The sequence below is a fragment of the Flavobacterium arundinis genome, from assembly GCF_038289855.1.
Taxonomy (GTDB): domain Bacteria; phylum Bacteroidota; class Bacteroidia; order Flavobacteriales; family Flavobacteriaceae; genus Flavobacterium; species Flavobacterium arundinis.
The window spans coordinates 115344-230686 of sequence record NZ_JBBYHR010000002.1 but is presented as its reverse complement, the minus strand read 5'-3'; the positions used below and the strand labels follow the sequence as shown (position 1 = coordinate 230686).

General features: G+C 42.9%; 104 protein-coding genes and 1 pseudogene (1 of these 105 only partly in view). 76 read left to right on the top strand and 29 right to left on the bottom strand.

Going from position 1 to position 115343, the window contains the following annotated elements; genetic code table 11:
• The first annotated feature begins 103 nt into the window (after positions 1-103).
• Positions 104-469 carry a CoA-binding protein gene (locus AAEO56_RS04095; protein ID WP_341695754.1) on the top strand — a complete coding sequence of 122 codons (366 nt, stop codon included), beginning with the start codon at positions 104-106 and terminating at the stop codon, positions 467-469.
• Here AAEO56_RS04095 and AAEO56_RS04090 read toward each other — a convergent pair.
• Positions 444-1952, bottom strand: coding sequence for a sodium:solute symporter (locus tag AAEO56_RS04090; RefSeq protein WP_341695753.1), 1509 nt, complete (start codon positions 1950-1952; stop codon positions 444-446). The genes AAEO56_RS04095 and AAEO56_RS04090 overlap by 26 nt on opposite strands.
• Positions 1953-2064: 112 nt before the next feature.
• Between AAEO56_RS04090 and recR the strand changes: the two genes are divergently transcribed.
• The 32 genes from recR (at position 2065) to AAEO56_RS03930 (ending at position 35837) form a co-directional block, all read left to right on the top strand.
• Entirely contained in the window at positions 2065-2685 is a 621-nt protein-coding gene (gene recR, locus AAEO56_RS04085) for a recombination mediator RecR (RefSeq protein ID WP_341695752.1), read from the top strand.
• A 298-nt stretch (positions 2686-2983) separates the two neighbouring features.
• Positions 2984-3970, top strand: a complete 987-nt coding sequence (locus tag AAEO56_RS04080; protein WP_341695751.1) for an SDR family oxidoreductase — start codon at positions 2984-2986, stop codon at positions 3968-3970.
• Positions 3971-3992: 22 nt separating this feature from the next.
• A complete protein-coding gene (locus tag AAEO56_RS04075; RefSeq protein ID WP_341695750.1) occupies positions 3993-5264 on the top strand; it encodes a nucleotide sugar dehydrogenase in 1272 nt (423 codons plus the stop codon).
• Between the two features lie 54 nt (positions 5265-5318).
• A complete protein-coding gene (locus AAEO56_RS04070) occupies positions 5319-6716 on the top strand; it encodes a UDP-glucose 6-dehydrogenase (protein ID WP_341695749.1) in 1398 nt (465 codons plus the stop codon).
• A 117-nt stretch (positions 6717-6833) separates the two neighbouring features.
• The gene (locus tag AAEO56_RS04065) at positions 6834-7319 is read left to right on the top strand and encodes a UpxY family transcription antiterminator (protein WP_341695748.1); all 486 of its coding nucleotides are present in this window, start codon (positions 6834-6836) and stop codon (positions 7317-7319) included.
• A gap of 83 nt (positions 7320-7402) precedes the next feature.
• Positions 7403-8410, top strand: a complete 1008-nt coding sequence (locus AAEO56_RS04060) for an NAD-dependent epimerase (RefSeq protein ID WP_341695747.1) — start codon at positions 7403-7405, stop codon at positions 8408-8410.
• 59 nt (positions 8411-8469) lie between these two features.
• Positions 8470-9267 (top strand): 3'(2'),5'-bisphosphate nucleotidase CysQ, encoded by a 798-nt coding sequence (gene cysQ, locus AAEO56_RS04055; RefSeq protein WP_341695746.1) that lies wholly within the window; start codon positions 8470-8472, stop codon positions 9265-9267.
• Positions 9260-9709, top strand: a complete 450-nt coding sequence (locus tag AAEO56_RS04050; protein WP_341695745.1) for a DUF2061 domain-containing protein — start codon at positions 9260-9262, stop codon at positions 9707-9709. Before cysQ ends, AAEO56_RS04050 begins: the two co-directional genes overlap by 8 nt.
• On the top strand, positions 9702-10292 hold the full coding sequence (gene cysC / locus AAEO56_RS04045) for an adenylyl-sulfate kinase (protein ID WP_341695744.1): 591 nt from the start codon (positions 9702-9704) through the stop codon (positions 10290-10292). The genes AAEO56_RS04050 and cysC overlap by 8 nt, the downstream gene beginning before the upstream one ends.
• Before the next feature lie 4 nt (positions 10293-10296).
• Entirely contained in the window at positions 10297-11202 is a 906-nt protein-coding gene (gene cysD, locus AAEO56_RS04040; RefSeq protein ID WP_341695743.1) for a sulfate adenylyltransferase subunit CysD, read from the top strand.
• Positions 11203-11298: 96 nt separating this feature from the next.
• Positions 11299-12558: a sulfate adenylyltransferase subunit 1 gene (locus AAEO56_RS04035; protein ID WP_341695742.1), complete on the top strand. Its 1260-nt coding sequence runs from the start codon at positions 11299-11301 to the stop codon at positions 12556-12558.
• Positions 12559-12603: 45 nt separating this feature from the next.
• A complete protein-coding gene (locus AAEO56_RS04030; RefSeq protein ID WP_341695741.1) occupies positions 12604-14049 on the top strand; it encodes a lipopolysaccharide biosynthesis protein in 1446 nt (481 codons plus the stop codon).
• 11 nt (positions 14050-14060) lie between these two features.
• Positions 14061-15311, top strand: a complete 1251-nt coding sequence (locus tag AAEO56_RS04025) for a UDP-N-acetylglucosamine 1-carboxyvinyltransferase (protein ID WP_341695740.1) — start codon at positions 14061-14063, stop codon at positions 15309-15311.
• A 23-nt stretch (positions 15312-15334) separates the two neighbouring features.
• A complete protein-coding gene (locus AAEO56_RS04020) occupies positions 15335-15847 on the top strand; it encodes a serine O-acetyltransferase (protein WP_341695739.1) in 513 nt (170 codons plus the stop codon).
• Between the two features lie 5 nt (positions 15848-15852).
• Positions 15853-16716, top strand: coding sequence for a sulfotransferase family protein (locus AAEO56_RS04015; protein ID WP_341695738.1), 864 nt, complete (start codon positions 15853-15855; stop codon positions 16714-16716).
• A gap of 15 nt (positions 16717-16731) precedes the next feature.
• Positions 16732-17592 carry a UDP-N-acetylmuramate dehydrogenase gene (murB, locus tag AAEO56_RS04010; RefSeq protein WP_341695737.1) on the top strand — a complete coding sequence of 287 codons (861 nt, stop codon included), beginning with the start codon at positions 16732-16734 and terminating at the stop codon, positions 17590-17592.
• A 1-nt stretch (position 17593) separates the two neighbouring features.
• The gene (locus tag AAEO56_RS04005) at positions 17594-18754 is read left to right on the top strand and encodes a glycosyltransferase family protein (RefSeq protein ID WP_341695736.1); all 1161 of its coding nucleotides are present in this window, start codon (positions 17594-17596) and stop codon (positions 18752-18754) included.
• Positions 18755-18768: 14 nt separating this feature from the next.
• On the top strand, positions 18769-20064 hold the full coding sequence (locus AAEO56_RS04000; protein ID WP_341695735.1) for a hypothetical protein: 1296 nt from the start codon (positions 18769-18771) through the stop codon (positions 20062-20064).
• Positions 20065-20076: 12 nt separating this feature from the next.
• Positions 20077-21198, top strand: a complete 1122-nt coding sequence (locus AAEO56_RS03995) for a polysaccharide (de)acetylase (RefSeq protein ID WP_341695734.1) — start codon at positions 20077-20079, stop codon at positions 21196-21198.
• Entirely contained in the window at positions 21198-22334 is a 1137-nt protein-coding gene (locus AAEO56_RS03990) for a polysaccharide (de)acetylase (protein WP_341695733.1), read from the top strand. Before AAEO56_RS03995 ends, AAEO56_RS03990 begins: the two co-directional genes overlap by 1 nt.
• A complete protein-coding gene (locus tag AAEO56_RS03985; RefSeq protein WP_341695732.1) occupies positions 22324-23424 on the top strand; it encodes a glycosyltransferase in 1101 nt (366 codons plus the stop codon). Before AAEO56_RS03990 ends, AAEO56_RS03985 begins: the two co-directional genes overlap by 11 nt.
• Before the next feature lie 9 nt (positions 23425-23433).
• Complete coding sequence (locus tag AAEO56_RS03980) at positions 23434-24597, top strand: glycosyltransferase (RefSeq protein WP_341695731.1); 1164 nt, start codon at positions 23434-23436, stop codon at positions 24595-24597.
• The gene (locus AAEO56_RS03975) at positions 24584-25741 is read left to right on the top strand and encodes a glycosyltransferase family 4 protein (RefSeq protein ID WP_341695730.1); all 1158 of its coding nucleotides are present in this window, start codon (positions 24584-24586) and stop codon (positions 25739-25741) included. The genes AAEO56_RS03980 and AAEO56_RS03975 overlap by 14 nt, the downstream gene beginning before the upstream one ends.
• Before the next feature lie 50 nt (positions 25742-25791).
• Positions 25792-26406, top strand: a complete 615-nt coding sequence (locus AAEO56_RS03970) for a sugar transferase (protein ID WP_341695729.1) — start codon at positions 25792-25794, stop codon at positions 26404-26406.
• A 12-nt stretch (positions 26407-26418) separates the two neighbouring features.
• The gene (locus tag AAEO56_RS03965) at positions 26419-26643 is read left to right on the top strand and encodes an acyl carrier protein (RefSeq protein WP_341695728.1); all 225 of its coding nucleotides are present in this window, start codon (positions 26419-26421) and stop codon (positions 26641-26643) included.
• Positions 26644-26645: 2 nt separating this feature from the next.
• The gene (locus AAEO56_RS03960; RefSeq protein WP_341695727.1) at positions 26646-27704 is read left to right on the top strand and encodes a 3-oxoacyl-ACP synthase III family protein; all 1059 of its coding nucleotides are present in this window, start codon (positions 26646-26648) and stop codon (positions 27702-27704) included.
• Positions 27701-28477, top strand: coding sequence for an SDR family NAD(P)-dependent oxidoreductase (locus AAEO56_RS03955; protein WP_341695726.1), 777 nt, complete (start codon positions 27701-27703; stop codon positions 28475-28477). The genes AAEO56_RS03960 and AAEO56_RS03955 overlap by 4 nt, the downstream gene beginning before the upstream one ends.
• Positions 28478-28514: 37 nt before the next feature.
• Entirely contained in the window at positions 28515-29168 is a 654-nt protein-coding gene (locus tag AAEO56_RS03950) for an acetyltransferase (protein WP_341695725.1), read from the top strand.
• A 198-nt stretch (positions 29169-29366) separates the two neighbouring features.
• Positions 29367-30497, top strand: a complete 1131-nt coding sequence (locus AAEO56_RS03945; RefSeq protein ID WP_341695724.1) for a DegT/DnrJ/EryC1/StrS family aminotransferase — start codon at positions 29367-29369, stop codon at positions 30495-30497.
• 211 nt (positions 30498-30708) lie between these two features.
• Positions 30709-32559, top strand: coding sequence for a polysaccharide biosynthesis protein (locus tag AAEO56_RS03940; protein WP_407934947.1), 1851 nt, complete (start codon positions 30709-30711; stop codon positions 32557-32559).
• A 112-nt stretch (positions 32560-32671) separates the two neighbouring features.
• Positions 32672-33439: a polysaccharide biosynthesis/export family protein gene (locus tag AAEO56_RS03935; protein ID WP_341695723.1), complete on the top strand. Its 768-nt coding sequence runs from the start codon at positions 32672-32674 to the stop codon at positions 33437-33439.
• 1 nt (position 33440) lies between these two features.
• Complete coding sequence (locus AAEO56_RS03930) at positions 33441-35837, top strand: GumC family protein (RefSeq protein WP_341695722.1); 2397 nt, start codon at positions 33441-33443, stop codon at positions 35835-35837.
• Between the two features lie 36 nt (positions 35838-35873).
• On the opposite strand, the gene AAEO56_RS03925 is transcribed toward AAEO56_RS03930, so the two are convergent.
• The 3 genes from AAEO56_RS03925 to AAEO56_RS03915 all read right to left on the bottom strand — a co-directional run bounded on the left by AAEO56_RS03925 (position 35874) and on the right by AAEO56_RS03915 (position 38912).
• Complete coding sequence (locus AAEO56_RS03925) at positions 35874-36611, bottom strand: tyrosine-protein phosphatase (RefSeq protein WP_341695721.1); 738 nt, start codon at positions 36609-36611, stop codon at positions 35874-35876.
• 87 nt (positions 36612-36698) lie between these two features.
• A complete protein-coding gene (locus tag AAEO56_RS03920) occupies positions 36699-37826 on the bottom strand; it encodes a lipoprotein N-acyltransferase Lnb domain-containing protein (protein ID WP_341695720.1) in 1128 nt (375 codons plus the stop codon).
• A 12-nt stretch (positions 37827-37838) separates the two neighbouring features.
• Entirely contained in the window at positions 37839-38912 is a 1074-nt protein-coding gene (locus AAEO56_RS03915) for a putative type IX sorting system protein PorV2 (protein WP_456237539.1), read from the bottom strand.
• Between the two features lie 101 nt (positions 38913-39013).
• Here AAEO56_RS03915 and AAEO56_RS03910 point away from each other — a divergent pair, with 101 nt between their 5' ends.
• The 3 genes from AAEO56_RS03910 (at position 39014) to AAEO56_RS03900 (ending at position 41122) form a co-directional block, all read left to right on the top strand.
• The gene (locus AAEO56_RS03910) at positions 39014-39763 is read left to right on the top strand and encodes a CDP-alcohol phosphatidyltransferase family protein (protein WP_341695718.1); all 750 of its coding nucleotides are present in this window, start codon (positions 39014-39016) and stop codon (positions 39761-39763) included.
• Positions 39764-39766: 3 nt separating this feature from the next.
• Entirely contained in the window at positions 39767-40627 is an 861-nt protein-coding gene (locus tag AAEO56_RS03905) for a glycoside hydrolase family 25 protein (protein WP_341695717.1), read from the top strand.
• Positions 40628-40804: 177 nt separating this feature from the next.
• Positions 40805-41122 (top strand): 2-dehydro-3-deoxyphosphooctonate aldolase, encoded by a 318-nt coding sequence (locus AAEO56_RS03900; RefSeq protein ID WP_341695716.1) that lies wholly within the window; start codon positions 40805-40807, stop codon positions 41120-41122.
• 25 nt (positions 41123-41147) lie between these two features.
• On the opposite strand, the gene AAEO56_RS03895 is transcribed toward AAEO56_RS03900, so the two are convergent.
• Complete coding sequence (locus tag AAEO56_RS03895; RefSeq protein ID WP_341695715.1) at positions 41148-42716, bottom strand: NAD(P)/FAD-dependent oxidoreductase; 1569 nt, start codon at positions 42714-42716, stop codon at positions 41148-41150.
• A gap of 118 nt (positions 42717-42834) precedes the next feature.
• Positions 42835-43884 (bottom strand): DUF2891 domain-containing protein, encoded by a 1050-nt coding sequence (locus AAEO56_RS03890; protein ID WP_341695714.1) that lies wholly within the window; start codon positions 43882-43884, stop codon positions 42835-42837.
• Positions 43885-44195: 311 nt separating this feature from the next.
• On the opposite strand from AAEO56_RS03890, the gene AAEO56_RS03885 reads away from it, so the two are divergent.
• Complete coding sequence (locus tag AAEO56_RS03885) at positions 44196-44429, top strand: hypothetical protein (RefSeq protein ID WP_341695713.1); 234 nt, start codon at positions 44196-44198, stop codon at positions 44427-44429.
• 110 nt (positions 44430-44539) lie between these two features.
• Here the strand turns inward: AAEO56_RS03885 and recQ are convergent, their stop codons facing one another.
• On the bottom strand, positions 44540-46735 hold the full coding sequence (gene recQ, locus AAEO56_RS03880; protein WP_341695712.1) for a DNA helicase RecQ: 2196 nt from the start codon (positions 46733-46735) through the stop codon (positions 44540-44542).
• Positions 46736-46823: 88 nt separating this feature from the next.
• Between recQ and AAEO56_RS03875 the strand changes: the two genes are divergently transcribed.
• From AAEO56_RS03875 to lptB, 5 genes are read left to right on the top strand one after another with little or no spacing between them, the layout of a single operon-like run.
• Positions 46824-47789 (top strand): KpsF/GutQ family sugar-phosphate isomerase, encoded by a 966-nt coding sequence (locus AAEO56_RS03875; RefSeq protein ID WP_341695711.1) that lies wholly within the window; start codon positions 46824-46826, stop codon positions 47787-47789.
• A gap of 10 nt (positions 47790-47799) precedes the next feature.
• On the top strand, positions 47800-49416 hold the full coding sequence (locus tag AAEO56_RS03870) for a hypothetical protein (protein WP_341695710.1): 1617 nt from the start codon (positions 47800-47802) through the stop codon (positions 49414-49416).
• On the top strand, positions 49403-50233 hold the full coding sequence (gene tatC / locus AAEO56_RS03865) for a twin-arginine translocase subunit TatC (protein ID WP_341695709.1): 831 nt from the start codon (positions 49403-49405) through the stop codon (positions 50231-50233). The genes AAEO56_RS03870 and tatC overlap by 14 nt, the downstream gene beginning before the upstream one ends.
• Positions 50226-50585: a carboxymuconolactone decarboxylase family protein gene (locus AAEO56_RS03860; protein ID WP_341695708.1), complete on the top strand. Its 360-nt coding sequence runs from the start codon at positions 50226-50228 to the stop codon at positions 50583-50585. Before tatC ends, AAEO56_RS03860 begins: the two co-directional genes overlap by 8 nt.
• A gap of 18 nt (positions 50586-50603) precedes the next feature.
• Positions 50604-51386 (top strand): LPS export ABC transporter ATP-binding protein, encoded by a 783-nt coding sequence (lptB, locus tag AAEO56_RS03855; protein ID WP_341695707.1) that lies wholly within the window; start codon positions 50604-50606, stop codon positions 51384-51386.
• Between the two features lie 327 nt (positions 51387-51713).
• On the opposite strand, the gene bglX is transcribed toward lptB, so the two are convergent.
• The 3 genes from bglX to AAEO56_RS03840 are packed head-to-tail and all read right to left on the bottom strand — an operon-like array spanning position 51714 to position 56455.
• On the bottom strand, positions 51714-53993 hold the full coding sequence (gene bglX / locus AAEO56_RS03850) for a beta-glucosidase BglX (protein ID WP_341695706.1): 2280 nt from the start codon (positions 53991-53993) through the stop codon (positions 51714-51716).
• Between the two features lie 6 nt (positions 53994-53999).
• A complete protein-coding gene (locus AAEO56_RS03845) occupies positions 54000-55379 on the bottom strand; it encodes a sialate O-acetylesterase (RefSeq protein WP_341695705.1) in 1380 nt (459 codons plus the stop codon).
• Positions 55376-56455: an SGNH/GDSL hydrolase family protein gene (locus tag AAEO56_RS03840; protein ID WP_341695704.1), complete on the bottom strand. Its 1080-nt coding sequence runs from the start codon at positions 56453-56455 to the stop codon at positions 55376-55378. Before AAEO56_RS03840 ends, AAEO56_RS03845 begins: the two co-directional genes overlap by 4 nt.
• Positions 56456-56683: 228 nt before the next feature.
• On the opposite strand from AAEO56_RS03840, the gene AAEO56_RS03835 reads away from it, so the two are divergent.
• The 3 genes from AAEO56_RS03835 to AAEO56_RS03825 all read left to right on the top strand — a co-directional run bounded on the left by AAEO56_RS03835 (position 56684) and on the right by AAEO56_RS03825 (position 58244).
• On the top strand, positions 56684-57058 hold the full coding sequence (locus AAEO56_RS03835; RefSeq protein ID WP_341695703.1) for a hypothetical protein: 375 nt from the start codon (positions 56684-56686) through the stop codon (positions 57056-57058).
• Between the two features lie 11 nt (positions 57059-57069).
• Positions 57070-57405: a hypothetical protein gene (locus tag AAEO56_RS03830; RefSeq protein ID WP_341695702.1), complete on the top strand. Its 336-nt coding sequence runs from the start codon at positions 57070-57072 to the stop codon at positions 57403-57405.
• Between the two features lie 119 nt (positions 57406-57524).
• Positions 57525-58244, top strand: a complete 720-nt coding sequence (locus AAEO56_RS03825) for an SRPBCC family protein (protein ID WP_341695701.1) — start codon at positions 57525-57527, stop codon at positions 58242-58244.
• A 152-nt stretch (positions 58245-58396) separates the two neighbouring features.
• Here the strand turns inward: AAEO56_RS03825 and AAEO56_RS03820 are convergent, their stop codons facing one another.
• The 3 genes from AAEO56_RS03820 to AAEO56_RS03810 form a co-directional block, all read right to left on the bottom strand.
• Entirely contained in the window at positions 58397-58882 is a 486-nt protein-coding gene (locus tag AAEO56_RS03820) for a hypothetical protein (protein WP_341695700.1), read from the bottom strand.
• 95 nt (positions 58883-58977) lie between these two features.
• Entirely contained in the window at positions 58978-59262 is a 285-nt protein-coding gene (locus AAEO56_RS03815; RefSeq protein ID WP_341695699.1) for a SemiSWEET family sugar transporter, read from the bottom strand.
• A gap of 13 nt (positions 59263-59275) precedes the next feature.
• The gene (locus AAEO56_RS03810) at positions 59276-59500 is read right to left on the bottom strand and encodes a hypothetical protein (RefSeq protein WP_341695698.1); all 225 of its coding nucleotides are present in this window, start codon (positions 59498-59500) and stop codon (positions 59276-59278) included.
• 134 nt (positions 59501-59634) lie between these two features.
• Here AAEO56_RS03810 and AAEO56_RS03805 point away from each other — a divergent pair, with 134 nt between their 5' ends.
• The 5 genes from AAEO56_RS03805 to AAEO56_RS03785 all read left to right on the top strand — a co-directional run bounded on the left by AAEO56_RS03805 (position 59635) and on the right by AAEO56_RS03785 (position 62829).
• A complete protein-coding gene (locus AAEO56_RS03805; protein ID WP_341695697.1) occupies positions 59635-60750 on the top strand; it encodes an NAD(P)/FAD-dependent oxidoreductase in 1116 nt (371 codons plus the stop codon).
• A complete protein-coding gene (locus tag AAEO56_RS03800) occupies positions 60723-61160 on the top strand; it encodes a Rieske 2Fe-2S domain-containing protein (RefSeq protein ID WP_341695696.1) in 438 nt (145 codons plus the stop codon). The genes AAEO56_RS03805 and AAEO56_RS03800 overlap by 28 nt, the downstream gene beginning before the upstream one ends.
• Before the next feature lie 22 nt (positions 61161-61182).
• Positions 61183-62073, top strand: a complete 891-nt coding sequence (locus AAEO56_RS03795; protein ID WP_341695695.1) for an SDR family NAD(P)-dependent oxidoreductase — start codon at positions 61183-61185, stop codon at positions 62071-62073.
• Positions 62074-62096: 23 nt separating this feature from the next.
• Positions 62097-62399: a hypothetical protein gene (locus tag AAEO56_RS03790; RefSeq protein ID WP_341695694.1), complete on the top strand. Its 303-nt coding sequence runs from the start codon at positions 62097-62099 to the stop codon at positions 62397-62399.
• A 154-nt stretch (positions 62400-62553) separates the two neighbouring features.
• Entirely contained in the window at positions 62554-62829 is a 276-nt protein-coding gene (locus tag AAEO56_RS03785; RefSeq protein WP_341695693.1) for a hypothetical protein, read from the top strand.
• A gap of 98 nt (positions 62830-62927) precedes the next feature.
• Here AAEO56_RS03785 and AAEO56_RS03780 read toward each other — a convergent pair whose 3' ends face one another.
• The 5 genes from AAEO56_RS03780 to AAEO56_RS03760 form a co-directional block, all read right to left on the bottom strand.
• Positions 62928-63203: a hypothetical protein gene (locus tag AAEO56_RS03780; protein ID WP_341695692.1), complete on the bottom strand. Its 276-nt coding sequence runs from the start codon at positions 63201-63203 to the stop codon at positions 62928-62930.
• Positions 63204-63323: 120 nt separating this feature from the next.
• Entirely contained in the window at positions 63324-63596 is a 273-nt protein-coding gene (locus AAEO56_RS03775; protein ID WP_341695691.1) for a hypothetical protein, read from the bottom strand.
• A gap of 28 nt (positions 63597-63624) precedes the next feature.
• A complete protein-coding gene (locus AAEO56_RS03770; protein WP_341695690.1) occupies positions 63625-64479 on the bottom strand; it encodes an SDR family oxidoreductase in 855 nt (284 codons plus the stop codon).
• Positions 64480-64497: 18 nt separating this feature from the next.
• Positions 64498-65025, bottom strand: coding sequence for a YciE/YciF ferroxidase family protein (locus tag AAEO56_RS03765; protein WP_341695689.1), 528 nt, complete (start codon positions 65023-65025; stop codon positions 64498-64500).
• Between the two features lie 2 nt (positions 65026-65027).
• A complete protein-coding gene (locus AAEO56_RS03760; protein ID WP_341695688.1) occupies positions 65028-65309 on the bottom strand; it encodes a hypothetical protein in 282 nt (93 codons plus the stop codon).
• 222 nt (positions 65310-65531) lie between these two features.
• Here AAEO56_RS03760 and AAEO56_RS03755 point away from each other — a divergent pair, with 222 nt between their 5' ends.
• The 3 genes from AAEO56_RS03755 (at position 65532) to AAEO56_RS03745 (ending at position 67704) form a co-directional block, all read left to right on the top strand.
• Positions 65532-66032: a hypothetical protein gene (locus tag AAEO56_RS03755; RefSeq protein ID WP_341695687.1), complete on the top strand. Its 501-nt coding sequence runs from the start codon at positions 65532-65534 to the stop codon at positions 66030-66032.
• Between the two features lie 172 nt (positions 66033-66204).
• Entirely contained in the window at positions 66205-66714 is a 510-nt protein-coding gene (locus tag AAEO56_RS03750; protein WP_341695686.1) for a hypothetical protein, read from the top strand.
• A 135-nt stretch (positions 66715-66849) separates the two neighbouring features.
• Positions 66850-67704 (top strand): glycosyltransferase family protein, encoded by an 855-nt coding sequence (locus tag AAEO56_RS03745; protein ID WP_341695685.1) that lies wholly within the window; start codon positions 66850-66852, stop codon positions 67702-67704.
• Between the two features lie 212 nt (positions 67705-67916).
• Here the strand turns inward: AAEO56_RS03745 and AAEO56_RS03740 are convergent, their stop codons facing one another.
• The gene (locus AAEO56_RS03740) at positions 67917-71639 is read right to left on the bottom strand and encodes a metallophosphoesterase (protein WP_341695684.1); all 3723 of its coding nucleotides are present in this window, start codon (positions 71637-71639) and stop codon (positions 67917-67919) included.
• A 26-nt stretch (positions 71640-71665) separates the two neighbouring features.
• On the opposite strand from AAEO56_RS03740, the gene AAEO56_RS03735 reads away from it, so the two are divergent.
• Positions 71666-72853 (top strand): Pycsar system effector family protein, encoded by a 1188-nt coding sequence (locus tag AAEO56_RS03735; protein ID WP_341695683.1) that lies wholly within the window; start codon positions 71666-71668, stop codon positions 72851-72853.
• A gap of 372 nt (positions 72854-73225) precedes the next feature.
• Here the strand turns inward: AAEO56_RS03735 and AAEO56_RS03730 are convergent, their stop codons facing one another.
• A complete protein-coding gene (locus AAEO56_RS03730; RefSeq protein WP_341695682.1) occupies positions 73226-75598 on the bottom strand; it encodes a GAF domain-containing protein in 2373 nt (790 codons plus the stop codon).
• A 123-nt stretch (positions 75599-75721) separates the two neighbouring features.
• Between AAEO56_RS03730 and AAEO56_RS03725 the strand changes: the two genes are divergently transcribed.
• The 3 genes from AAEO56_RS03725 to hemL are packed head-to-tail and all read left to right on the top strand — an operon-like array spanning position 75722 to position 78817.
• Positions 75722-76612 (top strand): 1-aminocyclopropane-1-carboxylate deaminase/D-cysteine desulfhydrase, encoded by an 891-nt coding sequence (locus tag AAEO56_RS03725; RefSeq protein ID WP_341695681.1) that lies wholly within the window; start codon positions 75722-75724, stop codon positions 76610-76612.
• 4 nt (positions 76613-76616) lie between these two features.
• A complete protein-coding gene (locus AAEO56_RS03720) occupies positions 76617-77525 on the top strand; it encodes a glucosaminidase domain-containing protein (protein ID WP_341695680.1) in 909 nt (302 codons plus the stop codon).
• A gap of 5 nt (positions 77526-77530) precedes the next feature.
• Positions 77531-78817, top strand: a complete 1287-nt coding sequence (gene hemL / locus AAEO56_RS03715) for a glutamate-1-semialdehyde 2,1-aminomutase (RefSeq protein WP_341695679.1) — start codon at positions 77531-77533, stop codon at positions 78815-78817.
• A 50-nt stretch (positions 78818-78867) separates the two neighbouring features.
• Here the strand turns inward: hemL and AAEO56_RS03710 are convergent, their stop codons facing one another.
• Both AAEO56_RS03710 and AAEO56_RS03705 read right to left on the bottom strand, forming a co-directional pair.
• On the bottom strand, positions 78868-79236 hold the full coding sequence (locus AAEO56_RS03710) for a hypothetical protein (RefSeq protein WP_341695678.1): 369 nt from the start codon (positions 79234-79236) through the stop codon (positions 78868-78870).
• Positions 79237-79316: 80 nt separating this feature from the next.
• Complete coding sequence (locus AAEO56_RS03705; RefSeq protein WP_341695677.1) at positions 79317-79766, bottom strand: hypothetical protein; 450 nt, start codon at positions 79764-79766, stop codon at positions 79317-79319.
• A gap of 107 nt (positions 79767-79873) precedes the next feature.
• Between AAEO56_RS03705 and AAEO56_RS03700 the strand changes: the two genes are divergently transcribed.
• From AAEO56_RS03700 to AAEO56_RS03685, 4 genes are all read left to right on the top strand, one after another.
• A complete protein-coding gene (locus AAEO56_RS03700; protein WP_341695676.1) occupies positions 79874-80245 on the top strand; it encodes a hypothetical protein in 372 nt (123 codons plus the stop codon).
• Between the two features lie 107 nt (positions 80246-80352).
• Positions 80353-81156, top strand: coding sequence for an MbnP family protein (locus AAEO56_RS03695; protein WP_341695675.1), 804 nt, complete (start codon positions 80353-80355; stop codon positions 81154-81156).
• Positions 81157-81209: 53 nt separating this feature from the next.
• Entirely contained in the window at positions 81210-82250 is a 1041-nt protein-coding gene (locus AAEO56_RS03690) for a cytochrome-c peroxidase (RefSeq protein ID WP_341695674.1), read from the top strand.
• Between the two features lie 4 nt (positions 82251-82254).
• A complete protein-coding gene (locus AAEO56_RS03685) occupies positions 82255-83199 on the top strand; it encodes a transporter (protein WP_341695673.1) in 945 nt (314 codons plus the stop codon).
• A gap of 53 nt (positions 83200-83252) precedes the next feature.
• Here the strand turns inward: AAEO56_RS03685 and AAEO56_RS03680 are convergent, their stop codons facing one another.
• On the bottom strand, positions 83253-85016 hold the full coding sequence (locus tag AAEO56_RS03680) for a T9SS type A sorting domain-containing protein (protein ID WP_341695672.1): 1764 nt from the start codon (positions 85014-85016) through the stop codon (positions 83253-83255).
• Positions 85017-85133: 117 nt separating this feature from the next.
• Positions 85134-86828: a lysine--tRNA ligase gene (gene lysS, locus AAEO56_RS03675; RefSeq protein ID WP_341695671.1), complete on the bottom strand. Its 1695-nt coding sequence runs from the start codon at positions 86826-86828 to the stop codon at positions 85134-85136.
• A 130-nt stretch (positions 86829-86958) separates the two neighbouring features.
• Between lysS and AAEO56_RS03670 the strand changes: the two genes are divergently transcribed.
• Positions 86959-87696: a hypothetical protein gene (locus AAEO56_RS03670; protein ID WP_341695670.1), complete on the top strand. Its 738-nt coding sequence runs from the start codon at positions 86959-86961 to the stop codon at positions 87694-87696.
• Positions 87697-87805: 109 nt separating this feature from the next.
• Positions 87806-88531 (top strand): lipoyl(octanoyl) transferase LipB, encoded by a 726-nt coding sequence (gene lipB, locus AAEO56_RS03665; protein ID WP_341695669.1) that lies wholly within the window; start codon positions 87806-87808, stop codon positions 88529-88531.
• Here lipB and AAEO56_RS03660 read toward each other — a convergent pair.
• A complete protein-coding gene (locus AAEO56_RS03660; protein WP_341695668.1) occupies positions 88496-89134 on the bottom strand; it encodes a ribonuclease HII in 639 nt (212 codons plus the stop codon). The two genes, lipB and AAEO56_RS03660, sit on opposite strands and share 36 nt — an antisense overlap.
• A 191-nt stretch (positions 89135-89325) precedes the next feature.
• On the opposite strand from AAEO56_RS03660, the gene AAEO56_RS03655 reads away from it, so the two are divergent.
• The 6 genes from AAEO56_RS03655 to AAEO56_RS03630 all read left to right on the top strand — a co-directional run bounded on the left by AAEO56_RS03655 (position 89326) and on the right by AAEO56_RS03630 (position 100524).
• Positions 89326-91221, top strand: coding sequence for a S8 family serine peptidase (locus AAEO56_RS03655; protein WP_341695667.1), 1896 nt, complete (start codon positions 89326-89328; stop codon positions 91219-91221).
• A gap of 265 nt (positions 91222-91486) precedes the next feature.
• A complete protein-coding gene (locus tag AAEO56_RS03650) occupies positions 91487-94546 on the top strand; it encodes a SusC/RagA family TonB-linked outer membrane protein (RefSeq protein WP_341695666.1) in 3060 nt (1019 codons plus the stop codon).
• A gap of 17 nt (positions 94547-94563) precedes the next feature.
• Complete coding sequence (locus AAEO56_RS03645; RefSeq protein ID WP_341695665.1) at positions 94564-96117, top strand: RagB/SusD family nutrient uptake outer membrane protein; 1554 nt, start codon at positions 94564-94566, stop codon at positions 96115-96117.
• A 15-nt stretch (positions 96118-96132) separates the two neighbouring features.
• On the top strand, positions 96133-96960 hold the full coding sequence (locus AAEO56_RS03640) for a hypothetical protein (protein ID WP_341695664.1): 828 nt from the start codon (positions 96133-96135) through the stop codon (positions 96958-96960).
• Between the two features lie 109 nt (positions 96961-97069).
• The gene (locus AAEO56_RS03635; RefSeq protein ID WP_341695663.1) at positions 97070-99049 is read left to right on the top strand and encodes a putative porin; all 1980 of its coding nucleotides are present in this window, start codon (positions 97070-97072) and stop codon (positions 99047-99049) included.
• A 113-nt stretch (positions 99050-99162) separates the two neighbouring features.
• Positions 99163-100524, top strand: a complete 1362-nt coding sequence (locus AAEO56_RS03630; RefSeq protein ID WP_341695662.1) for a pyridoxal-phosphate dependent enzyme — start codon at positions 99163-99165, stop codon at positions 100522-100524.
• 28 nt (positions 100525-100552) lie between these two features.
• On the opposite strand, the pseudogene chrA reads toward AAEO56_RS03630, so the two are convergent.
• Positions 100553-101653, bottom strand: a pseudogene (gene chrA / locus AAEO56_RS03625) (chromate efflux transporter).
• Positions 101637-102086 (bottom strand): DoxX family protein, encoded by a 450-nt coding sequence (locus AAEO56_RS03620; RefSeq protein ID WP_341695661.1) that lies wholly within the window; start codon positions 102084-102086, stop codon positions 101637-101639. The pseudogene chrA and the gene AAEO56_RS03620 overlap by 17 nt, the downstream one beginning before the upstream one ends.
• Before the next feature lie 115 nt (positions 102087-102201).
• Here AAEO56_RS03620 and AAEO56_RS03615 point away from each other — a divergent pair, with 115 nt between their 5' ends.
• Positions 102202-102714, top strand: a complete 513-nt coding sequence (locus AAEO56_RS03615; RefSeq protein WP_341695660.1) for a 3'-5' exonuclease — start codon at positions 102202-102204, stop codon at positions 102712-102714.
• A gap of 352 nt (positions 102715-103066) precedes the next feature.
• Here AAEO56_RS03615 and AAEO56_RS03610 read toward each other — a convergent pair whose 3' ends face one another.
• Both AAEO56_RS03610 and AAEO56_RS03605 read right to left on the bottom strand, forming a co-directional pair.
• Positions 103067-104794 carry an SWIM zinc finger family protein gene (locus AAEO56_RS03610; RefSeq protein ID WP_341695659.1) on the bottom strand — a complete coding sequence of 576 codons (1728 nt, stop codon included), beginning with the start codon at positions 104792-104794 and terminating at the stop codon, positions 103067-103069.
• A gap of 255 nt (positions 104795-105049) precedes the next feature.
• Positions 105050-106726 (bottom strand): GLPGLI family protein, encoded by a 1677-nt coding sequence (locus AAEO56_RS03605; protein WP_341695658.1) that lies wholly within the window; start codon positions 106724-106726, stop codon positions 105050-105052.
• 125 nt (positions 106727-106851) lie between these two features.
• Here AAEO56_RS03605 and AAEO56_RS03600 point away from each other — a divergent pair, with 125 nt between their 5' ends.
• From AAEO56_RS03600 to AAEO56_RS03575, 6 genes are all read left to right on the top strand, one after another.
• Positions 106852-109434 (top strand): DUF7619 domain-containing protein, encoded by a 2583-nt coding sequence (locus AAEO56_RS03600; protein ID WP_341695657.1) that lies wholly within the window; start codon positions 106852-106854, stop codon positions 109432-109434.
• Between the two features lie 58 nt (positions 109435-109492).
• A complete protein-coding gene (locus AAEO56_RS03595) occupies positions 109493-112162 on the top strand; it encodes a DUF7619 domain-containing protein (RefSeq protein ID WP_341695656.1) in 2670 nt (889 codons plus the stop codon).
• 146 nt (positions 112163-112308) lie between these two features.
• Entirely contained in the window at positions 112309-113580 is a 1272-nt protein-coding gene (locus tag AAEO56_RS03590; protein ID WP_341695655.1) for a DUF2851 family protein, read from the top strand.
• A 61-nt stretch (positions 113581-113641) separates the two neighbouring features.
• Positions 113642-113869, top strand: coding sequence for a PspC domain-containing protein (locus AAEO56_RS03585; RefSeq protein ID WP_181369538.1), 228 nt, complete (start codon positions 113642-113644; stop codon positions 113867-113869).
• Positions 113870-113886: 17 nt separating this feature from the next.
• A complete protein-coding gene (locus AAEO56_RS03580; RefSeq protein ID WP_341695654.1) occupies positions 113887-114798 on the top strand; it encodes a ComEA family DNA-binding protein in 912 nt (303 codons plus the stop codon).
• Between the two features lie 10 nt (positions 114799-114808).
• On the top strand, positions 114809-115343 hold the 5' portion of the coding sequence (locus AAEO56_RS03575) for an acyl-CoA dehydrogenase family protein (RefSeq protein ID WP_341695653.1). 608 nt of this gene lie beyond the right edge of the window; 535 of the gene's 1143 nt are visible here — the first part of the coding sequence; the start codon lies at positions 114809-114811; its stop codon lies beyond the right edge, outside the window.

Sequence of the window (115343 nt, the reverse complement as noted above, 5' to 3'; positions counted from 1 at the left end):
TGCGTCTTCTTTGTGCATCTTTGCGAAACAAATGGTGTTATAGTTACCCTAAAAGTAAAGGAGAAGCAATGAATTTTATCTAAATTTGAGTAAAACAACAATCATGGAAGCAAAGAAAACACTGGTAATGGGCGCCTCTACAGATCCCGGCAGGTACTCTTATAAAGCGATAAAAATGTTGCAGCGCTACGGCCATCCGGTAGTGGCGGTGGGCAAAAAAGAGGACAACCTCGACGGATTGAAGATAGAAAAAACGCAGGTGCAATTTGAGGATATTGATACTGTTACGCTGTACCTTAACCCGATGAACCAAAAGCAGTACTACGACTATATTGTTGGCCTCAAGCCGGAGCGTGTCATTTTCAATCCCGGTACCGAGAACCCTGAGCTTTATGCACTGCTAAAGCAAAATGGCATTGATATCGAAGTGGCCTGTACGCTGGTTATGCTCTCGATACACCAATATTAGCCTCCTTTTTGATGATGGCTAAAAGCAGCAGGAAGGTAATCAGCCCGTTCACAATGATGAGTTCATTGTCGAATACATAGCCGAAAAACAGCTCTTTCGAATACGTGTGTAGTACAAACGTGAGCAATGGCGAGGCAACGCACACAAAGGGCACAAGCCTGTCTTTCACACTGTAATTTTTCAGGAATAATCCAAAAGAGTAGAGTCCTAATAAAGGCCCGTAGGTATACCCGGCAATCCGGAAGATCATGCTCACTACAGAGTCGTCATTCAGTATATTGAAGACGATGATCACCAAAAACATCAGCAACGAAAAGGAGATATGCACAAAGTGCCGTTTCCTTACATTATTTTTGGCCGCAAGGTTTTCGGCTTTATCCATCCCTAAAAAGTCAACGCAGAATGAGGTTGTTAGCGCCGTTAGTGCCGAATCGGTTGTGGCAAATGTCGCTGCCGTTAGCCCGAGTAAAAATATTACCGATGGTATAATCGCCAGGTGGTTAAAAGCGATTTCGGGGAAAAGCAGGTCGGTACTAGGCAGCCCGTTCTTAAGCGGGATAGCGATACCGTTATTTGTTGCATATATATAAAGGAGTGCACCAACGCCGAGAAAAAACAGGTTGATAACCACAAATATACCCGTAAAGGTGAACATGTTCTTTTGTGCTTCGCCAATGTTTTTGCAGCTCAGGTTCTTTTGCATCAGGTCCTGGTCGAGCCCTACCATGGCAATGGTCACGAAGATACCGCCGAGTATCTGCTTTACGAAATGAAACCGGCTCCCTATAAAATCTTCAAAGAAAAATATTTTTGAGTAATTGCTGTTCTTTACGGTTTCGAATGCTTCCGGAAGGCTCATGTCGAGGCTGTCGCAAATAAAATAGATGGTAAAGAATACCGACGATACAAGGAAGACCGTTTGTAGTGTATCGGTTATAATAATGGTCTTAAGCCCGCCTTTGTACGTATACGCAAAAATTAGCAGCAGCGAAATAAGTACTGTCGCCCAGAACGGTACGCCAAATGCTTCGAACACATAACGTTGCAGCACCAGTACAACGAGGTATAACCGGAACGCTGACCCAATAGTCCGGCTGATTAGGAATATCATAGCCGATGTCTTGTAGCTGTAGTAGCCCAACCTGCCTTCTATATAACTGTATATGGAGGTAAGGTTAAGCCGATAGTACAAAGGCAATAACACTTTGGCAATAATAATAAAACCTATGGCATTGCCCAGTATGAACTGGAAGTATTTGAACTGTGCACCGCTTGGCGCGCCCACCTCTCCCGGCACCGATATGAAGGTCACCCCGGATAGCGCCGTACCTATCATTCCGAACGCTACAAGGTACCATTTTGAGTTTTTGTTGGCCTTGAAGAATGTATCATTGCTGCTGTCTTTTTTGCTGACAATCCTCGATATGAGGATGAGGATACCAAAATAAACAATAATGATGGAAAGTATGGTTAACGGCTGCATAGCATTTGGTTTGATATACAAAACAACTAAAAATTATCGCAAAAAGCTACATCTTTGTTAATTTGTGCCTCGTTACTATAAATAAGTAAGCGTTTGTTACCTTTGCGGCACTATGGAAATGTCTTCAAAATTATTGGAAAGAGCGGTTGCCGAAATTTCACAGTTGCCCGGAATTGGCAAAAGGACGGCGCTGCGACTGGCCCTTCATCTGCTGAAACAGCCGGAGGAGCAAACGCAGGAACTGGCTACAGCATTGCGGAAAATGAGAGAAGAAATACAGTTTTGCAGGCAGTGCCATAATATATCCGACATTGAGGTTTGCGGAATATGTTCTAATAATTTGCGGGATAAATCAATCATTTGTGTGGTGGAAGATGTGCGTGATGTAATGGCTATTGAAAATACCGGGCTGTTTAGAGGGATCTATCATGTATTGGGAGGCAAAATATCACCGATAGATGGGGTAGGCCCAAGCCAGCTGAACATAACCACCCTGGTCGAAAAGGTGCGGTCAGGCGGTGTGAAAGAACTTATTTTTGCCCTCAGCTCGACCATGGAAGGCGACACGACAAATTTCTATATTTACAGGCAGATAAAGGATTATAATGTAATTACTTCTGCTATTGCAAGGGGCATTAGTGTAGGCGATGAGCTTGAATTTGCCGATGAGGTAACCCTTGGAAGGAGTATATTGCACAGGGTGCCTTTTGAAAATTCCCTGAAAGGATTGTAGCGTAACGTATGTAGTTGAAAATTAAATAACCTGGATTTAACATTACAACGCGGTAAAATTGACATTCACAAATCTGGCTGCTGTTTTAATCCTGTAATTGTCTTTAAATAAAAGGTTTAATTTATGTAGAATGTTCTGTATCAGCACAAGAATAATTTGAACTATGTAAATGTAGCGTTATATTATTGAATTATTAAAAAAAGGAAAGAAGTAAATATAAAATAATACTATGTTAAAATATAGTGTATATATTTGCAATCCAAACCAACAGCAAGTATTCAGCTAAAACCAACCATTAATGCAGGCAGAATTACCAAAAAAAGTTCTTATCACGGGTGGCGCAGGATTTATCGGTTCAAACTTATGCGATTATTTTATCAATAAAGGCTATAAAGTTGTTTGTCTTGATAATTTCGCTACCGGCCACAAGAAAAATATTGCACACCATTTTGATAATCCTGATTTCACGCTTATTGAAGGCGATATAAGGAATTTTGAGGACTGCCAAAAAGCAGTAGAATCAGCAGATTATGTTCTTCATCAGGCGGCACTGGGATCAGTACCCCGCTCAATAAAAGACCCTTATACAAGCAATGATGTTAATGTAAGTGGCTTTTTAAATATGTTAATTGCATCAAGAGATGCAGGCGTTAAACGTTTTGTTTATGCCGCGAGCTCTTCTACATACGGCGATTCTGAATCCCTTCCAAAGGTTGAGGATAAGATTGGCAAGCCGCTTTCGCCTTATGCAATTACAAAATATGTAAACGAGCTTTATGCCGAAATTTTCAGCAAGACCTATGGTATCCAAACTATAGGCCTGCGTTATTTCAATGTATTCGGAAGAAGGCAGGACCCAAATGGGGCTTATGCTGCTGTAATACCTAAATTTGTGCTGCAATTCATGGCGCACGAAAGTCCGGTAGTAAACGGTGATGGCAATTTCTCAAGGGATTTTACCTACATTGATAATGTGGTGCTTATGAATGAGCTTGCCATGACTACAGAAAATCCTGAGGCTGTAAACACCGTATACAATACCGCTTATGGTGACAGGAATACACTAAACGACCTTATCGGTTACCTCAAAGAATACCTTTCGGAATTTGATCCTGAAATAGCGAATGTAGACGTTATTTATGGCCCGAACAGGGCGGGCGACATCCCACATTCGCTTGCAAGTATCGACAAAGCAAAAAATACACTAGGATACGATCCCAAATTTTCACTACAGCAAGGACTTAAAGAAGCTGTAAGATGGTATTGGGAAAACCTGAAAAACTAATTATAAAGTTAATTTTTATCGCATGAAAATTGCAGTTATAGGATTAGGATACGTAGGATTGCCTTTGGCAAGACTATTTGCCACAAAATATTCGGTTGTTGGTTTTGATATTAACCAATCACGCGTAAACGAGCTAAATTCGGGAACCGACAGTACACTTGAAGTAGAGGACGATATCCTTCGTGCTGTGCTTGTAAGCAGCCCTTCGTCAGCAGCCGGGTTGTATTGCTCTACAAACCTCGATGATATTAAAGACTGCAATTATTTTGTCGTTACGGTTCCTACACCGGTAGATAAAAATAACAGGCCGGATCTTACACCTTTGTACAAATCCAGCGAAACAGTTGGAAAAGTACTGAAAAAAGGTGATATCGTGATTTATGAGTCGACGGTTTATCCGGGTGTTACAGAGGAAGAATGTGTCCCTGTACTTGAGAAGATCAGCGGCCTTAAATTCAACGAAGATTTCTTTGCAGGCTATTCGCCGGAAAGGATCAACCCGGGGGATAAAGAACATACCGTAGAAAAAATACTTAAAGTGACCGCGGGCTCTACGCCTGAGATCGGGCAGAAAGTAAATGAGCTGTATAAATCGGTAATTACTGCCGGCACGCATTTGGCGCCAACCATTAGGGTGGCCGAAGCTGCAAAAGTAATAGAGAATTCGCAAAGGGATATTAATATTGCTTTTGTGAATGAGCTGGCTAAAATATTCAATTGTATGGATATTGATACCAACGCTGTACTGGAAGCTGCAGGCACGAAATGGAATTTCCTTCCGTTCAGGCCGGGATTAGTTGGGGGCCACTGTATTGGTGTAGACCCTTACTATCTTGCACAGAAAGCACAGGAAATGGGATACCACCCGGAAATCATTCTGGCCGGAAGAAGGCTTAATGACAGTATGGGGGAATATGTTGCATCGCAGGTTGTAAAGCTGATGATCAAAAGGAACATCACTATCAACAACTCAAACCTCCTGATGCTGGGTATAACATTCAAGGAAAACTGCCCTGATGTGCGCAATACCAAAATAGTAGACGTTATAAAAGCACTTAAGGATTACGGAATCAACATCACGATTTTTGATCCGTGGGCTAATCCGGCTGAGGTTAAGCATGAGTATGGCCTTGAAACCGTTAGGGAAATGCCTCACGATAAGTTTGACGCTGTAGTGCTTGGTGTTGCCCATAACGAATTCAAAGACCTTGATTTTACACAGGTAAAAACTGCCAACAGCATTGTTTATGATGTAAAAGGCATACTTGGCGCAAAAGCTGACGGAAAGCTGTAAGCATTGCCACATTAATTTATACTTTTATTTTTAACAACTCTATAGATATATAAGATGAAAATAACTAATATTTGCTGCATCGGGGCTGGATATGTTGGAGGCCCTACAATGGCTGTTATCGCACACAAATGTCCGGACATTAAAGTTACTATTGTTGACCTTAATGCCGAAAGGATTGCTGCATGGAACGATGAGAATACCGACAATCTTCCTGTTTACGAACCAGGGCTTGACGAAATTGTATTGTCTGCAAGGGGCAGGAACCTGTTCTTCTCAACAGATGTTGAAAAAGCGATAGACGAAGCGCAAATGATATTTATCTCGGTTAACACCCCGACCAAAACCTATGGACTTGGCAAAGGTAAAGCGGCCGACCTTAAATATATCGAACTTTGTGCAAGGCAGATCGCGGCTGTAGCAAAAGATGATAAAATAGTTGTTGAAAAATCAACGCTTCCTGTGCGTACTGCAGAGGCAGTAAGGAGTATTTTGGACAGTACCGGAAACGGTGTGAAATTCCAGATACTTTCTAACCCGGAATTCCTTGCAGAAGGAACTGCGGTAGAAGATTTACTACAACCGGACAGGGTACTTATAGGCGGTGATACAGATGCTGAAGGGCAGGCTGCAATAAACGCACTCGTTGACGTATATGCCAACTGGATACCTAAAGATCGTATCCTTACAACCAATGTATGGTCGTCAGAGCTTTCAAAACTTACTGCAAATGCATTCCTGGCACAGCGTGTTTCTTCGATAAATGCCATGTCTGAATTGTGTGAAAAAACAGGCGCTGATGTAAATGAGGTAGCGCGTGCCATTGGTATGGACAGCCGTATCGGTTCTAAATTCCTTAAATCATCAGTAGGATTTGGTGGCTCTTGTTTCCAGAAAGATATCCTTAACCTTGTTTATATCGCAAAATCATACGGACTGGATGAGGTAGCAGACTACTGGGAGCAGGTAATTATAATGAACGACCACCAAAAAAGGCGTTTTGCTGCCAATATCGTAAAAACATTATACAATACAGTATCAGGCAAAAAGATCACCTTCCTGGGCTGGGCTTTCAAAAAAGATACTAATGATACCCGTGAATCAGCAGCTATTTATGTTGCCGATGACCTGTTGCATGAGCAGGCAAATATTGCCGTTTTCGATCCTAAAGTAGAAGAGACTACCATTTTCAGGGACCTTGATTACCTTGCAACCAGAAAACCGGAAGAGAACAAAGCGGGTGTTACCGTGTTCCAGGACCCTTACGAGGCGTGCCGCGATACTCATGCTATTGCTATATTAACAGAATGGGATGAATTCAAAGGATACGACTGGCAAAAGATCTATGATAACATGAAGAAGCCGGCTTTCGTATTTGACGGAAGAAACGTTCTTAACGGTAAAGAATTGAAGGAAATAGGATTTATTTTTACAGGTGTAGGTAAAGCCTACTAACTCTAAGTCCGGTGATACAATAATAACGAATACCAATGTTAGGCAATTGTTAATTGTGACTGACGGGGCGAAGCCATGATGAAGCGGGATAATAAATGCTGAAAATAAAAAGATAGGATGCCCTGGCACGTTGTATATACAAAACCAAAAGCTGAAAAAAAAGTTTCCGAGGAACTTGCCGCAATGGGCATCGAAGTATATTGCCCTCTCGTTTCAAAGATCAGGCAATGGTCTGACAGGAAAAAAAAAGTTGAAATGCCCCTGTTTACCTCCTATGTGTTTGTAAACATAGAGGAAAAGAGGAAAAACGATGTCTTTCATGCAAAAGGTGTTGTAAGGTATCTTTTTTGGCTGGGTAAGCCGGCCCTGGTGAGAGATACGGAAATTGAAGAAATAAAAAAGTGGCTTCATACAGACGTTACAGATGTTGAAGTAGAGAATATCCAAAAGGGCGACCTCTTTGAAATAAAAGAGGGCCCTTTTAAAAATCATTCCGGCCTGGTAGAGGAAGTGAACAAAAACACGATCAGGCTGAAAGTGGAGTCAATAGGTGTAATGCTGACTATAAAATACAATACACCGGCAGATACGGGTAAAGCATAATCCCGGTTACTTGTTTTAAACGGAATTTGATAACATCGTTCTATAGTTGTTGAATTTTTACATAATATAAATTATTCATAATCATGAAAATATTAGTTACAGGAGCGGCAGGTTTTATAGGATACCATCTTAGCCAGAGACTATTAGCAATGGGACACGATGTAGTGGGCCTTGATAATATCAATGATTACTATGATATCAACTTAAAGCTCGGAAGGCTGAAAGAACTGGGCATTTCCGGAACTCCTGCTGACAATACGCTCCTGACAAGCGAAATATTTAATGACAGGTTCCGGTTCATTAAGATGGGCCTTGAAGAAAGGGATAATCTATACAACCTCTTTGAAACACAGGCCTTCGACATCATTTGCAACCTTGCCGCACAGGCGGGAGTAAGGTTCAGCCTCGAAAAGCCTTTTACGTATATTGACAGCAACATCCTTGGGTTCATGAACATCCTTGAGGCATGCAGGACTTATAATGTAAAAAAACTGGTTTATGCCAGTAGCTCCAGCGTATACGGACTGAATGACAAAGTTCCGTTCTCAACCGATGATAATGTAGACCATCCTATAAGCCTTTATGCTGCTACAAAAAAGAGCAACGAGCTTATGGCGCATACCTATAGCCATCTTTTCGGGATCAAAACTACTGGGCTTCGCTTTTTTACAGTATATGGGCCATGGGGCAGGCCGGATATGGCCATGTTCCTGTTTACAGATGCCATATTGAATGATAAGCCTATTAAAGTATTTAACGACGGTAAGCTGTCAAGGGACTTTACCTACATCGACGATATTGTTGAAGGTATTGTTGCTACACTTTTTGATAAAGAACAGGAGCCATTATATAAAGTATACAATATAGGGAACAGCAAGCCTGTGAAACTATTGGATTTTATATCTGAAATTGAAAAAAGTACGGGCAAAACAGCCCAAAAAGAATATTTGCCGATGCAGCCAGGCGATGTTGAAAAAACATGGGCCGATGTTGAAGCTTTAAAGAACGACTTTGATTACAGCCCTGATACTGATATTTCCGAAGGCGTTAAGGAATTTGTTACATGGTATAAGGAATATTATAACCAGTAACCATCATTGCCCTACCCGTTGAATAATCCCGGCAATTTTATCCCCCATAAAATATATACATGAATCAAAATTACAAAACAGCAATACAGGCCAGTATAGAGGCAGGAAAAGCGATCATGCAGATCTATGAAAAAGATTTCACAGTTGATTACAAAGAAGATGCGTCCCCTTTAACCGAAGCCGACCAGGCAGCAAATGCGGTTATCATGGAGCACCTGCTAACTACCGGGATCCCTGTTATAAGCGAAGAGAACAAGCAGCTTCCTTACAGTGAACGCAAAGACTGGTCTTCGTGCTGGATTGTTGATCCTCTGGATGGTACTAAAGAATTTATCAAGAAGAACGGTGAATTCACGGTAAATATTGCATTGGTTACCAATGGCGTGCCACAGTTTGGCGTTATTTATGTACCGGCTGTAAAAACGGTATATTACGGCGATATCGCTTCGCAAAATTCTTACAGGGTGGTGCTGGACTCGCACGATGTAACTATTGAAGATGTTTTGGCAAATGCCGAGGCCATCAGGCCTGCAGCCAGCGAAACCGCAATGCGTGTTGTAGGCAGCCGCTCTCACATGAGCGCTGATACACAGGAATTTGTAGACTCGCTTAAAGAAACAACCGATAAAGAAATTGAGATAGTTTCTAAAGGAAGCTCATTGAAATTTTGCCTTGTTGCTGAAGGTAATGCTGACGTATATCCGCGTTTTGCCCCAACAATGGAATGGGACACCGCAGCAGGACAGGCTATCTGCAACGCAGTCGGTGTATCTGTTATAGACAACGGCACTAAAAAAGATATGGTATATAATAAAGAGAATTTATTAAATCCTTATTTCCTGGTATCCCATGCGTGATAATTCCCACAAGAGGCATATAGCAAAGGCTGTATCCTGGCGTCTTGTTGGGTCGATTGATACAATGCTGGTAAGCTGGTTGATTTCAGGCGACCCTCTGATAGGACTGAAAGTGGGATTTGCCGAAGTGGCTACCAAAATGTTCCTGTACTATCTTCACGAAAGGGTGTGGTATAAAATTAACCTTTCAAAAGAAAAGGTGCTTAGGGAAAGCCGTAAGCGCCATTTGGCCAAGACAGTTACATGGAGGATGGTAGGTACTATTGACACCATGATCTTGGCCTGGATAATTTCCGGCGACCCTATGACGGGGCTTAAGATCGGGTTCTCTGAAGTAGCGACCAAAATGATATTGTACTACATTCATGAACGGGTGTGGTATAAAGTAAAATTCGGGCTGCCAAAGAAGAAAGAAGAAGAAGACGTAACTATTTATGAATAATATAGTAAAACACGATTACATTGTTTCCAGGGAAAACCGGAACCAAAAAAACGGGCATAAATCGTATGTGCTATGGTTTACCGGGCTTTCGGGCTCCGGAAAATCGACTATAGCGAACAGGGTAGAGGAAACGCTTTTTGAAGAAGGTATAAGCACTTACACCCTTGACGGCGATAACATACGTTGCGGCATAAACAAAGGATTGGGCTTTAGCGAAGAAGACAGGTATGAAAACCTGAGGAGGATTGCCGAAGTAGCCAAACTGTTTGTAGATGCCGGGATAGTTACTGTAGGGGCATTCGTATCGCCGCTGCATAAAGACAGGGAATTGGTAAAAGGGATCATAGGTGAAACCGACTTTATTGAGATTTTTGTAGACACCAGTTTAGAGGAATGCGAGCGCAGGGATGTAAAAGGTTTGTACAAAAAAGCGAGGGCCGGCGAAATAAAAAATTTCACGGGTATTGATGCTCCTTATGAAAAACCTTCCAATCCTGATGTTTTGATTGAAACTGAAAAGGAAAGTATTGAAGAAGCAGTAAAAAAAGTAGTTACATTTGTAAAGTATAAATTAGGACTTTAAAGCAATGAGCAAATATTATTTAAATTATTTAGATGAATTAGAATCCGAAGCTATCTATATACTTCGCGAAGTGTGGGCACAATTCCAAAATCCTGTTATTCTGTTCTCGGGAGGAAAAGATTCTATATTAGTAACCCACTTGGTTAAAAAAGCTTTTTATCCTGCAAAAATACCTTTTGCGCTTTTGCATATCGATACAGGGCACAATTTCCCGGAGACAATGCAGTTCCGCGATGACCTTGTAAAGGAGCTTGGCGTAAACCTGCTTGTTGGTTCTGTTCAGGAAGCAATAGACAAGGGAAGGGTTGCAGAAGAGCGTGGAAAAAACGCAACCCGTAACGCATTGCAGATTACTACTTTGCTTGATGCGATTGAATCTAATAAAATAGATTGCGCTATAGGCGGTGGCAGGCGTGATGAGGAAAAAGCTCGTGCAAAAGAGCGCTTTTTCTCGCACAGGGATGAGTTTGGGCAATGGGATCCTAAAAACCAGCGTCCGGAACTTTGGAACCTGCTTAACGGCAAACATTTCCAGGGCGAGCATTTCAGGGCATTCCCTATCAGTAACTGGACCGAAATGGATGTATGGAATTACATAAAAAGGGAAAACATAGCGATCCCGTCTTTATATTTAGCGCACCAGCGCGAAGTGGTTTGGCGTAACGATTCATGGATTCCAAACTCCGAGTTCCTGGTATTGGAGCCAAAAGAAGAGATTATCTCAAAACAGATCCGTTTCAGGACACTGGGCGATATTACGATCACAGGAGGTATCGAGTCTGATGCGGATACTTTGGATAAAATCGTGGAAGAAGTATCTACGATGCGCCATACCGAAAGGGGCAACCGTTCTGACGATAAGCGTTCGGAATCCTCAATGGAAGACAGGAAGAGGGAAGGATATTTTTAACATCCGCTTTCAGAAACATAAACAGATACAAAAATCTTTTTATTCTTTTAACTTATATAGCCGCATAAGGCAAAGACAATTAAACGAATTAATAAAATGCAGATAGATAACAACCAGCTATTACGATTTACCACAGCAGGAAGCGTAGACGACGGAAAGAGCACGCTTATAGGCCGTTTACTATATGATTCCAAATCTATTTTTGAAGACCAGCTTGAAGCGATTGAAGCGACCAGCAAAAGGAAGGGCCATGAAGGGGTAGATCTTGCATTGTTTACAGACGGGCTTAGGGACGAGCGCGAGCAGGGCATCACTATTGATGTGGCGTACCGCTATTTTACCACGCCAAAAAGGAAATTTATCATAGCAGATACTCCCGGGCATATCCAGTATACAAGGAATATGGTGACGGGTGCATCTACCGCCAACGCGGCAATTATCCTTATCGATGCGCGCCATGGTGTTATCGAGCAGACCAAGAGGCATGCTTTCATTGCTTCGCTGCTGCAGATTCCGCATATTATTGTTTGTATCAATAAAATGGACCTTGTTGAGTATTCGGAAAAAGTATATAATGATATTGTTGCACAGTTTGAGGAATTCTCTTCGAAACTGTATGTAAAAGACGTTCGTTTTATCCCTATCAGTGCACTGGACGGCGATAATGTGGTGAACCGTTCTACATCAATGGATTGGTATGAGGGTTCTGCGTTGCTGAATGTATTGGAAACACTTCATATCAGCAGTGATATCAATAAAATAGACGCGCGTTTTGCAGTACAGACCGTATTGCGCCCGCAGCGTGAAGGATTTATAGACTATAGGGGTTATGCCGGCAGGATTTCAAGCGGTATTTACCGTGTAGGGGATGAAATTGTTGTGCTGCCTTCAGGGTTTACATCAAAAATAAAATCCATCAACGCAGGGGAAACAGAGGTAGAAGAAGCTTATGCGCCTATGTCTGTAGCCCTTACACTGGAAGATGATATCGATGTTGGCAGGGGAAATATGATCGTGAAGAAAAACAACCAGCCCGAAATGAAGCAGGAATTTGATGTGATGCTGTGCTGGCTGAACAACCAGCCTGCAAGACCGGGAGCAAAATATACGCTGATGCACACGTCTAACGAGCAGCGCGCTATTATTAAGAATGTTGTTTATAAAGTTGATATCAACACGTATGAGCGTAATAATGAGGATAAAGACCTTACTATGAACGATATTGCGCGTGTAACTGTTCGTGCGGCACAAAATGTAATGATCGATCCTTATCGCGATAACCGCAATACAGGAAGCGTTATCCTTATAGATGAAGGCACTAACGAAACGGTTGCAGCAGGGATGATCGTTGCATAAGCATCCCAAATGAATACGATTGAGTAATATTGAACACGCAAAAAGTTGAGTAAAAAAATAGTAAACCAAACCAAGAAGAGCCTGATATGGGATCTTACAGGGTCTGTGTTAAGGCAGTTTGCAGGTATATTTATATCGATTATCCTTGCCAGGCTCCTTTCTCCCGCAGAGTTTGGTATCATCGGTATGGCAATGGTTTTCATTAGTATTACCGAGGTTTTTATCGACGTTGGCTTTACGAGCGGGCTCATACAGCAACAGGACACTAAAGACATTGCGTACTCCTCTATTTTTTATGTAAATCTCGGTATCAGTTCGTTATTATCCTTAATTATAGTACTGGTAGCCCCTTACGTCAGCGATTTTTATGGCGAGCCGGAAATACGGTACATCTTATACTATCTCGCCCTTATACCGATAATTGCGGCACTGGGGCGTGTACAGGCTACCATTCTGAGTAAAAGGATGGACTTCCGCAGCCTTACCATAAGGAGCATTACCGCTACTGTAATAGGCGGAATAGCAGGTGTTACCGTTGCCTATTGCGATTTTGGGGTGTACAGCCTCGTTGTACAGCAAATTACAACGATTACAACCTCTACCATATTGCTTTGGTTTTCTACAGGATGGACACCAAAGCTGGAATTTTCAAAAGAAGAAGTAAAGAAGCTGCTGAGCTATTCGAGCTATATTTTCTTAGACTCGGTACTGAGGCAGATATTTAACCGGATCGATACCATATTTGTGGGTAAGTTCTTTTCACCATCTACACTGGGATTTTATTCCCGTGCAGATTCGTTAAGGGCACAGATCGATACCTATACCACAAACAGCCTGCGTAAAGTAATGTTTCCGGCATTGAGCGCGCTGCAGGATGACTTTCAGGCATTTAAACAGATATACCATAAAATATTCAATGTAGTCACCGGGCTTACAGTAATGCTGGTAGGGCCTATTTACTTTTTATCCCACCAGATCATTATCGGGATGCTGGGGCAGAAATGGGCGCCAAGTATTGTGTTTTTCCAGATATTGTTATTCTCGACGCTTACAACACCGCAAACGGGAATGATGGCACAGGCAGTCCTTGCTAAAGGATTTTCTAAATTAAGGTTTAAGCTTGGCCTCATACAACGCCTGCTAAAGCTTGCACCAATGATATTCGGCTACTTTTTCGGGATAGTCAATTTTGCTTATGCCGTAGTAATAGTGGCAACCCTGGTATTCTTTATTTATGCGTTTGTAATGGAATCCAAATTCCAGATAAGCTTTGCAAAGCAGGTAAAGGAATTATTGCTGCCCAATTTAATCTTCGGTATATTCCTGTTGTTTTTCCACCTTTTCAGGGAGGATATAAACAACTGGGCTTATGCAGCAGGATTCGTGGTTTGTAATGGCTTGTTTTTGTACCTTATTAAGCATGAAAGCCTTACAGTGTTATCTAATAACCTGAAAGTAATAAAAGAAAAAATTTCCAAATTTAAACGATAATATATTCTATTATGGCACTATCTATATCTAAAACCAGATTAAACGGCCTTGTTAAGGTTAGTGGGGCAAAAAACAGTTCCCTGCGTTTGTTAGCAGCGTCGCTTCTGACAGAAGACACATTATTTTTGACCAACTTCCCAAATGGGCTGCTTGATGTGCAGGTGCATTTGAAGATGCTCGAAGCGCTTGGTAAAACAGTGGTGAGCATTGATGATACAGTAGCTATAGGTAAAGGTGCCGAAGCGATCAAAACCCAGCTTATATGGGATGAAAGGTCGATAAGGAATACCCTTTTGATTTTGGGTGCATTAACGTCAAGATATGGCGAAGGTAAAGTTCCGTTACCGGGTGGCTGTAAGCTGGGCGAAAGAAAATATGACCTGCACGTAATGCTTCTTGAAAAACTTGGAGCTGAAGTATGGGAAGAAGGAGACTACCTGTGTGCAAAAGCTAAGACAGGCAGGCTGAACGGTGCAGAGATTCATTTGCCAATGCGCTCTACCGGTGCTACAGAAAATACAATTATTGCCGCTTCATTAGCATCAGGAAAAACGACATTATTCAACCCGCATATCAGGCCAGAAATTATGGACCTTATTGATATGCTTAATAAAATGGGCGCCAAAATTAAAGTATTCGGACAAAGGTCTATCGAAATTGAAGGCGTTGATTACCTTTCGGGTACCAAGCATGCGGTAATACCGGATAATATGGAAGCGCTTACATGGGCTATCGGCTCTGTAATTACAAACGGAGAAGTAGAAATTGAGAATTTCCCGTATGAGCACCTTGAAGTGCCATTGGTGTACCTTAGGGAAAGCGGAATGAAGTTTTACAAAGGCGATACAAGCCTTATCGTAAAAGGCGGGAATGCTTACCCTATTGAGATAAGCACAGGCCCTTACCCGGGCATCAACTCTGATATGCAGCCGCTTTTTGCTGTGTATGGTGCTATGTCTAAAGGAGAATCTAAAATTGTTGACCTTCGTTTCCCGGGCAGGTATGCGTATGCTGAGGAGCTTGCAAAACTTGGTGTTGACTCGTATGTATCAGGAGATATGCTTGTCATCAACGGTGGCAACCCGATAAAAGGCGGAACCGTTAGGGCATTAGACCTTAGGGCAGGTATCGCACTGCTATTGGCAGGGATGACTTCTGACGAAGTGGTTACTATTGAAGAAGACTGGCAGATCTACAGGGGTTATGAAAACCTGTCTGAAAAGATACAGGCTCTTGGCGGCAAAAAATTGGAACTGGTATAACTGGAAATCGTAATTGATCAGCTGTGAGTATATTCAAACTTATTTCCCAGGACTTAAATAATTATAGTGAAAAAGGGCCGCACCGGAAGCTGTTGAGCTTTTGGTTCAACATGTCCTTCAGGCTGATACTCAATTACAGGATTGGGCATTACCTGTCGAAGAGGAGGAATATACTCTTCAATATCATTATCATGTATTTGAAGAAAAAACAGCTGACGAGATATTCCTGCGATATATCCTACCAGGCCAAAATAGGTAAGAATATAAAATTCCCGCACCCGTTGGGCATTGTTATCGGTGTTGGGTCGGTTATAGAGGATAATGTGATGATATGGCAAAATGTTACGCTCGGTAGTAAAGGGGCGGATACGAAAGCCTATCCCCATATTAAGTCTAACGTAAAAATTTTCAGTGCGGCACAAATAATTGGGGGCATCACTGTTGGCGAAAATTCAAGGGTTGGTGCGTTTTCGGTAGTACTTAAAGATGTACCCGATAATTCGACAGCAATAGGTATTCCAGCAATAATAAAATAGATACTATGGTTCCAGATTTTATACTTGGTGGCGCTATGAAAAGCGGCACGACATTTTTGAACAACCTGCTTTTAAACCATCCGGATATAATAATTATAGACCGGAACATGGATCATGCTTATTTTGATGACGACAGGATTTTTAAGCGTGGCAAAGAATGGTATTTAAGCTTGTTTGAAAAAGCGCTTAAGGATAAAAAAGAAGGGACTGTTATCGGCCAGACTTCGGCCGACGTTAATTTTAACCCCGGCAGCGTAAAAAAGATCCTGGAGCACAACCCGGATATGAAGCTTATCTTTGTGCTAAGGCACCCGATCGAGCGTACCTATTCGCTATACTGGCACCAGTACGGGATGGGAAGGGAGTACCTGAACTTTGAGAAAGCCCTGAAAAAGGAGCCTGAAAAAATAAATAAATCCTACCACAACTTCAAACACTACTCGTTTTTGGAACGTAGCAGGTATGCGAAACAGTTTAAGGATATCGTTGGCGTAGTGCCCGATAAAAACCTCCTGATACTCGATTTTGAATCCCTGACATCACACACCAAAGAGTCGGTTAATGTGGTGCTGGATTTCTTAGGCGTAGCCAGGATCAATGATGTAGAGGAACTGAACTTTTCTAAGCTGCCAAGGAACCCTGCAAAAATTCCAACGAGCCACGCAATAGTGCTGGTATCGGCATTTCTGCAAAAGCTGGGTATGGAAGGTATCGGCAGAAGGCTTTTGTATAAGTTCAGGAAAGAGGTTCGTCCTCCTAAAATGAACCCGGATACCCGAATCTTTTTAGAAGAAACCGAACTGAAAGATGATATTCAGTTCTTTGAAAAGGTTAAATCTGATTTTGAAGCGAAAATCGGGAAAAAATAATTTAAACAGAATAAAGTGAAGATAGAGAACAATTTCGACCTGACCAATTATAACAGCTATCGGATAAAAGCAATATGCAAAAGGGCGTTTTTCCCTGAGAATGAAGCTGATTTTGTAGAAATATTTAAAGACTCCGGCCTTGATAACAAAGTGATCATCGGCGGTGGCTACAATATAATATTCTCTAAAGATCGTTATGAAGAAGATTTTATAATCGTTGGCGAGAGCTATTCGTCTATAACCCTTGAAGAAGGCAATATAGTGGTATGCGAGGCAGGGGTAAGCACAATAGAGCTTACAGAGTTTGCTCATGCAAATTCACTCTCGGGCGTAGAGATTTTCTATGATATTCCAAGCTCGCTTGGCGGCGCTGTTGTTATGAACGCAGGTGCCAGCGGCGAAGAGATAAAAGATATACTCGTAAAAGTAAGGTACCTTGACCTTGCCGATATGCAGGTAAAAGAAATTTATAAGGCTGATATTGGCTATGAATACAGGAACAGCCTTTTCCAGCGTGAGACCAACCAGGTTGTATTAAAGGTTTGGCTACAGCTCCAGCCAGGAGATGCAGATGAGATCAAAAATAAGATGGAAACGGTTAAGGAAGCACGATGGGCAAAACAGCCTAAAGAATACCCGAATGCCGGAAGTGTTTTCAAAAGGCCCCCGGGGTATTATGTAGGCCCGATGATCGACGAACTACAGCTTAAAGGATACCGTATAGGTGGCGCTGAAGTATCTAAAAAGCATGGAGGGTTTATTATAAATGTAGACCATGCAACCGGAGAGGATATTATTGGTGTTATCAAACACGTACAGTCAAAAGTAAGGGAGCGTTTTAACGTTGATTTAGAAATAGAACAAAGGATCATATAACATGAATATATTATTTTTAATTTCGAATGATGGCGGAAACGGAGTAGGCGGGCACTACAACTCGCTGAACCAGGTAAGCATTGAAATGGCGAAAGACCACAACGTTAAGATACTTACCCTTGGTTCTGCTTCGAGCCCGGTTATCATGACCAATCCCTATTTTGAAAAACATATCAAAGTAGGCAAGGGCTTAAAAAGCGTATTTAAATTAAATTCGGAATTAAAAAGCTTTGTAAAAAACTTCCGCCCGGATGTGGTGCATTGCTTCGATACGCATTCCCTCAACAGGATACTGCCGACATCAGCATTGTCAAAATTCCCTGTTGTTTTAAATAAATGCGGCGGTAAAAATCCTTCGGGAGGCAACTACCAGCACGCTGATGCCATTGTTGTTTTCAGTAAAGAGAATCAGGACTGGTTCACAAAAAACAAGAATTACAAAAACCAAGATATTTTCATTATCCCGAACAGGGTGAGAAAACTTGACCTCCTTGAAGAAAACAAGAGGGTGGAGCAAAAAGACCCAAACAAGATCACTTTCGTAAGGATAAGCAGGCTTGGCGGGGCGTATGAAAAAACACTTCTGGATACTTTTAACCTGATTGAAGAACTATCCAAAAAATATCCGGTTGAGCTGATCGTTATCGGCCGCATACAGGATAAGGCACGTTTTGAGAACCTTATGAAACAGGCCTCTGACAGAAACCTGCCTGTAAAATATATAACCGATGAGAGGGCTGCAAAAGGCTCCGACTTTTTATACCTTGCCGATTTCGTTGTAGGCACGGGCAGGAGCTTTATGGAAGCAACGTCGCTTGGCATACCTTCCCTGACACCTGTTGAGAACGCGAATTACCCAATGCTGGTAAATACCGAAAATTTTGATGAGCTTTTCAGTACGAATTTTTCTGAAAGGAATAAGGCTCAAACGAAGCATGTAGATAAGAATTTATCCAATATCGAAGCGCTGATACAGGATAAAACGAAATATGAGGCGGCAAGAAAAGAGACGCTCGACCTGTTTACCGAGTTTTTCGGGACAGGTGGCATAGTTACTAAATACAATGCCGTTTATGATTATGCTGTTAAAAAAGGCCCGAACCGGTTTGCATTAATTAAAAAGAATTTAATTTACATAGTGAAATTCCTGTTAGGCAAATAGGCTTATAGTATTTAATGAGATCAAATCAGACAAAAGGCTTATCAATAGCACTGCTTTTTCTTTCTCCTGTCATTGGGCTGTTCAGTGCTGTAAAGCATTTGGAATGGAAAAATAAGAAGCTGGTTATCATTCTCTTCATTGTAATGTACGGTTCGCTGCTACAATATGGTGAGGGTGCCGATGCTGCTGCTTACATGAGGCTTTTGAATAATTACGACCACATGTCGTTCTCAGAATTCTTCCTGAGGTTAGAGCATATCATTACTTTTTCCCCGCTTGAAGGTTCGCCGAACGACGTGTATGCCCACGTTCTGGCATTCTTTTCTGCCAGTATACTGGGAATGCATGGTTTGTTTTTCCCAATTGTCGCATTTATTTATGGGTATTTCTATGTCAAGGCAATGTCTAAGATATTGGTCTGGGAGCGAGGGCGTAAACTGGCATTGCCGATACTCCTCATTGTCATATTATTTATTATCCACCGGAGTGTTACAAGTTTCCAGACGGTTCGTACATGGACGGGGATGTGGGTTCTATTTAATGGGGTTTATGGTTATCACCAGACAGGTAAGAGAAAATACCTGTTCCTCATGTGTTGTGCGCCCCTGATACACTTTGCCTACTTTGTAATCGGGATACCTGCATTTTTTGCGCTCTTTGTAAAGAAGATCCCGGCTAAAGCAATTATAGGACTATATCTTATTTCTTTCTTTACCAATTTTGACCCTGGAAATATCGTAGATGCATCTCAGGATAACTCCCTTGCTGAAACCAAGGTAAGCGCCTACTACCGCCAGGATGAATCGGGTGAAGGTATTGACCCGATTGCGGTACGTATGGAGGCAGGTAACTCTGTATGGTATGCCAAGTATGGTAAAACCGATGCGGTATATTATGGCGGTCACGCCTTTGCTTTACTATTGATATTGAGCGGTTATTTTAAAAAGAAAATGACCCAGTTGGAAGTCGGCCTGTTTGCGACGGGGCTTTTAACGGCAACACTCGCAAATTTCGGGGCGTTCTCCTACGCCTTCTACAGCCGCACCATGGCCAATGCGGTAATTTATATTCTCGCGGTCGTCACGATAATGGCCCTGCGGGGAGCATTTTCATTTAGTGATACTCGCAACCCCAGGCTGATGCGTTTTTTGAACTGGGTTTGCATCCTGATATTTGTACCTAAGATGGTCTTTTTCGTTTCAGAGCTTCTGGTAATGTCAAGTATCTTCATCCTGGGCCTGCCTTTTATAGGCTGGTTTGATAGTACCATGAATGTTTCCATACGGGAAATGATAGGTGAATTTTTATAAAAACAATATACTATGCTGTCTAAATTAATCAAAAACTTTTCTAATCTTCCGGGCTGGAGGTCGAACCGTAAAATTGTTGTCATTGAATCGGATGACTGGGGAAGCATAAGGATGTCTTCGAATGAAGCCTACCAAAATTTAGTAAAAGCAGGCCTGTCTGTAGATAAAGGCCACGGAGGAAGGTATAACCGGTATGATACTCTTGCCTCAAAAGAAGACCTGACGGCTTTATTTGAAACGCTTTCAAGTGTTAAGGACAGCAATAATAAATCGGCGAAAATGACTGCGGTTAGCCTTGTAGCCAACCCGGATTTTGACAAGATAAAAGCTGGTAATTTCCAGCAATACCATTATGAGCCGTTTACCAAAACCCTCGAGCGCTACAATAAGGCAGACGCATTCCCTTTATGGAAAGAAGGAAGGGAAGCAAACGTCTTTGTACCGGAATTCCATGGAAGGGAGCACTTAAATATCCAGGCCTGGCTGAGGGCGCTGAAGTCCGGCGATTCAGAAGCACTGGTTGCTTTTGATAATAATATATGGGGCTATAACAGGAAAGACGGCAAGATCGGTTTCCAGGCAGCCTTTGACCTTGAGCTGGCTTCAGATCTTGCGATGCAGAAAGAAGTAGTGAAAGACGGGCTTGCCCTTTTTGAAAAGCTGCACGGCGTTAAAGCGCAGTTCTTTGTTCCGCCGAACGGGCCATTAAACAACGAATTGGAAAAAGTTGCAGCCGACAGCGGCATTATCTATATGTCTTCGCCTAAAGTACAGGTAGAGCCATTGGGGGAAGGAAAGACAAAGAAAAACTTCAGGCACATCGGCAAGAAAAACAGCCACGGCCAGACCTATATTACCAGGAATGCTTTCTTTGAGCCTTCTGGTTCATCCAAAGACGAAGTGAACAACTGCCTTTACGAGATCGAAACCGCTTTCAAATGGAAAAAGCCTGCGGTTATCAGCTCGCACAGGATCAATTTTATAGGAAGCCTGGATGTTACCAACAGGGACAAAGGCTTAGAGCAACTGCACAAGCTTTTGACCGCCATAGTTAAAAAATGGCCTGACGTTGAATTCATGACATCTTCAGAACTTGGGGATATTATTACTAAACGTAACGATCACAGGTCATAATGCTGAATAAGTTTAAAAGCGCTTTAAACAGGAGCCTTACCAACAGTAAGGGTTGGAAGACCAGCCGTAAGATCGTTGTTATCGACAGTGACGACTGGGGCAGTATCCGCATGCCTAATAAAGAGGTACGGGATGCTTTCCAGGAGTCCGGCTACAATATCCTGTCCAATCCGTATTGCAAATATGACACACTGGCCAATACGGAAGATTTAGACCGTTTGTTCAGCGTGTTGCTCAAATTTAAAGATAAGAACGGTAACCATCCTGTTTTTACAGCCAACACCGTCGTTGCCAATCCTGACTTTGGTGCGATAAAACAATCAGGGTTTACCCAATATTCGTATAAGCCGTTTACAACGACGCTTAAAGAATACTACCCCGATGAAGATGTGTTCGGGAAATGGCACGAGGGGATGAATGCTAATATCTTCAGGCCGCAATACCACGGGAGGGAACATTTGAACGTTCCCGTATGGCTTGAAGCCTTGAAGGGTAATAATAAGATATTCATCGATGCATTTGAAGCCGGTTTTTGGGGTGTGCCGAAAAATCTCCACAGCAAAGACATTTATAATGTACAGGCTGCTTACAGCTCTGATAAAGCTGATAATATTGCGTATTATAAAAAATCCATCCAGGAAGGGCTCAACCTGTTTGAGGAGATATTTAATTTCAGGTCAAAGACATTTATTGCCAATAACTATACCTGGTCGCCGGAACTGAATGCAACCCTCCTTGAAAGCGGGGTGACGGCTTTCCAGAGTATGAAATACCAAAAAATACCGGACGACACGAAGAAAGGCGGTATAAGGCTTTATCCGGTAAGCACAGGAAAGAAGAACGAACTGGGCCAGATATACCTGGTAAGGAACTGCTTATTTGAGCCATCGCAGATGTCCCGCAATTTTGATAATGTGGGAAGCTGCATTAAGGATATCGAAAATTCCTTTTTCTTTAAAAAGCCTGCTATCATTGCCAGTCACAGGCTTAATTTCATAGGCGCTATTGCTCCTGAAAACAGGGAACAAAACCTTGCAATGTTGCATAACCTTTTAGAACGGATCACTAATAAATGGCCTGATGCAGAATTTATGAGCTCAGACCAATTGGCCGATATAATTCATAATGGAAAATAATAAGACAAAAGTATGTTTCCTGATCCCATCCTTAAATGCAGGGGGAATAGAAACCTATTTGTTACGATTTTTAGGCTACCTCGGCAGCAGCATGGATGTAACTGTGATTGTAAGGAAAAATGCAAAGGGGGAACTCTACGATGATTATCTGGCAACCGGATCTAAGGTGCTGTTTATGCCGCTTGGTTATTTTGAGCCGCGAAAAATGGTATCTTACTACAGCTTCTTTAAAAAGAACAGGTTTGATGTAGTATGCGATTTCAACGCCAATTTTGCGGGCATGCCAATGCTTTTAAGTAAGATGGCAGGCGTTAAAAAAAGGATAACATTTTACAGGCAGGGAAGCCACCACTTTAAAAAGACGGCGTTCAGGGTAGCTTATACCAATTTCCTGAATAAGCTGGTATACAAATACAGTACGCATATTTTTGCTAACTCCGTATCGGGGCTAAAGTTCTTTTTTGGTGACAAATACCCGGCCGATCCACGTTTCAAGGTAATACGGAATGGGGTAGGGGTAGCCAATTTTGCCAATGTGCATATGGATAAAAAAGAGCTTCGGGATAAGCTTGGCATGCCGCAGGATAAATTTATAGTGGGCCACACCGGGCGTTTTGCAGAAGCAAAGAATCATTTTTTTCTGCTGGACGTTGCCCAAAAGCTGGTAGAAGCCGATAAGGATTTTTATTTTGTGCTGATAGGCAATGATACCGACAAGCTTATACCATACAGCCAAAAGCTGGGCATAGAAAAAGATATTATGTTTTTGGGCTTTAAGTCCAACATACCGGAATACCTCAAAGCGTTCGATGCGTTCTTCTTTCCTTCGGTTACCGAAGGCCAGCCGAATGCCCTGATCGAAGCGATGATATCCGGGCTGCCCATTATAGCATCAGACATCAACCCAATTGTGGAGTGTATGCCTGAGAATGACATGAAGAGCCTTGTTAGTCCCACGGATGTACCGGCGGCAACGCAAAAAATACTGGAATTAAAGCAAAATCCTGAGAAATTCACGTACCAGAAGTTTGCCTCGGAGAATTTTGATGCAGAGATACAGTTCAGGATATTTAAAGAAAATTTACAATAAGGATAAAGCATGGGAAAAGTGTTATTTGTTCATGACGGACCGATACTCAGGGATACTCAGGGTAAATATTTTGGCATACATTATAAGAATGCCCTTGTGGACAGATATGCTTATTTAGGGGAGCAGGTAACTTTTTTAATGAGGCTCAGGCACATTGATGAAAGTGAGTCGAAACGGTACTCGGCAATCGACAGGGAAAATTTCAACTTTATAGAGTTTCCTAATTTCAAGTCGCTTGGCGCTTATAAAAACAGGTCGAAAGCAATAAAAATAATCAAAGATGCCGTTGAGGCCCATGATGTGATCGTGGTGCGCCTTCCAAGTGCTTCGGGTTCTATCGCTTTTGAACATGCCCGGAAGCTCAACAAGCCGGTACTCACAGAGATGGTTGCCTGTGTGTGGGATGCCTTGTGGAACTATAACTGGCAGGGAAAAATACTCGCACCGTTTAAATACTATTACTACAAAGGCCTGCTTAGTAAAGCCACCCATACGGTTTATGTAACCAGTGAGTTTTTACAGAATCGTTACCCAACGAATGGAAAATCGACCAACTGCTCGAATGTGGTTTTGAACGAGATAAACGAGCAGAGCCTGGCAGACAGGATAAAGCACATTAATGAGCAAAATGGCATCCTCACCATAGGTACCGTTGCAGCCGTTGATGTATTGTACAAAGGACAGGCCGATGTGATCCAGGCCGTAGCAAAACTGAAAAAAGAAGGCGTTAAATTTAAATACAGGATCGTTGGTCAGGGCAACCAGGAGAGGCTTCAAAACCTGATAAAAGAACTTGATGTTGCCGACCTTGTAGAAATCGTAGGGCCGCTTTCCCACGATAAAGTATTTGAGTTCCTTAAAACTATTGATATATACATTCAGCCGAGCCGCCAGGAAGGACTGCCAAGGGCCGTAATAGAAGCGATGAGCCTTGCCTGTCCCGCTTTAGGTACAACGGCTGGCGGAATACCGGAGCTTTTAACCAAGGACTGTATATTCCCTAAAGGTGGTATTTCGAAGATGTGCAAAATATTAAAATCCCTCGATAAGCCATTTTTAATTGAACAGGCGAAGCTTAACTTTGAAAAGTCAAAAGCTTATGAAGTAAACGGCCTGAATAAAAGAAGGGAAGATTTTTACGATACGTTTAAACAAGACTATGGAATTAAATAGGAAAAAGCTCATCATAGGTATAACTGCCGATGCAAGTGTTGAATTGATCCACGGGCAATTGAAGTATTTTGTAAGCCAGGGGTATGATGTTTACCTTATGGCTCCGGGTACCGACCGTACGCGTGCATTTATCGAAAAAGAAGGTGCAAAGCTATTGCCGATTGAGATTGAGAGGACAATCAGCCCGCTTAAGGATTTGAAAAGCCTTTTCCAGATAAAAAAAATATTGAAGGAAGTAAAGCCGGATATTGTTAATTTTGGAACTCCAAAAGTAAGCCTGCTGGGAATGATAGCCGCGAAGATGACAGGTGTGCCATTCCGTATCTATACCTGCCGCGGTTTCCGCTTTGAGCATGAGAAAGGCATGAAGAGGAAATTCCTTATCAGCCTGGAGAAGGTAACGGCAAAATGCGCGCACAAAATAATATGCATAAGCAACTCTGTAAAGGACCTGGGGATTAAAGAAGGGATATTCACTGCCAAAAAAACGCTTACCATAGGGCGTGGAAGCAGCAACGGTATAAACCTGGATATTTTTTACCCCCGTCAGAATGAGCAGGCAAAACTTGCCGGAATGCGCGAAACCTATAAGCTTGGCGACAATTTTGTCTTCGGCTTTGTGGGCCGGATCGTAGACAGGAAAGGGATTAAAGAACTGTACGAGGCATTTGATAAATATCACAGTGAAAACAAGAATACCAGGCTGTTGGTAGTAGGGGCGCCTTACTGGGACCAGATAGCCGACAAAACCCTGATCGATAAATTCAATGCGCATCCGGGTATAGTCATGGCAGGATTGCAGCCTCATAACGAGGTGCCGTATTTCCTTTCCCTGATGGATACCTTTATACTGCCGGCATGGTGGGAAGGCTTTGGCAACGTGCTTATACAGGCGGCTGCTACGGGTATACCGATCATTACGACGGATTCAACAGGATGTAAGGATGCAGTTTCAAACGGCTTTAACGGCAAGTTTGTGCCACCGCATGAAATAGGCGCACTCGTTGATATGATGCGCTACTTCCATACCCATCCTGAAGAAATTAAGGTATTTGGTGAGAACGGGCTGAAGTGGGCACAAAATTTCAGGTCGGAAACGATCTGGAAAGGGATGCAGGATATATATGAACATACAGCTAAGTAAAAGCATAGCATAATGGCGGTTTTTACTGCTGGATATAAAACCCAAATAAAATGTACAGACATTTTTTTAAAAGGCTTATTGATTTTCTGTCATCGTTTTTTGCGCTGATACTATTACTGCCTTTTTTGCTTATAATAATTGTATTCCTTTATTTCGGCAACAGGGGTTCTGTTTTCTTTACACAGGAACGCCCCGGGCTGAAAGGCAAAGTATTCAGGGTTATCAAGTTCAAAACGATGAACGACCTGAAAGACGCATCGGGGAATTTACTGCCTGATGCCGACCGGTTAACGGCGACAGGAAAATTTTTACGCTCAACATCATTAGACGAGCTTCCGCAGCTGATCAATGTTTTTAAGGGCGATATGAGCCTTATAGGGCCAAGGCCGCTATTGGTAAAATATTTACCTTTGTACAACGAAAGGCAGGCCAGAAGACACGAGGTGCGTCCGGGTATTACTGGCTGGGCACAGGTAAACGGCAGAAATGCCATTTCCTGGGAACAAAAGTTTGAGCTGGACGTTTATTATGTGGACAACCTTTCTTTGGGCTTAGATATTAAAACACTATATTTAACAGTCTTAAAAGTGGTCAAGAGAAGCGATATCAACACGGAAGGTGTTGCTACAACGATCCCTTTTACAGGAACAAAAAACGATAACTAAAAAAGATACATTATGGAAGATAAATTTATTGACGCTTTAAAAGAAGCGCTGGAAATGGAAGACCAGGAAGTTAATTTTGATGATAATTTCAGGGATTACGATACGTGGGATTCGCTTTCAAGGCTATCGCTTATAGCGGTACTGGACAGTGAGTTCGATGTTCAGATCGAGGATGCAAAATTCGCAAAATTAATTACCGTAAGGGATTTGTATAATGCTGTAGTTCCAACCGAATAAACATGGCTTTACTAGAGTTTAAAAATATTGGGATTACGGGAATGGCAGCAGCTGTTCCTAAAAACGTGATCAATAACTACGAATATACCCAATATTTTCCCGCCGAAGATGTTAAGGATATCGTAGACAAGGTAGGCATATTTGAAAGAAGGTTTGCCGAAGAGGGGACCTGTGCTTCCGACCTTTGCTTCCATGCTGCCGAAAAGCTAATCGCCGATATGCAGATTGACAAGTCAGAGATCGACGTACTGGTTTTTGTTTCGCAGACAGCGGACTACCGTATGCCTGCAACGTCTATCATTTTGCAGGACAGGCTTGGCCTTAATAAAAGCACCATAGCATTTGATGTGAGCCTTGGCTGCTCCGGATTTGTTTATGGCCTTTCTATCGTTTATGGGTTCATGCAACAGCAGGGACTGAGAAAAGCCTTGTTGCTTGATGGCGAAACCCGTTCGAGGGTATACAGCCCGAAGGATAGGAAAACAGCTTTCCTTTTTGGCGATGGCGGTATTGCTGCTATCGTAGAAAGAAATGAGGCATTCGGACCAAGCTGGTTTTCGCTTAACTCAGACGGTTCCAAATCTTCATTGATAAAAATGGATGCAGGCGGTTACCGCAACCCGAGCACACCTGAAAGCCTTACCGAAAAAGTAGTTGATGAGTATGGTAATATCCGTACTGATGAGCATGGCTACATGAATGGCGCCGATGTATTTAATTTTGTTTTGGCAGAAATACCTAAGGATATAAAAAATACGCTGGCTTTCTCAGGAAAAGAGATTTCCGGGCTTGACTTTTTTGTGTTCCACCAGGCAAATAATTACATGAACGAATACCTGCAGAAGAAACTTAAGCTGGAAACAGAAAAAGTGCCGTCTTCGGTAGCAAAATTTGGGAATACTTCATCGGTTTCCATACCGCTTACCATTGTTTCAGAATTGAAGGATAAGCTGGAGGGCGAGAAGGAATTATACCTTTGCGGCTTTGGAGTGGGCATGTCATGGGCTTCAGCCATTATAAAAACAAAAGACTGCCATATAAGTGACCTAGTTGAAGTATGATGAATACCGACCTTAATGCGTTTGCATTAGAAAATAAAAATATAATAGTTACCGGAGCCACTTCGGGCATCGGAAAGCAAATAGCAATTTTGTGCAGCAGGCTGGGGGCCACCGTTATCCTGTTGGGCAGGAATAAGGAACGCCTTGACGAAACGGTTGCAGCGCTTACTACTCCGGAAAACCATATCGCCTACAGCATTGATATCAATGACTTTGATGCCGTAGCCGATGTGGTTAAGGAAGTGGTTGCACAAAAAGGCAAAATACATGGCCTGGTAAACTGTGCAGGTGTTTCACCTACAATTCCGTTCCGTACATTATCGGTGCAGAAAATGCAGGAAGTTTTCAGTACCAATGTCGTGGCTGCCATGAACCTGGCCAAAATTGTATGTAAACCGGCCAACATTGCCACTGAAGGTGGGAGTATTGTGTTCATAGCCTCGGTTATGGGCTCTGTAGGGGAAGTCGGCAAATCGCTGTACGGAATGAGTAAGGGCGCGCTGATTGCAGGGGCAAAATCTTTAGCCGTAGAATATGGCGCTAAAAAGGTACGCTTCAATGCTATTTCCCCGGGAGTTGTAGTAACACCCATGTCGATGTCGTCTGAGTATAGCAAGGATGTTGAAAAGCTCAGTTATGTTACGGGGCTTCACCCACTTGGCCTTGGCCAACCCGAGGATATAGCCCAGGGAACGGCTTTTCTTTTGTCCGATGCCTCACGGTGGATAACCGGTGCCGACCTGAAAATAGACGGGGGTTATACCGCACAGTAACGATATCTTTTAGAAACCGAAACCTTTAAATACTATCATGATCCGGATTATTATAATTGGAGCAGGCGGGCATGCCGCAGAAATTGACGAATACATTGCCTATGCCAACAAGCTGAACGGCAACCAGGACTATACTGTGGCTGGCTTTATTGATGATAATGAGGGCAGCTATGGTGTTTATTCGTTTTCAGGGCCTTTTTTGGGTGATATACAAAACCATATCGTAGATAAGGATGCTAAGTATATCATGGGAATTGCCAATCTTGCCTACAGGAAAAAAATCACAGAAGATTTTATTGGAAGGGGAGCATCCTTCCTTACATTCATACATCCGTTAGCCTATGTTTCGCAATCGGCAAAAATAGGCGAAGGCGTTGTTATGGGTCCTTATGTAAATGTAGGCCCTAATGTAGTAATAGGCAACTACACCCTTATAAATTCGCGTGCCAGCATGGGCCACGACACAAAGGTTGGCGATTATAACTTTATAAGCCCTAACGTTTGTTTCTCAGGATTTACCACCATTGGCGACGGAAACCTGTTTGGCATAAATTCAGCTTCAATCCCTAAGGTGACTATAGGCAATGGCAATAAGATCGCTGCCGGAATGATAATAGACCGCGATATCGAAGATGATACTACCTATTTCCATCGCTTTAAGGAAAAAGTTTTAGCGATACCTAAAACATAACATACAGGTAATATTTAATTATTGTGCCTTCGGGCACGGCTTTTATCTTAGTATTCGTTACCGGCTGATAATACGGAAAATGCCCGAAAGTACTAAGCAACCGGGCATCTTTAGAGTTGTAATATTATAATATTATAATCAAAAAAGGCTTATAAATTTGCATTACATTTGTTTCACAATTTGAACTAATTTATTCTGATGGCAGAAAATAAAATATGGCTTTCGTCTCCGCACATGGGTGGGACAGAGCAAAAATATGTTCAGGAAGCTTTTGATACCAACTGGGTAGCGCCCCTTGGGCCAAACGTTACAGGCTTCGAGCAGGATCTTGAGAAATACCTTAATGAAGATGTGCACGTTGCTGCACTGAGTTCCGGAACTGCGGCGATACACTTAGCCCTGGTTTTGCTGGATATAAAACACGGAGATGAGGTAATATGCCAGAGCATGACCTTCTCGGCATCGGCCAACCCGATCATGTATGTAGGAGCAACCCCTGTTTTTGTAGACAGCGAGTCCGATACATGGAATATGTGCCCGGTAGCCCTTGAAGAAGCGATCACCGACCGTATTAAACATGGGAAAAAGCCAAAAGCAATAATTTGCGTACACCTGTACGGCATGCCTTTTAAAGCTGATGCGCTAAAAGCGGTAGCTGCAAAATATGATATCCCTATTGTTGAGGACAGTGCCGAAGCATTGGGAAGCACCTACAAAGGTCAGAAATGCGGTACTTTTGGTGATATTGCAATATTGTCATTTAATGGAAATAAGATAATAACCACATCCGGCGGTGGTGCCCTCGTAGCTAAAAACAAAGCAGTGAAAGACAAAGCGGTGTTTTTATCTACCCAGGCAAGAGATAATGCCCCACACTACCAGCACAGCGAAGTAGGGTATAATTACAGGATGAGTAATATATGCGCAGGCATTGGGCGCGGGCAGATGGAAGTTTTAGAGAAGCACATTAACCTGAGAAGGGAAATGAACCAGTTCTATACCGATATATTTAAAGATAACGAATATGTTACCGTATTTAATGAACCGGACAGCGATTACAAATCGAATCACTGGTTAAGCGCTATTCTTGTTGATCCTAAAGGCGGAAAAACACGTGAAGACCTTAGGCTTGAGCTGGAAAAGCACAACATAGAGTCGCGTCCGTTATGGAAACCGATGCACATGCAGCCAATTTTTGAAGGTTATCCGTACTATGGAGGAAAGGTGGCGGAAGACCTTTTTGAAAACGGATTGTGCCTTCCATCGGGTTCAAATCTTGTTTCTGAAGACAAAGAAAGGATAGCAAATGTCCTTACTTCATTTTTTTAAGATTTTTTTCTGATTTAAAATGCCAAAGTGTAGCAGAATTGCTATATTTATGGGGTATTATACATAAATGACTGAATAAATAGTAATTGTGAGTAAGAAAGTTAAAAAGAACTTAGCCGGAGCTATGAATCATGCTCTTAATAATACCAAGTTGTGGCACACTGTCAACAATTTAGGTTATCTGCCCCGTTGGATTATACTTTTAATAGATTTGCTTGTAATCTCTATTACCGGGCTTTTGACTTATTTGGTGATCCACAGGACGGGGGTATTATATATAAAGCCTGACCTTTATATTATAAGCATTCCGGTTTACCTTTTTGTAAGCCTTCTTTCTTTCAGGGCATTTAGGACATATTCCGGTATAATACGGCACTCGTCCTACATTGATGCCGTAAAAATATTCTTTTCACAATTTACTTCGGCGACTTTGTTGCTGGCTTTCAACAGTATTTATAAATCTACTACAGGCGATCTGTTATACCTTAATATAGGTTTGTTTATTAATGCGATATTCTCGTTTACCAGCTTGTTTATATACAGGGTACTGATTAAGCAGTTCTTTGAGAATTACCTTAATTCGTCGAAATCCCAAAACCTTGTAAAGGCTATTATATACGGTACCGATGCCAATGCTATAGCGGTTGCTAACGCGCTAAAATCGGAAATACCAACAAGGTTCAAGCTTGTAGGGTTTGTAGATAAATACAGCCAGAATAAATCCAAGATGATCCTTGGCCTGCCGATATTGCAGCATAAAAAGAGGATATCTGTGCTGATGCGTATTTTTAAGGCTGAGGCGCTTATAATAGCCGACAAAAGCCTTTCTAAAGACGAGAAGCTTGCTATAGTGGATGAATGCCTTGAATTCAACTACAAGGTATATACGGTTCCCCTGATCACAGACTGGGAAGACCAGAAAGAGATATCCAAAAAAGTTAAAAATTTCCAGATACAGGATTTGCTTGAAAGAAAGCCGATAGTGCTGGATAATAATATGATATCGTCGCAGCTGAAAGGCAAAACGGTTTTGATTACCGGTGCAGCAGGATCTATTGGCAGTGAGATCGTAAGGCAGGTTATACAGTTTAATCCTACCAATGTAATTATGCTGGACCAGGCGGAAACTCCGCTTCACCATCTGTCGCTTGAAATGCAGAAAGTAGATACCAATAGCAATATTTGTTCGGTAATCTCGGATGTGCGGAACAGGACAGCATTAAATGAAGTGTTTAAAAAATACAGGCCGGATGTGGTTTACCACGCCGCTGCCTATAAGCACGTACCATTGATGGAAGAGAACCCGTCTCAGGCGATTTTCGTGAATGTACTTGGGACCAAAAATGTTGCCGATCTGTCCTTTGAATACAAGGTAGACAGCTTTGTGATGGTATCTACAGATAAGGCTGTAAACCCAAGTAATGTAATGGGGGCAAGCAAGCGCATAGCCGAAAAATACGTTCAGTCGCTGCACCACAAATTAACTATAGACGGCAATTCCAAAATAAAATTCATTACGACACGCTTTGGTAATGTACTTGGCTCTAACGGTTCTGTCGTGCCATTGTTTACAAAACAGATAGAAGCCGGCGGTCCAATTACGCTTACACACCCCGATATTATACGTTATTTCATGACAATACCCGAAGCTTGCCAGCTGGTACTAGAAGCCGGCGCTATGGGCAGGGGGGGAGAGATCTATATTTTTGATATGGGCAAGCCGGTTAAAATTATAGACCTTGCCAAAAAAATGATCAGGCTTGCCGGATTCATTCCTGACAAGGATATTGAGATTAAGATTGTGGGCCTCCGTCCAGGAGAAAAGCTTTACGAGGAACTGCTTAATGATACAGCAAAAACCCTTCCGACGCACCATGAAAAAATTATGATAGCACAGGAGATATTTGAAAACTTTAATGAATTGGGAGGGCTTACCGACGATTTGATAAGTACAGCTGAAAAATACTCCAATGACGATATTGTGGTGAAAATGAAACAGATAGTTCCGGAATTCATAAGCATGAATTCAGAATTTGCGTCTCTTGACCAAAAAGTAGTATAATAACTATTTATGTAAATTTAATTATTTGCTAATAATAAAAAATTATCTTTGCACAGATTTTTAACAAATTCATCGGTAAAGGCCGAGTTGAATATCCACTAATTTTTTTCAAATGTTAAAAAAAGTAATTGTTTTTCTTACACTGGCTTTGGTAGTAACATCATGTGCATCCAGCAAAAAGATCTTGTATCTTAATAATTCAGGGTCAGAAGCTGAATTTGAGGCAGTAAAATATGCCAACCTGCTGCAGCCGGATGATAACCTCCTAATAACGGTTACAGCTGATGAGCCATCGTTGGCAGCGGCATTTAACATTATGTACCTCTCCCTTCAAAGTAGCGGACTTAACAATGCGAGTAACAGTAGTGCGTTGACAACATATCTGATTAACCAAAATGGTGAGATCGATTTTCCCGGCCTTGGAATAATTAAGCTGGCTGGATTGACCCGTATTGACGCGGAAGCCAAGATCAGGGGCCTCCTCGCAAAACACATTGCGAATCCGGGTGTAAATTTAAGGGTGATGAATTTTAAAGTATCTGTTATAGGCGAGGTTTTACGACCGGGACAGCTACAGATGGGTAGCGACAGGGCTACCATCCTTGAAGCTATAAGTATGGCTGGCGACATGACCATTTATGGCAAGAGGAAAGAAGTAATGGTCATAAGGGAAAAGCAAGGGATAAAATCTATTAATTATGTTGACCTTACGGATGTTAATATCGTTAATAGTCCTTTTTATTACCTGTCCCAGAACGATGTAGTATATGTTAAACCAAACCAGACAAGGGTAAATTCGTCAGTTGTAGGTCCTAACCTTACTATTGGTATTTCTGCTGTTTCACTTCTTGTTACTATAATTGCTTTAAGCACACGATAATATGCAAAACGAATCCCAGTTTGTAGAAAGCTCAGATTTAAATTTCAGGTTAAAAGATACATTTTTCAGGTATTTGTCAAAATGGCCGTGGTTTGTAATAAGCATTGCCATTGCATTATCACTTGCCTTTATCTACCTGCGTTACAGTATTCCAAAATACAGTGCATCTGCTATGATTTTGGTAAAGGATGACAAAAAAGGTGGTATGGTTGCCGACCTTGCCGCTCTTAGTGAGATGGATATGATGAGCGGTATTAAGAGTACCGTTGATAACGAGATCGAGGTTATCAAATCAAGGACGATCTCTGAATTTGCTGTTAGGGACCTGGAGCTGAATATACGCTATATTAAGGAAGGTACGGTTAAAACCGTTGACATGTATAAGACATCGCCTATTAAGGTGATCCTTGCGGACAAAAGTTCTATAAAACTAAGCCAGTATAAAGTAGAATACAAAGGGGATAATAAATTTCTCCTTCTTGATGGCGAAGATAACAAGATAGGCAACTATAAATTTGGAGAGCTGATCAGGCGTAAAACAGGAGATTTTACCGTAGTGAACCAGACTCCCGCCAATGAAAAGTTTGTAGTGTCTGTTTTCATAGAGCCGGTTGAAAAGACAACAGAGAGCTTTAAAAGCAAGCTTATCGTAGAGCTGGTTAATGAAAAAACCAGTGTAGTAAAACTGACTATAGTTGATGCGGTAAAAGAACGTGCTGAAGATTTCCTTAATACGATAATCAGCAATTATAACCGCGACGCTATTGAAGATAAAAACAAAGTATTTAAAAATACCGCAGCATTTATTGATGACCGCCTCAGTTTGATAACCAATGAATTGGGTGACGTGGAAAAAAGCGGCGAAAGCTATAAAAAGAATAACGGCGTTACTGATATAGTATCTGAAGCGGGTATATTCCTTCAAAACGCTACTGATTTTGAAAAACAATTTATCGAAACAGAAACGCAGTTGAGGATCGTTGCTTCGCTAAAAGACTATGTAAATACATCTTCGAAAACAGATCTTATACCGGCTAATATCCTTACCAGTACTGCACAGGATAATGCCACGACCCCGACCCTCATAGATGAATACAATTCATTAATGCTTAAGAGGACCCGTATGGCGCAAAGCGCCGGGCCTGAAAATAAGATGATGCTGCAGATGGATTCGCAGCTTGCAGCCTTAAAGGATAACGTGATATCAAATCTTGACAGGTTAAAAGCCAGTCTCGACATCAAAAAGCGTGACCTTATGGAGCAGCAGCGAAAACTGGGAGGTAAAATTTCGAATGTGCCAACACAGGAAAGGGAATACAAATCCATTGCGCGCCAGCAGAACCTGAAAGAAGCGCTCTATATTTACCTTTTGCAAAAGAGGGAAGAAACCGCCATCTCTCTCGCATCTACAGCGCCTAACGCCAAGATCATTGATGCAGGCCTTGCCGAAAATATCCCTGTTTCACCAAAAACAAAAGTTATTTATCTGGCAGCGTTGTTTTTAGGATTAATCATTCCGTTTGGTTTCATTTATGTAGCAGACCTTCTTGATTCTAAAATACACAGCCAGAGAGACCTTGAAAAATTATCAGTGCCGTTTTTGGGTGACGTTCCAAGGTTTGAGACCGAAACAAATGAACTTGTTAATATACACAGCAGGTCCAGTACAGCGGAATCTCTCAGGATTATACGCACCAATCTGGAGTTTATGCTTAGCGGGGTTGCCAAGGGTACCGCCAAAACGATCTTTGTAACATCAACGATACCTAAAGAAGGTAAGACTTTTATCTCTGTCAACCTGGCATCGACAATTGCGCTATCCGGTAAGAAGGTACTATTAGTGGGGCTTGATATCAGGAACCCTAAGCTTGATGAATATATTGCATTGCCATCTAAAGGTATTACCAACTTCCTTTCTTCAGGGGATACGGATATCCTGCCTTACATTATAAATGTCGAAGGTTTTGACAATCTGTTTATCCTGCCTCCGGGTATCGTTCCTCCGAATCCTGCGGAACTATTGATGAGCCCTAAAGTAGAAAAGATGTTTGACGACCTTAAAGCAGAATACGATTACATAGTGGTAGATACCGCTCCGGTGAGCCTTGTAACGGATACGATCATTATTGCTAGTTTTGCGGATTGCTTTGTATATGTTGTACGTGCCAACCACCTTGATAAGCGTATGCTTGCATTGCCGGAATCGCTTTATAAAGAAGGCAAACTGCCTAACATGTCCACCATCCTTAATGATACGAATCAAAATAAGGGTTACGGCTATGGCTACGGCTACGGTTATGGCTACGGTTATGGATATGGCTACGGTTATGGTTACGGCTACGGACAGGATGTCAAAAAGCCAAAAACATGGAGAGAAAAATTATTTGGAAAGAAATAATCTAATCGATACAGTATTAAAACAACAATTCCCTTTTTACTCGCTAAAAAGGGAATTGTTGTTTAATGCCTTTATCAAATTGTCGTTTTGCTTTAACAAGACCGGGTTTTTAAAAGCGTCTGTGTGCCGCTCATGATGGGTGTCTGATCCTGCAAAATCGATCATATTGTTGTCAAGAAGCTTTTTGCAGACCTCGAATACCGGTTTTCCGTAATACCCTGTTACTGATAGCAGGTTTATTTGGAACAGGCAGCCGGCTCTTTTGAGCTTACTATATTCATCCTGCTTAAAATGGTAAAACATATAGCGTTCAGGATGCGCCAGCACCGGCTTATAGCCTGCAAGCTGGAGCTCAAAGATAACATCATATAATTGCATCGGTGGGCTCAGGTAAGACATTTCAACCAAGACGTATTTATCCTTAAGTGTCAGCAGCTCTTCTTCTTTAAGCAATTTCTGAAATGTGTCGTCAATCAGGTATTCGGCAGCAGCCTTAAAAGGGTTTTTGATGTCCTTTGTTCCTAAAAATTCTTTTGTAGCCGCTTCTTTTGCAGTGATACCCTGTTTTGTATTGTTCCATACTCCCGTCAATACGTGTGGCGTTGTTATAAACTGCGAGAAACCATAGCCCTTAAGGGTATTGATAAGCGTCAGCGAGTTTTCCTCATCTGTTGCGCCATCATCGATGCCGGGAAGCAGGTGGGAATGTATATCGACATAGCCGTCGGGTATCAGGTCAGCGAGGCGGGTTTTAGGCTTATTGAATAAAAACAAAGTGATTCGGTTTAAATTACCCACAAAAATAAAGTAAATCAGTATGCAAAGGGCGGTAAAATATATTAAATTTTAACATTTGCCCATTTATACCCTTACTGCTTTATTGTCTTTAAGTATCCGTAATAAAACAACGATTGTAACAGCGACTAGGGGCAGCATCATGATCAGGTGAGGCTTATTTATCAGTAGGACAAAATATACCGCAATACACGCAAGGCAAACGTAAGCGGTTGCTGTGGCGGCTTTTTGCTTTTTTGTGAAAATGAATAAAAGGAGCATCAGGAAAAACGGGTTAAAGAGCAACGCATTGTAATTTTGCATTAACTCAGAGTGCAGGGATATCATGCCCATGAAGCAGAAGAGCACGCCCAATAGCCCTGTAATAGCAAGGTAGGATCTTCTGACAAGTATTTTACGGGAAGCCCCAACCATTAAAAGCAGGCACAGTGCTGCATACGTGTAAAAATTATTCCAGACCGATATCCTTTGTTCTGCCGTGCTTTTATAAATAGTTATTGTTGGCTGTGCTAAATGTCCGGTAGCTGTTTTTGTATTCGCCAGGCCCTGCATAAGCTGGTCAGGAAGAAAAAGCCGGTCCATCTCCCGGTCTGTTTTATAGCCGAAAAGCAGGTTGATACCCAGGCTTTCGTAAAAACTATTGTTGAGGCGCTCAAAAATGATTCGGCGGTTGGTTTTTCCTTTATCCGAATTCTCCATTGAAATTTTATCGGAAGAATATTTACTGATCAGGTCGCCTGCCATGGTGGTGCAGTTTCGGTCGATGAATTTATACGTATAATAACGCCTGTCCGACTGCAATGTTTCCTGAAGTTCAGTAGCAATCTGCTGTTTTTGCGCTGTGGTAAGGTTGAGTTCCTGCTCAAAAACATCGCGGTTGTAGTATTTATAGGTGTAAACAAAATCTTCATAAGAGCTGGTGGAAAGCATATACTGAAGGTCGCCCTTTATGAATTTCAGGTAGAAATTTGGTGTATCGAAATCAAATGTCCCATAATTGCATACTACGTCTATTCCGGTTACAGGGTCTAAGATACGAATGGCTGTATGCCCAAAAACAGAATAAAGCTCGTCTCCGGGGCCGCAGGTAAGCAATGTTATTTTTGCATCGTCGGACAACCGGTTTTGTGCAAAGGCATTGAAGCATAGCGGTAAAAGTAAAAGGAGGGAAGTGAGTAAGACTTTCAGGCGCATTGATAGTAGTTTTTAACGCCTAAAGATACCTAAATCTACTTTAAGTGAAAAGATATTGGAATATAATGCAGCGCTTTGATCGCCAATATCTGTCAGCGCATAATCAACCGCGATGCCTCTGTATTTGAAGCCAAGGCCTATGTTGGGCTGGAAACTCAACGACTGCGAATTGTCGAGCGCCTTCACGTTTTGGAAGTTGCCTACACCGCCCCTCAGGTATACAAGGTCGATATACCCAAATTCAAACCCTATGGCCGGGTCGATACTTACCGCTTCGGTAGACACGATATCGTTTGTCTGGGCAAACTGCATGTTCAGGTTAGCTGCTGCCAAAATGCTGTAATCGTTATGGATCATGAATTTTTTCGACATACCCAACTGTGCTTTTGGTAACGTGATCTCGGTAGTTTCCGGCAGTTCCTGGTTTTGTCCGGGTATGGCATTGCTGATGTCCTTGTACGCATCCTCATCAATTGCCCAGGTATTGTAAGTTGTAGTAATATCCCGCAGCATAAGCCCAAACATCCAGTCGTCTTTGTTCACATACTGTAAACCCAAGTCGAACCCAAAGCCCCATGAATTGGCAAACTTGCCTATTGTCCTGCGGATAACCTTTGCGTTTACGCCATAACTAAAGCCATCCAATGGCATGTCCCGCGCATAGGAAACGGTAAATGCATAATCGGCGGTAGAAAAGAGGCTGATGCGGTTGTAATCTATATTTCCCTGGTTATCTATTAGCTGTGTAGTGTTCAGGATGTCGTCTACCCCAAATCGTATTACCGATAAGCCAAGGGCGCTGCGGTTGTCTAAAGGCATCGCAAAAGCGGCATAGTCATACTGCGCAATATTGGCAAAGTAGCTGGCGTGCATCAGTGCAAGCTGTTTATCCTTTACTTTAAGAAGGCCTGCGGGATTCCAGTAACCAGAATTTACATCGCCGGTATGGCCCGTAACAGCATTGCTCATACCCAGTGCAGCCGCGTCTACCCCAATACTCATAAACTCATTGGAATACTTTCTAACGGATTGGCTATAGGTACAAACGGAAATAAAAAAGAAAAAAAGTAACGTTATCTTTCTCAAAGCTGTTATTTTGTGCAAATATGATATAAAAATCTCAATTACTAAACTCCATTTCTAACAACTTATTGTGTTAACTTTGCGCTATTAAAAATTTATTGGCTATGGCTTTTAAGAAACATGTTCCTAATCTTATAACACTTTGTAATCTCGCATGCGGACTTATTGCTCTTATCTGGGCATTTAATATGAATTACGAATATGCCTTTGTTTGGGTTTGTATTGGGATATTTTTTGATTTTTGGGACGGTTTCTTTGCAAGGATACTCAAGGCACAAAGCCCTTTGGGCCTGCAGCTCGACTCGCTTGCTGATATGGTGACGAGTGGTGTAGTGCCGGGGCTCATCATGTTCCAGATGCTTGTAGGTATAGCCGATAACCAGCAGGAATATAATCTAAGCCCTGAAAATTACTATTTTGGGCTATTTCCTTATGTAGGGTTTATAATAACACTGGCTTCCTGCTACAGGCTTGCTAAATTTAATGTTGACACCCGCCAGACAGATTCTTTTATAGGCCTGCCAACACCTGCCAATGCGCTTTTCATCACCAGTTTAGCCGCAATGACAACGAAAGAGTCGACACCTCTGTTAATTATTGACTTACTAAGCAACCCCTATATATTGGTAGGCATAAGTATTTTGAGCGCCTTTATGCTGAATGCCGAAATACCGTTGTTTTCCCTTAAAGTAAAATATTTTAACTGGGAAAACAACAAGACGCAAATCATTTTCTTAGTGGTCTCTGTATTAATGCTGTTTTTCTTCCAATACCTGGCCATTCCGCTTATCATATTGTTTTATGTGCTGCTCTCGGCCATAATGAACAAATTTACTGCCAAAACTACTTCATAGCCCATGAAGCGTTTGCCGCCCAAAACTACGGTGAGAAAGGCGAAACCAAAGAAATCTAAAAAAGTAACATCCGGGCAGCTACTAAAGTATTCGTCCCTGATTTTGCTCGTGGCCTTTCTGGCCGCAGCCATATACCAATACCGCCACGGGATATTGTATTATCTGGGTTTTAAGACCAATAAGCGGGTTGAATCGCTTACAAAAGAAGAACGCAGGATACAGGACCTCCGCATCTACGAGATACTTGCGCGCCACAAGGGGAAGGTTTATGGTATTGATGTGTCGCATTACCAGGGGCGCATAATGTGGGATAGCCTAAAGCAAAGCAAAGCTGAATTTCCGATGCAGTTTGTGTTCATCCGCGCCACAGCGGGGAGTGATGTCGGCGATACCGAATACGAACGCAATTGGGCCGGAGCCAAAGCCAGCGGGCTGATTCGTGGCGCTTATCACTACTACCGCCCTGATGAGAACTCCGTTAAGCAGGCAGAGAACTTTATAAAAACAGTAAAGCTTTCAAAAGGCGATCTTCCGCCGGTGCTGGATATCGAAAAGATTCCCGCAGGGCAAAGCATGGATAGCCTGAAAAGCGGCCTGAAGCGCTGGCTCACCAAAGTCGAGAAGCATTATGGTGTAAAACCGGTGCTCTATAGCGGCGAAAGTTTTTATACCGACTTTCTCAAAGAAGAGTTTGAAGGCTACAACCTCTGGATCGCCAATTACAACTTTTTTGAAGACGAGATCCATAAGGAATGGCTCTTCTGGCAGTTTACCGATAAGGCAAGCATTAGCGGTATCGAAGGCCCGGTGGATGTGAATATTTATAACGGGAACATCGGGGCTTTGAGAAATATGGGGAAATAATTTTACATCTTCCCAACCTTCTGACTGTTTTTGTAATCCATAGTAAAAATATTTTGATCTTCCTGATCGTTATTATGATGTAACCAATCCAACCTTACTATGAAATCAAACATCCTTTATGCTTGCGTCTTTTTTGTGATTGCGGCATGCTCAACGTCAAAAAATTCTTCTGCGCTTATGTCAGATGGTAAAGTGTCCGATGATTACGGCTACAGCCAAACCAATCCTGTAAAAGTAGGCGGTGGAATGAATGGCCCTGCTAACGAGCACAAATACCTGCGAAGGCTTACCGGCCCTAATGGTGAATCTATTGCCTATGAGAGGCTGGGCAGCTGCTGTCCCTTCGAAACAAAGAATAGTACGTTTGGCGGGGGGATGCTGGATCGCTATGAAATAGAAATTGACGGTGATTCGGTGAAGAAGATCCTCTACATAAATATGTACGACGAAGAGAAAGTGTATGCGCCAAAAGGATTTTTACTGGAGGGGAAATGAAAGGGAATAAATTTCCACAAGAATTCTAAGTAGTAACCATGTCGATACACTTCAACGCGCATTTTTCCCCATCGATAGCCGCCGAAATGATGCCGCCTGCATAGCCTGCACCTTCCCCGCACGGGTACAGTCCTTTTATCTGAACATGCTCCAGTGTTTCAGGATCGCGAGGTATGCGTACAGGTGATGACGTGCGCGACTCCGGGGCGTGGAGTATCGCCTCATTGGTAAGGTAACCGCGCATTGATTTGCCGAATTCTGTAAAGCCCTCGCGAAGCGTTTGGGTCAAAAATCCCGGGAATACTTTGCCCAGTTCTACCGAAGTCGTCCCCGGTACATAAGACGTTTTAGGGATATCTGCCGATACTTTCGATTGCGTAAAGTCGACCATGCGCTGCGCAGGCACTCTTTGGGTTTCGCCTGCGAGATGCCACGCCTGCTGCTCAATAGCTTTCTGGAATTCCATTCCCGCCAATGCGCCAAATTTGGCATACGGCTTAAAATCTTCAAGCTTTAATTCGACCACAATACCCGAGTTTGCCGTTTCCTGGTCACGTTTAGAGGGTGACCATCCGTTGGTTACAACCTCGCCGGGACTTGTGGCACATGGGGCGATCACGCCGCCGGGGCACATGCAGAACGAGTACATCCCCCTGCCGCCAACTTGCTTTACGATGGAGTAAGGAGCGGGTGGGAGGTATTCTCCCCGGCCCGAATTGAAGTCGCAACTGTACTGGATGCTGTCGATAAGGCTTTGCGGATGCTCGGCGCGTACGCCTAGGGCGAACGGCTTTGCTTCAATATATATCTTTTTCCTGTCCAGTAATTCAAAAATATCACGGGCAGAGTGGCCTGTTGCCAATATTACTTTCTTTGCATTGAAGGTGTCGCCGTTTTGGGTTACTACACCTTCAACTGCGCTGTTCTTTACGAGTATATCGGTAACCCGTGTGTCAAAAAGCACCTGCCCGCCAAACTCGATGATCTTTTCGCGCATTGCCTTAATGATCTTGGGCAGCTTGTTGGTTCCAATGTGCGGATGGGCTTCTACCAAAATCTCTTCCGATGCTCCAAAGGCTACGAACAGCTCAAGTATACGGTCGACATCACCGCGCTTTTTCGAGCGGGTATACAGTTTTCCGTCAGAGTAAGTTCCCGCACCGCCTTCGCCATAGCAGTAATTAGAGTCTTCATTTACAATGTGGTCACGGTTGATAGCCTTTAGGTCACGGCGGCGTTCCTGAACGTCTTTCCCTCTTTCCAGTACGATTGGTTTCAGCCCAAGCTCAATAAGCTGCAAGGCAGCAAAAAGACCCGCAGGGCCTGCGCCTATAATAATCACTTCAGGACTGTTGGATACATCCTTATAATTAGGAAGTTGCAGTTTGCTTTCGGTATACTCCTCATTGTAATATACAGCGACCTTCAGGTTGATCTTTACCGCTTTTTGGCGCGCATCGATCGACCTTTTTATAATGGCTATATGGCGTATTTCGGCAGCGCTGACCTGCATCAGCTTTGCAATGTGCGCAGTAAGCAAATCCTGCTGTGCGGCTACTTCAGGCGCGACCTGTATCTGGAGTTCTCTTGGCATGCCGCAAAAGTAATTATTTATTTTTTATTGTTTATTTTCTATTGTACGCAAAGGATCGCAAAGAAGACACGAAGATTCGCAAAGGTGATACAGTGTAGCTAATTCCCCCCTTTGGGGGCTAGGGGGCGTCAAACGCATACAACGCAAATGACGCCAGCCAGTGCTCGCCCTCGTAATTACCATCGGTAATCGACGGAAGGGAATAAACAAGGTGTTTATCTGCCAGTGCTTTCAGGTGGCCGAGCTCCTTTGGATATTGCCTTGCCAGACGGTAAAAATTCCACGCACGGCTGAAGTTAAGCCCGTCCAGATGTACCAGGTGGCCATCGGTTCGGTCGGATACCCTGCCAGGCTCCCATGTAAATTTCTTATCGAAAAGTTTTGGTGCAAAATCCTTTAGCCATTTCAGGAATTCCTTTTCGGGCATGATGCGCTGCATGATCCCGATCTCTTCCATGCATGGCGAAAGGAAATCGGTACCGCTGGGTTCCCATGCAAAAGGGCAGTCGGCATCGCTCTTAAACAACCGCAACGCATTTTCACGGATGCTGTTCTGTAGGGGAATGTTCTTAGCATGCACTGCATAATCCCACGCCAAGTTCAGCCCGAAGGCGGTGTTAGTATGGGTGCCGTTGCGTAGTGAATAATTCAGCTTTGGCAAAAATTCAAGGTAACGCTCTGCCAGCAGGTTTGTCAGGGGTTGAAGATTAGTAGCGAGTTCTTTAGCGAAAGGCTCATTATACGTGTCAAGCTCCTGTTGAAGTTTCATAAGCCATGCCCAGCCATAAGTACGCTCATACGACTTCTCATGTTTTTTGTTGAGATAAGCCACTTCGGCTGCTATGTTCTCTTTCGAAAGATTGATATTCAGCTTGTCAATGATCTCCTGTTTCCTGTCAAGCTTTGGGAATTTCTTTAGCAGGTACACCAGGCTCCAGTGCCCATGTACGGATGAATGCCAGTCGAAGCAGCCGTAAAACGCAGGGTGGAGTTTTTTAGGCCCGGCAATTTCGGTGGAATCGGCAAGCATCTGGCTGAGTTTGTTGGGGTATTCCTGCTGCATGCATTTCAGGGGTAGTGCCGAAAGGTCATTCGCTTGTTTTTGTGTAAGCTGCTGTGAAAAGGAGATTGAGGTTATGAAGAGGAATATAATGGTGAAATCCTTCATTGGTTTGGTGTTTATTTAAGAACTTAAATATATGACTATTTATAAAAATGCTCTTCTTTTGTCTTGAAACAAAAGAAGCAAAAATTCAAGACTCCAAATATTTCACTCAAAATCTACGGCAAGCTTCTCCCCTCGCGACCCAAGCCGCGGCCTGCTGCGCGCCGCTCGTGGGTCACTCTCCTTCGTCCAACGCTGAAACTTCCCTTGATTTTTACGCGAAATATTTAATGCACGAGCTTCACTCGACTTTAACTGTGCGGTACAACCAATTACTTTGTAACTTTGCCACTCTGAAACTTTGCCACGTACAAATGAGAAAAATAAAACTGATATGGGATTTCCGTGGGCCTGATTCGGCGAAAATAGCCGAACACCACGAGAAGCACCTGAAAGAATACATCGCCATCGAAAAATTGCCCCTGAATATAACCGGCTTTGATGTGCTCAACGAAATGCACGCCATAGCCTGGATGGTCGTAACTGATGATTTCATGATCCCGGTAAGGGATGCACTGAAGCCGCACAGGGGGGAACTAGCCCCCTAACCCCCGAAGGGGGAATTCTACTATTACTCAATAAAAAACCGCAATTACAAATATGTAATTACGGTTCTATATCGGTTCCTCATTCCCCCCTTCGGGGGTTAGGGGGTTTATTAATTCGCCACTTCACTGATAAACTTAATGCGCATCAGTCTCAGTTCTTCGGTATCATAATCGCCGTCAAATTCTTTCAGGGCATCTTTAATGCTATCGGTTTCGCTTTCCATATAATAGTCCTGGATTTCTTCCTGCTGGTCTTCATCCAGTATTTCATCGATCCAGTATTTGATATTCAGCTTTGTGCCGGAATATACGATCTGCTCCATCTCCTTCATAAGGGCATCCATGTCGAGCCCTTTGGCTTTGGCGATATCGTTCAATGAAAGCTTCCTGTCGATATTCTGAATGATATACAGCTTCAGCGCCGAATTGGCCCCGGTAGATTTTACCACCAGGTCGTCAGGGCGGGTAATGTCATTATCTTCTACGTACCGGGCGATAAGGTCAACAAATTCTTTACCGTATTTTTTGGCCTTGCCTTCGCCCACGCCGTGCACATTGCCAAGTTCTTCAAGCGAAACAGGATATTTCAGCGCCATATCTTCAAGCGATGGGTCCTGGAATACTACGAACGGCGGCACACCCAGCTTTTTGGAAACTTTTTTGCGAAGGTCGCGCAGCATCCCCATCAGTACTTCATCGGCTACACCAGACGATTTGGAGGCGGTTACTGTTGTCTCTTCGTCAGTATCATTATAATCGTGGTCTTCGCTCATCAGGAACGACACCGGGTTTTTAATAAAATCCAGCCCTTTCTGGGTAATTTTCAATACGCCATAGGTCTCAATGTCTTTCGAGAGATAGCCTTCGACCAGTACCTGCCGTATTAGTGCCATCCAGTATTTTTCATCGAAGTCTTTTCCTTTGCCAAAGTACTTCTGTGCATCCGTCCTGTGGGCTTTTATCACGGCATTGATCTTACCGGTGAGTGTAAATATAATCTCTTTTGATTTGTAAAGCTGGTTCGTATCCCTTACTACTTCAAGTAAAGGCACTACCTGCTCTTTAGCTTCTATTTTCTTTTTCGGGTTGCGCACGTTGTCATCCATATCAGCGCCTTCCCCTGTTTCATCGTCAAACTCCTCACCAAAATAATGCAGAAGGAATTTGCGCCTCGACATCGAAGTTTCGGCGTATGCCACAACCTCCTGTAATAGTGCAAAGCCTATTTCCTGTTCGGCTACCGGCTTGCCCGACATGAATTTTTCAAGTTTTTCAATGTCTTTATAGGCGTAATAAGCAAGGCAATGGCCTTCGCCTCCATCACGGCCTGCACGCCCTGTTTCCTGGTAATAACTTTCAAGCGATTTAGGAATATCATGGTGGATTACAAAGCGCACATCCGGCTTGTCGATGCCCATCCCGAAGGCAATGGTAGCGACCACCACATCCACATCTTCCATTAGGAACATGTCCTGGTGCCTTGCCCTTGTTTTGGCGTCAAGGCCTGCGTGGTAAGGAACGGCGCTTATGCCGTTAACCTGAAGCACCTGTGCTATCTCCTCCACTTTTTTGCGGCTCAGGCAGTAAATAACGCCCGATTTGCCTTTGTGCTGGCGGATAAACCGTATAATGTCCGATTCTACATTCTTGGTTTTTGGGCGTATCTCATAATAGAGGTTAGGCCTGTTGAACGATGCCTTAAAAGTGTTGGCATCGGTCATGTCGAGGTTTTTCAGGATATCTTCCTGAACCTTGGGTGTTGCTGTGGCGGTAAGGCCAATAACGGGTACATCGCCCAATTGCTGGATAATGCTTCTCAGGTTCCGGTATTCCGGCCTGAAATCGTGGCCCCATTCCGAGATACAGTGGGCTTCGTCTATCGCAACGAAAGAGAGCGGCACGCCTTTAAGAAAAGCTACATACTCTTCCTTTGTAAGCGATTCCGGGGCAACATATAATAATTTTGTGAGTCCGGAGGTAATGTCTTTCTTAACCTGTGTTACTTCCGTTTTTGTAAGCGACGAGTTCAGTACATGGGCTATGCCTGCTTCCGATGACAGGCTGCGCATGGCATCTACCTGGTTTTTCATGAGGGCGATAAGCGGCGATACAACAATTGCAACGCCTTCCAGTACCAGTGCCGGCAATTGATAGCAAAGTGACTTGCCACCGCCGGTGGGCATGATAACAAATGTGTTGTTCCCCGAGATTATGCTTGTTACGACATCTTCCTGAAGGCCCTTAAATTTGTTAAAACCAAAATATTTTTTTAACTCTTTATGTAAGTCAATTTCGGTCAATTTCATTATTTATTAATAGTAATTTACATAAATTTGCACAACCTAAAGATACAAAAATCTTTCATATTCACAACTTTTTAAAACTTTCATCAGTTTGATAAACAAAGTCGCAATATTGGCTTCTGCCAAAAAAACCCTGCTATCTGAAAGCGAGAGTATTGCAAAGCTCGCGGATTACCTGGATGAAGATTTTGCCAGCGCTGTTGAAATAATATACAATACCACAGGCCGTGTGGTGGTCACAGGAATAGGCAAAAGCGCAATAATTGCCGCCAAGATCGTAGCCTCCCTTAATTCTACCGGTACACCGTCACTTTTCCTGCATGCTGCCGAAGCGATCCATGGGGACTTAGGTATGGTGCAGCCGGGCGATGTGGTTATCTGCATATCCAAAAGCGGCAACAGCCCCGAAATTAAAGTCCTGGCACCCTTATTAAAACGTTTTGGCAATGTACTTATTGGCATGACCGGAAATAAAAATTCGTTTTTAGCAAAGGAATCCGATTACGTGCTCAATGCGTATGTAGAAGCCGAGGCCGACCCGAATAACCTGGCTCCGACCAACAGCACGACGGCGCAGCTTGTTTTAGGCGATGCGCTTACAGTTTGCCTTATAGAGCTGCGTGGTTTCCGTAGTGAGGATTTTGCAAAATACCATCCGGGCGGGGCGCTTGGCAAAAAGCTGCTCCTTCGCGTAGGTGATATGCTGGATGGAACGCACATGCCAATGGTATCGCCCGATTGCAGCATCAAGAAAGCGATCGTGGAAATATCCGAAAAGAGGCTGGGCGTTACTGCTGTAATTGAAGATAACAAAGTGGTAGGCATAATAACCGATGGCGATATAAGGCGTATGCTGAACGACCGGGATAACATTGCAGGCGTTACCGCGGCTGATATAATGACGAAGTCACCTAAGACTATAAAGTCGACGGATATGGCGGCAGACGCGCTGAATACTATGGAGAACTACGCCATAACACAGCTGGTAGTTGCCGATGACGGCGAATATAAAGGCATACTGCATTTACATGATATTTTAAAAGAAGGTATCGTTTAAGCAGGCAATTATGATAAAACAGAACAGAATAGCTGCTTTTTGGTTCGGGTTATTCCTGTCTGTTATTCTTGTACAAACAACTTCTGCAAGGTCTTTTTCTCCCGGGGCAGATTTCGTTGAGAAACCCCTAACCATCAGATCAAAAATAAAAGAAGGCACTGAATATTGCCTGCTTTCTTATAATGAGCTGAGCCTGCAGGTAGTAATATCATCCATTTCGTCATATGAAAACTCAAATGTTGCCGGCTTGCGACTTCTAAAGAATGCTCAGCCTATAAGCGAATGGTTCTATACAGCGGCAGGCTATCCGGAAAATGAATTTAAGCTTTTTTATTCAGAGTCCCTGAAGAGCTATTATTTGATACAAAGCCTTGATGTGGATGAATGGGAAAAATATGATGTTTACTATATAGAAAGCAATAAAGTGACTTTTGAGGGGACTTATGAACCGGTGTCCAAACAAGCATATGTATTTTACGAGTCCCCGGCATGGTATTACAGGGATTCCCATACAACATTAAGCCGGGAAGGGAATAAAACCCGCTTTACCTATGTAGACGATCATGAAAAGGAAGTCCTGGAGTTTTTAAAATATGTAGCAAATGAAAAACCAGATACTGAAGAAGAAGCAGTAGATGAGCAGCAACGAACGGAGTACCTAAAGCCGCTCACTTCAAAGCTAAGCACATTTGATTGGGAAAAGGGTTTTGTGCCGCAATATGTATATAATATCTCTTTTGATTTTAACGAGGACAATAAAAAGGAAGCCTTTGAAATAAACTGGCAAAAGCGCAGCATTAAGCCCTTAAATGTCAGCGCACAGCAATTAAGGAAGGATGATCACTATAAAGATAATATTGTTTTTAAGGGTGATACGCTCCTTATTTTAGGCCCAGATTATGGACGGGGCCCTGACGAAATTCAGGGTACATATAAATTTACCATATCGAAAAATTATAATGTAGCGCTGTTATCGGCATATACTGATTTTAGATTTACGAATAGTAGTTTTCAGTTAAAAAAATATGGCAATGAAGTAACTTGTTTTGGCTCTGAAGACTATTTCCTTTATAATGGAGCAAATGCAATTCGCCTTGAAGATTTTACTTTTGATAGGTTTGACAAAAGAGACAAGCAGTATGACTATGGCCGAAGGTATACTTTAAATGGACTTTATGAAATAGTACTTAAAAAAGAAGGTACTACCAATAGTATATTTAACTCGTGTTCTCCATTACCCAATACAAAAGAACTGGATATGCTTGTAAAATCAAACCCTGTAACTGTAAAAAACGTACAGAAATATAATGATATGGCTTTCTATTTTCAAGGGATTGTAAGCGAATTTGAAAGTTTGAGGTATGAATTGTTTCAATGTTCCTTATTTTTGCTCCACAAAGTGCTAAATGCATTTCCTGACAGGATCGTTGCCTGGCTTAATTTTGGCGATGTACGATGGGAAAGTGCTGCAATATATAAGTCCTACGATAAGCAGGCATTTGACGCTTACAACAAATACCTTGAGCTGATGAAGGCACAGGGTAAAGACATGAACAAAGTACCGGCAAGGGTTTACCAGCGCCTGGAAGAATATAAAAAAGATAAAAATATAAATGGCAAAAAATAAAAAAGAGGCAGGCGAAATGTCTTTCCTGGACCACCTTGAAGAACTGCGCTGGATGCTTGTACGAAGCACTGTAGCAATTTTAGTTGGGGCATGCGTTGCTTTTACATTTAGTGATTTTATTTTCGATGAAATTATTTTTGCCCCGAAAAAAGGCGATTTTATTACGTACCGTTTCTTCTGCGACCTTGCCAATAAATACGACCTTGACAAGAGTTTCTGCATAAAAGAATTACCTTTTACCATCCAGAGCAGGGCGATGGACGGGGAGTTTTCAACCGATATATGGACGGCGATTACCGCAGGGTTTATTGTAGCCTTCCCTTATATACTATGGCTGTTATGGCGCTTTATAAGCCCCGCCCTTTATGATAAGGAGAAGAGATATGCAATATCATTTATGATATCAACCTCCATACTTTTTTTCCTTGGCGTGCTATTTGGCCACTATATCATTACGCCGCTGTCCCTCAATTTCTTGGGGAATTATAAAATTAGCGATGTGGTAGATAAAAACGTCGACCTGGCTTCCTATATAAGCCTGGTTAAAACGAATGCGATTTCCTGCGGGTTGGTATTTGAGCTCCCGATAATTATTTATTTCCTTGCCAAATTAGGATTGGTTACTGCCGTATTCCTGAGGAAATACAGGAGGTATGCCTACGTTATCATACTGATACTGGCCGCTATAGTTACCCCGCCGGATGTGGTAAGCCAGATGATTGTTACTATTCCGCTGATAATCTTGTTTGAAGTCAGTATATTTATAGCGGGACGAATTAATAAGAAAAAAGAAAAAGAAGCACTTGCAAATGGCTGATTTAGTACAGGAATTCAACGACTACCGCCAAAAGATGAACGATAAGCTCCTGGCGGACAATAATAAGATCATTAAGCGTATCTTTAACCTCGACACCAATGCCTATATGGAAGGTGCCCTCGACGTTAAGACTAAGGAATTGCTGGGCTTGGTGGCCTCGGCGGTACTTCGCTGCGACGATTGCATTAAGTATCATTTAGAGACAAGCCATAAGGAAGGGCTTACCAAAGAGCAGGTTATGGAAGCGCTGGGCATTGCTACGCTTGTGGGCGGTACCATCGTGATACCCCACCTGCGCCGCGCCTATGAGTTTTGGGAAGCATTGGAGGAAAATGCAAAAGGCAGTGTTTAACCATAACGGTAATGAAGTATGAAACTTAGAGCAGAGCATTTAGTAAAGACATATAAGGGCCGCAGCGTTGTAAAAGGTATATCGGTAGAGGTGAACCAGGGCGAGATTGTAGGGCTTTTGGGTCCGAACGGTGCCGGTAAAACCACTTCGTTCTACATGATCGTGGGACTGGTAAAGCCAAATGATGGCAAGATATTCCTTGACCAGACAGAGATAACCGATTTCCCTATGTACAAGCGCGCGCAGTATGGTATTGGCTACCTGGCGCAGGAAGCATCGGTGTTCCGTAAGCTGAGCATTGAGGATAATATCATGAGCGTCCTGCAATTGACAAAGCTTTCGAAACAGGAGCAGGAAGCTAAAATGGAATCATTGATTGATGAATTCTCATTGGGGCATATCCGTACCAACCGTGGTGACCTTTTATCAGGTGGCGAAAGAAGGCGTACCGAGATTGCACGCGCACTGGCAACCGACCCGAAGTTCATACTTCTCGATGAGCCTTTCGCGGGCGTTGACCCTGTTGCGGTAGAAGACATACAGCGTATCGTAGCACAATTGAAAGACAAAAATATAGGCATCCTTATAACCGACCACAACGTGCAGGAAACCCTTGCCATTACCGATAAAACCTACCTGATGTTCGAAGGGGGCATCCTCAAGGCCGGTGTGCCCGAAGAACTTGTTCAGGACGAGATGGTAAGAAAGGTGTACCTCGGCCAGAACTTCGAACTGCGCCGTAAAAAGATCGACTTCCACAAGCCCAGGCCGGGCAAAGAACCGGACGAAGAAAATTTGTAATACGAACAGAATAAAAGAGCCCAAAGGTTTTCAAAACCTTTGGGCTCTTTGACTTAAGACAAACTTATAAATCCATATTGACCGGGAAAATTTGCGGATATTGCCCGATCCCCAACCTGCCCGGGTTTAGCAGGTTCCAAACTGAAAACTGCGATTGCGACTGAAAACTTTTTTTGGGCGTGCCGCTTCCGCAAGCTACAGCGTCGGGCCATCCGCTGTATCTGCTTCGTGCCTCAGCAGGATGCCGCTCCTGTCCCTCACGCTCACGTTATACATCATATTTACTACTCTGCATCGAACATCCGACCTCCAGCCTCCGACAAAAACCTACTTCAACTCAAACTCCGCTTCCTGTGTATCAACAGAACTCGTCCCTAAAAAAACCTTAAACGTTCCTGGCTCTACCAGATAATCACCGTTATTGTTATAGAAGCCCAATTCACTATCCGTCAATGTAAAAGTCACCGTTTTTGTTTCCCCCTTTTTCAAAGAAACGAGTTCAAATCCTTTCAGTTCTTTTACCGGTCGCGACAGGCTTGCCGCAATATCCCTGATGTATAGCTGCACGACTTCCTTACCGTCATAATTGCCGGTATTGGTTACGTCAACCGATACTTTTACAGGTTCGCCTTTAGTATAGACTTTCTTCTCAAGCTTTATAGCGCCATATTTAAAGGTCGTATAGCTTAAGCCGTGCCCAAAAGCAAACAGCGGCGTTTTCTCCACATCCGAATAATGCGACCAGAACACATTGTTGTCGGCATCTGTAGGCCTTCCTGTAGAGTGCTGGTTGTAATAAATAGGCACCTGACCCACGTTGCGCGGAAAGCTCATTGGCAATTTCCCGCTCGGATTGTAGTCGCCATATAATACCTGCGCTACAGCATTGCCGGTTTCCGTTCCAAGCTGCCATGCCTCTACAATAGCCGGGATATGTTCAGCAGCCCACGGCAATGCCAGCGGACGGCCATTGTTGAGAACCAGCACGATATTAGGATTTACTTTATAAACTTCTTCCAGCAGTTCCTGTTGCAACCCCGGCAGGTCAAGATTGGTACGGCTGCGGCCCTCACCACTCTGGAAACCGTGTTCGCCTAAAACCATCACGACCACATCTGCGGAAGCGGCGGCTTTTTTAGCAGCTTCAAAACCACTGCGGTCTGTCGTATTCCAAGCCACTTCAGTTAGGAATGTCGGTTTGCCAAGGTAAGCATCGCCACCTTTTTCATACGTCAGCGTGTTGCCTTTATACTGCTGCATCCCTTCCAATACCGATACGGCTGTCTCATCCTGCGAGGCAATCCTCCAGCTTCCCAGAGGGCTCGTTTTATCATTGGCAAGCGCGCCTATAAGGGCTATTTTTTGCCCGTTCTTTTTAAGCGGCAGCAGGTTCTTTTCGTTCTTCAAAAGCACTATCGACTTCTTTGCCATATCCAGCACGGCATCGTGGTTGGCTTTACTGCCTATGGTTGCTGCCTCGCGCTTTTCATCACAATAGCGGTAAGGGTCGTCAAACAGGCCAAGCTCGAACTTAACCCTTAGTATCCGTCGCACGGCATCGTCAACAAGCTTTACATCCACCTTCCCATCGTTCACCAGTTTCACCAATTCGCTTATGTACAAATGCGATTCCATATCCATATCCGCACCCGCAGTTATTGCTTTCAGGGAAGCCTCGGCACCGTCTTTGGCAAAGCCATGTGCCATCATTTCCCTTATGGAAGCCCAATCGGTTATTACAAAGCCGTCAAAGCCCCACTTACCTTTCAGGATATCGCGCTGCAAAAAACTGTTGCCCGTGGCAGGCACACCATTTAGCAGGTTGAAAGCATTCATGAATGTACGTACCCCCGCTTCTTTGGCAGCCTTAAAGGGCGGCAGTACCGTATTATAAAGTGTGGCATTGCCAATATCGACAGTGTTGTAATCCCGCCCCGCTTCGATAAAGCCATACCCGGCAAAGTGTTTGGCGCATGCTGCAATAGTCGTAGGTAATGACAGGTCGTCCCCCTGAAAGCCTTTTACCCTTGCGGTGGCAACTTTACTGCCGAGGTACGGATCTTCGCCCGCACCTTCCATAACACGGCCCCAACGGGCATCACGGCTGATATCTACCATCGGCCCGAACGTCCAGTTGATTCCGGAAGCCGAAGCTTCCCCGGCAGCTACCTCCGCCGACTTTCGTATGGCTTCCATGTCCCAGCTTGCGGCTTCGGCAAGGGGGATTGGGCTTAGCGTTTTATAACCGTGTATTACGTCAAAACCGATGATCAGGGGAATGCCGAGACGTGTTTCTTCCACGGCGATCTTCTGTACGGCGCGGACTTCCTTAACACCTCTTACAGTAAGCATCGAGCCGACCCAACCCTTGCGCAGGTGTTCGTATTTGAGTGCGGCGCTGCCTTCTTTTGGCGAAGGCCCGGTCACGTCCCAAAAGCCATTGTATTGGTTCATTTGGCCTACTTTTTCCTCAAGGGTCATTTTGGCCATTAATGCGTCGATCTTTTTCTCGATGTCCTGTTTTTTGTCCATTGCTTTCTTGTTCTGTGCCTGTGTAGTGCCGATGGCAAAAAGCGCCAGCAGCAGTAGTGTTTGTGTTTGTTTCATGGTTGTTTATTCGGTGGTGAAGGAAGATGCAGGCAGCCCCGCCCCGTTGAAGAGGTCGGCCTGTGCGGTATTGAGCCAGCCATACCTCGCCTTTATTGGTTTCTTCACATCTTTAGAAGTAAGTATTATAGTGTTCTTTTTAATTTTCGCCTCTGCTTTGTGGAAAATGCCGTCATCACCCGCAACTTCAAATAAGGTTGAGGTCTTGCCTTTAAATTTTAATCCCTCCGCATTATCAAAAAATACGGTCAGCTTATTCTTGTCGGCTTTCAGGCTTTTGTATAATGGGCCGTTCACCACGCCCTTGTTTATGCCGTAATGATTGCTGAGCGCCAGGTTAGCTAGGCGCTGGCCTACGGTTTTCTTATTCCTCGGGTGGAGATCATCGGCAGGGCTTATGTCGCTCACGACAACCATCCCGGTATTTTCTGTAACCTGTAAAACTTTCCTTTGGGAATCGCGTATCACAACGCCAAGGTCGGTGCTGCCATCATAATTATATGGGGCTATCTGTACGAAGTAAAAAGGGAATTCACTTCCCCAAACCCCGCGCCACGATTTTATAAGTCCGGCCAGCGTTTTATCATACGTATGCGAACCTACATTGCTTTCGCCCTGGTACCAAAGCACTCCGGCAATTTTGTACCCAATGAACGGCTGTATCATAGCATTGTAAATGCGCCCCGGCTCCGAAGGGCTCCAGCCAACAGGGGTTAGGTCGGCAGCTGCTTTTCCGAGTACGGGGTCTTCATTGATATACGCTTCGGGTATCCAGGGTTCGGCAGGCGAGCCTCCCCAACTGGAATTGATGATTCCTATAGGCACGTTTTTTAAGTCTTCCTGTAAGTGCTCTGCAAAAAAGTACCCTATTGCGCTAAAATTGCCCATAGTCTCAGGTGTGCATACTTCCCATTTGCCGGGAAGGTTCATCTGCGGGTAGGGCGATGCAAGTTTAGGCGCGGTAAAGAAGCGTATGTTCGGGTAGTTGGCTTTGGCCTTTTCGGCTTCGGCATTGTCTATTTTCATATTGGCTGACCATTCCATATTTGACTGCCCGGAACAGAACCACACTTCGCCGATCATTACATTTTTGAGAACGATCTCATTATAACCCTTAAAGCTGATGGTATATGGCCCACCTGCACCGGGAGTTTTCACGATCAGTTCCCAGTAAGCCTGCCTTGTAGGTTTCAGCTTGTATTCTTTATTGTCCCATCCTGTCTTTATGACCATCTCTTCAAACGGGCTGCCCCATCCCCAAAGCTTTACATCGGTATTGCGTTGCAGCACCATATTATCCGAGAAAAAGGAGGGAAGCACTACATTGGCCTTTATCGCAAATGGCAACAATATAAAAGCAAGCAGGAGTATAGTATTTCTTTTCATAATAATTTTTTTAAGAAGGGTGCCAGCTGGCCGGCCATTTTTTTATGGTCTTTAATATCCGGATGGTAACCGCAGCCGTGCGGTGTTACCGATGTAAAAGTAAAGAGCTGTATTGGTTTATGCGTTTTGTCATTGGCGAAAGCGTCCTTCACGCGGTTAAGGCATTTAACGAAAGTCTCATTTTTCGCGCCGCTTACCATCGGGCTGTTCAGCAGGACTATATGTGTTTTTGGCGAATGCTTATAAACTGTTTTTATAAAGGCAATGTAGTTGGATACATACTTCTCCTCATTAAAAGGAAGCCGTGGTTTTTTGCCATCACCGTCGGAAAAATCGTTGGTGCCAAGGGCAATGCAGGTCACATCAGGATTGAAGTCGAAAGCATAGGGTTTTGAAGTGTCCTTATTAAGGTAAAGGTTCTCATATACATCGGGCATGATGGCTTCTTTGTCGTGCTCGTCGTTCCAGTTCCGGTACATCCCTATACCTGAAACCGAATTCAGTATAAAATCAGCATCCAGTTCCCTGGACGTAATCGGACCATACGCATAATAGGCATTGTGCTGGTCGAACCACACGCCGGCATCGCAGGGAATCGTTTCGAGGTCGTTGCCCATGCCACAGGTTATCGAGTCGCCGATAAATTCGATCTTCTTTTTGGCCGTTGGCTTCATAGTGATGAGGTCAGCATCCGCACTTAACAGAATTACATTCCCGTTTGCAGCTTCGGTGGCTTTATAAAGCGTCAGGGTATGTTTCTTATTTCCTTTGAAGTCAAAAGAAAGTGGGGTGTCGGTTGTCATTATTTTATGGCGGCCATAGTATTTGCCGTCAATTTCGACTACTACATAATTGTGATGCTCATAGGTGTCTTCGGCTTTGAGGTTCAGCGTACACTTATCCCCCTGGAAAGCGAATGTTACTGAGGACCCCGGGCTTATCAGGGTTACCTTATCATCAGCCTTTTCAACTCTTCCTTTAATGATATAGGTGTTGTTGGTAACAGATGTATGCTTTGCGTTGCACGAAAGCAGCGAGACAATGAAAAGCGTGATTATCTTTTGTGGAAAAACCATAAATAGAAGTTTAAGTAAAAGTAGGAAAAATACATAAAAGCAACGGTACTGACGAATACGATTGCGTCAAAACCTAATAAGATTTTAAACCCTGTAGGGATGATTAACACAAATTTGTAGTGCCTCCCAAAAGCGGGTTAAAAGGAGGTTAATATTAATAAAAACAAGGCATTGCGTGTGAAGAGCTGTTGTAACTTTATTTAAAATTTAAATAATAAAAAAAAGAATATGAAAAAGCTATTTTTATCGCTGGGAGCAATGTTGGCATTTGGCATCGCATCGGCACAGGTAAACAACCAGACAGGTATTCAGAATACCTCCGTGAATTCACAGATCAGGACTACTACAAAGCAGGATGAGGCGCTCACAAAACCAAAACCGGTTACGACATCTACAGAATCAACTAACACATTTTCAAACCAGGCCCCGTCCACTGTTCCTGTAACGCCTTCAATGTCTTCCCCGGCAACTACCACCGGGACTACAAATGGCACCATAACCGGAACAACAAATAACATGTCCCGCCCGTCGACTACTTCAGGCACAGCGCCCGGCACTTCAGGACAGGGTACAATTACCACAAACACAACAATAACACAATAAATTTATAGATCATGAAAAAAGCAATTTTTACGCTGGGAGCAATGCTTGCATTTGGCATTGCATCAGCACAAACGGACTCCACAAGTACTAGTACCACACGTACACAAACAAGTACCAGAAACACGCAGACATCGCGCGCTGCAACATCAGAGCAACGTAAAGATGCTGCTGCAAAGGACAAAACCACCGCGAAGAAAAAAAGGAGTAGCGCCACGGCGACTACCACTACAAATTCTTCAGGTAGTACAACAAACGGTATGGAAAACAATAAAAGGACCGGAACAACAACCGGCTCTCCAACCACCAACCCCACAACAATGCCGATGGGAACATCGCCGAGGCCTTAAATCCTTAAACCCTGCTCCGGCAGGGTTTTTTATTGCTGATAAGGTATTGTTAAAGTGAATGGCAGATAGGCAGCCATTTCTTATTTTTATTAAACAAATCAACCTCAATACCACACTCCATGGAAAAGCTGAACGACCTTACCGTTACACCTTCAAAAAAGACTATAGGCGATATAGAATCCGCTATTTCGGTTCTTGGCGGCGCGTACCTGCTGTACGATGCCTTTAAGCGCGAAAGGAAAAGTATCCTCGAAATGGCAGCTGCAGGATTTATGATCTACAGGGGTATAAAGGGGCTTCAGCGTAACGGTACGATTAACAGTAAGCTGCTTGGCGCACCTGCCGGCAAACCTGCTGATTCCAACATCAATATCCATGCGAGGATGATCGTGCAGCGGCCTGTAAATGAAGTATACAATTTCTGGAGGCACCTTGGCAACCTTCCGTTATTCATGGAACACCTTGAAACGGTTACTGTACTTGGCGATACGCACTCCGAATGGAAAGCCAGCCTGCCGGGTGGCCTGGGAAATGTAAGCTGGAAAGCCGAGATAGTTTCCGATGAACCGCACAGGCACATAGGCTGGCGTTCAATGCCGGGATCGATGATATCCAATGCCGGGAAAGTAACGTTTAAAGATGCAGGCGAACTGGGTACACTGGTTCATGTGGTATTTTCTTATCACGTTCCGTTCGGTTCGATGGGTACAGAAATAGCCAGGCTGATGAATCCTGTATTCGAAAAAGTAGTACGCAAGGATGTGATGGGCTTTAAGCGCTATATGGAAACCGGCACCCCGAAAAGGCTGCAGCAGGAAACGGTGGCTATTTATACGTAGTTTTTTGTCCGAAGTCCGAAACCGGCGGCGAGTTAGTAGTTTAGTTTCTTACAGAATAGAGAAGTACAAAAATACAAGACATTAAAAAAGCTCAAAGATTTAAACCTTTGAGCTTTTTTATGATTACTGAAAACCGGGACTGCTACGGAATACTAGTTTCCTTTTTGGTCTTCAGCTTTTGAAACCCTTGAGTTGTTGCCCGTACTTCCGGTGCCGGTGCCCATGCCTGTGCCCGACGTGCCGCCGCTGTTAATCGGTTTACCATTGGCATCTCTCGCTGTCTTGCTGCTATTCTCTACTTCATCTGTAATCTCCTCTTGTGTAAGTTTTTTGCCATTTGACGATGATGTTGATGAAGATCCTGAAGACGAAGATCCTGGTGAACCTGAAGAAGACGATCCTGATGTGCCGGTAGCAGATGAAGAGCGCCCTGTGCCCGAACCAGTTCCGCTTGTACCCGAGTTTCCTGTATCTGTAGAAGAACTGTCTACGTAAACGGTATCGGTATCTGTAACATATTTTGTAGTCTCTGTGTGCGTATCTTTACGGCTGCAGCTCTCACATGAGGTTGTTAAGTTCATGCCGGCAATTAGCAATGATGCCATAACGCCGCTTTTTATTAATGTTTGTTTTTTCATGATCGTGGGGTGTTTAGAATTTCAACTAAATTTATCCATTAATCCGGAGCGTTTTTCCTAATAAAAATCTAATTGGCAAGAAAATAACATTATGGCTAAGCGCTTTCCTCTTTTTCACCTGAAACATATTTACACCACAATTTCACCCCTAAAATAATACCGCATAAAGCCGCTGCGATTACGTTTCCGAGCAGGACGGGCAGATCGTTCCGGCTAATACCATAAACGGTCCACAGCGTCAGGCCGATAAACAGGATGGTGTAGGAAGCCGCCGAGAGGCTTTTGGTAGAGCGTGTCTTTATCACCTTTACCGCCTGAGGGATGTTGGCAACTGTGGTAAATAGTGCTGCCGTTAGACCAAGTATCTCGATATAGTCCATTGTAGTGAAGTAGTTAATTTTTTGTCTCGAATTTTTCCCTTACGGTTTGGCTGATATACGTACTCAGCCCTTTGCCGGCGGCTGCCAGCTTCTTCATTCTTTCAATAATGCGTTTCCCTGCGCTTGCATACGTATATTCATAAACAGTATCATTGTTGAATTCGATCCTGATGCTATGATCATGTATCTCGTAGCCGGTTACGCCGGAATGGCCTTCTAAATTCTTATATTGTTTCATACTTCTTAGATGACATTATAAAATTAGGGAACCTTAAAATTCTTACAACCAACATTAACGCTTGATTAACTTGCACTTAACAGGCTGCCGCATTTATAGTGCCTACCTTGTTATCAGTAATAAACAAGATGATTATGGAGAAGAACAAGATGCTGTCTGTCTGGAAAGCAAATGCGGAAGGGAATCGCTTTGAAACCCTTAAAGCCAATATCACTACCGAAGTCGCTATAATAGGCGGCGGGATAACCGGGATCACTACTGCCCAATTACTAAAGCAGGCAGGCCTGAAGGTAGCTGTACTGGAAGCACGGAGTGTGGGAGGCGGCAGTACGGCAGGCAGCACGGGTAATATATATAAGGTAACCGAATTTGGGTTTGACGCCACAAAAACCAAATATGATACCGATGTTGTAAGGCAGGTAACAACTGCCCGCGATGAGGCTTTAACGCTTATAAAACAAAACATTCAGCAATATGCCATTGATTGCGATTATAAGGAGCAGCCGTGGTATTTGTTTTCTTCTAATGAAGCGAATAGTAGCAAGATCGAAAAAGAATATGAAGCTGCGAAAGATGCAGGTATTGGGATAAGCTATATCACACAGGGCGAAGTGCCATTTACAATTGTAAATGGTATAAAAATAGATGGGCAGGGGCAATTTAACCCACTTCGGTATGTACAGCAGCTTGCTAATGCGGTTTGCGATGACGGCTGCCGTATATTCGAAAATACTACCGTGCTGTCTATCGAAGAAGAAAAAGGCCAGTATATAATAGCGACCAACAGGGGCAAAGTGTATGCGCAATATGTAGTACATGCTACCCATACGCCCAAAGGCAGGATGGTTGATTTCCATTCTTTGCTGGGGCCGTACCGCGAATATGGTGTTGCAGTAAAGCTGGCTTCAGGCAATTATCCTGAAGGTATCTTTTGGGGTTATTTTAATGCGAACGACCGATATTCTGTACGTTCCTATGAGCACGAAGGCGAAAAGTACCTGATGTGCATTGGCCAGCCGCACAAAGTAGGGCAGAAGGAGCATAACGAGGAAAACATTGCCAACCTCGAAAATTTCCTGCGCGAACATTTTGATGTAGCCGAAGTGACCAACCGCTGGGGAGGCCAAAACTACAAGCCTGCTGACGGACTTCCCTACATAGGTCGCAGAAGTGCAGGATCAAATGAATTTGTCGCCACAGGGTTTTCTACCGACGGACTGGTATGGGGGGCACCGTTGCGGCAGCTGTGATCCGGGATATCATAACAGAAAAAGAAACCAATTACACAAAACTTTTTGATGCTGCGCGCCACAGCCCTCTGAAGGCAGCGGGCAAAACAATTAAGGAAACCCTTAATAACACGGCACAATACTTTAAGGACTATATCCTGTTTAAAAACCCACAGCTGGATGACATACCTTCCGGCGAGGGAAAAGTGATCGATGTTGACGGAAAGAAGCTTGCGGTATACAACAGTCCAAAGGACGGAATGAAAGCCTGCTCGGCAATATGTACCCACCTGTGGTGCGTGGTACATTTTAATACCGCCGAAAAGACGTGGGACTGCCCGTGCCATGCCTCCCGCTTTGATACCGACGGTAGCATTATTGAAGGCCCGGCATTGGAACCACTTGAAAAAATAACGATTAAGAATAATTAAACCAACTTTAAAAAAATCAGCTATGAGCAATTCACAACAGTATGCATTAATTACAGGGGCCACCAGCGGGATAGGCTACGAACTTGCAAAGCTTTTTGCAAAAGACAACATCAACCTGGTACTGGTAGCACGAAGCGAAGAGAACCTAAAATCGACTGCGGCCGAGATGCGCCAGATTTCAGACATTACAGTACACACCATTGCAGCCGACCTCTTTAAGCCCGAGGCAGCCAAACAGGTATTCGATAAAACGAAAGAACTTGGCGTTGCTATAGAATATCTTGTGAACGATGCCGGCCAGGGCGAATGGGGCAGGTTCCATAAAACAGATATCAGCAGGGATATCGACCTGGTACAACTGAATATTATTTCCCTGATGAGCCTGACCAAATATTTCCTGGAAGAAATGGTAGCGCGCAAAAGCGGCAGGATATTGCAGCTGGCGTCTTCGGTGTCAAAATCACCAACGCCCTACCTTGCGGTCTATGCTGCAACCAAAGCATTTGTATTGTCATTTTCCGAAGCGCTTGCTAAGGAGCTTGAAGAGACCAATGTCACGGTTACAGCGCTGCAGCCGGGTGCTACAGATACCGACTTTTTCCACAAAGCAAAAGCAGAAAATTCGGTTACCTATAAAGAAACAGAACTTTATGACCCTGCCGATGTAGCCGAAGGAGGCTATAAAGCAATGATGGCCGGCGATATCACGGTACAGCCGGGCTTTAAAAATAAAATGCAGAACACCATGAACAACCTTATGCCCGATACTGCTGTAACAGCTACCATGGAGAAACAGATGGTGTCGAGCATGGATGAAGGCGGAAGGACGTCAATTACCCACGGCGCATCGTCGAGGGAAAGGGAGACCATCAATGCCGAAAGCGGAGGCATCAATGGTGACAGGAAAAATTAATAGTAAACTAAAATTAAAGCATTATGAAACGAATCATTTTATCGCTGGCAGCTGTCCTTACATTCGGCATAGCTTCAGCACAGACAGAACCTAAATCAACAAAGCCATTACAGCCGGAAGTGCAAAAAACGACCGAAGTGAAGGATAAGGCAAAAGAAGATGCGGAGATGCAGAATGACGTAAACAAAGATCCGGAAGCATCGGTCGTACCAAAGAAGGATGAGCTTAAAACACGCGACCATGTGAAGAGCACCCCAAAAACCGATGGGATGCAGGATACGGTTTCGTCTAAGAAAAAAATTAAAAAAGACAAAAAAAGGAATTAGGAAAACCTGTTACAGCTGCCGGTTAAACGGCAGCTTTTTTTTGTGAAAACTTTAATGTTAACGTTAACCAAACCTTTAGATTGTTTGTTTTTTAGTGGGGTAATTTTACAATATGAAAATAAAGAAGTACAGATAACTTAAAAAATCAGTAATCATGAAAAAGACTATTTTATCCCTCAGCGCATTATTTGCAGTAGCAGTTGCATCAGCTCAATCCTACCCGAAACAACCGGATAAAACCGTTGTTGAATATGTATCTTACCAAAAACCGGCAGCACCGGCTGAGGTTAAGGAGCAGGCTGCAGATACTAATATAAATGCAGAACAGGCTCAGCCCACGACCCGTAAAAATGAAAAAACTTCGCAGGAAGTGAAAAGTACTTCCGTTGCTGTAAATGATGAAAAATCGTCAGCAAAGAAAAGCCAGTAACAAATTTCCCTTCTATAACAGAAAGCTGTATTTAATTTTAATTAAATACAGCTTTCTTCATTTACAAAAGGTTCAAAAAGAGGCTGCTGCCTATTCTTCTACATGAAACCTTTTTTGTCAGGATGGTTATCGGTCCGCGTTATGTTCCTTCCGTCCCGTACCGGTGTCCTTTTGGTTATTTCGTGCAGCTCATGGTCATGGTAGTTGTGGTAACTGCCCGTTTTAACCATTTTAGGGAAGCTTGCAAGTTCGTCAGGGTTAATGATCGCGGGGTCTTCATACGGCACCATCGCATTATAGTATCCTCCCTGCCTTGTGTCTGAATGTCCGCCAGGATCACCCTGATCCCTGCGGTCGTGTAATTGATTTGTCATAATCGTTTGATTTGTAGTGGTATAAAGTTACGGTTTTTTAATATCATGGTAACATTTGCCGCTGTTAAATATTATGGCTTACCCGCAGGTAAATAAAAAAAAGGGCTGGTGCCCTTTTTTTTATAAAAACCCATCGTTGTTGGGGTCATTGTCCGTGCGGGTGATATTGCGACCTTCCCTTACCGGCGACCTGCGGTTTACAAGGTGGTCTTCGCTTTCCTTTTCAATTTGCCCTGCAGTGGCTATTTTCGATTTTTTCGGGAAAGTTGCCAGCTCTGCGGGATTTATCAGCAGCGGATCTTCATACGGCAGCGTAGTGTCGGGTTTCATGTTCTTAATTTCATTAAGCCTGTCATTGTTCGGCCTGTTGCGGTCGTTTGCATTATTTTCCATGATTATATTATTTTAAAAAGTTTATAAATTATCCGCCGGTCATTTCTCCGCCATTTACATGAATCACCTGCCCGGTAATGTAGGAGGCATCTTCGCTGGCAAGAAAAACATATGCCGGGCCTACCTCGCTTGGTTGGCCTGCACGTTTCATCGGGGTATCCTGGCCAAATTTTGCCACTTCATCAGCATCAAAGCTCGCTGGGATCAGGGGCGTCCATATAGGCCCCGGCGCAATACCGTTAACGCGTATGCCTTCTTCGGCCAGCATAGCCGACGCAGAGCGGGTAAACGAAACGATAGCGCCCTTCGTGCTGCTGTAGTCGATGAGGTGCTCGCTGCCGCGGTAGGCTGTTACTGATGTGGTATTGATTATCGAATCGCCTTTCTTAAGGTGCTTCAGCGCTTCCCGGGTTATATAAAAGAAAGGGAAGATATTGGTTTCAAATGTTTCCCTTACCTGCGCGCCGGTTATGTCTTTAAATTCTTTTTTAGGGAACTGTACTGCCGCGTTATTCACTATTATGTTAAGCCCGCCCAGTTCTTTAACTGTTTTGGCAACAGCTTCTTTACAGAATTCTTCGTCTTTAAGGTCGCCACTTATCAGCAGGCATTTCTGCCCTTGCTTTTCGATCAGCTTTTTAGTGTCTTCGGCATCTTTGTGCTCATCGTAGTACATAATGGCTACGTCGGCCCCTTCAACCGCAAAGTGGATTGCTACACTTCTGCCAATGCCACTGTCGCCACCTGTTATCAGCGCTGTTTTGCCTTTAAGCTTATCGCTGCCTTTATAGTTTTTGCGTATAAATTCCGGCTTCGGTGTCATTTTATGCTCATCGCCCGGCTGGCTTTGGGTTTGCCCCGGAAATGATTTTGGTTTGGCCATGATTCACAAATTTTGGTATTATATTTCTTTATCTGCTGCTTCTATATTGATGTGCGATTCCGCGATAGATGACAGCAGCATGTCGGTGCCTTTTTCTTCGTTAAGCGTTTCTTCCAGGAGTACAACCACATCTTCTTCCCTCAGGGCGAGAGCAAATGCCCTCATCGTTCCGTAACAGGCAATCTCGTAATGTTTTATTTTTTGAAGTACCCCTATTATTCCTGCATCGCGCACCACACCCTGCCGGGTAAATTGTATAAAATCATGCGCTTCCCTTATAAGGCATTTTACAGCTTCATACGTTTCTTCTTCGGCATCGATCCCTATAGCCCCAAAGATCCTTTCGAGCCTTATGATATGGCTGTTGGTCACGATACGGTGCTGCTCAAGCAATGTTACCAGGTCTTTCGAAAAACTGTTGCTGATGACATCGCCCAGCATTGTTACCATTACGCCTTCGGCCCAATAGAGCTGTTTTAGCTGTTTTTCAAATAAGCCCCTCAGCTCTCCGGCTTCATTATAATCTTTTGCTACGGTTGCTATCATGGTTAGTGTGTCTGTGCCTGTGGTGTAATTTCTTTTGCGGCTGTAGTATCAGACGGCGCCCCGGTTTCCTGCCCTGTTCCTTTTCCGCTATCGTTACGGCTTGATGGGAACTGGTTTTCCCTGTTCTCGTGTTCAATACCCTGCTGTTCCCTGTCGTATACTTTTCCAACTTTTGCATTCTCCCTGTCTTCCATTTCTTTCCTTTTATCATTGTCGTTACAGGAAATGAGAATGAGGCTAAAAAGCAAAGACAACGCTATAAGCGATCTTGTTGTTTTTTTCATGGTTATCAGTATTTGTTTTCATAAAGTTACCAATCTCAAAAGGCAATGCACCTACAATTAACGCATGATTAACAGGGTTTAAATGGGGTTTGAAAAGGATGACGGATGCAGGTTATCGTCAGAAATTAACATTTTAACGTTTTTCTTTTAATTAATTTATAAATGTTTTGACACCGGTGTATGTTTGTCCTATCAAAACATCTAAAATTTACAACTACCACAATGAAAAAGCTTTTATTACTGCCTGTTTTACTATTTTTTGCAGCATGTTCGACTGATGATAATGATTTGAATCTGATACAGGAAAGCGAACTTACAAATGCACAATACAGGACCGCAGCGGCAGATAACTCATGCCCTACAAACGTATCTTCCTCTGTCTATATTGATGTATCCCGCGGTATTGACCGTCCGTATGTTGTTTTTTCCGGATATGTGCAGGGCGCTTCAAACAATGTTACCTACAAAGCAAGGGTTGAGATCGAAATGCTCTCCGATTGTGAAGACATTACAAGCGGCAACGGTGCTGTAACTATATTTGCATTACCGGGAACAATACAGCCGCCATTCTTTACAGCACCCACAGTAACTGTAGCGGGAACTTTGCTTCCTTCTAATGCATGCTACAGGTGGAGGTTTGTTGTAGATGGCCCCGGGGCTGGCTCCAAATCAAAAACCGGCTGCTCTGTAGCATCACCATGGTATGATGCACCTCTTTTTTAAACTTTGATTTTTTTTATAGTGGAAAAACCACCGGTCCTGCCGGTGGTTTTTTGTTGTAGGCAGGTCCCGATAATAGTAAGCTGTTTGACGTTTTTCTTTAGATTAATTTATAAATGATAACCGGCTTTTATATGTTTGTTTTTACAAATAACAACCATAAAATAAATTAACTATGAAAAAGATCGTATCGCTTATTGCTTTTTTAGCGCTTTTAACAGCTTGTTCGACAGATGATTCCAAGGTAGTATTCACGCAGGAAGCCGATCTTGCTTCCGAAGCAAAATTCAGGTCAGGCCCTCCATCATATCCGGCCTGCCAGTTGGGTACAATAACCTGCTCGGTATATGGCGATGCGTCAGGAGGGTTAGAGAACGTAGTAGCCGTTTTTGTAGGAGATGCTGCCGGAGGATCCCTTGTGTATGTGTACAATGTTTACCTTGAGATACAATTACTGTCCGACTGTGAAGACATTACTACAGGTTATGGGAACACGACAAACTATCAAACAACAACTCCTCTGACAAACACTGCCATACAAAATGCTGAAATAAGGGTGCCTGCCTCAGCGCTGCCTGCAAACCAGTGTTACAGGTGGAGACTTACCTATGAAGGCGTTTCACCTATCAACGGAAAACCACGCTGTATAACGACAACAGGCTGGAATGTGGCCCCGGTTATCTAATTAAATTTATTTCAATACAAAAAAACCATCGGGACTTCCGATGGTTTTTTTAATTGGACACTATCGGATACTAAAAAAACGTCAAAAATATAGGGTATGCGCCAAATGGTTTTTACTTTTACCAAAATGTAAATTATGAAAAATCTTACTTTTTTAGCGGCATCTTCATTTATGGTATTTTTATCCTGCAATGAGGCCCCGGGACAGTTGCATGAAATCGGCACATTGGACCATAAAGAAATTTCCGGGCTTGAGTATATACAGGGTTCGGGTATATGGGCGCTTGAAGACAGCGGTAACAAAAACAGGATATACAATATTAGTGAGCAGGGTACAACACAGGAAAGCATTACGATAAAAAATGCCCGAAATATCGATTGGGAAGAACTTACTTCTGATAAGCAGGGCAACCTGTATATAGGCGATTTTGGCAATAATGACAATGACCGTCGCAACCTGGCCATCTACAGGCTTAATGCCGGGAAATATGATAGTGTTGTATCAGTAATTACATTCTATTATCCGCAGCAGACAGCGTTTCCCCCAAAAAAATCGGAAATGATCTATGATGCTGAAGCTTTTTTTGAGCACAAAGGCAACTTTTATATTTTCAGCAAAAACCGCAGCAAGGGCTTTGATGGCACTTTCAATATTTACAAAGTCCCCAATAAGGCAGGCAATCATTCCGCTGAGCTTTTAGGCACTTTACAAGCCTGTAGTAGTTATAATAAATGTGCTATCACCGGTGCAGATATCAGCCCGGATGGCACTAAAGCCGTATTGCTCTCGGGTGGTAAGATATGGCTGCTCACCGGTTTTGGCGAAAGTAATTTTGCAAAAGCCAACATGCAGGAAATCGACCTTGGCCATGTATCGCAGAAAGAAGGGATATGCTTTAAGGATAACGATACCCTGCTTATCGCCGATGAAAAAGACGGCGGCAAAGGAGGAAAGCTTTATGAAGTGAAGCTATCTCAAATAGCACATTAGAAATTATTATCAGGGACTGTTTTTTACCACAAAGTCCACCAATTTTTTTCACACGGTTCACTAGCTAAATCCATCACTGATAAAATATAGTAAAGAGTACAGGCTACAAATAACAGTGTTGTACCCTCCCACAGTAACGGCAATTTATCCGTGCAGCCTTGTGTTCTTAGTGAAAAACTTTGTGCACTGTGTGGTAAAATCTAAAAACAGGTTTAAATGCCAAATGACAATCCAAATGCCATACGACCCCCATCGGTACCCTGAAAATAAAACACCTTTGCGGTAACCACATCAAGGCCGTTGAGCCATGCACCGCCACCCACGCTTTGATGCCATTTTTCAGAAGTGTCATCCGATACCCATACACGCCCAAAATCGTAACCCCCGAAAACACCATATTTCATAGGGATAAAGCTGGTTTTTACGCGGCCTAAAGTTAACCGTATATCCGTACTTTGGTATACCGAGCGCTTTCCGGTAAAGCGTTCCCTGCGGTAGCCCCTCAGGTCAGCATCGCCGCCAAGGGTAGCGGCCTGGTAAAACTCAAATCCGTTGCTAAAATTTGCTTTGCCCTTTGCCATTGATGCAAATACAAGGTTCTCATCGGCGGTTATCTTATGGATAATACCTATTGAAGCTTCGGCATGCGGAAAATTACGTTTTGTATCATCTATGCTGGTCTTCCACCCGGCTGCGACGTAAAAAAACATGCCAAGTGCGGGGAGTGAAGCGTTATCATAATTCCGGAAGCTGTATTTACCATCGATCCCTGCATATTGCCTGTGCTCAAAAAGATAGGGCTTAAGGACCCCCGGCTGGTTTACATATCGGTTTACAGTCCCATCTACTTCAATAGTTTCGAAAATGGCTCCAAACTGGGTGAGGCTGCCGTTACGGCTCTCTTTAAAGAAAGAGGGGGCAACACTGAATTTCTGCAGTTTTACCCGGTTATAATCCATGCCCAATTGGTCATCCGGATTTTTCGTTTCATTGCCCATCCCAAAATAGTTGATACTGAAATTAGGGCTGGTAAATTGTACATCCATGCCAATATTCCACCGTGCAGCGGCATTCATGAACTTGCCGGCATACTTAAGTTCAAAACCGTCGGTGGCAAAATAATAATTGCCCTTTACAGTATGGCTTTGCGAGAAAGGCCTGCGGTTAAAGTTATTTATTGTATAGTTAACTGAGGCGCCAACTTTTACACCATCGTCGGGGTTGTAGCCAATTGCCGGGTAGCCTGCAACAACATTGTATTTTGGCTTGTCAGGGTCATAGCTGTTGGTTTCATAGTCATCCGTCAGTATCAGCGCAGTCCTTTTGTCAACTTCAAAGCTGTTTTTCTTGCTTTTAAAATCGTATACTTTTACTTTTCTGCCATTTTCAATATGGTAAGTATCGTGGTTTTGCCCTCCCAGCAATCTTAGCAGTATCGGGTTTTCAGGGCGGCCTTTTACCTCAAAAATATCATCATCGTCCAAGCCGTAAATCCAAATTTCTTTTGTTTTTTTATGAGTGTATGTCTTACTAAAAAAAAGTGTTTCGCCATCCTTGAGGCTCAATATTTCTACCTTAGTTTCACCTTTAAGCAGGCGGGTTATGGTAAACCTTTCCTTTTTATCGGTGCCTGCTATAAGTACGGTTTTCAAGAGTACATCCCTATAGTTAAGAGCGAATTCATTAAGGTGTTCTTTGCGGATCTTCAGCTTGTTTTTTATACCTTCGATAGTTTCATCCTGCATTTCTTTTGGCAAATGTGCAAAGGCATCGTCTATGGCTGCATCGGTCAGGTGCTCACGGATGTAGGCGGCCTCATCAAGCCAGTCTTTCTCGCTTGCTGTAGTAATCACTGCAAGGTCCAGCGGATAGGGTTCGCGGTTGAACCACTTTACATTGCGTATATCGTCCTTAAACGTCTGCATGTGGCGCAGTGCAGGGATATTCATAAGTATCGACATAAGTGCCCCGTCATACCGGCTAAATGCCTGGTCGCGGTCTTTGGGTATCGGCTTATAGATTACTTTACCATCCTTTTTATATTCTCCCCATTTCCATTGGTCACTGTGCCTGTCCCAGTCGCCTATCAGCATATCAAACAGCCTGGCCCTAATATAGGCTTTTTCATCAACGCTATATTTACGGTCTTTACGCAGGTTTTGCAGCATCTCAGCGGTGCCGGCAATGTCGTCAGGTTTGCCCAGGCTTTCCACGTCCTTTTGCTCTTTGCCTACCTGTTCCTCTATCATATAAAGCTCATCGCCAAAGTCGTTGTTGTATTCCTTAAGCGCATTTTGCTTCGGTATATAAAAAAGTTGGGGATTGGTGTGGTAAACGCCAATAGCACCGGCCAGCCTGCCCGCAATTAGAGGCGTGTAGGGATGGGATGTCGTATAAAAATCCAATAGGAAACTTTCGGCAAAAGTATTTTCAAGCTCATCGCCAATATAACGCTCCTTAAAAGCCACTGCCTGCAGGAAGCGTGTCGCGCTTTTTTTAATCCCCCGCATGGCATACTCCTTTCCGTCCGGCGCTTGCAGACGCAAAGAATGGGTTTGGTGCCCTCCGCCGGTTTTTTTAGGCACCAGCCCGCCATACAGGGTATCAAGCTTCACAGTTGGCGCCTGTATTGGCAGGCTGTAATATTTCCGGTAATGCTCCCCGAAGAGAAACCTGTGAAACCCACTTTTATCAGTCATTTCAGGCGTATATACCGATGCCGAAACAACAGGAGCGAAGGTAGTGGGATAATCTTTGATCACAATTTCTGTCTTTTCGAGCAGTTTTTTTTCAAACAGCTGTTCTTCTTTTCCGTCTTTTACTTTGTAATAAAAAACCCTTGCGGTACCGTCATCATTAATGTCGAGTATGGCATAACCCGTCCCCCCGTACGAAAAATCTTCCGGATAGGTAACCCGCGCGGCCTCTACTTTCGAGCCTGCCCCGCTGATGATCTGGTTGATGTTGTCATGGTGGATGTATTGCAGGTTATGGTCATGGCCGGAAACTACGATAACATTGTCCTTGTCCTGTATCAGCGTTTTTATCCTTTTGGAAAAAGAAGTATACACCCTGCTTTGGATGTCCTGCGTGCTGTAGCCCGATGCTTTTCGTGCCAAATTGATCAGCGAACCTAAAATCGGCATAGGGACATTATACGGTAATGGAAATAATTGTTTTTTAAGGGAAAATTGCCCGCCGTGCGAACCGTTGCTCATCAGAGGATGGTGCACGGCCACGATAATGGTCTTGCCCTGGTTTTTGTTCAGCAGGTCTTCAAATTCGGTGAAAAGCTGCTCACGGGTTTTGATATTGCAATTGTCATTAATATCGGGATAGTCGTCCCAATCCTCGATATACCACTGGCTGTCAATAGTAATTAGGGTAATATTGTCACTTATTTTAACGTCTTCGATGGCACAGCCCTTCCCGGGCAGGAACGACTTTTTGCCGGTATATTTATTGATGAATTTTTCCTCCTGCCGCAATCCTTCATAGCCATTATACCAGTCGTGGTTGCCGGGGATCATAAGTGTTTGGCCGGGGAATAATTTTGACAGTTTCATTTGCGAAGCCAGGCTTGCCTCGCCGTCTTTGCGTTCCTGCGACCCATTGTCCGGTGCCATCCCTTCCGGGTAAATGTTGTCGCCCAGGTAAAGAAGTGTAGTGTTTTTTTCTTCCTTATCGAGTTTTTCGGTAATAACAGAAAGCATAGCCTGCGTAGGGGCCTCATTGGCATACCCGGCATCCCCGATGAGGTAGAACCTGTGCGCGGGTTTTGCTGTTTTGGCAGTGTCATTTACAGGAACAGGTCCTGTAGCGGCACCATACTCCGGTTTGTAGGTTGCACACGAATAAAGGGATATCAGCGCAAGCAAACAGGTTAAAATTTTAATATTTCCTTTAGCTGCGATGGTATCCGAAAAGATTTTCATAAATTGGTTGTGTTAATTACCTATGTATGGATATTGTTCAAAAAGCCGAAAGCTATGTCTTTCACCTATTCAAAGATAAACTATCTCCCGATTATATTTACCACAATTTCAACCATACTTTACGGGTGGTAAATAATGCCGCTGTTATAGCAAAAGCGGAAGGTGTAAATGATGATGACATGGAAATCATCATGCTGGCGGCGTGGTTCCATGATGTTGGGTATATTGACGGCCCCGACGATCATGAAGAAAGGAGCAGCCATGCCGCTGAAAAATTCCTTCGCAAAAATGATTATCCTGAAGAAAAGGCTGCGAGGGTTTCCGATCTGATAAAAGTCACCAAGGTAGGTGCAGAACCTGAAAACCTGTATGAAAAGATCATCAAGGATGCCGACTGCTCTCATTTTGCCGATAAGAATTTCCCAACATTGTCGGAGCTCCTGCGCGAAGAATGGAAGGCAACGCAGGGCAAAACCTTTAGCGATAAAGAATGGGCATTGGGCAACCGCAACGTACTCATGCAGCAACACCGCTTTTTTACTAATTACGGAAAACAGGAGCTGCAGCCTCTTAAGGAAGCGAATATAGCTTTACTGCAAAAAGAAATTACAGAAGGCGGCGAAGGCAAAAAGAAAAAAAAGGACAAAGACAAAATCAATAAAAAGAAGCTGGAAAAGCTCGAACGGCCCGACAGGGGGATTGATACGGTTTTCAGGGTAACGCTGGGCAACCATACCCGCCTAAGCGATATTGCCGACAGTAAGGCCAATATCCTGCTACAGGTAAATGCCATTATCATCTCAATCGCGCTGACAACCCTTATCCCAAAACTGGACAGCCCTTCAAATGCACACCTTATCCGGCCTACCCTTATTATGATGGGATTTAGTGTGGTATCTATTATTTTAGCCATAATGTCCACAAGGCCTAAGGTAACCAGCGGCACCTTTACGCGCGAAGATATCGAAGGAAGGAAAGTAAACCTGCTGTTCTTTGGTAATTTTTATAAAATGCCGCTTGAGGAATACGAATGGGCGATGAACGAAATGATGAAAAGCAGGGATTACCTGTATGGCTCTATGATAAAAGACCTGTATTTCCTTGGGCTTGTACTGCACAGGAAGTATAAGCTGCTACGACTTACCTATGCGATTTTTACAATGGGGATACTGGCATCGGTTGCTGCTTTTGTTTATGCGTTTAAAATGCTTTAGACTAATTTACGTTCAGTATTATTGATAAACGAAACGTAACAGCTTTTTCCATTTCGAACGGAACTTGCGGAGAGAGAAATCTCAGGAAAAGCCGTAAATTTGATAGAATTTCTCGTTTCGAAATAGAAGAACGTGCTTGCGAAGGATTCCTTTAAACTCTAAACAGTACTATAATACAGCACAAAGTGTTCTAAGAATTTTATATTACTATACCGTTCCTCCGGAACTCATATGCAGGCGCGGGTATTGTTTGCTATAAACATACCGTCCCTCTGGGACTCACCTGTAGAACACTTGAGGGGCGGAATGTTTATAGAATAATAGTATTGTGCAGCTCAGAGTTCCGGAGAAACGGCATGTGTAAAAGCCATGTTAAGCACTCGGAGCAAGCTCTTTTAACAAATCCTCATAACTATAAGTGCCTTTCTCCTGTTTGCTGCTGCTGTATTCAACGGTTACACGCAATGCTTTAAGCCCGGTAACGCCCTGAAGGTCTTCCACCTCAAAAGTTTCTATTATGCTTCCCAGCATGTTTTTATGCTGAAGGAAACGAATGTATCTCCTGTATTCGGCTTCTTCCTGCTTTTGTGAGTATACAATCGTGATCTTGCCTTTTTCGGTTATGCGTTCGGCAGTCCCCTTTATATGCGATTTATCAATCCTTTTTTTTACAACTTCATAGCGGGCATTGTAGGTACCGTCTACGTCGAAACGTTTTTCATCCATTCGGAAACGGATAGAAATGGGCGAGCTGAAAACAAGTATGAGCGAAGTCACATCAAGGTCATAGGGCAGTCCCGGCCTTAGCCTGTAATATTCGTTTTCCATCTCACACATCGCCTGCAATTGCCAAAGCCTGAGGTTGTTCAGGTAAAGCGGGTTGTAGGTGTGCTTGGGCGAAATAGAAGCACCAATATACAGGTTATGCTCCACGCCATCGGTTTTGAAGCGTTCATAATAATGCGGGAAAAAGGATTGCGCCTCTGCCTGCTTCCTGTCGAGTACTGCTGCCATTTGCTTGTTGATTATAGACAGTGCATCGTCAAAATCCTTGCGGCTGTCATACACCATCTTCATTTTCGTATCCAGCGTATCGAAATAGTCAATTATTTTTTGATGTATTTCGGTATTCGAGGAGTCAAAATGCTTGAGGACAGGATGTACTTCGTTAATGATATAGGCCTGTATAATAGATTCTGTATCTGCTTTTAGCGACTCTTTAAGCTGTACCTCTAATTTTTCCAGCTCATAGATATGCTGCTCTATAAGCGGTAGTTTCTCTTTTTCGAAGATATACCTGAAAACCAACAGCAGCCTTTCTATCTGACGGATAAGGTCTTTCTCGATCGACTCATTCCTTGCGGTTGAAGAGCCCTTAATATCAATCTGGCCATAGAGCGGATATACCTCGCGGAAAACTATTTCCTTGTAGGCGTGGTCTTTCTTGTCTCTGGATGTAATGTGCAGCAACGCTTCCTCCCTGAATTTCCAGTAAACACTGTGGTGTATTGCAGTATATTCATTCTGTATAATCGCATCTACTTCGTTTTGCAATTCAGAATAGTAGCGGTCTACAGTGTCGGTAAGGAACGGCAGGATATAGGCCAGCTTATTCGCATTAATGCTGTTTAGTTCCTTTGCGCGCGACGAAACCAGCTCGACAAAGCCCATCAGCTTCCCGTTCTTTATAATCGGCGCAAAAATACAGCTCTTTATATTTTGTTCCAGCAAATGCTCCGCGAAACCGGCATCTGCATCATCCTGCAATTTATAAGCTTCAACGTCCGACAGTACAAAGTATTTTTTCTCATCAAGCATGGTATCCAGCGTACCGCTGCACATCATGGTGTTACAGCTTATTTCCTTAGACCCGTTAAGGATGTAGCTTTTTATTTCCTGGAATGGCGCAAGGCGGAACACATTGTCCTGAACATTTACTTCGGTAAATCCTATCCTCAGGTCGGGTATCTGGTAGATAGAACGGAAGATACCTTCAAAGTCCGATTTTGATATTTCCTTTTCGTCATTTATCAAAAGGTTGGTTTTGAGGTTCGAAATAGCGCTTTCGGCAGTAGCATCAAACAGCGATACGATACCAAATCCTTTGGATATCCAGCTTCCGGCAGGGAACTTTTCTTTCCAGAGTTCCAGGTTATCAAAGTTGTCCATCAGCAGGGCAACGTCGTCATCGGTTATATGGATGGCTTTATCCGTTGGCAACATCTCAAGGAAGTCAGCATTATAGAGTATACGGTAATGGTGCATAATACCATCAGCATCGGGTATATCATAAAACAGCGGCTTGCTGAAATCGAAGTGGTACCCGTAATACCCGTTGAGTATCAGGCAGCAGCAAAATACGTAAAATTGATGGTCGTCAAAATTCCTGATGCTAATGCCAAAGTCTTCACCGGCATTCATCAGTATCTGCTTAAACCTGTCGGTATGATTGAATGTAATATTGAAAAAAGGAATGGTCGCCGCTTTTATCTCATTTTTTGTCAATGCGGTAGGGAACAGGTCGGCCAGCAGGTTTTTTATCAGCTTTTCATGCTTTTCGAGCAATGAAAGGTCGGTAATGCCGTCGCGCAGTTCGGGATAAGGCGCGGTGTGCCTCAGGAGCGCCTTGGCATAATCGGACCTGTAGTCCACATCAGATTCTGCAATTTCCTCCAGGGTTTCCAATACTTTATGAAACGATATCTTCGCTATTAAAGGACTGGCTACATGTTCATCAGGTTCCATTTTCATCACATTACAAATAGTACCGTAAAGTTACGAAAATTTTAGTCCGACGTTATCTAAGAACGCAAAGGTTTTTAAAACCTTTGCGTTCTGGCAGCAATAATGCTACTTTTGCACAATCCCATGAACCAACCGGTAAACATAACCTTCCCTGATAATATCCGGCTCACCGTAAAGCGGGAAGACCTGCTGCATCCCCATATTTCGGGGAACAAGTTCAGGAAGCTGAAGTACAACATCCTTCAGGCAAAAGAGGAAGGCAAGACGGCTTTACTTACATTCGGCGGGGCATTTTCCAACCATATTGCGGCTACAGCTGCGGCAGGGAAAGAATATGGTTTTGAGACAATTGGTGTCATCCGGGGAGAGGAATTGGTTAATAAAATTGGTGATAACCCAACGTTATCCTTTGCCCGATCCTGCGGAATGCGCTTTAAATTTGTAACAAGGGAAACGTACAGGCAAAAGGCTGAACCTGCTTTTATTGAAGCGATTAGTAATGAATTTGGAGACTTTTACCTGGTACCCGAAGGCGGGACAAACCATCTTGCAGTAAAAGGCTGCGAAGAAATACTTGTAGCCGGTGATGAACGCTTTACCCATATCTGCTGTGCGGTAGGTACGGGCGGCACTGTTTCGGGACTGATCAATGCAGCACTACCGCATCAGGAAGTTTTAGGCTTTCCGGCGTTAAAAGGTGCGGAATTACACGATGAGGTTGCTATATTTGCAAAAAGGGATAACTGGAAGCTGGTTGAAGACTATCATTTTGGTGGCTACGGCATGATTAATGAGGAATTGGTAGCCTTTATGAACGATTTTTTTGAAAAAACTGGCATACCATCAGATCCGGTATATACGGCAAAGCTGTTTTTTGGCGTTATAGATAGGATCAACAAAGGAATGTTCCCCGAAAATTCCGACATACTGCTCATCCACACCGGTGGGTTGCAGGGCATAGCAGGAATGAACAGGGAACTGATGCGAAAGAAACTACCCATAATTAAAACCTGAGACAATGTTTAGAAAAATTTTAGCTTTAGCGGTATTGAGTTTGCTGGTAAGCTGCGGCACATCGAGGTCGCGCATCCAGACAACAAAGAACAGCACGGCAAAAACAAGGACATCCTCTAAAAAAGACAGGTCGTCTGTAAAAACGAAAACTGATAAAAAGACGTCCACCGCTGCTAATTCCCGTAATGATAACAACGTCGAAGTCCTTGAGTCTACTTCCAGGACCGTGGTATACGCCGATCTTGTAAAGGCTTATGTATTGCAATATAAAGATGTTGCCAAAGACAATATGAAGCGTCACGGCATCCCGGCGAGCATTACGCTGGCACAGGGCATCCTCGAATCGGGGGCAGGAAAAGGCACACTGTGCGTCGAGGCCAATAACCACTTTGGTATCAAGTGCCATAACGACTGGAAAGGCGATACCGTACACCATGACGACGACTCCGAACAGGAATGCTTCAGGAAATACCCCAAAGCAGCCGAGTCATTCAATGACCATTCCATGTTCCTGACAACCAGGGGCAGGTATGCATCGCTGTTTAAGCTTCCCAAAGATGATTACGAAGCATGGGCACGCGGCCTGAGGGCAGCAGGCTATGCCACCGACCCGAAATATCCGGAAAAACTGATAGGGCTAATCGAACGCTATGATCTGGCAAGTTATGATGCTGAAGTGCTCGAAAGGCCGTATGTAAAGCCGGAACCTAAAGCAACGCCGGTACAGCCTAAAAAAGAAGAAACCCCTGCGGTTGCCGAAACTACAGTCCCGGCAGGGTCTTACCGTGTGGCACAGGGTGACACACTTTATTCCATATCAAAAAAACACAACCTCTCGGTAGATGAACTGATGCGCCTCAACGGGCTGTCAAACAATGCTATTGCTATCGGGCAGGTACTAAAAGTAAAATAAGAATCATGTTATACGAACGCAGCAGCCGCCTTTTTGCCGAAGCAGAAAAGGTAATACCCGGTGGTGTAAACTCTCCTGTGCGCGCCTTCAGGGCAGTAGGGGGGACTCCTATTTTTGTGAAAGAAGCAAAAGGTGCCTACCTTTATGATGAAGACGGCAACCGCCTTATCGATTATATCAATTCCTGGGGCCCGATGATCCTTGGGCATGCCTACGAACCGGTTGTGAATGCCGTTATCGAAAGGGCAAAAAAGGGCACGTCTTTCGGGATGCCTACCGCACTCGAAACCGAGATAGCAGCGCTTGCCATTTCCATGGTGCCCGGTATTGACAAGATACGCTTTGTAAATTCAGGTACCGAAGCCTGCATGAGCGCAATCCGCCTCGCCAGGGGATTTACGGGCAGGGATAAAATCATAAAATTTGCAGGCTGCTACCACGGCCACTCCGATTCGTTCCTGATACAGGCCGGAAGCGGCGCGGTAACGTTCGGTACACCCAACAGCCCGGGTGTTACAAAAGGAACCGCACAGGACACATTGCTTGCGCAATACAACGACCTGCATAATGTAGCTGAATTGTTTAATGCCAATCCCGGAGAGATAGCTGCTATCATTATAGAACCGGTAGCCGGAAACATGGGGTGTATTCCCCCTGTAGAAGGCTTTTTGGAAGGTTTAAGGCAGTTGTGTGATGCTAATGGCACCCTGCTAATATTTGACGAAGTTATGACAGGATTCCGCCTTGCGAAAGGTGGTGCTCAGGAACTCTACAATATCAAGGCCGATATCGTGGCATTTGGAAAAGTGATAGGCGGCGGGCTTCCGGTAGGGGCTTTTGCGGCACGAAATGAAATCATGAATTACCTTGCGCCAATAGGGCCGGTATACCAGGCTGGTACATTGTCCGGCAATCCGCTGGCCATGGCGGCAGGATTAGAAATGCTTAAAGCGCTGAATGGCGATGCAGATATATTTACGAGACTCGATGCGAAAACTGCTTATCTTGAAACGGGCATCCGCCAAAAGCTGGATGAAACCAATTTAGCCTATACCATTAATCGTACAGGCTCAATGATCTCGGTGCATTTTGATGCCAGCCCTGTAACCGATTTCAAATCGGCTGCTAAAGGCGATAACGAAACCTTTAAAAAGTTTTTCCATGGCCTGCTTGCCGAAGGAATATATATAGCGCCTTCTGCCTATGAAACATGGTTCATTACCGACGCGCTTACTTACGAAGATCTCGATGCTACTATTGCTGCGATAGGCAGGGTAGCAAAAACGTTATAAAGCAAAAAAAACCTGGCCGCGGCCAGGTTTTTTTTATAGTATTAACTCTCTTAGTTAACAAGCTTTTTTAGCAATTCAGGGTTTGAATCAAGTTTTGCTATCTGGTCAGCATCCAATCCTGATTTTAGTTTTGTCTCAATATTTTTTGCAATAACTCCCTTACGCTCGTCAGTAAGATTAGGGGTTGCAAGCATTTGGTGTTTTTTCTGGAACAAACGTTTGAACATTGTATTTTGGTCATCAGTCAGCTTTAATGTTTCTGACAATAACGCCATATCTTTTGCAGCAGCCTGGTTTATGGCAGCATCAGAACCGGCAGGTTGTTGTGTTGCAGTTTGGGCCGCAGCTTTCTTTTGCTGTGCATTGGCAGTAGCACCAAAAGCAAGCATAATAACGAAAAGAGCAATTATTTTTTTCATGATAAACTATTATTTGTTTAGTGTTTCTACGCCAAATCTAATTAATTAATAAAACAACTCAAAACTTTAACACTTAAAATTTATCTCCTTCCGTCCTTTTTAAAATTTTTCTCTCTATTTGTGATTTTTTCACGTTTCTCTAATTTCATGCTTTCCAGTTTTGCTAATTGCTTCGCATCCAAAGTTTTTTTCAGAAAAGCTTTCATCGCAATTTTCTCATCAAGCATCTTGTTTTTCATTGCAAAACGCTCATCTGAAGTTGGTTTTTTCCCTGCTTCCCGGTTCGCTTTAAGCGAAGTCATGGCTTTGTCCCTTTCTTTTCCTTTTTCAACAAGGAATGCTTTTATTTCGGCCTGCTGTTTATCGGTAAGGTCAAGCGACAGTGTCATTTTCTTTACCTGTAGTTCTGCCCTTTGTTCCGGCGTAAAGTTTTCCATCTGATGTTTTCTGCCGTGATGTTTCTTTTCTCCCGGCTGTGCATTCATGGCAAAACCCATCATCAACATAATTGCTAAGATCCACGTTTTCATAATTTTAATTTTTAAGTTTATACCTATAAGACCCTGTATCTTAAAAAAGGTTTAAAAATTCAATAAAAATATTTTTGTAATGCTGTAATGAGGGTTACATTTGTTCCGTGAAAAGAGCTGTATTCATTATAGTCCTGCTGATGCTTTTAAAACCGGTGCTTCCGGTTTTAGATTACATTATCAATTATGATTATATAGCTACAGCACTTTGTGAGAACAAGGCAAAACCCGAAATGCACTGTAACGGTAAGTGCCACCTTGCCAAAGAGCTTGCTAAGGCATCTGAAAATGAAAAACCGCTTTCCGAAAAGAAATCCGGACAGGCCGAAACAGAAGTTTTATTTCTTGAACCAATTGCATCCTTTCATTTTTCATCCCAATTAATTGTATCCAAAACAGCTAATATCACCGAATACCGCAACGGATATTCTCATCTCGATGTAGCTTCTGTTTTTCATCCTCCCATATTTATTTCATAAAGTTTATTTCCGTAAATCCCTTTTTTAGGGATGCATAAAGCCGTGTGCTTTAATTTCTCATGCCTTTAAGGTATTGGGATCATTAATTATAACTTTAAATAAATACAATGAAAATTCAATTAAAAAATATAGCAGCAGTACTGGCTGCAACAGCCCTGTTTATATCTTGTAGTGATGATGATTCAGTAAATACTGTTTCGGGAACCGGAAACCTTGATGTGGAATTCGACAATGCTTTTGGTGATAACGACCTTATACTGAATACACAATCCAATATAACTTCCAATAACGAGAACCTGAAAATAAGCAACATCAAATATATCATCAGTAATATTGTCCTCACTAAGCAGGATGGCACCACGTATACCTACCCTAAAAGCCAAAGCTATTTTATTGTGAACGAAGCCGACACAGACAGCCACGTTATCGAACTTGAAAATATCCCTGCAGGCGATTACACACGTATTAAGTTTGGCGTAGGTGTAGACAAGGCCCAGTTTGACCTTGGCGCAGAAGGGCAGGGCGATTTCCTTGCAAAAGCTCAGGCCGAAGATATGCTGTGGAGCTGGTCGGCAGGATATAAATTCCTCGCTTTTGAAGGCACATTCACTTCGCCTTCAGTAACCGAAGCCACGCCATTTATGGTACACACCGGGCAAACGGGAACAGATTATAACTATATTGAAGTTACGCTCGATATGCCTACGAAAGCTTTGGTACGGACAACGATAACCCCTGATGTACATATTGTTGCCGACCTTTCCAAAATAATTGACGGCACCAATAAGATAAAGCTTTCCGATAATAATATGGGAGGTATGGGTGCAATGATCATGGGCGGTGCCAATCTTCCACTGATCACGGCTAACCTTGCAGCTATGTTCTCTGTAAACCACGTTCATAACGATTAAGCCAAAAGCCGCGGCCCTGTATACTACTACAGGGCTACGGCTTACTAAATACCATGAGAACAAAATATTTTCTATGGCTTGCGCTGCCTTTTTTATGGGGTTGCGAAAATAATGACGATGGCGAATATACCAACCTCCCGCTGGATCTCCGGGTGCCGTCCAACTTTCCCGAACTGGCCTATGATATCGGGGCAAATCCTCCCACAGAGAAGGGTTTTGAACTGGGCAAGAAGTTATTCTACGAAGGAAGGCTGGCTTCTGATGGCCTTGTCTCGTGCGGGTTTTGCCACATACAGCAAAATGCATTCACGCATCACGGCCATACCGTAAGCCACGGAGTAAACAATGCTGTGGGGACACGAAATACGCCACCGATACAGAACCTTGCTTTCCAAAATGTGTTTATGTGGGATGGTGCAACCGCGCATTTGGATTTGCAGCCCATTATACCCATGACCAGCCCTCTGGAAATGGATGGCGACCTGAACGCTATACTCGCCATGCTGAAGGCCGACCCGGAATACAGGAAGCTATTTGCGCAGGCATTTCCTGAAGAAGGCATCACGACCGAAAACATGCTGAAGGCGTTGTCACAATTTATGGTGATGGCGGTATCGTCAAATTCGAAGTTTGATAAATACAGGCGGAACGAGCCGGGCGGTGCATTAACGGCAGATGAAATGGCCGGATATGCCGTTTTCAACGCCAAATGTGCTACCTGCCATGCAACCGACCTGATGACCGATAACTCTTTCCGCAATAACGGGTTGGCGGTAAACCCGCTGGTCAATGATGTGGGAAGGTACAGAGTAACCCAATTGGCAGGAGATTATTATAAGTTTAAAGTGCCAAGCCTTCGTAATGTTGAGAAGACCGCGCCGTATATGCATGACGGGCGTTTTGGTTCGCTTGAAGCCGTGCTGAATCATTACACGTCGGGGATTACAGATTCGCCAACGCTCGATCCGCTGCTGCATCAGGGCGGCGTGTTAGGTATAGCACTTAACGAAACCGAAAAAGAACAGGTCATAGCATTCCTCAAAACACTAACCGATGATCAGTACATTACGGATAACCGATTTTCAGAATTTTAATCTAATGAAAAAGAAATTATTTATACTACTGTTTGCATTGCTGGCTGGCACCAAAATGCTGGCCGGTGGCAACCCGCCCGATTTTAAAAGATACCTTGAAGCCTTTGATGACTGCGATGCCTGCGGGTGTTCCGCTTCGGGTGGAGGTATGGGCTTTAGTTCCATGATCAACCAGAATTTTGTTGGGTTGCGGTACATCTATCAAAGCTATTCCACCAAAGATGGTATTTTTAACAATTCCCCAATGGTAAACCAGGATTTTAATACCATGCAGGCATGGGCGCGTATTCCGGTCTTCAACAGGCTCCAGTTGTCGGTCCAGGTGCCGTACCATTTCAACAGCCGCGAAACAGCCACCGGTACGCAGAATATTTCAGGTATAGGCGATATTACGGTGTTGGGCTTGTACAATGTGTATATGACAAAGAAGGACAGCACGGTTTTTACACACATACTATCGGCGGGTGGCGGTGTAAAAGCGCCTGTGGGAAAATATGACAGCAACAACAATGGCAGCGTAAACCCAAGTTTCCAGCTGGGTACGGGCAGTTGGGATTATGTGCTGGCTGCCGAATATGTGATCCGTAAAAAACAATGGGGCCTCAATGCCATGACGAGTTATATTATAAAGACGGAGAACAGCAAGCATTACCAGTTTGGCAACCAGTTCAATTATAACGCTACGCTGTTTTATGCGGCCGAAGGCAAAAAGATAACCTGGGTTCCGCAGGCGGGCCTTGCCGGGGAATTGTATGCGATCAACAGACAGCTTGGGCAGGATGTACCGGGTACCAAAGGCGATATCCTTTTCAGCAAAGTTGGCCTGGAAGCCGGTACTGGAAAATTCTCAGCTGGCGTCAATGCCATGCTGCCCATCAGCCAAAACCTTATAGGCGGCAGGGTAGAAGCCAATTACCGCTGGTCGGTGAATGTGAATTATAGTTTGTGACAAAAAAATAAAGGCTGCATAAAAGCAGCCTTTATCTTAAAATACTATATCAATTAATTGATAATAACTTTTATAGTTTCAATAGTTCCGTCATCTTTTGACGATACACGGCAGAAGTAGATGCCTGCAGCCATTTCGTTAGTGCTTATGTTCAGGTCGCTTTCACCGTTAAATGTGTTTTTATTCACCAATTTACCTTGTGTGTCAAAGACCGACACATTAAAATTACCGGCTTGAGGTGCAATGATCCTCAGAATACTCCCTTTTTGAACAGGATTATTATAAACAAGATTCATCTTTTGCGATTCGGCTACACCATTTACCCCACCGGCTTCAAACGCGCCCATATCTACACCTGCGCCTTGCAGCCTGCTATATCCATCAGGGTCAGAATCAGTTGGTGTCCATGCATTGGCGCCATTGGGAAGGCTCAGCAATTGGTTGTAAGCACTGTCTTTACCCACGCTTGTATCCTGAAGCATGTAGTTGCCCCCTGAAGCATTTACAAACAACGGGTCCTGCGCGAAGTTGTTGCCCTGGTTATGGCCATAGCTGTCATTCCACGCAGCGCTTCCGCCACTTCCTGCTATAATGGAATTTCTGATATGAACATCTTCCTGAGCATAAAAAGTGTAGTAGATTGAGGCTGATTGGGATGCAGTATTATCCCATATAATGGAATTATAGATGCGTGTATTTAGGCCATCGGGGCTGATATTATTGTAAATTCCGCCGCCTGTATCTACAGCCTCATTTCCGGTTATAGTAACATTGGTCAGTTTAGAATAGGCGTTTGTGTGATTGTAGATGCCGGCCCCGTTATTTGCATAGTTATTGTTTATCAATACGTTAAAGAGGGTAGCAACGCCGTTATCGACATTATATATACCACCGCCAGAGTTATTGACAATGTTTTCACTGATCTTTACATTGAAAAGTATAATGCTTGCTGTCTTATTATAAAATGCACCCCCATACAATCCGGAATTCTGTGCGAAAAAACAGTTATTTGCCTTAACTACACTGTTGTTTACGCTGCCTACTGTACCGCCGGAAAAACGGTTGAAAAAGAAATCACAGTCGTTTATGGTAAACACTGTTGCCAGGGTGTTGTACGCTCCTGCACCATAGCTGGCAAAATTATAGGTAAGTTCTGAGGAATTAAGTTTTGGCGCACCTCCGGTATTGTAAACACCCGCACCGAAGTCAGATGAGTTATTATATAGCTTCAGGTTGCTCATCGTCAGCGACGAATTGAGGTTGTAAATAGCGCCGCCGGTATTGGTTTGAATGAGGCTGGTACCTATCATGTAAGTAGCGCTCCCGTCTGCATTTGCACCGGTTATCCTGAATCCGTCGAGTATAGCCGACGTTCCAAGGTTTTGCGTAAATACTACATTATAGGCATTCTCACCATCATTAAAATCATTAATGCCATTGCCGTTGGTGTCAATGTCATTCTCACTAAAATCACCACTAAGAATGGTTACATTTGTATTAGTGTTTCTTTCGCTGAGTTGTGTTTCGGTACCGTTGAAACCTCCGTAGATCTTTATATTCTTATTGATAATAAATGAGGCTGAGCGAGCATTTCCTGCAATCCTTAATTGTGTTGGAAAATAGGTTCCGGCACTCACCCAAATCTTGTCATTTGCAGCAGAAGCATTAATCGCTGCCTGAAGGCTGGTATAAGCGTTGGCCCAACTGGAGCCGTTATTAGCGCCCTCTGCATCTTTATTTACATAAATAGTGTTTTGTCCGGCTGCCGTAAACCAGCCAGCCATGGCAAATAATAAAAAATAGTATTGCTTTTTCATATTTTTTTGTGATTGACGGCAAATATATGTTAAGGCGAAAACAATTTCAATGCTTTTTGTAAAAAAAATATCCGAAACATCTAAATGCTTCGGATATATAACATGATTTATTAGGGATCAACCTTTAAACTCCACCGTCTTCATATCGCCATCCACGGTTACTTTTACAAGACCATGTTTGCTTAGGCCTTTCATAGCAGCATCCCATTTCTTGCCGCTTAATCCTGCCTGTGTCTTTAGTGCGTCAAGGGCAAGCTGGCCGCTCACTTTCAACAGCTCGGCTACTGCTTTTTCGTCTTCCGTAAGCTCTACCGCTTTTTTCTCAGGCCTCATTTGCGGGAATAAAAGTACTTCCTGTATCGACGGGTTGTTGGTAAGGTACATGATAAGCCTGTCCATCCCAATTCCTAAGCCCGATGTTGGCGGCATGCCATACTCTAAGGCACGAAGGAAGTCGTTGTCAATAAATTGTGCCGCTTCCACATCGCCACGTTCAGATAGTTTCAGCTGTGCCTCAAAACGCTCGCGCTGATCGATAGGGTCATTCAATTCGCTATAAGCATTAGCGATCTCTTTACCGCATACCATCAGCTCAAAACGCTCGGTAAGCTCCGGATTGTCACGGTGTGTTTTACAAAGCGGGCTCATCTCTTTCGGGTAGTCGGTAATGAAGGTCGGCTGTATAAAGTTGCCCTCGCATTTCTCGCCAAATATCTCATCGATCAGTTTGCCTTTGCCCATGGTCTCGTCAACAGCAACGCCCATGCCTCTGGCAGCCTCAAATAGCTCTTCTTCTGTTTTGCCCGATATATCAAATCCTGTAAATTGTTTGATGGCATCGGTCATGGTCAGCCTCGCATACGGCGCTTTAAAGCTAACGTTATGCTCGCCGAAAGTAACATCAGACGTTCCGTTAACCGCTATTGCGCAATGTTCCAGCAGGTTTTCGGTAAATTCCATCATCCAGTTGTAGTCTTTGTAGGCTACATATATTTCCATTGCTGTAAATTCAGGATTGTGCGTCCTGTCCATACCTTCATTGCGGAAGTTTTTCGAAAACTCATAAACACCGTCAAACCCGCCCACGATAAGCCTTTTAAGGTAAAGCTCATTGGCTATCCTCATATACAAAGGCATGTCCAGGCTGTTATGGTGCGTTACGAATGGCCTCGCTGCGGCGCCGCCCGGTATTGGCTGAAGGATTGGTGTTTCCACTTCAAAATAGCCTTTGTCGTTAAAGAACGAACGCATGGCATTGAAGAGTTTTGTCCTTTTTACGAATACCTCTTTCACCTGTGGGTTCACTACAAGGTCAACATAACGCTGGCGGTAACGAAGCTCGGGATCGGTAAAGCTGTCGAATGTATGGCCGTCAGCATCCGTTTTTGGCATTGGCAATGGGCGCAGCGTTTTGCTCAATAAGATAAAATCGTTTACCCTTATTGATTTTTCGCCTACCTGCGTAGTGAAAAGCTCTCCGTGCACACCTATAAAATCACCCAGGTCGATAAGCTTTTTAAACAGCTCATTGTATTTCATTTTGTCCTCTCCGGGGCATATCTCATCGCGGTTAATGTACAGCTGTATGCGGCCTTCGCTGTCCTGCAATTCGGCAAATGAGGCTTTTCCCTGTATGCGCACCGACATGAGGCGGCCTGCTACGACCACCTTCTTGCCATCAGCAAAATTGTCCTTCACCTGCTTTGAGGTATGGTCTACAGGAAACAGGTTGGCGGGATATGGATCGATGCCGAGATTCCTCAGCGCATCCAGTTTTTCTCTGCGGATAATTTCTTGTTCTGAAAGCTGCATGGTCGTTATATTTTTTAGCGGGTAAAGATAAGGATTATTGGCAAAAAACCAATTTGCCTGTTTTTTATGCGCCTGAAGGTTTACGATAGCATAAAACAATTATATTTGAAGCAACAAAACACATTACAAGATGAAAACAAGACTATTTTTAGCGCTGGGCCTCATGATGGCATTTGTAACAACGTCGTGCAACTTTAGCGAAACCATTACTATTAATGAAACAGGAAGCGGAAGGGTGTCATTCGATATAGACGGATCAGGGCTTATGGCCATGGCTGGCGAAGAAATGGCCAAAGAAGGCGAAAAGCGTATGGATTCTACTTTTACGTTTAAGCAGCTTTTGGAAGAGAAAAAAGACAGTATAGCCACATTGCCGAAAGAAGAGCAGGCCAGGCTGAAGAGCCTTGAGAAATTCTCGGTAAAAATGCTCATGGATCCCGCAACCAGCGAAATGAAAATTAACCTCTTTGCCGACTTTGACAAGGCGGGCGAGCTTCAGGATATGATGAAGGCGTTCGGTAACCTGAACAGTCTTAAAAAACAGCCGGGAGCCCCGGATATGGGCGGGATGTTCCAAAATGGCTCTGAGGTGACCTATACCTACGACGGTAAAAAATTCAGCAGGAAAGTTAAACTGGTTGACAAACCGAAAAAGAAAGAAGAAGGCGGGGACGAGGATATGTATAAAGCGATGTTTGGCGAATCGAACTACGAGCTTAATTATACTTTTCCTAAAAAGATAAAAAAGGTGTCGAACAAAAATGCGGTAGTAAGCGCCGATGGTAAATCGGTAAAAGTTACCTATCCGCTAAGCGATTTCTTCGACAACCCTCAGGCTATGGCGCTTGATGTGGAGTTCGAAAAATAATATTGATGTTTTAACGAAGGATCCGGATGAGTAATTATCCGGATTTTTTATTGATGTCAGTCCTAAGGTTTTGTTTTGTAATTTTGTACTGCATTTAGCATTATTGAAGATGAATAAAACCATAGAATTCCTTGACCTTGGCAGCATGGATTACAAGGAAGCCTGGGATTACCAGGAGCAACTTTTTAAAGAGATACTCGATATAAAAATTTCTAACCGCAGGGAAGGGCAGGAAATTGTGACACCCAATTACCTTTTGTTTACAGAGCACCCTCATGTATATACCCTGGGCAAAAGCGGCGATATGGAAAATCTTTTACTTAGCGAAAAGCAGCTGGAGGCAAAAGGCGCGACCTTTTATAAGATAAACAGGGGAGGGGACATTACCTATCATGGCCCCGGCCAGATCGTAGGCTACCCGATACTCGATCTTGAAAATTTTTTTACCGATATTCACAAATACCTCCGCTTCCTTGAGGAAGTCATTATACTTACTCTCTCCGAATATGGCGTTACAGGAACCCGCAGTGATGGCGAGACCGGTGTATGGCTTGATGTGGGTACGCCTTTTGCCCGAAAGATATGCGCTATGGGTGTCCGGGCCTCACGCTGGGTAACCATGCATGGCTTTGCGTTTAATGTAAATGCCGACCTGGGATATTTCGATAATATCATTCCGTGCGGGATAAGGGGTAAGGCGGTTACATCGCTAAACGTAGAATTGGGGGTTGCCAATGTGAGTGAAGCTGAAGTAAAAGAAAAGATATTGAAACACTTTACAAAATTGTTTGAAGCAGAACTACGGATTGTAAATCGTAACGTGAACGTCCTCTAAAATATCAAATTCCATTTCCAGCTGCTCCGGCAGCATTCGGAAGCTTTTCCTGTGGTATTTTGTAATGCCGTATTTTCTTATAGCCTCCCGGTGCTCAGGTGTAGGGTAACCTTTATTTCTTTTCCAGTTATACATAGGGAACTCCTCATGCAGATGGTTCATATACTCATCCCGGTAGGTTTTTGCCAATATCGATGCGGCTGCAATACTCAGGTACTTGCTGTCACCTTTTATAATGCAGCTATGCGGAATACCGTCCACGGGTTTAAAGCGGTTGCCGTCAACAATTATATAATGGGGTACTGGTGTAAGTTTTACAATACACTCCTGCATGGCTTTTATTGAAGCATTGAGGATATTGATCTCATCTATTATTTCAGGCCCGATATTTGTAACATGATAACATAGGGCTTGCTCCTGTATTATAGGGCGAAGGTATTCTCTTATCTTCTCGGTAAGCTGCTTGGAATCGTTGAGCAGCTCGTGGCGGAAATCATCAGGGAGTATAACGGCTGCTGCTGTAACGGGACCCGCCAGGCATCCACGGCCTGCTTCGTCAGTACCGGTTTCATATTGCAGATCGGAAAATTTTAGTGAAAGCATAAAACCGCGTAATTGTATAAAACGTAATTGATAACAGTACAAAGGTAGCAGTACTACGTTAAATTTGAAATAATTGACGCTTAATTTGTTATTATTTATATTTTTGCTAATCTTTTTTCTGCAAAACTATATTTAGTGGCATATTTGCATGAAAGAGCTATTAACTTTTTTAATTTATTATAAAAACAGTCATGAGAAAAAATACTGTAAAAGGGATGCTTATCATTGCTATTTCTGCAATGGGAAGCGTTTCGGCTTTTGCCCAGACCCCTGAGCAAAAGAAACTTATTGTGAAAGACAACAATCTTGAAGAGCTGGCGAGGATTAGCACCGAAGAGCGTGAATTCAAGACTAAAAACTATGCTGAAGCCTTAAGGCTTGCTGAAATAAACGGGTGGCCCTTAAAAAGGACAAACAGCAATGGCGATAGCCAAAAGCTTGCAGGTGTTACCGAAGATGGACATCCTGTTTATTTTACTATGTACAATCTTGGCCAGGCCAAAACTACAAGGGCAGACAAGCTTCATCCCGGTGGTGGTATGGGCCTCAATTTGACAGGTCAGGGTATGACCATAGGTATATGGGATGGAGAGCAGGTGAGGGAAACCCATGAAAATTTTGATGGACGTGTAGAGATTATCGATGAGTTTGTAGGATATGGTGACCATGCAACGCACGTGGCCGGTACTATGGCCGGTGGAGGTTTAGTAAAATCTGCCGCAAGGGGGATTGCCTACCAGGCTAACATAAGGTCTTTTTCAGGATTTGCTAATGATACTGACGAAATGGCGGATGAGGCGGGAGCCGGACTGCTTGTGTCAAACCACTCCTATGGCTTTAGTCCAAACCCTATGCCGGAGTGGTTTTGGGGTGCTTATGGTAATTATGCAAGGTCAATCGATGAGATCACGTATAGTGCTCCAAGATACCAGCCTGTTATTGCGGCAGGTAACGACAGGGGTAGCAGCCCCGAAAATAACCCGGAAAAAGGAGGATATGATCTTATAAATTGTTACGCTACCGCAAAAAATGCAATTGTAGTAGCTGCAGTTTTTAATGTTCCTAATTATACAGGTCCGGACTCAGTGCAGATGTCAAGCTTTAGCAGCTGGGGTCCAACGGATGATAACAGGATAAAACCGGATATTTCTGCAAAAGGTGTTGCTGTGTACTCCAGTGAGGCACAGAGTAATAGTGATTACGGCTCCCTTCAGGGAACGTCTATGGCGGCGCCGGGTATTGCAGGATGTATAACACTTTTGCAACAGCATTATAATAATGTAAATGGGGTTTACATGTTGTCATCTACATTAAGGGGCCTTGTGGCGCATACTGCAGATGAATGTGGTGAATGGGATGGCCCGGATCCTGCTTTTGGCTGGGGGCTAATGAACTCTCAAAAGGCAGCTCAGGCTATCACGGATAACGGAACTGCATCTATCATTGAAGAACGAGCTCTTACAAATACAAATGCAACTTATACAAGGACTGTAAATTCTAACGGGACAGATAAGCTTGTTGCTACAATTTCCTGGACTGACAGGCCTGGTACGCCGAACAACGGCAACGTAGATCCTACAACACCTGTATTAAGGAATAACCTTGATATCAGGGTTACAAAAGTAGGCGGTGAAACATACATGCCATGGAAGTTTGGTGATTTTATATCTGACGCTGCAATACAGGGAGATAACAATGTCGATAATATCGAAAAAATTGAAATTCCCGGCGCTTCAGGTGAGTATGTAATTACTGTTACAAAAAAAGGGTCATTGATAGGCAGCACTCAGAGTTATTCGCTTATTGTTACAGGTATTGATGAGACGGCGGGTGTAGATGAAAATGCACCAAAAATGTTCACTATGTGGCCAAATCCTGCACAAGGGCAACTTAATATTTCATTACCACAGGGCGCTGAAAGCAATGCTGCTGTAGAATTGTACGATATTCAGGGCAGGAAAATGCTTAAAAGTTCGCTTAATGGCGGAGAGAATACGATAAATATAGAAAACCTGGCATCTGGCATTTATATGGTAAGTGTTGTGAATGGTGATAAAACTGAAGCCAAAAAGGTTGTAATCAAATAAATATCATATAAATTTAAATATATTTCGAAATATAACGCAACCTTTTATATCGCATTGTATCTAATAATAAACGTCAGCTTTTTGTTGGCGTTTTGTTTTAATTCAAAAATAGATGCAATATGTGGGCAATTATTATTAATCTTCTCTGGATTTTCCATTTATACTAAAAATTGTGAAAACTTCTAAGAGTATTGCAATGTTAAAAGTTTGTTATATTAAAATAAATTAATAGATTTGCAACTTAACTAACTCAAATTAATTAAATATGAAATCAAAGTTTACTTGGATTTTTACGCTTCTACTGGCGTTTTTTATTCAGTTTTCCTTTGCGCAGGAGAGAACTATTACAGGTGTCGTTAAAGACAGCCAGGGGATGCCAATTCCCGGTGCGAATGTAAAAGTTCAGGGCTCTACGGCAGCAGGCGTTCAGACTGATTTTGACGGAAGGTTTTCTATTCAGGCTTCTACCGGTCAAAAACTGGTTATTGAATACGTGGGAATGAAAACCCAGATTATTGCAGTTGGCGCTTCATCTGCTGTGCCGGATGTGGTATTAGATGATACAACAGTCCTTAATGAAGTTGTTGTTGAAGGATACCGGAATTCTACCAGGCCCCTTTCCAATGTTTCTGTAACTACTGTTACGGCTAAGACAATCGAGGGCAGGCCGAATGCTTCCTTTATCCAGACGCTACAAGGTCAGATACCAGGTCTTAATATCTCAACAGGTTCAGGACAGCCGGGTGCTAACAGTACAGTTATCTTAAGGGGTTACGGATCTATTAATGGTCAGGTTGAGCCTTTGTTCGTGATTGACGGTGTGCCATTGAATTCAGATAACTTCAGGAGCCTTAACCCGAACGATATCGAGTCGGTATCGGTTCTTAAAGATGCGGGTGCTACATCTATCTATGGTAACAGGGGTGCTAATGGTGTAATCATTGTTAAGACCAAAAGAGGTTCTTTCAACTCAGCATTGCAGGTTAAGTACAATGGTACGACCAGCTTTACAGAGATGCAGAATAATAAATACAATACAATGAACTCTCAGCAGATATTGGGGCTTGAGAAAACTAAAGGTAATGGATATGGAGCAAGCCTTACTGATCAGCAGATTGCTGCATTTGCTACCAATACTAACTGGAAAGACGTTCTTTTCAGGACAGGTGTTTCTCAAAACCACGTATTAAGCCTTACTGGTGGTGGTGAAAATATTTCATCTTTTACCTCTTTTGGTTTCTTTAACCAGGAGGGTATCCTTATCGGTACCGACTTAAAAAGGTTCAACTTCAGGAATAACCTTTCCGGAGCAAGTAAAGATAAAAAATTCAACTATTCTACCTCGTTAACGATAAACTACTCTGTAAGGAATGAAGCATCGAATATTGGTACTGGTAGTGTGAATATTAACCCGGTATTGGGAGCTAACCAGGGTGTGCCTTACCTTAGCCCGGATATGTATACTTCGAGCCAGGGAATTTTAGATATGTACCAGGCAGATCCTACTGATCCTAATAATATCGGTGCGGGTACGTTATTGCTTTCTCCACTTATGCAGCTGGATATCGTGAAAAAAGGTACTCTTAAAACAGATGAGCTTAAAATGATAGGTAACGTTCAGGCAAGCTATAAGCTTACTGACGAGCTTACCCTTGGCGGTTCATTTGGTTCAGATTATACTCAGGCTGTAAGTACTCAGGTGCAGGATCCTACATCATTCAACTCATTATTGTTCCGACAGGACGGTGAGGAATACCTTGGATGGCAGGCTCAAAGCTTTGGCAGGAATATTACATTCAATACAAACGTAAACCTTAATTTCACTAAGGTTTTCGGAAAGCATACTATTGACGCTTCTGTGTTCTCTGAATACCTTAAGGCGCATACACAAAGCTTTAGCTATCAACAAAATGGTTTAGATCCTAAAGTGTTTGTGCCGGGCAATGGTGCTGGCTTCATACCTTTTAATACTGATACTCCAACATTCTATCTTCCTGAGGTAGGTTCTGGAAAGGGTACGGCAGGTCTATTCTCGTACTTCGGTACAGTGGATTACGATTACAATCAAAGATATGGTTTGGGTGTTACCGTTCGTAGGGATGCTTCTTACCGTTTTGCCGAAACAAACCGCTGGGGTACATTCTGGTCGGTTTCAGGAAGGTGGAATATTGATCAGGAGTCGTTTATGGAAGGTTCTAAGTTCACTATGCTGAAATTAAGGGCTTCTTACGGTACTACGGGTAACCAGAATATCGTAGGTACAAGCATTTTTGCTGGACCGAATCTTTCAAGGACGTTGTTTGCACAAGGTTCCGGATACTTCCTTAATCCTGCTTATATCGTAGGACAAATAGGAAACCCTGATCTTAAGTGGGAAACATCGGAGCAGGCGGATATTGGTGTAGATTTTGAAGTGTTTGACAGGAGGTTAAGGGGTACATTCGATGTATATCGTAAAACTACCAAAGATCTTTACCAGTCAACACAGATCTCAGCGGTCAACTCTACTTATAGTATCAATGCTAACGGAGGTTCTCTACAGAACCAGGGTGTTGAAGCATTGCTTTCTTATGATGTGATAAAAAATAATGATTTTACCCTTACGCTTAATTTCAACGGTTCTTACAACCAGAATAAAATGCTGGATGTAACAAATTCAGAGAACTTCCGTGATCTTGGCAACCAGGCTGATGCTGAAGGTGGTGCGTTAGGTCAGTACTATATGATAAGATATGCAGGTGTTAACCCGGCAGACGGTAACCTGTTATTCTATACTAAAGATGGACAACTGACTGAAAATCCTGACCAGAGTAAAGACAGGGTACTTACAGGCAAATCGCCAATCCCGGTTTATCAGGGAGGATTTGGATTTGATGCTAATTATAAAGGATTTGGCCTTACTACACAGTTCTCTTATGTAGCGAAAATTTCCAGGATAGATTATGACCTTGAAGGCCTTCAGGATCCAACAGATATCGGTGTATTCAATAAATCTACCGACCTTCTTAACGCATGGACACCGGATAACAGGGTGACTGATATACCATCACTTTTCCTTACTAATAAAGGGCAGGATGCTAACTCTGACAGGTATCTTAGGGATGCATCGTATGTGAGGCTAAGATATGTTAGCCTTGGATATAGCTTTAACCAAAAGATGCTTGATAAAACACCTTTCTCAGGCCTGAGGGCATATTTCCAGGCAGAAAACCTGCTTACATTTACAAAATGGAGGGGTTGGGATGCAGAAAGTGACCGTGGTGCAGACCAGTACCAGTACCCTACTCCGAGAATACTTTCTTTAGGTCTTGAAGTACAATTTTAAAAAAAATGACAACGAATATGAAAAATTTGAAATTAATTTTGTTTGTTATCACAGGCGCTTTATTTGTTGCGTGTGATGATGCAATTGATATAACGCAGCCAAGTGAACTCCCACCAAATTTGGTTTATCAGACGGTGAGTGATATGCAATTAGGTCTTAATGGTGTGTATGCATCTATGCCTGGTGAGAACCAGATATATTTTACCTCTTTGTTTACTGACGAAGTTGCGTTAGGTGTTTCTAACGGTGGACAGGGTACGGATGGAGCACTTGCTTTTCTTCTGAATCCTGCTACTTCAGGTGATGCCGCTAACATGTGGCTTGAAAATTATGCGCTTATTAACGCTGCTAACAGGCTTATTTATGGTTTAGAGAATGTTGTTATCCAGCCGGATGATGATACTACAACTGTGAATGAAGATGAGACAGCATGGTACAACCATATACTTGCGCAGGCTCATGCACTTAGGGCTTACGGATACCTGAATTTGCTAACTTTCTTTTCCGAGGACATGAAAAACGACAGCTCATTAGGAGTAATGCTTTTCGACTTTATCCCGGTAGATTATAAGGTAAAGCTTCCGAGAAGTACTACAGGAGAGATATTTGATTTTATCGATGCAGATCTTGCGTTTGCTGAATCAAATTTATCCGTAAATAACCCTCAGCCTGGAGATAATTTCGACGAACCTATTGTCGAGGCTACTTCTTATGTTAGAAAAGATTTTATTACAGCATTTAAGGCTCGTATGGCAGCTTACAGGGGTGACTATGGAACTTCTAAAACTTTTGTTGACCAGCTTGTGGCAACTGGCAGCTACGCTCTTGCAAACAAGACTCAGTATAAAGCTATCTGGACAGATGCTGGCGTGCAGGAAGTTATTTTTAAAATACAAAAGAGGAACCCTGGAGGTAACACAACGGGTAACTTTTCGCAATTGTGGTCTTCTGTGAACAGTACTGTTACAGGCTCTCCGTTTTTCGAAGTGAACAGGGCTTTATTTAATCTTGTCAATTCAGCAAGTGATGTTAGGCAAAAGGTGATCGTTGATGCATCAGCTTTCCCTAACTATGTGCTTCCGGACTATGCCAACGCAAATGCACTTGTTTATAAAGCTCAGGATGTGTTGCCTGTCGGAAAATACCCGGGCAGCGAAAGCCTTACGTTCCTTAATGATATCAAAGTATTCAGGATGTCTGAAATGTATTTGTTAAGGGCTGAATACTATGCAAGTATAGGCGATATTCCAAATGCTATTGCTGATGTTAACAGAATTAGGACGGCGCGTATTGCTGCATCTGCCAATATCAACCCTACGGGTCTGACTATCCAGCAGGTATGGGCATTTATACTTAGGGAAAGAAGGATGGAACTTGCTTTCGAAGGACATAGGTATGTAGACATTAGGCGTTTAGGCACGCTTGCAGGACAGGGTGTTGACCGTGATCCAAGAGACTGTGCTTTCAACGGATTCTGTACATTACCTGCTACAGACTATAGGTTCATAATGCCTATTCCTAGGCTTGAAACAGCTGCGAATCCAAACATTCAGCAGAATCCTAATTATTAGTAAAAAAAAATAAAAATGAAAAAATATCTTTCAAAAATAGCAGTTTTTGCCCTTTTAGTTGGGGCATTGACAAGCTGCGAAGAAGACACCGTTGTTTTTGATTCAAACAACGGGCAGACTTTAGCGGGATTCAATTTGAAGACCGGTAATCTTAGAACATTTGAACAGCAGTTGAACATGCCTTCTGAGCTAATAGTTGAAGTTGGTGTTACAACCAAAGCAGACCATGACAGGGCAGTTCAGGTTGTTGTAAATAATGAGCTTACCGATGCATTGCCGGCACAGTATTCAATTGATCAAAGCACATTTGTAATTCCTGCCGGGGAGTATACAGCTAAAATAAGACTAACTGGTTATTACGATGAACTTACTCCTTCTGACAGGAAAACGATAACGCTTACTTTAGTATCTGTTGAAGGTGCTGACTTTATCGAACCCCAAAGGAGTAGTACTACGATATCGTTATTCAGGGTGTGCCCAAGAGAAATTCCTACAACCTATACCGGGTATGTTACAGGTAGTTTGGGCGGTGCTACTGAAGAATTTACGGTTGTGTTAAATCCTACTGCAGAATTTGCTACCTATACTGCTACTAACTTATGGGGTAATTTCGTTTCTGGTGCTACAGGTTCCAACTATGACGGACAGTTCCCATATCCAGGTATAGTAACAATAAACTGCGATAATACAGTTAATGTTATTGGAACCAGCGATGACGACAGATTCGCGGGTGGTACTGGTACGTTCGATCCTGACACCAATGAATTCCAATTATATCTTAACCAGACGCTATTCACTTCAACTACAGCTACGGGAGATGTATTCCTAACACCGGCACAATAATTATTTATACCTAATTTAAAAGGGCTTTCATACGAAAGCCCTTTTTTTTGGCGTTTTTTCAATATTCCCGTTCCTAAAATTTAATTACATTTGCCTAAACTTAATCCCGATGCAGAGAATTTTTCTTTCTATTTTTCTTTTAATGCTGCCTGTATTGCTTTTTTCCCAGGATAAGAAAAAAGGAAAATTAAATTCATCACAAAAAGGTAATTCTTCTGCTACGTTGCAGCGCCCTGATAACGCTGGCAATCCTGATCAGTCTAAAGCGGCTGATACCATTGCTACGATAGATATGTATAAGATTGTTACTCTTGAAAGGGATACAACTATGGTAGATACTTCCCTCACGGTACAAAAAGAGTATCAGAACAATTATCTGAGAAGGGATAACTTTGGGTTGCTTTCTTTTCCTAATGACGGGCAAACGTACAACACGCTCGACTATGGCTTAACGAAATTCAATCCCTTTCCCGAATTTGGATTTAAGGCAAAGCATTTTAACTACATGGAAATTGAGGATATAAAATATTATAATGTAGCTACACCATATACTGACCTTTTTTACAGATCTACCCAGCAGCAGGGACAGATATTGGATGCTTTTATTACAGTAAATACCTCTGAGAATCTCAATATGTTTGTTGGCTATAAAGGTATAAGGTCCATAGGCAAGTACATCAATTCAATTTCGAGTAACGGAAATTTCCGGATAGGCGGCAGTTATAATACAAAAGATAAACGGTATTTTTTGAAACTTCATTTTACAGGGCAGGATCTTTCCAATCAGGAGAATGGCGGTATTATAAGTACTGATTTTTTTGAGAGTGGTGTAGATCCGTATACGCAAAGGGAACGCCTCGATGTCTATTTTAAAGATGCTACATCCGTACTTAAGGGCAACCGTTTTTTTGTAGACCATACGTTTAGGCTTAACAAGAACAACCCAAACAGCCTTGTATTTCATCACAGGTTTACATACGAAACGAAGTTTTTCCAGTTCACCCAGCCTACCAGGAGCGCAAGGTTTGGTGCAGCGTATACCATATCTATTAATAATAAGACCCGTTACAATATGATGTATAATATGGTAGGGGCTGCTTACTCCAATGAAAAGATTGGCATGGTAGAGTTTTATGTAGAAGACTTTAACTATAACTACTTTTACAGGACTATAATTCTTAATCCAAATGGATCATTGGGAGTTCCCAATGCTGTAAATGACAGGATTAATACCTATGGCGCCCGTTATACGTATCATAAAGATAAATTGATAGGGAGTGTCTTATTCTCCAATTCGATCACTAACCAGTCGCTCGCAAATATCGACGCTTCTGCCCGTTATATTTTCGATGAAAACAATAGTGTTTCTGCCCGATATCAAAATATGAATAAGCTGCCTAACCAGAATTATAAGCTTTACCAAAGCGATTATAAAGCGTATAACTGGTATAACAGGGATGTCAGGAACGAGAAGATCAACAGTTTTGAATTTGAAGCTAAAACGAAATGGGTTGATGCTTCTGTACAGTATACTATACTAAACGATCATTTGTATTTTAAGAACGAGTTTGTAAATACCATATCTACGCCCGCTAATATTGATACGCTATATGTAAAGCCACAACAGTATGGAAATACGATCAATTATTTTTCGGTAAAATTGGGACGTGAGTTCAGGGTTTGGAAACTAGCTTTAGACAATACGGTATTATATCAAAAAGTTGATCAAAGGGATAAGGTGCTGAATGTGCCGGAGTTTATGACAAGAAATACGCTTTATTATTCCGACTATGTGTTTAAGAAAGCGTTATATTTTCAGACAGGTATTACCTTTCAGTATTTTACCAAATACTATGGTAACGACTACAATCCTTTGATTGGAGAATTCTTTGTGCAGGACCAAAAGAAATTCGGTGGCTTCCCGCTCATGGACTTTTTTATCAACGCCAAGATTAAGGAATTCAGGTTGTTTCTCAAAGCAGAGCACTTCAACTCGAGTTTTACAGGCTACGATTTTTATTCGGCGCCAGCGACACCATACCGGGATTTTACAGTGCGTTTTGGGGTGATATGGGACTTCTTCTCGTAAATCGGCTACTGAACATAAACAGTTGTTGGAAATTGTAAATCTTTAATTATTTTAAATTAATATGCAATATATTTGCATTGTTTTGACCGTAATGCGGTCGTAAAATAGTAAAAATGAAATACGCAGAAAATATACTTGGAACCATAGGTAACACGCCAATGGTAAAGCTGAACAAAATAACCGAAGGCGTAGACGCATTGGTTTTGGCAAAAGTAGAAACGTTTAATCCGGGCAATTCCGTTAAGGACAGGATGGCTGTAAAGATGATCGAGGATGCCGAAGCTGACGGACGCCTGAAACCGGGTGGTACTATCATTGAAGGGACATCGGGCAATACCGGGATGGGCCTTGCGTTATGCGCAATAGTAAAAGGCTACAAACTGATATGTGTTATCAGCGACAAGCAGTCTAAAGAAAAAATGGATATCCTTCGTGCCGTTGGCGCTAAGGTGGTGGTTTGCCCTACCGATGTGGAACCGACCGACCCACGCTCATATTATTCGGTATCAAAACGCCTTGCTGAAGAAACACCAAATTCATGGTATGTAAATCAGTACGACAACCTGAGCAATGCTTTGGCACATTATGAGCAGACCGGCCCTGAAATATGGGAACAGACCGAAGGCAAAATAACCCATTTTGTTGTAGGTGTTGGTACAGGAGGTACAATTTCGGGCGTAGCTAAATATTTGAAAGAAAAGAACCCGAATGTAAAGTGCTGGGGAATTGACACCTATGGCTCTGTATTTAAAAAATACCACGAGACGGGCATCTTCGATGAGAATGAAATCTACTCATACATAACCGAAGGTATAGGGGAGGACATCCTTCCTAAAAATGTTGACTTCTCCCTGATTGATGGCTTTACAAAAGTTACTGATAAGGATGCCGCGGTTTATACCCGTAAACTGGCCTTGGAAGAGGGGATATTCGTTGGGAACTCCGCAGGGGCAGCTATCAAGGGATTACTGCAGCTTAAAGACGAATTTAAGCCGGATGATGTGGTGGTGGTACTCTTCCACGACAGTGGAAGCCGCTATGTAGGCAAGATGTTTAATGATGACTGGATGCGCGAACGCGGTTTCCTTGATGAAGATATTACAAAGGCAGAAGACCTTATTAAGGACCATGCAGACAAGCCTCTTGTTATCGTGCGTACCGAAGAATTGGTAAGCCATGCTATAGAGCGCCTCCGCAAATATAAAATATCGCAGATACCCGTTATCGATACCCACGGATTCGTTGGCTCTGTAGATGAGACCGACCTTTTCCGCAGCTATGTGGAGGACAAGGACATCGCTGAAAAGCCTATACGCGAGATAATGGGCAAACCCTACCCTATAGTGCAAAAGAATACTTCTATTGAAGAGATATCAAAACTCATAAATAAAGACAACCAGGCCGTACTGGTAGACCTGGGGAACGGTAAGCACCATATTATCACCAAGCACGACATTATAAGTTCAATAAAATAATAGTTTAAGCCCCGTATTGCGGGGCTTTTTATTGTAGTAACGTTAACAGATATCCTGCCGCCGAACCAAATAATATTATAAATGCATTATTAAGTTTTGGAAATGCAAAAAGGAGCACGAAACTAGCCATCAAAATACCTGTTGTTTGCCATGACCTGATAGTTTCGGAAGCCATTTCGACGCATATTGCCGAAATGACCGCTACCGAAGCAACATTGACGGCGCTAAGGAATGAGGCAAAAATCCGGGAACTTTTTAGCCTTGCGACTATCCTGTTGAGTAATGCCACAAACACAAATGATGGCAGGAAGATACCCACCGTGGCGGCGACTGCTCCGATTACTCCACCTGCCTGGTATCCTATAAACGTTGCCTATGAGAAAACAGGTCCGGGCGTAAGCTGTCCTACTGCGATGGCATCCGTCAGCTGCTGCCGTGAGATAATGCCTTGGGTCACAAATTCAGCATCTATAAATGCAAACAGGACATAACCGCTGCCATATAGTATTGCTCCTATTTTTAAAAATGTGAAAAATATGCCGGTGCTTCCTATTGCAGTTCCTGAAAATAGCAACGGAAAAAAACTATTGATTTTTTGGTGTCCATCGGATTTGTACATTGCATATAAAAAACCTGCTCCAAACAGAATAGCTATTTCATTAATCCCGAATAAAGCCATTGCAAGGCATATAAAGCCCAAAATAACCAGTTCGGTATTTTTTGCCGAGGCTTTTGCCATCGGCCAGACAGCAAACGCAATTACTGCAATGATAGCGGGTTTAATACCATATATGTACGGTGCGGCTTTGGGTATGGAACCATAGCTTTTATAAAGCCATGCTAAACATCCCGTCAGCAGAACGGCAGGGAGGATAAAAAAAATTCCTGCTGCTATAAGCCCTTTTATTCCTGATCTTTCTTTGCCTAAATGAATTGCGAGTTCGGTACTGTTAGGGCCGGGAATAAGGTTTGTTGCGCCCACCAGGTCTATAAAGGCAGCGTCATCCATCCATTTTCGTTTGAACACAACCTCGTGGCGCATCATAGCAATATGGGCTGCAGGTCCGCCAAACGCAGTAACACCTAACCGGGCAAATAAGGCTATGGTTTCTTTAAGCCGGGACTCCATTTGCAACGTTATTTTGAGTAAGTGACTTGCCTGCCGACCATCTTCCACCACCTTTTATCAATAGAAAAATGCTCCCTAAAAGCATCGACCAGTCGGTTCTGCTGCCGTGGAGGAGTTCCCAAAATCCTTCATTGGCATATACCTCAGATTTTGTAGTTGCGAAAGCCACCAGCATAATAACTGCCAGTGGGATACTCGCGAGGCGGGTGAGCAGCCCTATAAGAACTAATAGTCCGCAGGCAACTTCAAACGATCCAACTATCGTGCCCAGCATTTCGGGTTCAGGGAATCCGATTTTTTCAAACCGGCCGGCTCCACGTGTTTCTGGCAACAGGAATTTTTGGATGCCTTCAGAGAGAAACACTGCACCTACTATCATACGGATAATTATCGTTGTTTTAGAATTATCTGTTTTAAGGTATGGGAAATTCATAGTAAATAGTTTAATTCAGAAAGGTACTATTAAGTATGTAATTGTGCAATAGCGTCCAGTTTGATGATAACCACAATCGCGAAATCTTGTTATCTTTGCTACAGATAACTTTCGCATGAACTTCACTGCCATAGACTTCGAGACCGCCACCGGATACCCCCATAGTGCCTGCGCCGTGGGTATCGTGACTGTGGAGGATGGTATAATTACCGAAGAATACCATACGCTCATTCAGCCGCCTGACAACGAATACTGGTACCGCAATATCATGGTGCATGGCATCAAGCCGGTAGAGACGTTAAATGTACCGACATTCGACATGCTGTTCCCGGAAATAAGGGACAGGCTTTTTGGCAGGAAGATCGTAGCCCATAATGAGTCCTTCGACCGTAATGTACTCATGAAAACCATGAGTTGGTATGGCCTATATTACGATGAGCTCGAAATAGCCGACCGCTGGGAATGCACCTGCAAGATATACCGTGCAAAAGGCTATCCCAAAGCCAACCTGAAATACTGCAGCGACCGCAACGGCATCCAGCTCAATCACCACGAGGCGTTAAGCGATGCAAGAGCTTGCGCCAAATTGTATTTGCTGCATGATGGGCAGGTAAAGATGAGGGTGTGAGACGTAGAAAATCAGCTAAAAAGTCTATCATGAAAATTGTGCTATCACTTGATGAGAATAATGAAAAATCTAAAGCTTTTTTAGATTTTATAAGGACTCTTGATTTTTTAAGCTTCGAAAAAGACACAGACTTACCTTAGTGGCAAAAGGATGAATTAGATCAATATTTGGATGAACATAAATATGGGACTGCCCAATATGAAGACTGGGATATTGTTAAAACCAGATTATTCAATAAATATGGTACCTGATGGGATGCATGATCAAGGATTAGGAGTAATGCTATTTTGCAAAATTTAAAAAGTTGCTGAATACCCAAAAAAGAATGCATTGAAACTGTGGACTTTTGGTTTTATACCATTTCCAGTTCTTCAATCATTGCCCGTCGTTTAGGATATTTTTTAATAAGATGTAAAGCCATTTCTCGGATTGGTACATCGCTGCCTGGTAATGTTTTCATAACTTTTATCATTGTTGAAGCAAGTTCGCGGTAAGCACTGCGGTTATCGGCATAATGGCAGTGCTCCTCAAAAGCCGGAAGGTAAATTTCCAGTAATTCAGAGGGATATTTGACGATAAGGTCATTGTGATGTTTTAAAACGTTATGCAGCGAACCTTCTTCTTTCAATAATCCCAAAAGCCTGTCCAACATGCCTTCCTGTATGTAGACCGGCGCAATTTTTTCAAGCAGGTAGGGGTTGCTGCTAAAATTGGGTTTCCGGGCGGATACTATACTGTTTTTGATCAGGGACTCAATATGTTCCTCTATTATGGGTAGCCACTCTTCATTGTTATAAGTGCCTTTCCATATATCATAATAGGAGGCTTTGAAACCTGATGAAAATGCGAGGTCTTTGGCCAGCAGCCTTATATTGGAAATGTCATTTTCAAGGGTCGCTATTTTCAAAAGGCTGTCTTTCCAGTGATTGATGGTTCCCCAAAAACCTGCTTTTTTTGCGATTGCAAGCCCTTCAGCCGCTAATACTCTTGCTTTGTCGTATTGCGAACTTCTAACATGTTTTTCTACTTCAGCTTCCCTTATTTCGGGGATATCTATATTTTGTTTAACAAGAAGGTCTGCCTCTGAGATTTTCCCAATAGACTTAAGAAAAATAACTTTTTGGCAGGTATAATGGTTTTTACGATGATAGGAGTGACTGTATTTTTTTAATTGCCTCTCTATAAAATCCAGATAAGTATCATGTCTGCTGAGTGTAAGCGCAAGATCCTGGAAAATGTCTTCGAGGCTATAGCCAAAATCCCCGTAATCGAAGTACAGGCTGTTGTCGAGTTCTTTTTCCAGAAAATCAAATGACTGTTCCTTGATAGAGTAGGGCGCAGTGCTTTTATTGACAAGTTCAGATAGCAGTTCTATACTGGTAAAAATCACATCTCCGAGCATACCGCTGCTGTCGTCACAATATTCTATGCCTTTGCAGGTTTCAAAGATCAGGGTTTTAGACAGCGAAAGGGCATCCCTCAAATTTCCTTTTGCAACATACTCCTCTACTGTACCTATTATGGAGGCGATCTCACGTGCTGCTGCCTTTGTTGATCGGTAATCCATATAGCCGCTATGGCTGCTGCTTTTTAGCAGTTTCCTGATTATGGATGTGTATGCTTTTACAATATCGAAACTTTCATTTTTGTGCGAAAAATAAAGCTCAAATTCAGATTTGAATTTTTTATCGGAAGCGGAATACTGCTTAATGAAATCTTTGTATTCATCCTGTGATATCGAATCCAGCATGCTATCAAAAGACGGTTTTTTTTTCTTCGCCGCAGACTTCTTTTCCGGCTCATTCTCTTCTTTCGCCGGGGTTGTATCTATTGTCATGTTTTCTGCAAGGTAAAACAGCATTGCTGCTACGTGCTTGCAGGCATCGCCATCATACGGACAGTCGCAGTAATAATCTTCAACAATGATGTTGTCCGTAACAGTTACAGTAACGGTATACTTTTCAGAACCTTCCACGCGCGCACTCCACGTACCCTTTTTACCTTCTTTTACTTTTTTTACATGACCATTTTCAAAATAGTTTTCTCCCCTTTGAACTATGGCTTTTGGGAAAAAATCCATAAAATCATAAATGCTAAACATAATCTTTTATCCTCTTTAAGTAACTGTCTAAATTTAATAAATATTCTTTACTATTGTCATTTCGGGTGCAGTCGGGAAGCAAAAAACAATAAAAATACTACATTTCGACTGCGCTCAATATGATATTTTTATTGTTTTTTACAAAGTTAGACAGTTACTAATTCTCAAACTATATAAGCATAACCCTAGCTTTCTTCTATCTGGGCTACCGACTTCCCGACTTCGGATAAAAAACTACTCCTCCCCAAGCAATACTCCCGAAACATTCCATGCGCTAAAGCTATTGCCTTCGGGTGCGCCCTGTGGTATGGTAACGGTGATCGTATGATTACCAGCTTTCATGTCGCCAAGATCAATGTATTCCGGATTAGTAATTGTACCCGGACACCAGTTAGACCGGCTATAATCGGAAGAGGACAACCCGTTTTCAAAATTTCCTGAAGCAGGGTTAAACAGCCTGTATGTTCCGCAGTCCTGCCGCCAGGGAACGAACGCGAACGCGACCTTGCCATCGAGCGTGATAGTATTCTTTTTAGGCAAGTACTCATCGCCATTTTCCCAGCCGCCATGTCCGGTAGTTATGTAACGCAGTCGGACATTTTTTATGTCTTTTGCCAGCGTAAAGCTAACTTCAAGGCCCTTTGGCGAATTGAACATCGTGCTGTATTCCTGCCCGGCCATTTCCATGACGTTCACGGTATTAAAAAGAGGCATTACGAAAGTATCCGTGTTGTACTGCACTTCATCTTTATGGATCGTGATATCGAGGCTCATTTTGTGCCCGCCTTTATCATAATTTCCGATGAATACACCCACCCACACATCTCTGTTACTTAGCATAGGTGCCAATTCTGAAACATCCTGGCGATAAGGCACTGCTTGGTGCCAGTCTTTTCCTTTCAACTGGATATGCCCATACTGCTTTATCCCGAACGGCGTAAAGAAACGCATCAGTTCCAAAACAGGGCTGTAGCCATAGGTACGCACCACGCCCTGGTATTTTTTGCCATTACCGTTATCATATACGGGCAGGGTAGCAGCGCCGTTTTTAAGTCCGTCAAGAAATGACTGCTTTTCATTTTCAGGGATAATAAATACAGATCCCGTGCGGTCATAGGCATCGCCATTGGATTGCTCAATAAGTTCTGCAAACACCTGGTTTCCGGGCTTTATTTCCGGGAACTTTATTTTTCTCAAAGCTATCGTACCATTGGCAAACCTTAGGATGCTGTCGTTTGATGCTGATGCATCGGAGAAATTGATGATCTCATCCTTAAAAACAGGCAGGGTAGTGAACCGTGATTTCCAAAGCACATCGCGGTAGGTAAGCAGGTCAGTCATAGCCATTCCTTTAGGGATAATCTCAGCGAAAGCTGAAGCATCTTTCAGTTTTTCAATTTTAGTTGCCGTTACAATATAGCTGCCGTTACGATTCATTTCCAGCACCAGGCCGAGTTCCTGCCCCAGCAATGACGGCGCACCTTTTAGCTTCAGGTCGTTGGTGTACCATAGTTCTATCGTATTTGAATTAATAATGGTCTTTGCTTTTTTACATTTATAGCCAAGGATGGTTTTGGTATCCGGCAGCAATTCGAACGACTGTTTTTTGAGTGACAGGCTGTCTTTTGTGGCAATGCTTTTTCCTTTGTACGGTTGCGCTGCCAGTATGTACGAGCTGTCGGTATGGCTGATAACAGATTGCTCAACAGGAAAGGCTGATGTTTTATCCAGTATCGCCTTGTTTGTCACCAAAGTTATTTTAGCATCCGAGAAAATGATGGTGGGGTTATCGGCATCGGTAACTTTACCCAACGATATTTTTTGATAGGTAACTTTTATGGCGGCAGGCTGCTTTTGCGAATAGGCACAAGCGGTTGCAATGAGCACGATTGCAGTAATGAAAGGTTTCATGGTGTTTATTTGTATTTCCAAATTTCGGTAAAATTTCGGCCATGCACAATTTTAAATAAAAACAATAGTTCCACACGCAACCTTTTTCAATTCCTCTGACTATAGCATACATAAACCCAAAAACCATGAAAAACACTTTACTCTTTTTAATGCTATTGCTGTGCGGAATGGCAGGGGCACAGATTGTGAACATACCGGATGCTGCTTTTAAGGCAGAATTACTTAATGCATCCACTGCTAATGAAATAGCCAGAAATAGTAATGGTGTGGCCATGGTCATAGATGTTAATGGCGATAATGAAATACAGGTAAGTGAGGCGCTTGCTGTTTGGGAATTACGATTAACTAATGATATGACTTCTATGCTCGGTATAGCAGCATTTTCCAACCTAAGAAAATTGGGAGGCTTTCCGATGGAGGTGCTATCCCTTAATATAACAGCACTAACTCATCTGGTGGAATTGGATTTATTTGCCCAGAATATGACATCAATTACAATTGGCAGTCTTCCTTATTTAAAGAAAATCGATTTAAATCTCCATTCTTTGGCTTCTTTGGACTGTACAGGTTTAATTGGCCTTGAAGAACTATATTTAAGTGGAAATAACTTAACATCACTTACAATAGCAAACCTTTCTGCCCTGAAAAGAATTAATTCAATTGTAGATGGAATTACTTCTTTAGATTGTACAGGTTTAACAAGCCTTGAAGAATTAACTATTTTATCTAATGATTTAGGATCACTCACAATTGCGAATCTTCATAACCTAAAATATATCGACATATCTTCCAATATTACCACTTTAGATTGTACCGGTTTAACAAGCCTTGAAAGATTAGTTTTGAGTTCATATAGCCTTACTTCATTGGATTGTTCAGGATTACCCAGCCTTGGAATTTTAGATTTAAATATCGGTGGTTCTTTACCTTCACTGACGTTGTCTAACGACCCGGTCATTGAACATATTACTATTGCGGGTTCCGGCCTTCATTCTTTTGATTGTACAGGATTACCAAGCCTGAGATCATTAACGATAAATGATGCATACAATCTCAATTCACTGAGTATTGGAGATAAGCCAAATATGACAGGTTTGTTTCTTGAATTTCTTGGAAAAATTGAATCTCTTGACCTGAGTGGATGCACTGCACTAACGCAACTGACCCTCACTTATGAGGGATATTCAGACATGTCACGATTTTTAAATTTAAAAAATGGCATTACGGAATATGAGAATTTATATTTTGGTTTTAGCGCGGAATATGATTATCCCATATACATCTGCATAGATGAAGGCAATGAAGCCCTGCTTGGGAACAATCTCGCCAATCCGTACATCCAGGTAAGCACTTACTGTTCTTTCACCCCCGGAGGCGATTATAATACCATAGCCGGAAATTTCACTTTTGACAGTGATAGTAATGGCTGTGATGGGAATGATGGCTACACAGGCTTCGTAAAGCTTAATATTGATAATGGAATTGAGGAATTAAGTACCTTCACTACTTCCGGGCACTATAATTTTTATACCCAGGCAGGCACTTACACCCTTACGCCACAACTGGAAAATGACTGGTTTACAATCACTCCCGCCACGGCTACCATTACACAAGCGACCGTTGATAACACCGTAACTACCCGAAACTTCTGTATTGCTGCCAATGGTATGCATCCTGATGTGGAGATTATTGTATTGCCTATAGGAAACGCCCAACCCGGCTTTGATACCGATTATAGGATTATTTACAGGAATAAGGGCAATCAAACCCTTTCCGGTGCTATGACATTAAACTATGATGACACCGTGCTTGACCATATCGAGTCTTATCCTGTTGAAAATTCGTCAAGTATGGGTTCGCTCGCATGGAATTATACCAACCTGCTGCCTTTTGAAACCCGGACAACGCGCGTTACTTTTAACCTGAACGGTCCCATGCAAATCCCTGCCGTAAATCTTGATGATGTGCTGGCATTCTCTGCATCGGTAACTCCTTTATCAGGCGATGAAACCCTGGCAGATAATACATTTACTTTAAACCAGATAGTGACAGGCTCTTTCGATCCCAACGACATCACCTGCCTCGAAGGCCGAAGCGTGTCCCCTGATAAGATAGGAGAGTACCTGCACTACAACATCAACTTCGAGAACACCGGGACCGCGCCTGCAACTTTTATTGTTGTGAAGAATATGGTAGACGAAACGAAATTCGATATAAGCTCATTGCAATTGATGGATGCTTCCCATGCTATAGAAACAAGTATCAACGGCAACAAAGTGGAATTTATTTTCGACAATATCAACCTTGGCCCGGAAGAGAAAGGCAATGTAACTTTTAAAATAAAAACGCTGAATACATTGCAGGTAAATGACGACGTTACCCAGCAGGCCGATATCTTCTTCGACTACAACTGGCCGATACAAACTAACGAGACAACAACAACTTTCGAGGTGTTGAGCCGTGGCAGTTTTGCAATGGATAATTCTGTGAAAGTATATCCAAATCCTGTAAAAAGCATCGTGACGATTTCAGCAGATTCAGCATTGAAGTCAATACAGCTTTACGATATCCAGGGCAGGTTGCTGCAATCGGGAACCGTAAATGATATAAATGCCACAATAGACCTTTCGTCAAGGAATTCGGGAATGTACTTTGTAAAAGTGTTTGCCGAAAAAGGAATAAAAGTAGAGAAGATAGTAAAACAATAACACTTTACGCAACCTTTTTTATTTCGTGTGACTATAGAATAAAACAAACCCAAAAAACATGAAAAACACTTTACTCTTTTTAATGCTACTGCTGTGTGGAATGGCAGGCGCACAAATCGTGAATATCCCTGATGCGGCTTTTAAGGCAAAATTGCTTGGGACTACAACATCAAATTACGTAGCAAGGGATTTTAATGATAATTCGATAGCAATAGACGCGAACCATGATGGTGAAATTCAGGCAAGCGAAGCGCTTGTTGTGTGGAGGCTTATTATAAATGATGCATCAATAGTTTCCATGCAAGGGATCGAGGCATTTACTAACCTCAGAAAATTACAGGGCAGTCCTTACATATTAGCATCTTTAGATGTAACATCGCTGACTAATCTGACTGAAATAAATTTTTATGACTGCACTCAGTTAGTGTCCCTAAATGTTGCTAATCTTGCTAATCTCAAGGTCATAAAAATGGAAATAGCAGCTAATATTGGATTATTGGATTGCACGGGCTTGTCAAGCCTTGAAGAATTAACTGTTAAAAGCAATCAGGGTAATAATTTTCAGTTAATTAACAGCAGTAATAATCTTCATAGTTTAAAAAAGATTGATGTGGTTAGTAGTGTAATGACGTCGTTAGATTGTTCCACATTTAATAATCTTCAGGAATTAACTTTGTGGTCTAGTGTATTGACATCTCTCGATATCGAAAATCTTACTAACTTAAAAAAAGTTGATTTATATGGCTACCTCCTTCCTGAATTAGATCTTACTGGCCTGAATAATCTTGAAGAAATGATTTTGAACTGTAATCATTTACCTGTGCTGGCTATAGGAAATCTATCTAATCTCAGGAAATTTACCTGGAGCGGTTATGCTATTACGTCATTAGACTTTACAGGTGTAAGTGATATTGAAGAATTACATATAAGCGGTAATTCTTTGACATATCTCACTTTAGGGAACCTTACTAATTTGAGAATTATGGAAATAGAAGCCCAAAATCTTACAGCTTTAGATTGCACCGGACTAACAGCCCTTGAAGAATTCACACTTAATTTGGGATTTGAGATAAACTCACTTCAAATGGGTAGTCTGCCAAACCTTCATTCTCTTAATCTGGATGAATTGGAATCGCTGGAATATCTTGATTTAAGCGATTGTACAGCATTGGACAGATTATTCATTTCGTATCATTATGGAAGCAGTAGCTCTGATTTTATTAATTTAAAAAATGGTGTTACCGAATATAATCAATTCAATATATCATTCTATCCCGAATATGAGTCGGACGCTCAATTGTATATTTGTGCAGATGAAGGTAATGAAACGGTCAGTGCATTGGCGAATTCATACATCCAGGTAAGTAGTTATTGTTCTTTTACACCAGGCGGGGATTACAATACTATAGCAGGTAACCTTACTTTCGATATTGATAATAACGGTTGTGACACTGACGATAGTTTTAGCGGCTTCGCGAAAATGAATATAACAAATGGTACAGAAACCGGAGGGCTTTTTACCGGTGGTTCCGGGCATTACAACTTTTATACCCAGTCCGGTACTTTCACGCTTATCCCCGAATTTGAAAACGACTGGTTTATTGCTACACCGCCGTCGGCAACTATAAGTTTAGCCACCGTTAATAACAGCACTACAACCCAAAATTTTTGTATAGCTCCAAATGGTGTACATCCTGATGTAGAGGTAGTAATTACACCTTTATCCGGAGCCGCTCCCGGTTTTGACACTTATTATAAAATTGTTTACAAAAACAAGGGTAATCAATTGCTTTCGGGTGCGGTAATGCTGAATTATGACGACAGCATTCTGGATTATATGATAGCGAATCCTGTGGAAAGCACATCAGGGACGGGCTTACTTACATGGAATTTTACCGACCTTATGCCCTTTGAAAGCCGCAGCATGATGGTTGTCCTGAACCTTAACGGTCCCATGGAAATCCCTGCTGTAAATCTTGATGATGTGCTGGCATTCTCTGCATCCATTACCCCAACATCAGGCGATGAAACCCTGGCAGATAATACATTTACTTTAAACCAGCTAGTGATAGGCTCTTTTGATCCCAACGACATTAGCTGCCTTGAAGGTCATAGTGTTTTTCCAGAAAAGATAGGGGAGTATTTGCACTACAACATCAACTTCGAGAATACCGGGACTGCTCCCGCAACCTTCATTGTTGTAAAGGATATGATTGACGAAACGAAGTTTGACATAAACACATTGCAATTGATGGATGCCTCCCACACCATAGAAACAAGGATTAATGGCAACAAAGTGGAATTTATTTTCGACAATATCAACCTTGGCCCGGAAGAGAAAGGCAATGTAACTTTTAAAATAAAAACGCTGAATACATTGCAGGTTAACGACGATGTGACACAGCAGGCCGATATCTTCTTCGATTACAACTGGCCGATACAAACCAATGAGGCAACGACAACTTTCGAGGTACTCAGCCGAGGCGATTTTGCAAGGGATAATTCGGTTACAATTTACCCGAATCCGGCAAAAGATATTGTGACTATTTCAGCAGATTCAAATGTAAAATCAATACAGCTCTACGACATCCAGGGCAGGCTGCTGCAATCGGGAACCGTAAATGATATAAATGCCACAATAGACCTTTCGTCAAGAACTCCCGGAATATATTTTGTAAAAGTGTTTACAGATAAAGGAATGAAAGTAGAGAAGGTAGTGAAGAAGTAAGGCTTTGCTGCCAATCCTAAACCGATACGATTGTGCCGGTTTTTTTATGGTGTAATTATTTTACATTAGGATAAAAGGCAGTAGGGAGCTTGGCGGTTATCCCGCGTTCCAATTTTTTTATTATTTTAGTGGATTATTTATCCGCCATGAAAGAAGATTTTTTACACCACGTTTGGCAATACAAAAAGTTCAGCCTGCAGGGATTAGAGTCCGTGCAGGGCGAAAAAATAGAGATACTCAATGCAGGCCAATACCTGCAGCAAACCGGCCCGGATTTTTTTAATGCACAAATAGTTATAGGGGGTCAGAAATGGGCGGGCAATGTAGAGATACATATCAAATCGTCCGACTGGTACCTGCACAGCCACGAGAATGATCCAAACTACGACAATGTTGTATTGCACATAGTATGGGATCATGATACACAGGTAATGCGAAAAGACAATTCCGAGATACCCGTTTTGGAGCTCAGGCATTATACCGACCCGAAACTGCTCGAAAGCTATAATGCTTTGGCCGCCGCCAAAACCTGGATATACTGCGAAAAGGAGCTGGAAACCATAAATTCATTCGTGCTTGAAAACTGGAAAGAGCGCCTGTTTTTCGAACGCCTCGAACGCAAAGCAGCACCGATTCTGCAACTGGCTAAAGATACCGGTAACGACTGGGAAGCCGTACTGTTTTGTTTTCTTGCGAAAAATTTTGGACTCAATACCAACGGACAAACGTTTTTCAGTATTGCCCGATCCCTGCCTTTCCCTGTAGTCCGCAAAGAAAGTTTTGAGTCCGAAAACCTTGAAGCACTCCTTTTTGGACGTTCAGGGCTGCTGGATGGCGACTTTGAAGATGTGTATCCGCGCGATTTGAAAGCACGCTATGCGTATATAAGTCACAAGCACCAGTTACCGCCTGTATATGTTGACAGCCTGGAGTTTTTCAGGCACCGCCCTGACAATTTCCCGACAATAAGGCTGTCACAATTCGCTGCACTATACAGTAGCCACCAAAACCTTTTTTCTAAAATAATTAATTGCGCCACTGTCGAAGATATTTATAAGGTGTTTGAAGTACAGGCATCGGCCTACTGGCAGTCGCATTATACTTTTGACAAAGAAAGCACTAAAAAACGTAAAGCGCTTACAGCATCTTTTATCGACCTGATCGTTATAAATACCATTATACCCTTTCGGTTTGCCTATGCTAAAAGCACGGGAAAAGAAGTCAGTGAAGAACTTGTAACGCTTTTGCAGGCAGTAGCGCCAGAGAAGAACGCCATAGTAGATAAGTTCCGGTCGTTTAAAGTGTCCGCCGATTCGGCTTATGATACCCAGTCGCTACTACAGCTCCGCAACGAGTACTGTGCCCACAAGCGCTGTATGCAATGTGCCCTTGGATTGGAACTTTTAAAAAGCAATTGATTTTATTACTACTTTTGAAGCAATTCAGTTTGAGTGAGCAACCTTAAACCTTAAACAAATAATGAAAATCATAACCGATATCAGGCATTTTTTCGAAAAGCATGGCTTTGAGGTATCACAGCGCCTTGCCGACAGGCTGGGTATGCGTGCCACCAATGTACGTCTGTTTTTCATTTACATATCGTTCGTAACGGTAGGGCTTTGGTTTGGCGTTTATCTTACGCTTGCTTTCTGGCTGAAGCTGAAGGATATGATCTACACAAAAAGGAGTTCAGTTTTCGATCTATAGCTAATCATCCGGTACGTATGAAGCCCTTTAATTTTCTTTTGCAATTTACTTCCGGTCAGCGAAAAGGCATTGTTGCCTTGTTTTTTTTAGTGATACTGTTTCAGGCGGGCTACTTTGTTATAGCCTCTTATGATTTCAAAAGTAAAGAAAAACAATCCGCAGAAGAAAAAGAATGGCTTGCATTCCAGCCTGAGATTGACGCCCTGAAATCAAAAAAAGGAGATGATAAGAAAGATGTTATCTATCCGTTCAACCCCAATTTTATTTCCGACTATAAAGGCTATTCGCTGGGTATGACTGTAGCTGAGATAGACCGGCTTCATGCGTTTAGGAAGACAGGAAAATTCATTAATTCTGCTGCCGATTTCCAGGTGGTTACCAAAGTTTCGGATAGCCTACTGGCGAAGATGTCGCCTTATTTTAAATTTCCCGATTGGGTGAATAAGAAACAAAGTGCTGCTAAACAGGATGCTTATTTTTCGAATGAAAAGGGATCCGGGCCTACGTATTCCAAAGAAGAAAAAAAGGTTACGCAATTGGATATTAACACAGCGCTGGAAGAAGATCTCGTAAAAATATACGGTATAGGCCCCTCTTTTGCCAGGAAGCTTTTGCGCCGCCGTGCAGATCTTGGGGCATTTGCGAGTATGGACCAAATGGACGACTTCACTGACTTTTCTCCGGAAGCTGTTGCCGGGCTCCGGAAAAATTTTAAGGTTGGCGCGGCCCCCGATGTCAATAAGATCAACGTGAATACCGCTTCTTTACAGCAACTGTCACGATTTCCGTACTTTAATAGAAATATCGCCAAAGCAATACTCACACGCCGTAGCATGAACGGTAAAATTGCAGGGATTGAAGAATTGTCAAAAATTAATGAATTTCCTGTTGATAAAATAAAAATAATTGCTTTATATTTGGAATTCTAAAAATACAGACATGAATTTCGATTATAGCGAAACGCAAAATATGATTGCACAGTCAATCAGGGATTTTGCAGAACAGCACATTCGTCCGAATATTATGGAATGGGACGAAAGCCAGCATTTTCCGGTAGATCTTTTTAAAAAATTAGGGGAGATGGGATTTATGGGAGTCCTTGTTCCTGAAGAACTTGGGGGTTCCGGCCTTGGCTACCACGAATACATTACAATTGTTGAAGAGATTTCAAAGGTTGACCCATCCATCGGATTATCGGTTGCGGCACACAATTCACTATGTACCAACCACATTTTGACATTCGGTAACGAAGAGCAAAAGAAAAAATGGATACCGAAACTCGCAACTGCGGAACATATAGGTGCATGGGGCCTTACAGAGCACAACACCGGGTCTGATGCAGGCGGTATGAATACCACTGCTGTAAAAGACGGCGACCATTGGATCGTGAACGGTGCCAAAAATTTTATCACACACGCAAAATCAGGCGATATTGCCGTAGTTATAGTTCGCACCGGCGAAAAAGGCGACTCTA

Excerpts from the sequence above, each read along its gene's own strand:
- AAEO56_RS03605 (WP_341695658.1), bottom strand. The coding sequence starts at position 106,726 with ATGAAACCTTTCATTACTGCAATCGTGCTCATTGCAACCGCTTGTGCC.
- AAEO56_RS03935 (WP_341695723.1), top strand. The coding sequence starts at position 32,672 with ATGTTAAAAAAAGTAATTGTTTTTCTTACACTGGCTTTGGTAGTAACA.
- AAEO56_RS03695 (WP_341695675.1), top strand. The coding sequence starts at position 80,353 with ATGAAAATTCAATTAAAAAATATAGCAGCAGTACTGGCTGCAACAGCC.
- AAEO56_RS03690 (WP_341695674.1), top strand. The coding sequence starts at position 81,210 with ATGAGAACAAAATATTTTCTATGGCTTGCGCTGCCTTTTTTATGGGGT.
- recR (WP_341695752.1), top strand. The coding sequence starts at position 2,065 with ATGGAAATGTCTTCAAAATTATTGGAAAGAGCGGTTGCCGAAATTTCA.
- AAEO56_RS03845 (WP_341695705.1), bottom strand. The coding sequence starts at position 55,379 with ATGAAAAGAAATACTATACTCCTGCTTGCTTTTATATTGTTGCCATTT.
- AAEO56_RS03725 (WP_341695681.1), top strand. The coding sequence starts at position 75,722 with ATGAACCAACCGGTAAACATAACCTTCCCTGATAATATCCGGCTCACC.
- AAEO56_RS03600 (WP_341695657.1), top strand. The coding sequence starts at position 106,852 with ATGAAAAACACTTTACTCTTTTTAATGCTATTGCTGTGCGGAATGGCA.
- AAEO56_RS03815 (WP_341695699.1), bottom strand. The coding sequence starts at position 59,262 with ATGGACTATATCGAGATACTTGGTCTAACGGCAGCACTATTTACCACA.
- AAEO56_RS03585 (WP_181369538.1), top strand. The coding sequence starts at position 113,642 with ATGAAAATCATAACCGATATCAGGCATTTTTTCGAAAAGCATGGCTTT.
- AAEO56_RS04080 (WP_341695751.1), top strand. The coding sequence starts at position 2,984 with ATGCAGGCAGAATTACCAAAAAAAGTTCTTATCACGGGTGGCGCAGGA.
- AAEO56_RS03985 (WP_341695732.1), top strand. The coding sequence starts at position 22,324 with ATGGAAAATAATAAGACAAAAGTATGTTTCCTGATCCCATCCTTAAAT.
- AAEO56_RS03990 (WP_341695733.1), top strand. The coding sequence starts at position 21,198 with ATGCTGAATAAGTTTAAAAGCGCTTTAAACAGGAGCCTTACCAACAGT.
- AAEO56_RS03655 (WP_341695667.1), top strand. The coding sequence starts at position 89,326 with ATGAGAAAAAATACTGTAAAAGGGATGCTTATCATTGCTATTTCTGCA.
- cysD (WP_341695743.1), top strand. The coding sequence starts at position 10,297 with ATGAGCAAATATTATTTAAATTATTTAGATGAATTAGAATCCGAAGCT.
- AAEO56_RS03630 (WP_341695662.1), top strand. The coding sequence starts at position 99,163 with ATGAAATACGCAGAAAATATACTTGGAACCATAGGTAACACGCCAATG.
- AAEO56_RS03835 (WP_341695703.1), top strand. The coding sequence starts at position 56,684 with ATGAAAAAGCTATTTTTATCGCTGGGAGCAATGTTGGCATTTGGCATC.
- AAEO56_RS03705 (WP_341695677.1), bottom strand. The coding sequence starts at position 79,766 with ATGAAAACGTGGATCTTAGCAATTATGTTGATGATGGGTTTTGCCATG.
- AAEO56_RS03735 (WP_341695683.1), top strand. The coding sequence starts at position 71,666 with ATGGATATTGTTCAAAAAGCCGAAAGCTATGTCTTTCACCTATTCAAA.
- AAEO56_RS03830 (WP_341695702.1), top strand. The coding sequence starts at position 57,070 with ATGAAAAAAGCAATTTTTACGCTGGGAGCAATGCTTGCATTTGGCATT.
- AAEO56_RS04075 (WP_341695750.1), top strand. The coding sequence starts at position 3,993 with ATGAAAATTGCAGTTATAGGATTAGGATACGTAGGATTGCCTTTGGCA.
- recQ (WP_341695712.1), bottom strand. The coding sequence starts at position 46,735 with ATGAAATTGACCGAAATTGACTTACATAAAGAGTTAAAAAAATATTTT.
- AAEO56_RS03580 (WP_341695654.1), top strand. The coding sequence starts at position 113,887 with ATGAAGCCCTTTAATTTTCTTTTGCAATTTACTTCCGGTCAGCGAAAA.
- AAEO56_RS03640 (WP_341695664.1), top strand. The coding sequence starts at position 96,133 with ATGAAAAAATATCTTTCAAAAATAGCAGTTTTTGCCCTTTTAGTTGGG.
- AAEO56_RS03685 (WP_341695673.1), top strand. The coding sequence starts at position 82,255 with ATGAAAAAGAAATTATTTATACTACTGTTTGCATTGCTGGCTGGCACC.
- AAEO56_RS03645 (WP_341695665.1), top strand. The coding sequence starts at position 94,564 with ATGAAAAATTTGAAATTAATTTTGTTTGTTATCACAGGCGCTTTATTT.
- lysS (WP_341695671.1), bottom strand. The coding sequence starts at position 86,828 with ATGCAGCTTTCAGAACAAGAAATTATCCGCAGAGAAAAACTGGATGCG.
- AAEO56_RS03970 (WP_341695729.1), top strand. The coding sequence starts at position 25,792 with ATGTACAGACATTTTTTTAAAAGGCTTATTGATTTTCTGTCATCGTTT.
- AAEO56_RS03635 (WP_341695663.1), top strand. The coding sequence starts at position 97,070 with ATGCAGAGAATTTTTCTTTCTATTTTTCTTTTAATGCTGCCTGTATTG.
- AAEO56_RS03595 (WP_341695656.1), top strand. The coding sequence starts at position 109,493 with ATGAAAAACACTTTACTCTTTTTAATGCTACTGCTGTGTGGAATGGCA.
- AAEO56_RS03615 (WP_341695660.1), top strand. The coding sequence starts at position 102,202 with ATGAACTTCACTGCCATAGACTTCGAGACCGCCACCGGATACCCCCAT.
- AAEO56_RS03780 (WP_341695692.1), bottom strand. The coding sequence starts at position 63,203 with ATGACAAATCAATTACACGACCGCAGGGATCAGGGTGATCCTGGCGGA.
- AAEO56_RS03790 (WP_341695694.1), top strand. The coding sequence starts at position 62,097 with ATGAAACGAATCATTTTATCGCTGGCAGCTGTCCTTACATTCGGCATA.
- AAEO56_RS03800 (WP_341695696.1), top strand. The coding sequence starts at position 60,723 with ATGGGGGGCACCGTTGCGGCAGCTGTGATCCGGGATATCATAACAGAA.
- AAEO56_RS03905 (WP_341695717.1), top strand. The coding sequence starts at position 39,767 with ATGAAGCGTTTGCCGCCCAAAACTACGGTGAGAAAGGCGAAACCAAAG.
- AAEO56_RS03770 (WP_341695690.1), bottom strand. The coding sequence starts at position 64,479 with ATGGCCAAACCAAAATCATTTCCGGGGCAAACCCAAAGCCAGCCGGGC.
- AAEO56_RS03775 (WP_341695691.1), bottom strand. The coding sequence starts at position 63,596 with ATGGAAAATAATGCAAACGACCGCAACAGGCCGAACAATGACAGGCTT.
- AAEO56_RS03740 (WP_341695684.1), bottom strand. The coding sequence starts at position 71,639 with ATGAAAATCTTTTCGGATACCATCGCAGCTAAAGGAAATATTAAAATT.
- cysC (WP_341695744.1), top strand. The coding sequence starts at position 9,702 with ATGAATAATATAGTAAAACACGATTACATTGTTTCCAGGGAAAACCGG.
- AAEO56_RS03825 (WP_341695701.1), top strand. The coding sequence starts at position 57,525 with ATGGAAAAGCTGAACGACCTTACCGTTACACCTTCAAAAAAGACTATA.
- AAEO56_RS03820 (WP_341695700.1), bottom strand. The coding sequence starts at position 58,882 with ATGAAAAAACAAACATTAATAAAAAGCGGCGTTATGGCATCATTGCTA.
- AAEO56_RS03760 (WP_341695688.1), bottom strand. The coding sequence starts at position 65,309 with ATGAAAAAAACAACAAGATCGCTTATAGCGTTGTCTTTGCTTTTTAGC.
- AAEO56_RS03810 (WP_341695698.1), bottom strand. The coding sequence starts at position 59,500 with ATGAAACAATATAAGAATTTAGAAGGCCATTCCGGCGTAACCGGCTAC.
- AAEO56_RS03960 (WP_341695727.1), top strand. The coding sequence starts at position 26,646 with ATGGCTTTACTAGAGTTTAAAAATATTGGGATTACGGGAATGGCAGCA.
- AAEO56_RS03965 (WP_341695728.1), top strand. The coding sequence starts at position 26,419 with ATGGAAGATAAATTTATTGACGCTTTAAAAGAAGCGCTGGAAATGGAA.
- AAEO56_RS03730 (WP_341695682.1), bottom strand. The coding sequence starts at position 75,598 with ATGGAACCTGATGAACATGTAGCCAGTCCTTTAATAGCGAAGATATCG.
- AAEO56_RS04025 (WP_341695740.1), top strand. The coding sequence starts at position 14,061 with ATGGCACTATCTATATCTAAAACCAGATTAAACGGCCTTGTTAAGGTT.
- AAEO56_RS03660 (WP_341695668.1), bottom strand. The coding sequence starts at position 89,134 with ATGCTTTCACTAAAATTTTCCGATCTGCAATATGAAACCGGTACTGAC.
- AAEO56_RS03720 (WP_341695680.1), top strand. The coding sequence starts at position 76,617 with ATGTTTAGAAAAATTTTAGCTTTAGCGGTATTGAGTTTGCTGGTAAGC.
- cysQ (WP_341695746.1), top strand. The coding sequence starts at position 8,470 with ATGAATCAAAATTACAAAACAGCAATACAGGCCAGTATAGAGGCAGGA.
- AAEO56_RS03955 (WP_341695726.1), top strand. The coding sequence starts at position 27,701 with ATGATGAATACCGACCTTAATGCGTTTGCATTAGAAAATAAAAATATA.
- AAEO56_RS03885 (WP_341695713.1), top strand. The coding sequence starts at position 44,196 with ATGAGAAAAATAAAACTGATATGGGATTTCCGTGGGCCTGATTCGGCG.
- AAEO56_RS03795 (WP_341695695.1), top strand. The coding sequence starts at position 61,183 with ATGAGCAATTCACAACAGTATGCATTAATTACAGGGGCCACCAGCGGG.
- lptB (WP_341695707.1), top strand. The coding sequence starts at position 50,604 with ATGAAACTTAGAGCAGAGCATTTAGTAAAGACATATAAGGGCCGCAGC.
- bglX (WP_341695706.1), bottom strand. The coding sequence starts at position 53,993 with ATGAAACAAACACAAACACTACTGCTGCTGGCGCTTTTTGCCATCGGC.
- AAEO56_RS03895 (WP_341695715.1), bottom strand. The coding sequence starts at position 42,716 with ATGCCAAGAGAACTCCAGATACAGGTCGCGCCTGAAGTAGCCGCACAG.
- AAEO56_RS03650 (WP_341695666.1), top strand. The coding sequence starts at position 91,487 with ATGAAATCAAAGTTTACTTGGATTTTTACGCTTCTACTGGCGTTTTTT.
- AAEO56_RS03900 (WP_341695716.1), top strand. The coding sequence starts at position 40,805 with ATGTCAGATGGTAAAGTGTCCGATGATTACGGCTACAGCCAAACCAAT.
- AAEO56_RS03920 (WP_341695720.1), bottom strand. The coding sequence starts at position 37,826 with ATGCGCCTGAAAGTCTTACTCACTTCCCTCCTTTTACTTTTACCGCTA.
- AAEO56_RS03755 (WP_341695687.1), top strand. The coding sequence starts at position 65,532 with ATGAAAAAGCTTTTATTACTGCCTGTTTTACTATTTTTTGCAGCATGT.
- AAEO56_RS03950 (WP_341695725.1), top strand. The coding sequence starts at position 28,515 with ATGATCCGGATTATTATAATTGGAGCAGGCGGGCATGCCGCAGAAATT.
- AAEO56_RS03785 (WP_341695693.1), top strand. The coding sequence starts at position 62,554 with ATGAAAAAGACTATTTTATCCCTCAGCGCATTATTTGCAGTAGCAGTT.
- AAEO56_RS04070 (WP_341695749.1), top strand. The coding sequence starts at position 5,319 with ATGAAAATAACTAATATTTGCTGCATCGGGGCTGGATATGTTGGAGGC.
- AAEO56_RS04095 (WP_341695754.1), top strand. The coding sequence starts at position 104 with ATGGAAGCAAAGAAAACACTGGTAATGGGCGCCTCTACAGATCCCGGC.
- AAEO56_RS04065 (WP_341695748.1), top strand. The coding sequence starts at position 6,834 with ATGCCCTGGCACGTTGTATATACAAAACCAAAAGCTGAAAAAAAAGTT.
- AAEO56_RS03945 (WP_341695724.1), top strand. The coding sequence starts at position 29,367 with ATGGCAGAAAATAAAATATGGCTTTCGTCTCCGCACATGGGTGGGACA.
- AAEO56_RS03710 (WP_341695678.1), bottom strand. The coding sequence starts at position 79,236 with ATGAAAAAAATAATTGCTCTTTTCGTTATTATGCTTGCTTTTGGTGCT.
- AAEO56_RS03680 (WP_341695672.1), bottom strand. The coding sequence starts at position 85,016 with ATGAAAAAGCAATACTATTTTTTATTATTTGCCATGGCTGGCTGGTTT.
- AAEO56_RS04050 (WP_341695745.1), top strand. The coding sequence starts at position 9,260 with ATGCGTGATAATTCCCACAAGAGGCATATAGCAAAGGCTGTATCCTGG.
- AAEO56_RS03610 (WP_341695659.1), bottom strand. The coding sequence starts at position 104,794 with ATGGATTTTTTCCCAAAAGCCATAGTTCAAAGGGGAGAAAACTATTTT.
- AAEO56_RS03750 (WP_341695686.1), top strand. The coding sequence starts at position 66,205 with ATGAAAAAGATCGTATCGCTTATTGCTTTTTTAGCGCTTTTAACAGCT.
- AAEO56_RS03860 (WP_341695708.1), top strand. The coding sequence starts at position 50,226 with ATGGCTGATTTAGTACAGGAATTCAACGACTACCGCCAAAAGATGAAC.
- AAEO56_RS03805 (WP_341695697.1), top strand. The coding sequence starts at position 59,635 with ATGGAGAAGAACAAGATGCTGTCTGTCTGGAAAGCAAATGCGGAAGGG.
- AAEO56_RS03870 (WP_341695710.1), top strand. The coding sequence starts at position 47,800 with ATGATAAAACAGAACAGAATAGCTGCTTTTTGGTTCGGGTTATTCCTG.
- tatC (WP_341695709.1), top strand. The coding sequence starts at position 49,403 with ATGGCAAAAAATAAAAAAGAGGCAGGCGAAATGTCTTTCCTGGACCAC.
- AAEO56_RS03745 (WP_341695685.1), top strand. The coding sequence starts at position 66,850 with ATGAAAAATCTTACTTTTTTAGCGGCATCTTCATTTATGGTATTTTTA.
- AAEO56_RS03620 (WP_341695661.1), bottom strand. The coding sequence starts at position 102,086 with ATGAATTTCCCATACCTTAAAACAGATAATTCTAAAACAACGATAATT.
- AAEO56_RS03995 (WP_341695734.1), top strand. The coding sequence starts at position 20,077 with ATGCTGTCTAAATTAATCAAAAACTTTTCTAATCTTCCGGGCTGGAGG.
- AAEO56_RS04005 (WP_341695736.1), top strand. The coding sequence starts at position 17,594 with ATGAATATATTATTTTTAATTTCGAATGATGGCGGAAACGGAGTAGGC.
- AAEO56_RS04090 (WP_341695753.1), bottom strand. The coding sequence starts at position 1,952 with ATGCAGCCGTTAACCATACTTTCCATCATTATTGTTTATTTTGGTATC.
- lipB (WP_341695669.1), top strand. The coding sequence starts at position 87,806 with ATGAATAAAACCATAGAATTCCTTGACCTTGGCAGCATGGATTACAAG.
- AAEO56_RS03590 (WP_341695655.1), top strand. The coding sequence starts at position 112,309 with ATGAAAGAAGATTTTTTACACCACGTTTGGCAATACAAAAAGTTCAGC.
- AAEO56_RS03910 (WP_341695718.1), top strand. The coding sequence starts at position 39,014 with ATGGCTTTTAAGAAACATGTTCCTAATCTTATAACACTTTGTAATCTC.
- AAEO56_RS03980 (WP_341695731.1), top strand. The coding sequence starts at position 23,434 with ATGGGAAAAGTGTTATTTGTTCATGACGGACCGATACTCAGGGATACT.
- AAEO56_RS03670 (WP_341695670.1), top strand. The coding sequence starts at position 86,959 with ATGAAAACAAGACTATTTTTAGCGCTGGGCCTCATGATGGCATTTGTA.
- AAEO56_RS04000 (WP_341695735.1), top strand. The coding sequence starts at position 18,769 with ATGAGATCAAATCAGACAAAAGGCTTATCAATAGCACTGCTTTTTCTT.
- AAEO56_RS04060 (WP_341695747.1), top strand. The coding sequence starts at position 7,403 with ATGAAAATATTAGTTACAGGAGCGGCAGGTTTTATAGGATACCATCTT.
- AAEO56_RS03930 (WP_341695722.1), top strand. The coding sequence starts at position 33,441 with ATGCAAAACGAATCCCAGTTTGTAGAAAGCTCAGATTTAAATTTCAGG.
- AAEO56_RS03890 (WP_341695714.1), bottom strand. The coding sequence starts at position 43,884 with ATGAAGGATTTCACCATTATATTCCTCTTCATAACCTCAATCTCCTTT.
- AAEO56_RS03840 (WP_341695704.1), bottom strand. The coding sequence starts at position 56,455 with ATGGTTTTTCCACAAAAGATAATCACGCTTTTCATTGTCTCGCTGCTT.
- AAEO56_RS03975 (WP_341695730.1), top strand. The coding sequence starts at position 24,584 with ATGGAATTAAATAGGAAAAAGCTCATCATAGGTATAACTGCCGATGCA.
- hemL (WP_341695679.1), top strand. The coding sequence starts at position 77,531 with ATGTTATACGAACGCAGCAGCCGCCTTTTTGCCGAAGCAGAAAAGGTA.
- AAEO56_RS04015 (WP_341695738.1), top strand. The coding sequence starts at position 15,853 with ATGGTTCCAGATTTTATACTTGGTGGCGCTATGAAAAGCGGCACGACA.
- AAEO56_RS03765 (WP_341695689.1), bottom strand. The coding sequence starts at position 65,025 with ATGATAGCAACCGTAGCAAAAGATTATAATGAAGCCGGAGAGCTGAGG.
- AAEO56_RS04035 (WP_341695742.1), top strand. The coding sequence starts at position 11,299 with ATGCAGATAGATAACAACCAGCTATTACGATTTACCACAGCAGGAAGC.